This window comes from Gulosibacter macacae (assembly GCF_003865375.1).
Taxonomy (GTDB): Bacteria; Actinomycetota; Actinomycetes; order Actinomycetales; family Microbacteriaceae; genus Gulosibacter; species Gulosibacter macacae.
The window spans coordinates 1-114,725 of sequence record NZ_RQVS01000005.1 but is presented as its reverse complement, the minus strand read 5'-3'; the positions used below and the strand labels follow the sequence as shown (position 1 = coordinate 114,725).

At 64.3% G+C, this 114,725-nt stretch carries 107 protein-coding genes and 1 tRNA gene (1 of these 108 running past the window's edge); 62 read left to right on the top strand and 46 right to left on the bottom strand.

The window, feature by feature from the left end; translation table 11 throughout:
• Positions 1-359, bottom strand: partial view of a GntR family transcriptional regulator gene (locus EG850_RS05375; RefSeq protein ID WP_124971075.1) — the 5' portion only. It extends 298 nt beyond the left edge of the window; 359 of the gene's 657 nt are visible here — the first part of the coding sequence; the start codon lies at positions 357-359; its stop codon lies beyond the left edge, outside the window.
• 135 nt (positions 360-494) lie between these two features.
• Between EG850_RS05375 and EG850_RS05370 the strand changes: the two genes are divergently transcribed.
• From EG850_RS05370 to EG850_RS05310, 13 genes are all read left to right on the top strand, one after another.
• Positions 495-1,763, top strand: a complete 1,269-nt coding sequence (locus EG850_RS05370) for an NRAMP family divalent metal transporter (protein ID WP_124971072.1) — start codon at positions 495-497, stop codon at positions 1,761-1,763.
• Positions 1,764-1,789: 26 nt separating this feature from the next.
• Complete coding sequence (locus tag EG850_RS05365) at positions 1,790-2,563, top strand: LamB/YcsF family protein (RefSeq protein ID WP_124971069.1); 774 nt, start codon at positions 1,790-1,792, stop codon at positions 2,561-2,563.
• A gap of 10 nt (positions 2,564-2,573) precedes the next feature.
• Positions 2,574-4,157 carry a 5-oxoprolinase subunit B/C family protein gene (locus EG850_RS05360; protein WP_124971066.1) on the top strand — a complete coding sequence of 528 codons (1,584 nt, stop codon included), beginning with the start codon at positions 2,574-2,576 and terminating at the stop codon, positions 4,155-4,157.
• Positions 4,158-4,174: 17 nt separating this feature from the next.
• Complete coding sequence (locus EG850_RS05355) at positions 4,175-5,911, top strand: acetyl/propionyl/methylcrotonyl-CoA carboxylase subunit alpha (protein ID WP_124971063.1); 1,737 nt, start codon at positions 4,175-4,177, stop codon at positions 5,909-5,911.
• 158 nt (positions 5,912-6,069) lie between these two features.
• Positions 6,070-8,967, top strand: a complete 2,898-nt coding sequence (gene uvrA, locus EG850_RS05350; RefSeq protein WP_124971331.1) for an excinuclease ABC subunit UvrA — start codon at positions 6,070-6,072, stop codon at positions 8,965-8,967.
• A gap of 3 nt (positions 8,968-8,970) precedes the next feature.
• Complete coding sequence (gene uvrC / locus EG850_RS05345; protein ID WP_124971060.1) at positions 8,971-10,905, top strand: excinuclease ABC subunit UvrC; 1,935 nt, start codon at positions 8,971-8,973, stop codon at positions 10,903-10,905.
• Positions 10,906-10,929: 24 nt separating this feature from the next.
• Complete coding sequence (rapZ, locus tag EG850_RS05340; RefSeq protein WP_124971057.1) at positions 10,930-11,832, top strand: RNase adapter RapZ; 903 nt, start codon at positions 10,930-10,932, stop codon at positions 11,830-11,832.
• A gap of 105 nt (positions 11,833-11,937) precedes the next feature.
• On the top strand, positions 11,938-12,912 hold the full coding sequence (gene whiA / locus EG850_RS05335) for a DNA-binding protein WhiA (RefSeq protein ID WP_124971054.1): 975 nt from the start codon (positions 11,938-11,940) through the stop codon (positions 12,910-12,912).
• Positions 12,913-13,038: 126 nt separating this feature from the next.
• Positions 13,039-14,046 (top strand): type I glyceraldehyde-3-phosphate dehydrogenase, encoded by a 1,008-nt coding sequence (gap, locus tag EG850_RS05330; RefSeq protein WP_124971051.1) that lies wholly within the window; start codon positions 13,039-13,041, stop codon positions 14,044-14,046.
• A 42-nt stretch (positions 14,047-14,088) separates the two neighbouring features.
• Positions 14,089-15,300: a phosphoglycerate kinase gene (locus tag EG850_RS05325; RefSeq protein ID WP_124971048.1), complete on the top strand. Its 1,212-nt coding sequence runs from the start codon at positions 14,089-14,091 to the stop codon at positions 15,298-15,300.
• A complete protein-coding gene (gene tpiA, locus EG850_RS05320; protein ID WP_124971045.1) occupies positions 15,294-16,085 on the top strand; it encodes a triose-phosphate isomerase in 792 nt (263 codons plus the stop codon). The genes EG850_RS05325 and tpiA overlap by 7 nt, the downstream gene beginning before the upstream one ends.
• Before the next feature lie 87 nt (positions 16,086-16,172).
• Positions 16,173-16,427: a preprotein translocase subunit SecG gene (secG, locus tag EG850_RS05315; RefSeq protein WP_124971042.1), complete on the top strand. Its 255-nt coding sequence runs from the start codon at positions 16,173-16,175 to the stop codon at positions 16,425-16,427.
• The gene (locus EG850_RS05310) at positions 16,427-16,792 is read left to right on the top strand and encodes an RNA polymerase-binding protein RbpA (RefSeq protein ID WP_124971039.1); all 366 of its coding nucleotides are present in this window, start codon (positions 16,427-16,429) and stop codon (positions 16,790-16,792) included. The genes secG and EG850_RS05310 overlap by 1 nt, the downstream gene beginning before the upstream one ends.
• A gap of 147 nt (positions 16,793-16,939) precedes the next feature.
• Here EG850_RS05310 and pgl read toward each other — a convergent pair whose 3' ends face one another.
• The 6 genes from pgl to tkt are packed head-to-tail and all read right to left on the bottom strand — an operon-like array spanning position 16,940 to position 25,201.
• The gene (pgl, locus tag EG850_RS05305) at positions 16,940-17,689 is read right to left on the bottom strand and encodes a 6-phosphogluconolactonase (protein WP_124971036.1); all 750 of its coding nucleotides are present in this window, start codon (positions 17,687-17,689) and stop codon (positions 16,940-16,942) included.
• Positions 17,686-18,669, bottom strand: a complete 984-nt coding sequence (locus EG850_RS05300) for a glucose-6-phosphate dehydrogenase assembly protein OpcA (RefSeq protein ID WP_124971034.1) — start codon at positions 18,667-18,669, stop codon at positions 17,686-17,688. Before EG850_RS05300 ends, pgl begins: the two co-directional genes overlap by 4 nt.
• Complete coding sequence (zwf, locus tag EG850_RS05295) at positions 18,666-20,228, bottom strand: glucose-6-phosphate dehydrogenase (protein ID WP_124971328.1); 1,563 nt, start codon at positions 20,226-20,228, stop codon at positions 18,666-18,668. Before zwf ends, EG850_RS05300 begins: the two co-directional genes overlap by 4 nt.
• A 59-nt stretch (positions 20,229-20,287) precedes the next feature.
• Positions 20,288-21,889, bottom strand: a complete 1,602-nt coding sequence (locus EG850_RS05290) for a glucose-6-phosphate isomerase (RefSeq protein ID WP_124971031.1) — start codon at positions 21,887-21,889, stop codon at positions 20,288-20,290.
• 51 nt (positions 21,890-21,940) lie between these two features.
• A complete protein-coding gene (gene tal, locus EG850_RS05285; RefSeq protein ID WP_124971028.1) occupies positions 21,941-23,050 on the bottom strand; it encodes a transaldolase in 1,110 nt (369 codons plus the stop codon).
• 54 nt (positions 23,051-23,104) lie between these two features.
• Positions 23,105-25,201: a transketolase gene (gene tkt, locus EG850_RS05280; RefSeq protein ID WP_124971025.1), complete on the bottom strand. Its 2,097-nt coding sequence runs from the start codon at positions 25,199-25,201 to the stop codon at positions 23,105-23,107.
• 169 nt (positions 25,202-25,370) lie between these two features.
• Between tkt and EG850_RS05275 the strand changes: the two genes are divergently transcribed.
• Positions 25,371-26,297, top strand: a complete 927-nt coding sequence (locus tag EG850_RS05275; protein ID WP_124971325.1) for a heme o synthase — start codon at positions 25,371-25,373, stop codon at positions 26,295-26,297.
• 73 nt (positions 26,298-26,370) lie between these two features.
• Here EG850_RS05275 and EG850_RS05270 read toward each other — a convergent pair whose 3' ends face one another.
• From EG850_RS05270 to EG850_RS05250, 5 genes are all read right to left on the bottom strand, one after another.
• Positions 26,371-28,191 (bottom strand): pyruvate kinase, encoded by a 1,821-nt coding sequence (locus tag EG850_RS05270; RefSeq protein WP_235829217.1) that lies wholly within the window; start codon positions 28,189-28,191, stop codon positions 26,371-26,373.
• A gap of 74 nt (positions 28,192-28,265) precedes the next feature.
• Positions 28,266-28,607: a hypothetical protein gene (locus EG850_RS05265; protein WP_124971023.1), complete on the bottom strand. Its 342-nt coding sequence runs from the start codon at positions 28,605-28,607 to the stop codon at positions 28,266-28,268.
• Positions 28,604-30,586, bottom strand: a complete 1,983-nt coding sequence (gene feoB / locus EG850_RS05260) for a ferrous iron transport protein B (RefSeq protein ID WP_124971020.1) — start codon at positions 30,584-30,586, stop codon at positions 28,604-28,606. Before feoB ends, EG850_RS05265 begins: the two co-directional genes overlap by 4 nt.
• Positions 30,583-30,831 carry a FeoA family protein gene (locus tag EG850_RS05255; RefSeq protein WP_214609510.1) on the bottom strand — a complete coding sequence of 83 codons (249 nt, stop codon included), beginning with the start codon at positions 30,829-30,831 and terminating at the stop codon, positions 30,583-30,585. Before EG850_RS05255 ends, feoB begins: the two co-directional genes overlap by 4 nt.
• A gap of 76 nt (positions 30,832-30,907) precedes the next feature.
• A complete protein-coding gene (locus EG850_RS05250; protein WP_124971017.1) occupies positions 30,908-31,891 on the bottom strand; it encodes a COX15/CtaA family protein in 984 nt (327 codons plus the stop codon).
• Positions 31,892-32,196: 305 nt separating this feature from the next.
• On the opposite strand from EG850_RS05250, the gene sufB reads away from it, so the two are divergent.
• The 6 genes from sufB to EG850_RS05220 all read left to right on the top strand — a co-directional run bounded on the left by sufB (position 32,197) and on the right by EG850_RS05220 (position 37,491).
• The gene (gene sufB, locus EG850_RS05245; protein WP_124971014.1) at positions 32,197-33,615 is read left to right on the top strand and encodes a Fe-S cluster assembly protein SufB; all 1,419 of its coding nucleotides are present in this window, start codon (positions 32,197-32,199) and stop codon (positions 33,613-33,615) included.
• Positions 33,616-33,620: 5 nt separating this feature from the next.
• Positions 33,621-34,841 (top strand): Fe-S cluster assembly protein SufD, encoded by a 1,221-nt coding sequence (gene sufD, locus EG850_RS05240; RefSeq protein WP_124971011.1) that lies wholly within the window; start codon positions 33,621-33,623, stop codon positions 34,839-34,841.
• Positions 34,841-35,173, top strand: a complete 333-nt coding sequence (locus EG850_RS05235; RefSeq protein WP_124971008.1) for a non-heme iron oxygenase ferredoxin subunit — start codon at positions 34,841-34,843, stop codon at positions 35,171-35,173. The genes sufD and EG850_RS05235 overlap by 1 nt, the downstream gene beginning before the upstream one ends.
• Before the next feature lie 2 nt (positions 35,174-35,175).
• A complete protein-coding gene (gene sufC, locus EG850_RS05230; RefSeq protein ID WP_124971005.1) occupies positions 35,176-35,937 on the top strand; it encodes a Fe-S cluster assembly ATPase SufC in 762 nt (253 codons plus the stop codon).
• A gap of 11 nt (positions 35,938-35,948) precedes the next feature.
• Positions 35,949-36,281, top strand: a complete 333-nt coding sequence (locus EG850_RS05225; protein WP_185714950.1) for a metal-sulfur cluster assembly factor — start codon at positions 35,949-35,951, stop codon at positions 36,279-36,281.
• 97 nt (positions 36,282-36,378) lie between these two features.
• Positions 36,379-37,491, top strand: a complete 1,113-nt coding sequence (locus tag EG850_RS05220; protein WP_124971002.1) for an NADH:flavin oxidoreductase/NADH oxidase — start codon at positions 36,379-36,381, stop codon at positions 37,489-37,491.
• An 83-nt stretch (positions 37,492-37,574) separates the two neighbouring features.
• Here the strand turns inward: EG850_RS05220 and EG850_RS05215 are convergent, their stop codons facing one another.
• The 6 genes from EG850_RS05215 to EG850_RS05190 form a co-directional block, all read right to left on the bottom strand.
• Complete coding sequence (locus tag EG850_RS05215) at positions 37,575-37,880, bottom strand: cupin domain-containing protein (RefSeq protein ID WP_124970999.1); 306 nt, start codon at positions 37,878-37,880, stop codon at positions 37,575-37,577.
• Between the two features lie 30 nt (positions 37,881-37,910).
• On the bottom strand, positions 37,911-38,540 hold the full coding sequence (locus EG850_RS05210; RefSeq protein WP_124970996.1) for a biotin transporter BioY: 630 nt from the start codon (positions 38,538-38,540) through the stop codon (positions 37,911-37,913).
• Between the two features lie 98 nt (positions 38,541-38,638).
• Positions 38,639-39,253: an energy-coupling factor transporter transmembrane component T family protein gene (locus tag EG850_RS05205; protein ID WP_124970993.1), complete on the bottom strand. Its 615-nt coding sequence runs from the start codon at positions 39,251-39,253 to the stop codon at positions 38,639-38,641.
• A 7-nt stretch (positions 39,254-39,260) separates the two neighbouring features.
• The gene (locus EG850_RS05200) at positions 39,261-39,995 is read right to left on the bottom strand and encodes an energy-coupling factor ABC transporter ATP-binding protein (protein WP_235829216.1); all 735 of its coding nucleotides are present in this window, start codon (positions 39,993-39,995) and stop codon (positions 39,261-39,263) included.
• Complete coding sequence (locus EG850_RS05195; RefSeq protein ID WP_124970990.1) at positions 39,992-40,642, bottom strand: biotin transporter BioY; 651 nt, start codon at positions 40,640-40,642, stop codon at positions 39,992-39,994. The genes EG850_RS05200 and EG850_RS05195 overlap by 4 nt, the downstream gene beginning before the upstream one ends.
• Before the next feature lie 53 nt (positions 40,643-40,695).
• Positions 40,696-41,904 (bottom strand): PucR family transcriptional regulator, encoded by a 1,209-nt coding sequence (locus EG850_RS05190; RefSeq protein WP_185714949.1) that lies wholly within the window; start codon positions 41,902-41,904, stop codon positions 40,696-40,698.
• A 237-nt stretch (positions 41,905-42,141) separates the two neighbouring features.
• Between EG850_RS05190 and EG850_RS05185 the strand changes: the two genes are divergently transcribed.
• From EG850_RS05185 to EG850_RS05170, 4 genes are all read left to right on the top strand, one after another.
• Positions 42,142-44,181 (top strand): hydantoinase/oxoprolinase family protein, encoded by a 2,040-nt coding sequence (locus EG850_RS05185; RefSeq protein WP_124970984.1) that lies wholly within the window; start codon positions 42,142-42,144, stop codon positions 44,179-44,181.
• Complete coding sequence (locus EG850_RS05180; RefSeq protein ID WP_124970981.1) at positions 44,178-46,157, top strand: hydantoinase B/oxoprolinase family protein; 1,980 nt, start codon at positions 44,178-44,180, stop codon at positions 46,155-46,157. The genes EG850_RS05185 and EG850_RS05180 overlap by 4 nt, the downstream gene beginning before the upstream one ends.
• Positions 46,158-46,381: 224 nt before the next feature.
• Positions 46,382-47,803 (top strand): purine-cytosine permease family protein, encoded by a 1,422-nt coding sequence (locus EG850_RS05175; RefSeq protein WP_124970978.1) that lies wholly within the window; start codon positions 46,382-46,384, stop codon positions 47,801-47,803.
• A 121-nt stretch (positions 47,804-47,924) separates the two neighbouring features.
• A complete protein-coding gene (locus tag EG850_RS05170; RefSeq protein WP_124970975.1) occupies positions 47,925-49,526 on the top strand; it encodes an ABC-F family ATP-binding cassette domain-containing protein in 1,602 nt (533 codons plus the stop codon).
• A gap of 22 nt (positions 49,527-49,548) precedes the next feature.
• Here EG850_RS05170 and EG850_RS05165 read toward each other — a convergent pair whose 3' ends face one another.
• From EG850_RS05165 to EG850_RS05155, 3 genes are read right to left on the bottom strand one after another with little or no spacing between them, the layout of a single operon-like run.
• On the bottom strand, positions 49,549-50,424 hold the full coding sequence (locus tag EG850_RS05165) for an SURF1 family cytochrome oxidase biogenesis protein (protein ID WP_124970972.1): 876 nt from the start codon (positions 50,422-50,424) through the stop codon (positions 49,549-49,551).
• Positions 50,421-50,693, bottom strand: coding sequence for a hypothetical protein (locus EG850_RS05160; RefSeq protein WP_407920580.1), 273 nt, complete (start codon positions 50,691-50,693; stop codon positions 50,421-50,423). Before EG850_RS05160 ends, EG850_RS05165 begins: the two co-directional genes overlap by 4 nt.
• Positions 50,690-51,034, bottom strand: coding sequence for a DUF3099 domain-containing protein (locus EG850_RS05155; RefSeq protein WP_124970969.1), 345 nt, complete (start codon positions 51,032-51,034; stop codon positions 50,690-50,692). Before EG850_RS05155 ends, EG850_RS05160 begins: the two co-directional genes overlap by 4 nt.
• Positions 51,035-51,146: 112 nt before the next feature.
• Here EG850_RS05155 and fabG point away from each other — a divergent pair, with 112 nt between their 5' ends.
• Entirely contained in the window at positions 51,147-51,890 is a 744-nt protein-coding gene (fabG, locus tag EG850_RS05150) for a 3-oxoacyl-ACP reductase FabG (RefSeq protein ID WP_124970966.1), read from the top strand.
• A gap of 73 nt (positions 51,891-51,963) precedes the next feature.
• Here the strand turns inward: fabG and serB are convergent, their stop codons facing one another.
• Together serB and glgC are read right to left on the bottom strand one after the other, a co-directional pair.
• Positions 51,964-52,647 (bottom strand): phosphoserine phosphatase SerB, encoded by a 684-nt coding sequence (gene serB, locus EG850_RS05145; RefSeq protein ID WP_235829215.1) that lies wholly within the window; start codon positions 52,645-52,647, stop codon positions 51,964-51,966.
• 2 nt (positions 52,648-52,649) lie between these two features.
• Entirely contained in the window at positions 52,650-53,903 is a 1,254-nt protein-coding gene (glgC, locus tag EG850_RS05140) for a glucose-1-phosphate adenylyltransferase (protein ID WP_124970963.1), read from the bottom strand.
• Positions 53,904-53,964: 61 nt separating this feature from the next.
• Between glgC and glgA the strand changes: the two genes are divergently transcribed.
• From glgA to EG850_RS05120, 4 genes are all read left to right on the top strand, one after another.
• Positions 53,965-55,152 (top strand): glycogen synthase, encoded by a 1,188-nt coding sequence (gene glgA, locus EG850_RS05135; protein ID WP_124970960.1) that lies wholly within the window; start codon positions 53,965-53,967, stop codon positions 55,150-55,152.
• Between the two features lie 17 nt (positions 55,153-55,169).
• Positions 55,170-55,955, top strand: a complete 786-nt coding sequence (locus tag EG850_RS05130) for an ABC transporter ATP-binding protein (RefSeq protein ID WP_124970957.1) — start codon at positions 55,170-55,172, stop codon at positions 55,953-55,955.
• Between the two features lie 262 nt (positions 55,956-56,217).
• Positions 56,218-56,484, top strand: a complete 267-nt coding sequence (locus EG850_RS05125) for a type B 50S ribosomal protein L31 (protein ID WP_124970954.1) — start codon at positions 56,218-56,220, stop codon at positions 56,482-56,484.
• Positions 56,485-56,585: 101 nt separating this feature from the next.
• Complete coding sequence (locus tag EG850_RS05120) at positions 56,586-58,022, top strand: MFS transporter (RefSeq protein WP_124970951.1); 1,437 nt, start codon at positions 56,586-56,588, stop codon at positions 58,020-58,022.
• A gap of 15 nt (positions 58,023-58,037) precedes the next feature.
• On the opposite strand, the gene EG850_RS05115 is transcribed toward EG850_RS05120, so the two are convergent.
• A complete protein-coding gene (locus EG850_RS05115) occupies positions 58,038-58,724 on the bottom strand; it encodes an exonuclease domain-containing protein (protein WP_124970948.1) in 687 nt (228 codons plus the stop codon).
• 9 nt (positions 58,725-58,733) lie between these two features.
• Positions 58,734-60,539 carry a maltose alpha-D-glucosyltransferase gene (gene treS, locus EG850_RS05110; RefSeq protein WP_124970945.1) on the bottom strand — a complete coding sequence of 602 codons (1,806 nt, stop codon included), beginning with the start codon at positions 60,537-60,539 and terminating at the stop codon, positions 58,734-58,736.
• Between the two features lie 72 nt (positions 60,540-60,611).
• Between treS and EG850_RS05105 the strand changes: the two genes are divergently transcribed.
• From EG850_RS05105 to EG850_RS13410, 3 genes are read left to right on the top strand one after another with little or no spacing between them, the layout of a single operon-like run.
• A complete protein-coding gene (locus tag EG850_RS05105) occupies positions 60,612-61,490 on the top strand; it encodes an alpha/beta fold hydrolase (protein WP_124970942.1) in 879 nt (292 codons plus the stop codon).
• A 37-nt stretch (positions 61,491-61,527) separates the two neighbouring features.
• Positions 61,528-61,980, top strand: coding sequence for an NAD(P)H-binding protein (locus EG850_RS05100; protein WP_124970939.1), 453 nt, complete (start codon positions 61,528-61,530; stop codon positions 61,978-61,980).
• 18 nt (positions 61,981-61,998) lie between these two features.
• A complete protein-coding gene (locus EG850_RS13410) occupies positions 61,999-62,208 on the top strand; it encodes a hypothetical protein (RefSeq protein WP_124970936.1) in 210 nt (69 codons plus the stop codon).
• 63 nt (positions 62,209-62,271) lie between these two features.
• Here EG850_RS13410 and EG850_RS05090 read toward each other — a convergent pair whose 3' ends face one another.
• From EG850_RS05090 to EG850_RS05080, 3 genes are all read right to left on the bottom strand, one after another.
• Positions 62,272-63,981: an HNH endonuclease signature motif containing protein gene (locus tag EG850_RS05090; RefSeq protein WP_148097111.1), complete on the bottom strand. Its 1,710-nt coding sequence runs from the start codon at positions 63,979-63,981 to the stop codon at positions 62,272-62,274.
• Positions 63,982-64,266: 285 nt separating this feature from the next.
• A complete protein-coding gene (locus tag EG850_RS05085) occupies positions 64,267-65,589 on the bottom strand; it encodes a dicarboxylate/amino acid:cation symporter (RefSeq protein WP_124970930.1) in 1,323 nt (440 codons plus the stop codon).
• A 414-nt stretch (positions 65,590-66,003) separates the two neighbouring features.
• Entirely contained in the window at positions 66,004-66,855 is an 852-nt protein-coding gene (locus tag EG850_RS05080; protein ID WP_124970927.1) for a Sir2 family NAD-dependent protein deacetylase, read from the bottom strand.
• Positions 66,856-66,894: 39 nt separating this feature from the next.
• On the opposite strand from EG850_RS05080, the gene EG850_RS05075 reads away from it, so the two are divergent.
• The gene (locus EG850_RS05075) at positions 66,895-67,722 is read left to right on the top strand and encodes a TrmH family RNA methyltransferase (protein ID WP_407920579.1); all 828 of its coding nucleotides are present in this window, start codon (positions 66,895-66,897) and stop codon (positions 67,720-67,722) included.
• 24 nt (positions 67,723-67,746) lie between these two features.
• Here EG850_RS05075 and EG850_RS05070 read toward each other — a convergent pair whose 3' ends face one another.
• Positions 67,747-68,610 carry an SGNH/GDSL hydrolase family protein gene (locus EG850_RS05070; RefSeq protein WP_124970924.1) on the bottom strand — a complete coding sequence of 288 codons (864 nt, stop codon included), beginning with the start codon at positions 68,608-68,610 and terminating at the stop codon, positions 67,747-67,749.
• A 67-nt stretch (positions 68,611-68,677) separates the two neighbouring features.
• Here EG850_RS05070 and EG850_RS05065 point away from each other — a divergent pair, with 67 nt between their 5' ends.
• Together EG850_RS05065 and EG850_RS05060 are read left to right on the top strand one after the other, a co-directional pair.
• Complete coding sequence (locus tag EG850_RS05065; protein ID WP_124970921.1) at positions 68,678-69,889, top strand: acyl-CoA dehydrogenase family protein; 1,212 nt, start codon at positions 68,678-68,680, stop codon at positions 69,887-69,889.
• The gene (locus tag EG850_RS05060; protein ID WP_124970918.1) at positions 69,882-71,696 is read left to right on the top strand and encodes a DEAD/DEAH box helicase; all 1,815 of its coding nucleotides are present in this window, start codon (positions 69,882-69,884) and stop codon (positions 71,694-71,696) included. The genes EG850_RS05065 and EG850_RS05060 overlap by 8 nt, the downstream gene beginning before the upstream one ends.
• A gap of 48 nt (positions 71,697-71,744) precedes the next feature.
• Here the strand turns inward: EG850_RS05060 and EG850_RS05055 are convergent, their stop codons facing one another.
• Both EG850_RS05055 and EG850_RS05050 read right to left on the bottom strand, forming a co-directional pair.
• Positions 71,745-72,488, bottom strand: a complete 744-nt coding sequence (locus EG850_RS05055; RefSeq protein WP_235829214.1) for a DedA family protein — start codon at positions 72,486-72,488, stop codon at positions 71,745-71,747.
• 90 nt (positions 72,489-72,578) lie between these two features.
• Positions 72,579-73,826 carry a Fic family protein gene (locus EG850_RS05050; protein ID WP_124970915.1) on the bottom strand — a complete coding sequence of 416 codons (1,248 nt, stop codon included), beginning with the start codon at positions 73,824-73,826 and terminating at the stop codon, positions 72,579-72,581.
• A gap of 376 nt (positions 73,827-74,202) precedes the next feature.
• Here EG850_RS05050 and EG850_RS13500 point away from each other — a divergent pair, with 376 nt between their 5' ends.
• The 3 genes from EG850_RS13500 to EG850_RS05035 are packed head-to-tail and all read left to right on the top strand — an operon-like array spanning position 74,203 to position 75,687.
• Positions 74,203-74,448, top strand: a complete 246-nt coding sequence (locus tag EG850_RS13500; RefSeq protein ID WP_124970912.1) for a hypothetical protein — start codon at positions 74,203-74,205, stop codon at positions 74,446-74,448.
• Positions 74,445-75,434 (top strand): SRPBCC family protein, encoded by a 990-nt coding sequence (locus EG850_RS05040; RefSeq protein ID WP_124970909.1) that lies wholly within the window; start codon positions 74,445-74,447, stop codon positions 75,432-75,434. Before EG850_RS13500 ends, EG850_RS05040 begins: the two co-directional genes overlap by 4 nt.
• A 16-nt stretch (positions 75,435-75,450) precedes the next feature.
• Complete coding sequence (locus EG850_RS05035; protein WP_124970906.1) at positions 75,451-75,687, top strand: hypothetical protein; 237 nt, start codon at positions 75,451-75,453, stop codon at positions 75,685-75,687.
• On the opposite strand, the gene EG850_RS05030 is transcribed toward EG850_RS05035, so the two are convergent.
• Positions 75,677-76,084, bottom strand: a complete 408-nt coding sequence (locus EG850_RS05030) for a RidA family protein (RefSeq protein ID WP_124970903.1) — start codon at positions 76,082-76,084, stop codon at positions 75,677-75,679. The genes EG850_RS05035 and EG850_RS05030 overlap by 11 nt on opposite strands.
• Before the next feature lie 226 nt (positions 76,085-76,310).
• Between EG850_RS05030 and mobF the strand changes: the two genes are divergently transcribed.
• Genes mobF through EG850_RS05015 form a run of 3 tightly spaced genes read left to right on the top strand, consistent with a single transcriptional unit; the run spans position 76,311 to position 80,376 of the window.
• Positions 76,311-79,754, top strand: coding sequence for a MobF family relaxase (mobF, locus tag EG850_RS05025; RefSeq protein ID WP_124971298.1), 3,444 nt, complete (start codon positions 76,311-76,313; stop codon positions 79,752-79,754).
• A gap of 53 nt (positions 79,755-79,807) precedes the next feature.
• Positions 79,808-80,062 carry an addiction module protein gene (locus EG850_RS05020; protein ID WP_185714948.1) on the top strand — a complete coding sequence of 85 codons (255 nt, stop codon included), beginning with the start codon at positions 79,808-79,810 and terminating at the stop codon, positions 80,060-80,062.
• The gene (locus EG850_RS05015) at positions 80,059-80,376 is read left to right on the top strand and encodes a type II toxin-antitoxin system RelE/ParE family toxin (protein WP_124970898.1); all 318 of its coding nucleotides are present in this window, start codon (positions 80,059-80,061) and stop codon (positions 80,374-80,376) included. The genes EG850_RS05020 and EG850_RS05015 overlap by 4 nt, the downstream gene beginning before the upstream one ends.
• Positions 80,377-80,397: 21 nt before the next feature.
• On the opposite strand, the gene EG850_RS05010 is transcribed toward EG850_RS05015, so the two are convergent.
• Together EG850_RS05010 and EG850_RS05005 are read right to left on the bottom strand one after the other, a co-directional pair.
• Positions 80,398-81,444, bottom strand: coding sequence for a S66 family peptidase (locus tag EG850_RS05010; RefSeq protein WP_124970895.1), 1,047 nt, complete (start codon positions 81,442-81,444; stop codon positions 80,398-80,400).
• 52 nt (positions 81,445-81,496) lie between these two features.
• Positions 81,497-81,721 (bottom strand): helix-turn-helix domain-containing protein, encoded by a 225-nt coding sequence (locus EG850_RS05005; protein WP_124970892.1) that lies wholly within the window; start codon positions 81,719-81,721, stop codon positions 81,497-81,499.
• A 188-nt stretch (positions 81,722-81,909) separates the two neighbouring features.
• Between EG850_RS05005 and EG850_RS05000 the strand changes: the two genes are divergently transcribed.
• Positions 81,910-82,413, top strand: a complete 504-nt coding sequence (locus EG850_RS05000; RefSeq protein ID WP_124970889.1) for a hypothetical protein — start codon at positions 81,910-81,912, stop codon at positions 82,411-82,413.
• Between the two features lie 52 nt (positions 82,414-82,465).
• Positions 82,466-83,749 (top strand): tyrosine-type recombinase/integrase, encoded by a 1,284-nt coding sequence (locus tag EG850_RS04995; protein ID WP_124970886.1) that lies wholly within the window; start codon positions 82,466-82,468, stop codon positions 83,747-83,749.
• 8 nt (positions 83,750-83,757) lie between these two features.
• Here the strand turns inward: EG850_RS04995 and EG850_RS04990 are convergent, their stop codons facing one another.
• From EG850_RS04990 to EG850_RS04975, 4 genes are all read right to left on the bottom strand, one after another.
• On the bottom strand, positions 83,758-84,219 hold the full coding sequence (locus tag EG850_RS04990; RefSeq protein WP_046747995.1) for a GNAT family N-acetyltransferase: 462 nt from the start codon (positions 84,217-84,219) through the stop codon (positions 83,758-83,760).
• Positions 84,220-84,387: 168 nt separating this feature from the next.
• Positions 84,388-84,473 (bottom strand) — tRNA-Leu (locus EG850_RS04985).
• A 67-nt stretch (positions 84,474-84,540) separates the two neighbouring features.
• Entirely contained in the window at positions 84,541-85,014 is a 474-nt protein-coding gene (locus tag EG850_RS04980) for a MarR family winged helix-turn-helix transcriptional regulator (RefSeq protein WP_124970883.1), read from the bottom strand.
• On the bottom strand, positions 85,011-86,726 hold the full coding sequence (locus tag EG850_RS04975) for an MDR family MFS transporter (RefSeq protein ID WP_124970880.1): 1,716 nt from the start codon (positions 86,724-86,726) through the stop codon (positions 85,011-85,013). Before EG850_RS04975 ends, EG850_RS04980 begins: the two co-directional genes overlap by 4 nt.
• A 154-nt stretch (positions 86,727-86,880) precedes the next feature.
• Between EG850_RS04975 and EG850_RS04970 the strand changes: the two genes are divergently transcribed.
• The 3 genes from EG850_RS04970 (at position 86,881) to mshC (ending at position 90,449) form a co-directional block, all read left to right on the top strand.
• Complete coding sequence (locus EG850_RS04970; RefSeq protein WP_124970876.1) at positions 86,881-88,194, top strand: M20/M25/M40 family metallo-hydrolase; 1,314 nt, start codon at positions 86,881-86,883, stop codon at positions 88,192-88,194.
• An 82-nt stretch (positions 88,195-88,276) separates the two neighbouring features.
• Positions 88,277-89,122 carry an undecaprenyl-diphosphate phosphatase gene (locus EG850_RS04965; RefSeq protein ID WP_124970873.1) on the top strand — a complete coding sequence of 282 codons (846 nt, stop codon included), beginning with the start codon at positions 88,277-88,279 and terminating at the stop codon, positions 89,120-89,122.
• Positions 89,123-89,195: 73 nt separating this feature from the next.
• On the top strand, positions 89,196-90,449 hold the full coding sequence (gene mshC / locus EG850_RS04960; RefSeq protein WP_124971295.1) for a cysteine--1-D-myo-inosityl 2-amino-2-deoxy-alpha-D-glucopyranoside ligase: 1,254 nt from the start codon (positions 89,196-89,198) through the stop codon (positions 90,447-90,449).
• Here the strand turns inward: mshC and EG850_RS04955 are convergent, their stop codons facing one another.
• Positions 90,450-91,343: a proteasome assembly chaperone family protein gene (locus EG850_RS04955; protein ID WP_124970870.1), complete on the bottom strand. Its 894-nt coding sequence runs from the start codon at positions 91,341-91,343 to the stop codon at positions 90,450-90,452.
• A 98-nt stretch (positions 91,344-91,441) separates the two neighbouring features.
• On the opposite strand from EG850_RS04955, the gene EG850_RS04950 reads away from it, so the two are divergent.
• Genes EG850_RS04950 through lnt form a run of 11 tightly spaced genes read left to right on the top strand, consistent with a single transcriptional unit; the run spans position 91,442 to position 102,816 of the window.
• Positions 91,442-92,152: an HAD family hydrolase gene (locus EG850_RS04950; RefSeq protein WP_124970867.1), complete on the top strand. Its 711-nt coding sequence runs from the start codon at positions 91,442-91,444 to the stop codon at positions 92,150-92,152.
• A complete protein-coding gene (locus EG850_RS04945) occupies positions 92,149-93,273 on the top strand; it encodes a tRNA (adenine-N1)-methyltransferase (RefSeq protein ID WP_124970864.1) in 1,125 nt (374 codons plus the stop codon). The genes EG850_RS04950 and EG850_RS04945 overlap by 4 nt, the downstream gene beginning before the upstream one ends.
• Positions 93,270-94,169: a hypothetical protein gene (locus EG850_RS04940; protein ID WP_124970861.1), complete on the top strand. Its 900-nt coding sequence runs from the start codon at positions 93,270-93,272 to the stop codon at positions 94,167-94,169. Before EG850_RS04945 ends, EG850_RS04940 begins: the two co-directional genes overlap by 4 nt.
• A 26-nt stretch (positions 94,170-94,195) precedes the next feature.
• Positions 94,196-95,185 carry an FKBP-type peptidyl-prolyl cis-trans isomerase gene (locus tag EG850_RS04935; protein ID WP_124970858.1) on the top strand — a complete coding sequence of 330 codons (990 nt, stop codon included), beginning with the start codon at positions 94,196-94,198 and terminating at the stop codon, positions 95,183-95,185.
• Positions 95,186-95,194: 9 nt separating this feature from the next.
• Positions 95,195-96,256 carry a helix-turn-helix transcriptional regulator gene (locus EG850_RS04930; RefSeq protein WP_124970855.1) on the top strand — a complete coding sequence of 354 codons (1,062 nt, stop codon included), beginning with the start codon at positions 95,195-95,197 and terminating at the stop codon, positions 96,254-96,256.
• Positions 96,249-97,274 carry a helix-turn-helix transcriptional regulator gene (locus tag EG850_RS04925; protein WP_124970852.1) on the top strand — a complete coding sequence of 342 codons (1,026 nt, stop codon included), beginning with the start codon at positions 96,249-96,251 and terminating at the stop codon, positions 97,272-97,274. Before EG850_RS04930 ends, EG850_RS04925 begins: the two co-directional genes overlap by 8 nt.
• An 11-nt stretch (positions 97,275-97,285) precedes the next feature.
• Positions 97,286-97,654: a hypothetical protein gene (locus tag EG850_RS04920; RefSeq protein WP_124970849.1), complete on the top strand. Its 369-nt coding sequence runs from the start codon at positions 97,286-97,288 to the stop codon at positions 97,652-97,654.
• Between the two features lie 2 nt (positions 97,655-97,656).
• Positions 97,657-97,959 (top strand): twin-arginine translocase TatA/TatE family subunit, encoded by a 303-nt coding sequence (locus EG850_RS04915; RefSeq protein ID WP_124970846.1) that lies wholly within the window; start codon positions 97,657-97,659, stop codon positions 97,957-97,959.
• A gap of 8 nt (positions 97,960-97,967) precedes the next feature.
• Positions 97,968-98,834: a twin-arginine translocase subunit TatC gene (gene tatC, locus EG850_RS04910; protein ID WP_235829213.1), complete on the top strand. Its 867-nt coding sequence runs from the start codon at positions 97,968-97,970 to the stop codon at positions 98,832-98,834.
• A gap of 5 nt (positions 98,835-98,839) precedes the next feature.
• Positions 98,840-101,281, top strand: coding sequence for a DEAD/DEAH box helicase (locus EG850_RS04905; protein ID WP_124970843.1), 2,442 nt, complete (start codon positions 98,840-98,842; stop codon positions 101,279-101,281).
• On the top strand, positions 101,278-102,816 hold the full coding sequence (gene lnt, locus EG850_RS04900; RefSeq protein WP_124970840.1) for an apolipoprotein N-acyltransferase: 1,539 nt from the start codon (positions 101,278-101,280) through the stop codon (positions 102,814-102,816). The genes EG850_RS04905 and lnt overlap by 4 nt, the downstream gene beginning before the upstream one ends.
• 56 nt (positions 102,817-102,872) lie before the next feature.
• Here the strand turns inward: lnt and EG850_RS04895 are convergent, their stop codons facing one another.
• Complete coding sequence (locus tag EG850_RS04895) at positions 102,873-103,388, bottom strand: RNA polymerase-binding protein RbpA (RefSeq protein WP_124970837.1); 516 nt, start codon at positions 103,386-103,388, stop codon at positions 102,873-102,875.
• Positions 103,389-103,510: 122 nt separating this feature from the next.
• Positions 103,511-104,263 (bottom strand): glycerophosphodiester phosphodiesterase family protein, encoded by a 753-nt coding sequence (locus EG850_RS04890; protein ID WP_124970834.1) that lies wholly within the window; start codon positions 104,261-104,263, stop codon positions 103,511-103,513.
• Positions 104,264-104,310: 47 nt separating this feature from the next.
• On the opposite strand from EG850_RS04890, the gene EG850_RS04885 reads away from it, so the two are divergent.
• Positions 104,311-105,087: an SDR family oxidoreductase gene (locus EG850_RS04885; protein WP_124970832.1), complete on the top strand. Its 777-nt coding sequence runs from the start codon at positions 104,311-104,313 to the stop codon at positions 105,085-105,087.
• Between the two features lie 120 nt (positions 105,088-105,207).
• On the opposite strand, the gene EG850_RS04880 is transcribed toward EG850_RS04885, so the two are convergent.
• Both EG850_RS04880 and EG850_RS04875 read right to left on the bottom strand, forming a co-directional pair.
• A complete protein-coding gene (locus tag EG850_RS04880) occupies positions 105,208-105,678 on the bottom strand; it encodes an SRPBCC family protein (RefSeq protein ID WP_124970829.1) in 471 nt (156 codons plus the stop codon).
• 155 nt (positions 105,679-105,833) lie between these two features.
• A complete protein-coding gene (locus EG850_RS04875; protein ID WP_124970826.1) occupies positions 105,834-106,013 on the bottom strand; it encodes a hypothetical protein in 180 nt (59 codons plus the stop codon).
• Between the two features lie 310 nt (positions 106,014-106,323).
• Here EG850_RS04875 and EG850_RS04870 point away from each other — a divergent pair, with 310 nt between their 5' ends.
• Positions 106,324-108,285: an FAD-dependent monooxygenase gene (locus EG850_RS04870; RefSeq protein WP_124970823.1), complete on the top strand. Its 1,962-nt coding sequence runs from the start codon at positions 106,324-106,326 to the stop codon at positions 108,283-108,285.
• Between the two features lie 81 nt (positions 108,286-108,366).
• Here EG850_RS04870 and EG850_RS04865 read toward each other — a convergent pair whose 3' ends face one another.
• Positions 108,367-108,771, bottom strand: a complete 405-nt coding sequence (locus EG850_RS04865; protein ID WP_124970820.1) for a GntR family transcriptional regulator — start codon at positions 108,769-108,771, stop codon at positions 108,367-108,369.
• Positions 108,768-109,748 carry a hypothetical protein gene (locus EG850_RS04860; RefSeq protein WP_124970817.1) on the bottom strand — a complete coding sequence of 327 codons (981 nt, stop codon included), beginning with the start codon at positions 109,746-109,748 and terminating at the stop codon, positions 108,768-108,770. The genes EG850_RS04865 and EG850_RS04860 overlap by 4 nt, the downstream gene beginning before the upstream one ends.
• 133 nt (positions 109,749-109,881) lie before the next feature.
• Here EG850_RS04860 and EG850_RS04855 point away from each other — a divergent pair, with 133 nt between their 5' ends.
• Together EG850_RS04855 and EG850_RS04850 are read left to right on the top strand one after the other, a co-directional pair.
• Positions 109,882-111,159 carry an aspartate aminotransferase family protein gene (locus EG850_RS04855; protein ID WP_185714947.1) on the top strand — a complete coding sequence of 426 codons (1,278 nt, stop codon included), beginning with the start codon at positions 109,882-109,884 and terminating at the stop codon, positions 111,157-111,159.
• Positions 111,156-112,514 (top strand): phosphotransferase, encoded by a 1,359-nt coding sequence (locus tag EG850_RS04850; protein WP_124970812.1) that lies wholly within the window; start codon positions 111,156-111,158, stop codon positions 112,512-112,514. The genes EG850_RS04855 and EG850_RS04850 overlap by 4 nt, the downstream gene beginning before the upstream one ends.
• A gap of 20 nt (positions 112,515-112,534) precedes the next feature.
• On the opposite strand, the gene EG850_RS04845 is transcribed toward EG850_RS04850, so the two are convergent.
• Positions 112,535-113,137: a TetR/AcrR family transcriptional regulator gene (locus tag EG850_RS04845; RefSeq protein WP_124970809.1), complete on the bottom strand. Its 603-nt coding sequence runs from the start codon at positions 113,135-113,137 to the stop codon at positions 112,535-112,537.
• A 92-nt stretch (positions 113,138-113,229) separates the two neighbouring features.
• Between EG850_RS04845 and EG850_RS04840 the strand changes: the two genes are divergently transcribed.
• Entirely contained in the window at positions 113,230-114,444 is a 1,215-nt protein-coding gene (locus EG850_RS04840; protein ID WP_124970806.1) for an alpha-amylase family protein, read from the top strand.
• Positions 114,445-114,725: the final 281 nt, after the last annotated feature.

The window sequence follows — 114,725 nt, the reverse complement described above, 5'->3', positions numbered from 1 at the left end:
CCCTCAATCGCGGCCTCACCCGCGGCGATCGCGGCGCGCATCCCGGCAACTGCAGGATGCAGTGGGTCAGCAACTGCGAGCACACCGCACTCAATGAGTCGACGCATCCGATAAAGATCGATCACCGCCGCGGTACTCGGTGAACCCACCGACACCCCGCGGTGGGGGATGCGGGTGAGTAGACCCTGCTCAGTGAGCACGCCAAACGCTTCGCGCAGAGTGTTGCGCGATACCCCGAGCTCGGCGCTCACGGCCGCCTCATTGAGCCGAGCTCCGGGAAGATAGGCGCCGGCAATGATCGCCTCTCGCAGGGTGTCCACCAGGGCATCGTCGCCAGGCGCGGGCTGCATACCGTCCATGCTGGCATGCTACCGCCTGAGCGATCCATCCCATTTTGTTCAACAATAGTTGCGTGTTTGTAGAACGTCAGGCTATGTTGCATCCAACGCAATATCGCGTGCCACCGCCAGTGACGTCGATGGGACACCCAAGCAATGACTCGCAATGACTCGACCGAAGTCGAGACCCCGAAGCAAACTCCGCGTGAATTCGTGAAGACTCGCCGTGGTCCGATCCTCGGCGCAGTCTTCCTCATGGCCACCAGCGCCATCGGCCCGGGCTTCATCACCCAGACCGCCACCTTCACCGCAATGTTTGGCGCGGCCTTCGCCTTCGCCATCCTCGCGTCGATCATCATCGACTTCGCGGTTCAGATGAACATCTGGCGCATGATCACCGTCTCCGGCAAGCGCGCAGGTCAGCTCGCAAACGACGCCATCCCCGGCAGTGGGTATGTCCTCGCCGTGCTCATCGTGATCGGCGGCCTCGCCTTCAACATCGGCAATATTGCCGGAGGCGGGCTCGGCCTCAACGCCCTGCTCGGCATTGACCCGCAACTCGGCGGCCTGCTCACTGGCCTCCTCGCAATCGCGATCTTCCTCTACAAGAAGGCCGGTGCGGTCGTTGATGTCGTGGTCATGATCCTCGGCGTCGGCATGATCGTGCTCACGATTGTCGTGGCCGTCGTCACGAACCCGCCAGTGGGGGATGCACTGCGACAGACTGTGTTGCCCGACACGATCGACTTCGCCACCATCACCACCATCGTTGGCGGTACCGTCGGCGGTTACATCACCTATGCCGGCGCCCACCGCTTCCTCGACAGCGGTCAGACCGGCGCACAGCACGTTCGTAGTGTGCACCGTGCCTCGCTCAACGGCATCCTCGTCACCGGCATCATGCGCTACGTCCTCTTCCTCGCGATCCTCGGCGTCGTCGCCTCGGGCGTTACTCTCGACCTCACTTCGGGTGCTGCGAACCCGGCCGGTCAGGCCTTCCAGCACGCCCTCGGCGAAGCAGGTCTACGCGTGTTCGGTGCGATTTTCTGGGCTGCCGCACTGAGTTCGGTCATCGGTGCCGCCTACACCTCGGCAACCTTCCTTTCGACCTTCTCAAAGAAGCTCCGTGACGGCTGGCCGCTGCGCATCGCCACGGTCGCCTTCATCGCCGTGTCGCTCGTGCTTTACCTTCTCTGGGGTGCCGCGCCGGCCCAGATCCTCGTATTCGTGGGTGGCTTCAACGGCCTCATCCTGCCGATCGGCCTCACGATCTTCATGTACATCGGCTGGTTCCGTCGCGATCTCCTCGACGGCTACCGCTACCCGAAGTGGCTGCTCATCTTCGGCACGATCGCTACGGCGCTTACCTGGTACATGGGTGCGAACTCGGTCGTCCCGATCTTCAGCATGATTCTCGGCTCGTAAGCGAAGCTGACTGTAGAGGAGTACCCATGTCGAATATCGATCTCAACTCTGATCTCGGCGAGAACACGCCCGACCGCATCGTCGGCGATGACGCAGCCATGCTCGCACTCGTGTCGAGCACCAATGTGGCCTGCGGTTTCCACGCGGGCGATCCGGCCGGCATCCGCCACACCCTCAGCGAAGCCGCCGCTCGCGGAGTGACCGTGGGGGCGCATCCGGGCTACCGCGACTTCGAGAACTTCGGCCGCAACTCGGTCGAGATCGCCCCGGCGGCGCTCCAAGCCGAGGTCGAATACCAGATCGGCGCGCTGATGGGCCTCGCCGCCTCGGTCGGCACGCAGGTGAGCTACGTAAAGCCGCATGGCGCCCTCTACAACACCATCGTGCACGACCGCGAGCACGCCGAAGCCGTCGTCGCAGCCGTGCGCGCGGTCAACCCGCAGCTCGTCGTGCTCGGACTCAGCGGCGCCCTGGTGCTTGACCTCGCCGAGCGAGCCGGCCTCGCCGTCGCACGCGAAGCCTTCGCCGATCGCCGCTACAACCCCGATGGCTCGCTCGTCTCACGCAAGCTGCCCGGTGCGGTGCTCGACGATCCCGTGCACGTGGCAGAGCGGATGCTCGAGCTTATTGACCGCGGCACGCTTGAAGCTGTCGATGGCACTCGCATCCGCCTGGATGCGGAATCGATCTGCGTGCACGGGGACAGCCCGGGCGCCGTCGCCATGGCGGCTGAGTTGCGTCGACGACTGCTCGACGCCGGAGTGGAGATTGCCCCGTTTGCTGCCGCTGCGCGGAGCTAGGCGGCTCGTCATGACGCCGGATGCCCCACTTCGAATCGTGCCGGTCTCGGATCGAGCGCTCCTCATCGAGTACCCCGACCTCGACCACGCGATTCGCCACTACGCCGCACTCACCGCGGTAACGCTCGGGGGAGTCGACGAGCTCGTTCCGGCAGCGCGCACTCTGCTCGTGTGCTTTGATCCCACCGCCGTTGATGCCCCGACGTTGGCGTCGGCCCTGCGCGGAGTCGCGCCAGCCGAGTCGCTCACAACCGAACTGTCCCCGGTGACCATCGATGTGGTTTACGACGGAGGCGAGCTCGGCGAGGTCGCCGAGCACCTCGGGCTCAGCGTCGACGAACTCATCAGCCGCCACGCGGCGGCAAATTGGCGCGTGGCCTTCACCGGCTATGCCCCCGGGTTTGCCTATTGCGTTGGCGATGATCCGGTCTTTCAGGTGCCGCGCCGCGCGACGCCGCGTACCCGCATCCCGGCCGGATCCGTCGGCCTCGCGGCTGAATTCTCGGGCATCTACCCCCGGGAAGCACCGGGTGGTTGGCAGCTCATTGGCCGCACCGGTGCATCCATGTGGGATCTTGATCGGCAGCCGCCGGCGCTCTTGCAACCCGGCCAGCCAGTGCAGTATCGGGCGGTGCGCGAGGTTGTGCAGACGGCGGCCGCCGCCGCACTCGCAGTACCAGCTGTGGCCACCGGCCCGGCGCTCGTGGTCGAGCGGCCCGGTGGCCAGGCACTCCTGCAAGACCTCGGACGACCGGGACTCCTTGGCATGGGTGTACCGGCCTCGGGTGCGGCAGATCGGCGTGCTCTGCGGGCAGCGAACCGCATCGTCGGCAATCCGAGCAATACTGCCGCGATCGAAATCGCTGGCGGCGGCACCACCCTGCGTGTGCGGGGCGCGGCCGTCATTGCCGTGACCGGCGCGAGTGGTCCGCGCAGCATCCTCGCCGTAGATGGCACCGAAGTGCCGCTCGAGCGCGGCACCCCGACGGCCGTCGACGATGGCGATCTCGTGCGCATTGGCGCCTTTGATCGCGGGATGCGCGGCTATCTCGCCGTGCGCGGCGGATTCGCGGCGCCTAGAGTCCTCGACAGCGTCGCGACCGACACTCTCGCCGGCGTGGGCCCGGCGCCGCTGCAAGCGGGCGATGAACTCCCGATCAACACGGATGCGGTGCTGCGCGCCGTCGACGTGAACGACCCCGTGCGGCCGGAGCTCCCGGCGGATGGCGAGGTCGTCACGCTCGATGTCGTACTCGGACCGCGCACCGATTGGTTTACCGCGACCGGCCTACAGACACTCCTGCACACCGAGTGGCTGGTAACTCCGCAATCGAATCGTGTTGGCGTGCGCCTGGCAGGCGACACCCCGATCGAGCGCGCCGAGTCGGGGGAGTTGCCGAGTGAGGGCGCGGTCACCGGCGCCATCCAGGTACCACCGGATGGCCAACCCGTGCTCTTTCTCGCCGACCACCCGCTCACCGGCGGCTATCCCGTCATTGGCGCGGTCGTCGACCGCGACCTCGACCTCGCTGGCCAACTGGCTGCGGGGGTGCGCGTGCGCTTTCGCGCGCTTCACGACTTCACCGAACTTTGATCCTTCCGGAGCCACTCATGCAACGCATCCTCATTGCGAACCGCGGCGAAATTGCCGTGCGCATCATTCGCGCCTGTGCCGAATCCGAGCGCACATCCATTGCCATCTACGCCGACCAAGACCACGACGCCCTGCACGTGCGACTCGCCGACGAGGCGTACGCGCTCGGCGGCGCCACCCCGGCCACGAGCTACCTCAATGCGGAGGCAATCGTCGCGCTCGCCCTGCGAGTCAACGCGGATGGGGTGCATCCGGGCTACGGCTTCCTCGCTGAGAACGCCGACTTTGCGCGCGCGGTCGAGGACGCTGGACTCATTTGGATCGGCCCGCGCCCCGACACGATCGAGCAGCTCGGCAATAAGGTCGCAGCGCGGGAGCTTGCAACGAGCATCGGGGCACCGCTCGTTCCCGGCACCACCGAGCCGCTTGCGAATGCCGAAGAGGCAGTGGCTTTCGCCAAGGAGCACGGCCTGCCCGTCGCCATCAAGGCGGCCTTCGGAGGCGGCGGGCGCGGCCTGCGCGTCGCCCACAGTCTTGATGAGGTTGCCGACAGTTTCGCGGCGGCGACGAGCGAAGCGATTGCTGCCTTTGGCCGTGGCGAGTGCTTCGTCGAACGATTCCTCGAGCAACCGCGACACGTTGAGGCACAGATCGTCGGCGATGGTGAGGGTGCGGTCGTGGTCGTTGGCGACCGTGATTGCTCATTGCAGCGTCGCAACCAGAAACTCGTCGAAGAGTCACCCGCACCCGATCTCAGCGAGGAGCAGCGCACATCCATCCACGATGCCGCCCGTCGCATCGGTGAGGCGGTGAACTATCGTGGCGCCGGCACAGTGGAGTTTCTCGTCGGCCGCGACGGCACCGTTTCGTTCCTTGAGGTGAACACTCGACTCCAGGTCGAGCATCCGGTTACCGAAATCACCGCGGGAGTCGACCTCGTGGCCGAGCAGTTCCGCATTGCTGAGGGGCGCGGCCTTTCACTGAGCGAAACGCCCGTGCCAACGGGTCACGCCTTGGAGTTCCGCATTAATGCGGAAGACCCTGGCCGCGGATTCCTTCCGGCTGCCGGCCAAGTGACCGGCCTGCGTGTGCCCGGCGGCCCAGGTATTCGCTGGGATGCTGGGGTCGAGGCCGGTGACCGCGTCGAGGCTGCCTTCGACTCGATGCTCGCAAAGCTCATCGTGTTCGCCCCCGACCGGGCTCAGGCAATCGCGCGCGGGCGTCGTGCCCTGCGAGAACTTGAGGTGAGCGGCGTCGCCACCGTCGTGCCCTTCCACCGCGCGGTGCTTGAGGAGCCGGCCTTCACCGATGCGCCCTTCGGCGTCTACACCCAGTGGATCGAGCAGGAGTTGCTGCCGAAGCTCCCCAGCGCACCGCGAAGCGCCGCGACTGCGGCATCCGAGCTCGTGCGCTTCGCCGTCGAACTCGATGGCCGTCGAGTGATGCTCGGGCTTCCCGCCGAGATGCTCACCCGACTCGGTACGAATGCGTCATCGGATGCCGCTCAAGATGCTGCTCGCGAGACTCCCGAAACTGATCCGACACTGCTCGAGGCTCCCGTTGCCGGCACGCTCGTGCGTCGTCTCATTGATGAGGGCGCGAGCGTCACCACCGGCACTCCGGTTGCGGTGCTCGAGGCCATGAAGATGGAGACGCAGGTCGTCGCGCATCGAGATGGTGTCGTGCAATGGCGCGTGGATGAGGGCGAGACTGTTGCGCTCGACGCTCCGATCGCGGTGATCGCGGCCGAGTAGATCACCGCGGTTGCGCGAATTCGCGTAGGACTGGGCGTGGCCCGCCACGCGCTCAGCGAACCTCGACGGCGCATGTCGGAGGGGCGGCGTAACCTGGGGCGGTGACATTGCAGAGTGAGATTTCGACCACGAGTAGCTCTTCCACGAGCGCGTCGACGGTGAGCACCCCGGCCGAGGGGCAGCCGACGTTGCGTGTGCAACACGCGCGCGTGCACAACCTCAAGAACGTCGACCTCACGATCCCGCGCGACCGACTCGTCGTGTTCACCGGTTTGTCGGGCTCGGGCAAGTCATCGCTCGCCTTCGACACGATCTTTGCCGAGGGCCAGCGACGGTACGTCGAATCGCTGTCGTCGTATGCGCGCATGTTCCTCGGTCAGGTCGATCGCCCCGATGTCGACTTCATCGAAGGGCTCAGCCCCGCGGTTTCGATCGACCAGAAGTCGACGAACCGCAACCCGCGCTCAACCGTGGGCACGATCACTGAAATCTACGACTACATGCGTCTCCTTTGGGCGCGCATCGGCATCCCGCACTGTCCCATCTGCGGCGAGCGCATCGAAGCGTCGACGGTGCAGCAGATCGCCGACCGGCTGATGGAACTGCCCACCGGCACTCGCTACCAATTGCTCGCCCCGGTGGTGCAGCAGCAGAAGGGCGAGTTTGTCGATCTCTTTTCCTCGCTCTCGCAGCAGGGCTTTGCGCGCGCGATGGTCGATGGCGAACGCATCCAGCTCACGAGCCCACCGAAGCTGAAGAAGTCGTACAAGCACGACATCTCGGTGATAGTTGACCGTCTCGTCGCGAGCGACGAGTTGCTTGGCAGGCTCACCGACTCGCTTGAGACGGCGCTTGGCCTCGCTGGTGGAAGAGTCACCATCGAATTCGTCGACCGCGACGACGATGACCCCGAGCGCACGGTCACCTTCTCAGAACAGCTCTCGTGCCCGAATCAGCACAACATCGCGCTTACCGAGATTGAGCCGCGCACCTTCTCGTTCAACGCACCCTTCGGCGCCTGCCCCACCTGCGATGGGCTTGGTACCCGCATGTCGGTTGACGATGACCTCCTCATCGGCGATTTCGATGCCTCAATCGCCGACGGTGCGATCTTGCCCTGGTCATCGCAGGGGAAGTCGCTCTACCAGTATTACGAGCGACTCCTCGTCGGGCTTTCTGAAGAGCTCGGGTTCAGTCTCACAACCCCCTGGCGCAAGCTACCCAAGTCGGTGCAGGATGCATTGCTCCACGGCAAGGACTACAAGGTGCGGGTGCGGTACAAGAACCGCTATGGCCGACAGATGACCTACTCGTCGGGCTTCGAGGGCGTCGTGCCCTACATTGAGCGCCAGTACGCCGAGGCCGATAGTGACGCCAAGCGTGACCGCTGGGGCGAATATCTCCGCGAGGTGCCCTGCGCATCCTGCAATGGCGCGCGCCTCAAGCCCGAAGTGCTCGCCGTTACGGTCGCAGGCAAGTCGATCGCCGATGTCACCTTCCTCGCCCTCGACGACTGCCTCGAGTTCTTCGAAACTATCGACCTCACCGAGCGTGAAGCACAGGTGGGTGCCCAGGTGCTGCGCGAATTGCGCTCACGCCTGCGCTTCCTCACCGAGGTCGGGCTGACCTACCTCGATCTCGCACGCTCCGCCGGCACGCTCTCGGGTGGCGAAGCACAGCGCATCCGACTCGCCACGCAGATCGGCGCCGGGCTCACGGGCGTCCTCTACGTGCTCGACGAACCCTCAATCGGCCTGCACCAGCGCGACAACCGTCGACTCATCGACACGCTGGTGAAGTTGCGCGACCTCGGAAACACCCTCATTGTGGTCGAACACGACGAGGACACCATCCGCACCGCCGATTGGCTCGTCGACATCGGGCCAGGTGCGGGGGAGTACGGGGGCGAAGTCGTGCACTCCGGCAACTATTCCGACCTGCTTGCGAACGAGCACTCGATCACCGGCGACTACCTCGCCGGACGCCGCCGCATCGACACCCCGACGAAGCGCCGCAAGATCGACCGCAATCGCAAGCTCACCGTCGTCGGCGCCCGCGAAAACAACCTCAAGAACGTCACGGTCGATTTCCCGCTCGGCGTGCTCACCGCAGTGACCGGCATCTCCGGCTCGGGCAAGTCATCGCTCGTGAATGACGTGCTCGAGCGCGTACTCGCAAACAAGCTCAATGGCGCGCGCGGTGTGCCCGGCAAGCACACGCGGGTGACGGGCCTCGAACACCTCGACAAAGTCGTGCATGTCGACCAGGCTCCGATCGGCCGCACCCCGCGCTCGAACCCGGCCACCTACACGGGCGTGTTCGACCGCATCCGAAACCTCTTTGCCGAAACCCCAGAAGCAAAGGCTCGTGGCTATCAGGCCGGACGCTTCTCGTTCAATGTGAAGGGCGGTCGCTGCGAAGAGTGCCATGGCGACGGCACGATCAAGATCGAAATGAACTTCCTGCCTGACGTGTACGTGCAGTGCGAGACCTGTGAGGGCCGCCGGTACAACCGCGAAACGTTGCAGGTGCACTACAAGGGCAAGACAATCGCCGATGTGCTCGACATGCCGATCGCTGAGGCGTGCGAGTTCTTTGAACCGATCACGGCCATCCACCGCTACCTGCAGACGCTCGTCGATGTGGGCCTCGGCTACGTGCGCCTCGGGCAATCGGCCACCACGCTCTCGGGTGGTGAGGCGCAACGCGTGAAGCTCGCCACCGAATTGCAGCGCCGCTCAAATGGCCGCACCATCTACGTGCTCGACGAGCCGACGACGGGTCTGCACTTTGAAGATGTGCGGAAGCTACTCATCGTGCTGCAGAGCCTCGTCGACAAGGGCAACTCGGTCATCGTCATCGAACACAATCTCGATGTGGTGAAGTCGGCCGATTGGGTCATCGATATGGGTCCCGAGGGCGGTTCAGGCGGTGGCGAAGTGGTGGCCGAAGGCACTCCGGAGCAAATCGCAAAGGCACCGGGTAGCGCAACCGGTGAGTTCCTTGCCGAGATGTTCGCGCATGAGCAGGCGCGGGCAGGCCGCGCGAAGGCGTAGTCGGTGGCACGCGAACTCGAGTGGCGCCCACGGAGCGGCGACATTCCCAACGGGCCCGGCGTCTATCGCTGGCTCGATGCGGATGGTCGCGTGCTCTACGTCGGCAAAGCGAAGCGTCTGCGGCAGCGGTTGCAAAACTACTTCGCGCCACTCGAGACGCTGCCGGAGCGCACCCGGCGCATGGTGACGAGCGCGGCCACCGTCGAGTGGACCGTGGTCTCCAACGAGATCGAGTCACTCCAGCTTGAATACTCACTCATTCAAGAATGGTCACCGCCCTTCAATGTGCGGCTCAAAGACGATAAGTCGTACCCGTTCATGGCGATCACCCTCGCCGAAGAAGCCCCGCGAGTGATGGTCACGCGCAATCGCAAGATTAAGGGCGCGCGCTATTTCGGGCCGTATCCAAAGGTTTGGGCCGTGAACGAAGCTATTGATCTCATGATCAAGGTGTTCCCGATTCGCACCTGCAATGACTCGAACCATCGCCGCGCGATGCAAACCGGCAAGCCCTGCTTTGCTGGCCAAATCGGGCGCTGCGGCGGCCCCTGCTCACAAAAGGTGACCATCGAAGAGCACCGCGTACTCGTCAACGAGTTCGTCGACTTCATGGAAACCTACGACCGCTCCATCGTCGACGATCTGCGGGTCCGCATGGCCGCCGCATCCGCCGAACTTCGATTCGAGGATGCGGCCCGCCTGCGCGATCGCATCGTGGCCCTCGAGACGGTGCTTGAGAAGTCGGCCGTCGTATTGCCCGACTCTGCCGATGCCGATGTCTACGGCATTGCTGAGGATGGGCTTGCCGCGTCGGTGCAATTGTTCACCGTGCGTCGCGGTCGCGTTCGCGGAGTGCGTGGCTGGGTGCTCGACAAAGAACTTGATGTCGATACCGGCACATTTGTGCAGCAGGTGTTGCAGGAGGTGTATGGCAAGCAGGGCCAGGAACCGCCGCGCGAGGTCATCGTGCCGACCCTGCCGGAAGACGCCGAAGCGCTCGCTGAAGTGCTCACGCAAGTGCGCGGTACCAAAGTGCAATTGCGCACGGCAAAGCGCGGTCCACTCGCTGATCTGCTCCAGACTGCGCGCATCAACGCGCTCGAGGCACTCAAGCAGTACAAGTTGCAGCGCACGGCCGACTATGTCGCCCGTAGCGATGCGCTCAACGATCTGCGCGATGCCCTCGGTCTCGCGCAGGCACCGCTGCGTATTGAGGCTTTCGACGTCTCGCACCTGCAGGGCACCGGCATCGTTGCCTCCATGGTGGTATTCGAAGACGGCCTCCCAAAGCGCAGCGACTATCGACGCTTCAACATCGCGGAATCCACCGACGACACCGATTCGATGTATCAGGTGCTCACACGCCGCCTCGCCTATCTCCGTGACGACGAAGCGCCGAAGCCCGACCCAACCGACGCCGAGGCCCAGACACCTCCGAAGCGCTCGAAGTTCGCCTATCCGCCACAATTGCTCCTCATCGATGGTGGCCAACCACAGGTCGCCGCCGCGCAACGCGCGCTCGACGACTCCGGAGTCACCGGCATCGCCATCGTCGGTATTGCGAAGCGGCTCGAAGAGCTGTGGCTACCGAACGATGATTTCCCGGTGATCCTGCCGCGCTCATCCGAATCGCTCTTTCTCGTGCAGCGCCTGCGTGACGAAGCACACCGCTTCGCGATCAGCGCCCAGCGCTCATCCCGGAAGCGCGATATCCGCACGCAGCTTGCTGAGATTCCTGGGCTCGGTCCGGCACGCATCCGGGCACTCCTGCGCGAATTCGGTTCGGTCGCGCGACTTCGCGCCGCCGAGGCGGATGCACTCCAACGGGTTCCCGGGATCGGTCCGGCGATGGCGGCATCAATTGTGGCCGCAATTGGAAATCCGCGCGTCACACCAATCGCATCCGCAGGCAGTGATGACGATGACTCGCTAGGCTGAGGACTCGTCGGATTGGGGGACTGGATGGACGCCGTCACGGAGCTCGAGGATCTCGCGGGGCCCGCCGAGCTACAGCAAATCGTCATTGTCACGGGAATGTCGGGTGCGGGCCGCTCGACCGTGTGCAAGGCATTTGAAGATCTCGACTGGTTCGTCGTAGACAATCTGCCGCCGCCGATGATTCGCCCGCTCATTGAAGTTGCGGGTAAGGCGCGCGACTCATTGCCGAAGCTCGCCGTGTCGATCGACATTCGCGGTGGCCGCCTGCTCTCGCAATTTGATGAGCTCATTGCTGAGTTGGGCGAAACGCACGATGTGCACGTGCTCTTCCTCGATGCATCCGACGAAGCCCTCATTCGTCGTTACGAGCACTCGCGCCGCCCTCACCCGCTGCAGCAGGACGGTACCGTGTACGACGGCATCCGCCTCGAGCGCGAGCGCCTGCGCGATATTCGTAGCCACGCCGACATCGTCTTCGACACCTCCGAGCTCAACGTGCACCAGCTCGTGCAGCGCGTTACCGACCGGTTCGGTGAACCTGACCAGCACAAGGTGCAGGTCACGGTGATGAGCTTCGGATTCAAGTACGGCATTCCTAACGACGCCGACACGATGCTCGATATGCGCTTCTTGCCGAACCCGTTCTGGAAAGAAGAGCTGCGTCCCTTTAACGGACGTGACAAGCGAGTGAGTGACTACGTGCTCGAGCAACCCGGCGCCGAAGAGTTCCTCAAGGGCTTCGAAACCATGATCGACCCGGTGCTCGTTGGGTTTGAGCGCGAGAACAAGCGTCACGCGCTCATCGCCATCGGTTGCACCGGCGGTAAGCACCGCTCGGTCGCGATGACCGAACGTATTGCCGGGATGCTGCGAGAGCGCGATGACGTCATCGTCAGCGTGCGCCACCGCGACCTCGGTCGCGAGTAGGCTCGACCTTTTCCCCACCGCGGTTGACCCGAGTCCCGCGGTGACGCAGGCACCCCGGCGTGTCCGCACCTCAACGACCAATCAAGACCACGACCAGGAGCGAGATTGTCCCTGACAGCCAAAGTAAAACACGAGATCGCCTCGGTAAATCCGGGCACGACGCAGGCGCGGGCCGCGCAAGTGTCGAGCTTGCTGCGATTTTCGGGCGGGCTGCAGGTCATCTCACGCCGCTACATCGTTGAAGCCGAAGTCGAGGGCGAGCAGGTCGCCCTGCGGCTCGCGCGTGAACTCGCAGCGCTGTTCGGTGTGCGCCCGCGGGTAAGCCGCGTGGCCGGTATGTCGGAAGCCGATCTCTTCGTCGTGCGCGTGCTCGAAGAAGGCGAAACGCTCGCGCGTCAGACCGGGCTCATGGATGCGCGCCGCCAGATCGTGCGGGGCCTGCCGAACCGCCTCACGCTCGGCAAGGCCGATGTGCTTGCCGCGGTCTGGCGTGGTGCCTTCCTCGCGGCCGGCACCCTCACCGACCCGGGTCGCTCGGCTTCGCTTGACGTGGCAACCCCGAATCACGAGACCGCCATGGCACTCGTTGGTGCTGCCGGGCGCCTCGATATTGAGGCCAAGGCCCGCGAGGTGCGCGGAGTGCATCGCGTCGTGCTGCGCGAACCCGAAGCCATTCACCGGATGCTCGAGGCGATCGGTGCCACCGAAGTGCTCGCCGAGTGGGAAGCTATCCGCCAGCGCCGCGAGACGCGTGCCACTGCGAACCGGCTCGTCAACTTTGACGACGCCAACCTGCGCCGCTCCGCCCAGGCCGCAGTGGCCGCCTGCGCCCGCGTTGAGCGCGCCTTCGAAATCCTCGGCGAAGAGGTACCCGAGCACCTCCGCTACGCTGGCGAACTTCGCCTCGCGCACCGCGATGCATCCCTCGATGAACTCGGCACCCAGGCTGACCCGCCCATGACCAAGGATGCGGTCGCCGGCCGCATCCGCCGCCTCCTCGCGCTTGCCGATCGTGCCGCCGCCGACCAAGGCATTCCCGGCACCGAAGCCAACCTGCCGAGCGATCACGATCTTGACTAGAACGTCCCGGAAGCTGGGAACTGTGTTCGCTCAATTTCGATACCGTGACCCCGGAAGCATTTCCGAGGTCATCCAGACCAATCCGACCTCTATTTACGACGCATTCCGCCCCAAAAAGGAGCAAAAGTGACGAAGATCGCTATCAATGGTTTCGGCCGCATCGGACGTAGCTACGCTCGCGCCCTGCTTGACAACAGCCACCCGAACCTAGAGCTCGTCGCAATTAACGACCTCACCGACAACCTCACCCTCGCGCACCTGCTGAAGTACGACTCGACTTCGGGTGTGCTCTCGAACGAGATCAGCCACGACGACGAGAACATCTATGTCGACGGCCGCCAGATCCACGCGCTCGCCGAGGCCGACCCGGCCAAGCTGCCCTGGGAAGAGCTGGGTGTCGAACTCGTGCTCGAGTGCACGGGCCGCTTCAACGACCCGAAGAAGGCTGCCGCCCACCTCGAGGCTGGCGCAAAGAAGGTGCTGCTCTCGGCTCCGGCCAAGGGCGACGGTGCACCCACGTTCGTCTGGGGTGTCAACCACACCGACTACAACCCCGAGACCGACCACATCGTGTCGAACGCCTCGTGCACCACGAACTGCCTTGCGCCGATCGCCAAGGTCTTCAACGACAACTTCGGCATCGAGTCGGGTCTTATGACCACCGTGCACGCCTACACCTCCGACCAGCGTCTGCAGGACTCGCCGCACAGCGACCTCCGTCGTGCCCGTGCCGCCGCGCTGAGCATCATCCCCACCTCGACCGGTGCGGCCAAGGCCATCGGCCTCGTCCTCCCCGAACTCAAGGGCAAGCTCGACGGCTTCGCGCTGCGCGTTCCGGTTGAGACTGGTTCGATCACCGACCTCACCCTCGTCGCGAGCCGCGAGGTCACCGTCGATGAAGTCAACGCTGCGTTCAAGGCTGCCGCTGAGGGCGAGTTCAAGGGCATCCTCAAGTACAACGAGGATGCGATCGTCTCGCGCGACATCATCGGTGAGCACCACTCGTCGATCTTCGACGCCCCGCTGACCAAGGTCGTCGGCAACCACGTCAAGATCTCATCGTGGTACGACAACGAGTGGGGTTACACCGAGCGTCTCATGGACTTCTCGGCCTACATCGCTGACCGCCTCTAGTCACAACCGCATCATCACAACCCATTGGAAAGGCTGAGTCGAATGGCCCTGCGCACTCTCGAATCCCTCGGATCCCTTGAAGGCAAGCGCGTCATCGTACGTTGCGACCTCAATGTGCCGCTCAAGGACGGCGTAATCACCGACGACGGACGCGTGCGCGCCTCGCTCGGCACTCTCCAGGCCCTGGTCGACCAGGGTGCGAAGGTCATTGTGATCTCGCACCTTGGTCGCCCCAAGGGCGAACCCGACCCGCAGTACTCGCTGGCCCCCGCGGCAACGCGCCTTGGCCAGTTGCTCGGCGCCGACGTCGCCCTCGCTGAGGACACCGTTGGCCCGAGCGCCAAAGCCCTCGTCGACTCGCTCGAAAACGGCCAGGTCGTCGTACTCGAGAACCTCCGCTTCAACGCGGGCGAGACCAGCAAGGACGACGCCGAGCGTGGCGCCTTCGCGGCCGAGCTCGCCGCCTTCGGTGATGCCTTCGTCTCAGACGGCTTCGGCGTCGTGCACCGCAAGCAGGCCTCGGTCTACGACCTCGCCCAGCTCCTGCCTTCGGCAGCTGGCTTCCTCGTCGCGAACGAGGTCGAGAAGCTCGACCGCGTCGTCAATGACCCGGCGAAGCCCTTCACCGTCGTGCTTGGTGGCTCGAAGGTGTCGGACAAGCTCGGTGTGATCGAGAACCTCCTCCCGCGCGTTGACCGCCTTGTGATTGGCGGCGGCATGCTCTTCACCTTCCTCAAGGCACAGGGCCACGCGGTCGGCAAGTCGCTCCTCGAAGAGGACCAGCTCGAGACCGTCAAGCGCTACATTGCTGAGGCGGAAGAGCGTGGCGTCGAGCTGCTGCTCCCGACCGACATCGTCGTTGCCGAGAAGTTTGCCGCCGATGCGGCAAACGAAGTCGTGCCGGCCGACGCCATTGAGTCGTCGTCGTTCGGTGCCGAAGGCCTCGGTCTCGACATCGGCCCCGACAGCGCAAAGGCCTACGCCGAAGCAATTCGCACCTCGAAGACCGTGTTCTGGAACGGCCCTATGGGGGTATTCGAGTTCGAAGCTTTTGCCGCCGGCACGCAGTCGGTCGCCCAGGCCCTCACCGAAGTTGACGGTCTTTCGGTCGTCGGCGGTGGCGACTCGGCAGCGGCAATTCGCACGCTCGGCTTCGCTGACGACGAGTTTGGCCACGTCTCGACCGGTGGTGGCGCCAGCCTCGAGCTCATCGAAGGCAAGCGTCTCCCGGGCCTCGAGGTGCTCGGATGGTAGCCACTCGCACTCCGCTCATGGCGGGCAACTGGAAGATGAACTTCGACCACCTGCAGTCGATCGCGTTCGTCCAGAAGCTTGCGTGGACCCTCAAGGACGCCGACCACGACTACGCCAAGGTCGAAGTTGCCGTCTTCCCGCCATTCACCGACCTGCGTTCGGTGCAGACGGTCGTCGACGCCGACAAGCTCGACGTCGTCTACGGCGGCCAGGACCTCTCGCAGCACGACTCTGGCGCCTATACCGGTGACATCTCGGGAGCGTTCCTGTCGAAGCTCGGATGCTCCTATGCGCTCGTTGGTCACTCCGAACGTCGCACAATCCACGGCGAAGACGACGCCACCTGTAACGCGAAGGTGCAGGCAGCCCTGCGACACGGACTCACACCGGTGCTCTGCGTCGGTGAAACGCTCGAGCAGCGCGAAGCCACTGAGAACCCGGCCGAGGTCTCCATCGCGCAACTCATCGCGGGGCTCGAAGGCGTGGCCGACGACGCTGAGCTCGTCATCGCGTACGAACCGGTGTGGGCCATCGGCACTGGCCGCGTGGCCACCGCCGAGCAAGCACAGGAAGTCTGCCACGCCCTGCGCGGAGCGCTCGCCGAGCGGTTCGGCGAGGAGCGTGCCGCACAGATCCGCATCCTCTATGGCGGTTCGGTGAAGCCCGATAACGTTGCCAGCATCATGCGCGAGCCCGATATTGACGGGGCGCTCGTGGGCGGCGCGAGCCTCGTAATCGACGACTTCGCCGCAATCGTGCGTTACCGCGAGCACGTCGGCGCATAGCCACCTATACTCGGACGGGGTCGCAGTTCAGCTTCTGGACCGCGCCCCGTTCGAGTTTTCACTTCCGTTTTCCCCCGAGAGGCCCCCGTGGACATTCTTCTCGTCATCCTGCAGGTACTGCTCGCTATTACGAGCGTCCTGCTTGTGCTGTTCATCCTGCTGCACCGCGGCAAGGGCGGCGGCGTCAGCGACATGTTCGGCGGTGGTGTCACTTCGAATATTGCCTCGTCGGGTGTAGCCGAGAAGAACCTCAATCGCCTCACCACCTGGACGCTCGTCATCTGGGTCGCCGTGATCGTGCTCATGGGCGTGATTACGAAGTTCCAGGGTGGTCTCAGCTAATGGCGGGCACGACCGGTATCCGCGGCGCCCGCATTGGTGCTGCCGCCTCGAGCCTTCACGGTGACGCCACGCCAATGGCTGACCGCATTGCGGTGAGCTACTGGGATGCACAGGGCAATGAGACGGTGCGCTGGTACGCCGCCGACATCGCCGAAGAAGACATTCCCGAGACGATTGACTCGCCACGCACCGGTCTTCCGGCCGGACGCGACCAGCTCAACCCGCCAAGCGCGTCGACTGCCGTGCCGTACAAGACGCACTTCGAGTATGTGCAGGAACGCCGTACCGCTGACGAGGGCGAGCAATTGCTCGCTGAGGCGCTCGAGCGCCTGCGTGAGCGCCGCGGCACCGTCAAGAGCAACTAGCCGCACGCAAGCACAAACACTGTGCCCCGCACCGGATTACCGGGCGGGGCACAGTGTTTGATGATGCTGCGTTTGATGGTGATGTGTTTGCCGCTGCAGTGGCTTGACGTGGCAGTAGCTTGGCCGACATGCAGCTTGGCGCGAGCACTACTCGCCGATCGCCGCCGCATCCGCGTAGAGCACAACCTCGTCGCGTGCCGCCACGGCACCAACGGGCGACTCGCTTGCCGCAGCCCCCGAACGGGCAAGTTCGAGCGCCTCGCGCTTGCCCTCGCCGGTGGCATACACCCAAACATGCGCGGCCGAGTTGATCGCCGGATAGGTCAGCGTCACGCGCTCGGCCGGCGGCTTCGGCGAATTGCGCACCGGAGCGACGAGTACATCACTGAGGTCGACCGCCTCGTGCCCTGGGAAGAGCGAAGCGGTGTGGCCGTCCGGGCCCATGCCGAGGAGCACGAGGTCAAACATCGGCGTCATGCGGTCGGCACCATTGGGCACATAGCGCTGCACTTCGCGCTGATAGCTTGCTGCTGCCTCATCAAGGCTCACGCCAGCATCCGAGGCGGCCGGGATGTGGAGCTGGCTCGCGAAGAAGCCGGGAGCTTGGCGGAGCGCCATCATGATGAGGCTGGCGTTGCGGTCCTCGTGGCCGCGGGGCGCGAAGCGCTCATCAGCGAACCAGATGTGGAGGCGACCCCAGTCGAGCCCGACGGTGTTGCCGGCCTTGACGATTTCGGGCAGTGCTCGTTGCGCAACCGAGCCGCCCGAGACGACGAAATGAAACTGTGCCGAGTGCCGGAGTCGGTTCATGAACAGCGACACCGCGTCTGCGGCGAGCAGGAGATCTACGTCATTGGCGTCTGCGCCCTTGCGCACGCGCGCATCCGCCAGTGTCATAGGGTCTCCTCCTCGATTCCCGGATCGGACTCGACAGCAGTTGTTGCCATCTCATTGCAGAGTAGCGGAATGCCGTCGAGGAGGACGGTCGCATACACCTCGTCTGGAGCCAACGAACGCAATTCTTCAGCGAGCACATCGGTGTTGTCGCGGGAAGCGAGGGGGATGAGCTGTACCGGCTGGCCCGGCTGACGCAGACGTGCGGTCCCTGGGCCCACGCGCTCGAGCTCGATGGTGCCCGAGGCGCGCACGAGCTGCACCGAGTGAATGTTGTGGGCATGCGGATGCTCATCCGCTTCGGTCGACACGACCTCGACCGGCACGTTGAGGTAGACGCGCAGCCAGCTCGCCATGAGCAGCGCTCCGGAGGATCCTTCAACGCCAGTAACGATGGCCCGCTCGATGGGTTCGTAGGGAGGCTGGTCTAGCACTGCAGCAAGCTGCGCACGCCAGTGCGTCAGGCGTGTCCACGCGAGGTTGCTGTCACCGACGTTCCAGCCCTCAGCGAGTTCAGTGAGTGCCTCGACGCCGTCTTCGACATCGTGGGTATCGACGATGCGCACCTGGGCGATCTGACCGATGGGGGATTGCACCGGCGCGCCGCCATGGTAGTGCGGCCACCAGGCCACGACCGGCGCATCTGGCAAGAGCAAGCCCTGCACGAGCGTTTCCGGGTCGATGGCGGTGTCACCATACGCGTGGAGCACCACTACCTCACCAGCACCGGCATCGCGGCCCACGCGAATCTCCGCATTGAGGCGAGTTTCGCCCTCGGGGTTCGTGTGCACCACGATGACGCGCATCGGATGCTCGCTCGAAGCCTCATTCGCCGCGCGAATAGCGTCTTCATTGTCGTGGGCGTCGGTCACTACGACGAGGGTGAGCACGCGGCCGAGGGCGACGGCGCCGCCTTCCTCGCGCACCTGCACGAGCTTCTTGCCGATCGCCGACGAGGTCGTGTGGTGGAGTTCGATGATCATGGCCGCCTCCAGCTGCGTCCGTCGCGACGCATGAGTTCATCTGCTGAGTCGGGGCCCCAGCTTCCGGGTTTGTACGTTTCGGGGGCACCCGCGGCCGCCCAATACTCCTCAATCGGGTCGAGGATGCGCCAAGAGAGTTCGACCTCTTCATGGCGCGGGAAGAGCGGTGGGTCACCGAGCAGCACATCGAGGATGAGTCGCTCATAGGCTTCGGGGCTCGATTCGGTAAACGCGTGGCCGTAGCCCATGTCCATGGTCACATCGCGCACTTGCATCCCGGCACCCGGCACCTTCGAACCGAAGCGCATGGTGACGCCCTCGTCGGGCTGTACGCGGATCACGAGTGCGTTCGGGCCGAGCGAGGCACGCTCTGACGGCGCGAAGAGGTAGAGCGGTGCCTCTTTGAAGGTGATGGCGATCTCGGTAACGCGGCGGCCGAGGCGCTTGCCGGTGCGCAGGTAGAACGGCACCCCGCGCCAGCGCCTCGTATTGATCTCGAGGCGAATGGCCGCGAAAGTCTCGGTGGTCGAGGCGGGGTTCATCCCATCTTCTTCGAGGAAGCCGCGGACGTACTCGCCGCCCTGCCAGCCGCTACCGTACTGGCCGCGGGCGGTCGTCTTCGACAGGTCGTCGCCGAGGCTGACTGCGGCGAGCACCTTCTCCTTCTCGGCACGGAGATCCTTCGCCCCGAACGACAGCGGCTCTTCCATGGCGGTGAGCGCGAGCAGCTGCAGCAGGTGGTTCTGAATCACATCGCGAGCAGCACCAACGCCGTCGTAGTAGCCAGCCCGGCCCGACACACCGATATCTTCGGCCATGGTGATTTGCACATGGTCGACGGAGTTCGCGTTCCAGAGCGGTTCAAACATGGTGTTGGCAAATCGCAGTGCGAGCAGGTTCTGCACGGTTTCTTTGCCGAGGTAGTGGTCAATGCGGAAGATTGAATCACTCGGGAAACGCGACTCGATGATGTCGTTGAGTGCCCGTGCCGACTCGAGGTCGTGCCCGAAGGGCTTCTCGATAATGACCCGTCGCCAGGCGCCATTTTCGGATGCGGCGAGCCCCGAGCGCCGCAATTGCTCAGTCACCGAGGCGAATGAGCGCGGGGGAATGGAGAGGTAGAAGGCGTGGTTGCCGCGGGTGCCCTGTTCGGCGTCGAGCTGATCGAGCACCTCGCGCAGCTTGTCGAACGCGGCGTCTTCATCGAAGGCACCCGAGACAAAGCGGATGCCCTTGGCGAGCTGGCGCCAGACCTCTTCGTTCCAGCCGGTGCGCGCGTGAGCCTTTGCGTTCTCGCGGACGAAGGCGCGGAAGGCGTCATCATCCCACTCGCGACGGCCGAAGCCGACAAGCCCGAAGGAGGGTGAGAGGAGGCCGCGATTGGCCAGGTCATAGACGGCAGGCAAGAGCTTCTTACGGCTGAGGTCGCCGGTCACACCGAAAAACACCAGGCTCGAAGGCCCGGCGATGCGGTCAAGCCGGCGTTCGCTGGCCGGCCGAAGGGGATTCTGCTCCGCAGAGATATCCACAGGGGTCACGTCACTCGCTTTCGCGCACATCGCGGGGCGGATGCGAAGATCCACCCCGCGACGCGCGAGGGTTGTTTGCAGATTGCAGTCTAGATCGAGCGCAGCGCCTCGAGGAGCTGCTCGACACCGGCGTCCACATCCTGGAGCTCGAGCTGAAGCACCGGCATGCCGTTACCTTCGAGCACCGAACCATCACCGGCGGCCTGCGCACGGATGAGTTCACCGAAGGTGAAGGGACGTTCCGGAATCACAACGTCAGAGTCATCGTTCGTGGTGATCTGCAGGAACACCCCGACCCGCGGACCGCCCTTGTGGAACTGGCCGGTCGAGTGGAGGAAGCGTGGACCCCAACCAAAGGTGACGGGGCGACGGGCACGGTGGGCGATGAGGTCGCGCGACTTGACGAGTTCGTCGAGTCCGAGGCGATTTGCGTAGGCCTGCACCGCAACGTAGCCGTGGTCGGGGAGCGCGGCGAGGAGCGACTCGACGACGTCCTTGACTGAGTTGCGACCGGCAACGATCGATTCGGTACCGCGCACCGCGATGGCACCGTCAACAAACGCCGGGGGTGTGGGCTCGGGCGTGGCGTCGAGCATCGCGCGCGCGGCGATCTTTGCCGACTCCACATCGGGCTGGTCGAAGGGGTTAATGCCGACAATCTGACCGGCAACCGACACCGCGACCTCCCAGAGGAGCATCTGCTCAGCAAGCGGACCCGAGACGTTGATTTCGTCACCGAGTGCCGCATCCTCGGCCGCATCGGCCACGAGGCGCACGATCTGCAGGTCCGGGATCGGCAAGCCGATCTCGGGTGCGTCAGCACCGAGCACGACCGGCAACAGGCCCTTACCTTCCTTACCCGTCGACTCGGCGATGAGCTGCTCAGCCCAGTCACCGAAACCGACAATGTCGGTACCCTGATCGACCACACCGAGGTAGGTCTTAATCGGCTCGCCACCGGCGATCGCCGCGCCGAGCACAAGGCCAGGGTTCTGCGGCGAGTCGGCCGAGAGCTCGTCGGTCACCGACGCAGCTTCGGCGAGGAACTCATCGAGGTCGAGGCCCGCTAGACCCGCCGGCACCAGGCCAAAGGCGGTGAGTGCCGAGAAACGGCCGCCGACGGTCGGGTCGGCGTTGAAGACCTGGTTGCCAGCTTCGCGAGCAGCCTGGTCTAGCGGCGAGCCCGGGTCGGTGACGATGATGATGCGCTCGCGCGGGTCGATGCCAGCTGCTTCGAAGGCCGCAGCGAAGGCACGACGCTGCGAGTCAGTTTCAACAGTCGAACCCGACTTCGACGACACCACAACGGCGGTGCGCTCAATACCCTCGCTGAGCGCCTCGGCGACCTGCTCGGGGTGGGTGGAGTCGAGCACATCGAGAGCGATACCCGCAGTGCGGGTCATCACCTCAGGTGCGAGCGAAGAGCCGCCCATACCGCAGAGCACGATGCGGTCAACACCTGCGGCATTGAGCTTCTCGCGCAGGGCCACGATTTCGGGCACGAGGGGTGCCGAAACCTCGGGGGCCTTGGTCCAGCCCAGGCGCTTCGACGACTCTTCAACGGCCGCCTCGCCCCACATCGTGCCGTCCTCGGCAAACAGTCGCGAAGCAAAACGATCTGCGACGAGCTGGTCGAGGTGGCGTCGAGCCGCCTCGGTTGCCGCGCCTGAAGTTGAAACCTTGATGACCATGGGAACTACTCCTTAGTGGTGAGGTGAAATCGGAGTGCGAACGAGAGTTGGCTACTTGGCGGCGTCGAGCTGGTCGGCCACGGTCTGCTGGAGTTCCTTCCAGGCGACATTGAACTTGTCGACGCCCTCGCGCTCGAGCAGGTCAACAACCTCGTTGTACGAGATACCAACCGAGTCAACGGCGTCGAGCAGCTTGTTTGCGTCGTGGTAGGTCTCAGCAACCGTGTTGCCCCGCACCTCACCGTGGTCGGCGAGCGCTTCAAGCGTCTTCTCGGGCATGGTGTTCACCGTGTTCGGCGCGACAAGCTCAACGACGTAGAGCGTGTCGGGGAGGGTCGGGTCTTTGACGCCGGTCGAAGCCCAAAGCGGACGCTGCAGGCGCGCACCCTCGTCGAGCAGCACCCGTGCACGCTCTGAGTCGAACGATTGCTCAAACACCTGGTACGCGAGCTGAGCGTTCGCGACACCAGCGCGACCACGCAGTTCCGCAGCCTCCGGCGCATCCGATTCGTCGAGTCGACGGTCGATTTCGACGTCAGCTCGCGAGACGAAGAATGAGGCCACCGAGTGGATGCGCGAGAGGTCGCGGCCTGCGTCCCGGGCCTGCTCGAGGCCGGTGAGATAGGCGTTGATGACTTCGCGGTAGCGCGAGAGCGAGAAGATGAGCGTGACGTTGACCGAAATACCGGCGGCCGTCACCGCCGTGATCGCCGGTAGACCCGCGCGGGTCGCCGGAATCTTGATCATGACGTTCTCGCGATCGACCTTCTCGTAGAGCGCGAGCGCCTCAGCAATAGTGCCGTCGGTGTCGTCGGCGAGTAGCGGCGACACCTCGATCGAGACGCGACCGTCGACGCCATTGGTGGCGTCGTAGATGGGGCGCATGGCATCGCAGGCGCGACGCACATCTTCGGTCGTGATCTCAAAGATCGCAGTGTCAACATCGGCGCCAGCTGCGGCAAGCTCGCCCACCTGCTCGGCGTAGATCTCGCCGTTCTTGAGTGCCGCGGCGAAAATCGACGGGTTCGTCGTCACGCCGACCACATTGCGTTCGGCCACGAGTTCGGCAAGCGAACCTGACTCGAGGCGTTCGCGGGAGAGGTCGTCGAGCCAGATGCTCACGCCCTGCTTGGACAGCGCTTCGGTGTTCTGGTTACTCATGAACTTGGTCTCCTCTTGAGTGAAATCTGTCGCTTCTGGGTGCGGGGCTCGGGTCTAGTTGGCCGCGAGCGACTCGCGGGCGGCGGCAACGACGGCAGCCGTCGTGATGCCATAACGCTCGAGGAGCTCGTCCCCATCCGCCGAGGCACCGAAGGTCTCGACCGAAACCGAGCGGCCACGCGAACCGAGGTACGGCATCCAAGTAAGCGCGAGGCCCGCCTCGACGCTGACGCGTGCGGTGACGGCAGCCGGCAGCACCGACTCGCGGTACTCGTCGGACTGCTCGGCGAACCACTCCTGGCTCGGCATCGAGACAACGCGCGTCGGCACGCCATCGGCTTCCAGCTCGTCGCGGGCGGCGAGGGCGAGCTGCACCTCGGAACCAGCGGCGATGATGATGAGTTCGGGCTGGCCGTTGAACGCCTCGGCGAGCACGTAGCCACCGCGGGCGGTGAGCTTCGCAGTTGCGAGCGTGTCTCCGTCAGCGTCGCCCACACCGCGTGCGAGCACGGGGAGATCCTGGCGACTGAGGACTAGACCGACTGGGCCGTCGTGGCGACGCAGGGTCTCGAGCCAGGCTTGGGCAGTCTCGGCCCCGTCGGCCGGGCGCACGATGGCAAGGTTCGGGATTGCCCGCAGCGAGGTGAGCGTTTCGACCGGCTGGTGGGTCGGGCCATCGCCACCGAGTGCGATCGAGTCGTGGGTCCACACAAAGATGGGCGCGACGTTCATCAGCGCGGCCAGACGCACCGGCGGGCGCATGTAGTCGCTAAAGATGAGGAAGGTACCACCAAAGGCACGGGTGCGTCCGTGGAGCACGATGCCGTTGAGGATTGCGCCCATGGCGTGCTCGCGGATACCGAAGTGGAGCACGCGACCCGTCTTGTCGCCCGACCAGGATGAGGTCGAGTACTCCGCGGGGACGAACGACTTCGCCTTCTCGATGGTGGTGTTGTTCGAGCCGGCAAGATCGGCCGAACCGCCCCAAAGTTCGGGCAGCACCTCGGCGAGGGCATTAATGACCTTGCCCGAGGCTTTACGCGTTGAAATCTTCGCGAGGTCAGAGAAGTCGGGGAGCGCATCCTCGATATCGGCAGGCAGCTGGCCAGCCTCGAGGCGGTCCCAGAGCGCCTTGCGCTCGGGTTCGCGAGCCGCCCAAGCGTCGAAGTCCTGCTGCCACTGGGCACGCACCGGCTGTACACGGTCGGCGAGGCCGCGGGTGTAGGTGAGCACCTCGTCATCGACGGCAAAATCGGCGTCGGGGTCGAAGCCGAGGAGTTCCTTGGTGGCACGAATCTCGTCACGACCGAGCGGCGCGCCGTGCGAGGCACCGGTGTTCTGCGCGGTCGGGGCCGGGAACGCGATGACGTTCTTAAGCACGATGAGCGAGGGCTTCGAGAGGTCGCCCTTCGCTCGCTCTATCGCTTCGGCGAGCGCAGGCACGTCTTCTTCAACCCCGGTGCCACCGAGCGTCCAGTCGACCGTCTGCACATCCCAGCCGTATGACTCGTAGCGCTTGGCGACATCCTCAGAGAAGGCAATGTCGGTGTCGTCTTCGATCGAGATCTGGTTCGAGTCGTAGATCACCACGAGGCGGCCGAGCTGCTGGTGGCCTGCAAGCGACGAGGCCTCCGAGGTGACGCCTTCCTGCATGCAGCCGTCACCGGCGAGCACATAGATGAAGTGGTCAAAGGGGCTCTCGCCCTCGGGAGTTTCGGGGTCGAAGAGGTTGCGCTCGTAACGCTGCGCGTAGGCGAAGCCGACGGCCGACGAGAGGCCCTGGCCGAGGGGACCGGTGGTCATTTCGACGTGGTCCACGTGACCGTACTCGGGGTGACCGGCGGTGGGGTAGCCCCACTGGCGGATGTGCTTGAGGTCGTCGAGTTCGAGTCCAAAGCCGCCGAGGTAGAGCTGGCAGTACTGCGTGAGCGAGGTGTGGCCGTTCGAGAGGATGAACCGGTCTCGACCGGCCCACTTGGGGTCGCGCGGGTCGACGCGCATCACGTGCTGGTAGAGCAGGTGAGCGACCGGGGCAAGGCTCATCGCGGTGCCCGGGTGGCCACCCTTTGCCTTCTCGACGGCGTCTGCCGCAAGCAATCGCGCCGTGTCGGCTGCGCGCTGGTCGAGTTCGGTCCATTCCACTGCGGTCAAGGTGAGTCCTCCGGGTCAGACGGCACGCGCCAATTGGCGCGAGCATCAGCCTATCGCCCTGACGGCAACGCCCCCTGACGATTCTTGATCGCGGCTGTAGACTGGCCGATAGCTTTCAACAAGGGATGGTGCAGTGGCGGTCAACAATATTGCCGGGACGAGTGGGACGATTGCGACTCCGACGGACATCGCGCGAAAGCCGATTGATTTCCGTCATCGAGTTGCCGCCTATGTGTCACTGACGAAGCCGCGCATTATTGAGCTCTTGCTCATCACGACGTTGCCGACGATGCTGCTCGCGGCGCGCGGCATTCCTTCGGTGTGGTTGCTCCTCGGAACGCTCGTCGGTGGTGCCATGTCGGCAGCCAGCGCGAACGTCTTCAATTGCTATATCGACCGCGATATCGACCGACTCATGCGTCGCACGAAGAACCGGCCACTCGTCACTGGCGAGGTCACCGAGCGCGAGGCGCTCGTGTTCGCTTGGGTGCTCGGCATTGGGTCGACGGCGGTGCTTTGGTTTGTCGGCAACCCGCTCACCGCGGCCCTCTCTGTCGCCGCGATCCTGCTCTACGTCGTGCTCTATACGCTCATCCTCAAGCGCCGCACCGACCAGAACATTATCTGGGGCGGTATTGCCGGATGCATGCCCGTGCTCATCGGCTGGGCGGCGGTCACGAACACCGTGACGTGGGAGCCGCTCATCCTCTTCCTCGTCATTTTCCTCTGGACTCCGGCGCACTACTGGCCGCTCTCGGTGAAGTACAAGGACGACTACGACAACGCTGATGTGCCGATGCTCTCGGTCACGATGGGCGAGGGCTCAGTCGCGCTGCAGTCGGTGATTTACGCCTGGGCGACGGTCGTTGGGAGCCTGTTGCTCATCCCGGTCGCCCCGATGGGGTGGATCTACACTGCCGCTGCGGTGCTCGCTGGCGTGTGGTTCATCCTCGAAGCGCACCGGCTCTACTTCCATGTCGTGAAGAACGACGGCGAGGCAAAGCCCATGCGGGTGTTCCACCTCTCGATTACATACCTCACAATCGTGTTCCTCGCGGTTGGCATCGATCCGCTGGTCTATCTGCCGCTCATTTAGCGCAGACCAACGACGCGAGGCCCCTACTCACTGCTGTGGAGTCGGGGCCTCGTGCATTGAGCACCTCGGCGAGCTAGCTATTGCCGTTGAGGTCGAACGAGGCGAGTGGTCGCAGGAGCGAGCGCTTCTTTTCGACGTGGCCGCCCATCCGGTCAAGAATCGACGCCAGCGCTTCGATCGCTTCAACGATGAACGGACCCTTGTTGAGCATGACGGCCTCGGCGCGGCGGCCCATGGCCGCATCGGTCACCTCGGCACGCGAGGGGAGTCCCGTGCGTGCGAGCGTGTCGAGCACCTGCGTTGCCCAAATCACCGGTACATGTGCCGCCTCGCAAATCCAGAGGATCTCTTCCTGCACTTCGGCGAGGCGCTCGAAGCCGAGCTCGACCGCAAGGTCGCCGCGCGCGATCATGACGCCGACATCGCCCCAGCGCATGGCTTCGAGCAGCATCTGCGGGAGCGCTTCGAAAGCTGGTCCGGTTTCGATCTTGAGCGTGATGCCAACGTTCTGCGCATCGAGCGCTTCGAGCTCGCTAATGAGGTCGGCGACATCTTCGGGGGAGCGCACAAACGAGAGATTGACCGTATCGGCGTGCTTCGCGACGAACGGCAGGTGCGAGCGATCGGCCGCCGTTAGGGCCGGGATGCGGAGGGTCGTGTCGGGCAGGTTGATGCCCTTCTCGGCACGGAGCTTCACGCCGTCAACTCCGGCACGCTCGATGCCGATGACGATTTCGTCGCCGTTGACTTCGCGGATGCGGCCGGCGATTTTGCCATCGTCGAAGAGCACACGCTCACCCGGCTGTGCGTCGGTGAAGACCGATTCGAGTGTGCAGCCGATGCGGTGCGGACTCAGCTGCGTGGCCGGTTGCGGCGCGAGGCTGCGCTGTAGCCGCACCTCGTCGCCGACACGGATGAACAGGTGCTGTCGCACTTCGTCAAGTTCACCAATCGTGAGGGCGCCGTGGACGCCGGCGATGATTTCACTCGCCGTTTGGAAGTAGACGGTGCGGTCAAACTCGACCTCGATGCCCTCGGGGCGGACCGAGGTGATCACCAGCTCGCGGTGACGATCGCGGGCATCCCGCAATTGCAGGCGGTCGCCGCGGCGCAGTTCGAGTGCTTCGAGCCCGAGAACCGGCACCACTGCATCCAAGTCAGTGAGTTTGATCTCGTCGGCCTGCTCTGCCCGCACGAGCAGCACGCGAGCGCGACGTTCAACTTCACCGCGATCATTGCGGGTCGGCTTCACCTTGAGCACCTTCGGCCCAGGCTCGAGCGGTCCGGTACGGAGCTTCGGCCCGCCGAGGTCCATGGCGACGCGCACGCCACCGGGGAGCGCGCGCACGTAGTCGATCATGCGGGCCCACTCGGGTTCGTCATCGTGTGCGCAGTTGACGCGGGCGATGTCCATGCCAGCCGCACCCATGCGTTGCACAAGTTCGGGTTCATCGGCCGCTTCTGAGGGCATCGTCACCATGATGCGGCTCGAGCGGTCGTCACTGCCGTGCACGCTGCCGAGCACATCGTCGCGATTGCGCATGAGGATGCGGTGACCACCATCAAGATCGCCCCAGATTTCGCGACGGTAGCGGCCCTGCTCGAGCGCGTCGACGGTTTCGATGACCGTCTCGATCCATGAGCGCACGATCGACTCCATGCGGCCAAGGCTCGAGAGCCCATAGGCCGCGAGTGAAGCCTGCAACGGCCGCAGATCGTGCTGGCGCACGGCAACGTAGTGCACGAGGTTGCGCGCGCTCTTATGGTGCTGAGGCTGGACCGCGGCAATGAGCGGTGCGGCAAGGGCCTCAGCGCGCAGGAGATCATCATGTAGCGCGTGCAAGGCCTGAGAAAGTTCGTAAAGCGACATGACGTTCGCCGGAGTAGAAACCATGGGTTCAACGGTGCCAGATTTCCGTGAACAGTCGGCGCTGGAGGGTCGGTCCGAAGACGTGGGGCCGGTGCTCGTTAGAGATTCGGGCGTTGACGCAACGTGAGTGCTACTGGGCCGCGCGGGGCACTACTGCCGGCCGAAACGCATCCAGCGCTGCGATCTGCCCGCGACATCGGGCAGCTTCCGCAACCGTTCGTCGGACAACCGCCTGCGAGTTGCTCGGCACCAAGACGGCCGAGCCGGAGGAGTTCATCGATGATCGCATCGACGAGTGGGGCGCTGAGCTGCGTGCGATCGACGATCTCGCGCCGGCTTGTGGCGCCATCTGTGATCGCGGCGAGCACGCGGCGCATTGGGCCGCCAACCGGCGCCGAGGTCGTCGATGTCGTTGCCGCATCCATGTCGTTCACGGTCACCACCACAGCCGCAACAGTTGAAACACACCGGTCGCAAGAAGCCAGGCGATGCCGACTTGCAAGGCAACACCGAAGCCGGTCCAACGCCACCCCATTTCGCGCACCTGCACGGCAAGCGTCGACACACACGGGGTGTACGCGAGCAGGAAGATAAGTAACGCCCACGCCGCAGCAATTGGATGGCCGCCGCTTGATTCAGTAAAGGTCTCGCGGAGCGCGAGGCCGAGAGGCGAATGGCCCTGCTCTTCGCTGGAAAGCGCCGAAGGGTCATCGAGCGAATAGGTCTGAGCCCAGGATGAGACCACGGTCTCTTTCGCTACAAAGCCAGTCATGAGGGCTCCGGCGGTATGCCAATCATCGAGCCCAGCCGGAGCGAGCGCCGGCGCGACGACGCCGGCGGTGGCCGCGTACACGCTGTCTGTAACCGCGACCTGCCCGAAACTGCCCTGTTGTCCCGGTGCGGGTGTCGACTGCAGGGCCCAGACGGCGACGACGGTGAGCAGAATGATGGTGCCAGCAGTCTGCAGAAATCCGCGCAAGCGCATCCAGGTGGCTGACACGATGAGCCGCGGCTGGGGCACATGAAAGGTCGGCAAATCGATCAGTAGCGGTTCCCTCCCGACCTTGCGCCAGAGTGTCGAGCGCAAGAGCAACCCCACTCCGATCACGAGCGCGATCGAGACGAGATACACGACGAATACCACGGTGCCCGCGTTGGCGGGGAAGAAGGTCGACGCCACCATGACGTAGACGGTGAGTCGTGCGCTGCAGCTCGTGAATGGGATGAGGAGGCAGGTCATGATGCGCTCGCGCGCCGATCCGAGCACTCGGGTCGCAGTGATCGCAGGCACGTTGCATCCGAAGCCGACAATGAGCGGCAGAAACGCGCGGCCGGGAAGCCCGATTGCGGCCATGGCGCGGTCGACGACAACGGCGGCGCGCGCGAGATAGCCACTGTCTTCGAGGAGGCTCAGGAGCACGAACATTATGGCCATAAGCGGCACGAAGGTGAGCACCATGCCGACACCGGCGATCACGCCGTTGATGACAAGGTCAGCGAGGATCGTGCCGTCGAGTCGCAGTGCGCCGAATAGCGATTCCGCCCCTACTGTGATCGGTCCGCTGATGAGCGCATCGAGCCAGCCTTGAATGGGTGCGGCGACCGTCGTGGTGATCTGGAAGACGAGCCACATCACGCCGAAGAAAATGAGCGGCCCGAAAATCGGATGCAAGAGCACGCGGTCGGCAGCTTCTGTGGCTGAGCGACGCATCGTCGCAGCCTGGTGGAGCGCCGGGGTAATCGCGGCGTCGACCCAGGCAAAGCGGTCATCGACGAGCGCGAACTCATCACCTTCGTCTTCAACACCGCAGCCACTGTTCCGCGGCGAAAGCGGCGGAAGCGCCAGCGCGCGCTCGATCGCGTGTTCGAGTTCATCGTGCGGGGTTGACGCACCCTGTTTCCGCGGACGGATCATGCGGGGATCAACGGCCACGACTTCGCAGCCGAAGCCGTCAGCAAGACGCTTGGCATCAATCGTGAGACCGCGCGTTGCGGCGACGTCGAGCATGGTGAGGACAACGACGAGGCGGAGCGGCACCTCCCGCAATTGCGCGATGAGATAACCGGATCGGGCGAGGTTTGTGGCATCAGCCACGACCACCACCAGATCTGGTCGATCGTCAGGCGTGCAGTCGATGACGAGTTCCCGGGTGAGGGCTTCGTCGGGGGACTGCGGGTCGAGCGAGTACGTGCCGGGAAAATCGATTGCATCAAGCTCTCGACCGTGCCGGGTGCGCCAAGTCCCGCGACCAATCTCGACGGTGGTTCCCGGCCAATTGCCAGTCTGTCGGCGCGAGCCCGTAAGCAAGTTGTAGAGCGTCGATTTACCGACGTTCGGCGCACCAATGAACGCAACAACCGGCGAACCGATGGTTGCGGAGCGGTAGGTTGATTCGCCGTGGCAGCTGGATGGGGTCATCTTGCGGTCGGCTCTGCGCCGACAATGCGCAGGAGGGCACAGGTGTCTCGGTCAAGTGCGAGGCGACTGCCGCCGACGACGAGGATGCGTCCACCTCCCGGCGTGCGCTGCATCGGGCAGACGCATTCGCCACAACGCAGGCCGAGTTCGGCCAGACGACGCCGCAGGGCACCTTCGGCCGCCGGCACATCAAGTTCCACGACGGACCGGAGTTCAACGTCGAGCAACGTGGGGACAGAGGTCACTCAATAATGGTAAGGCTTGCCTTACCTACTGACCAGGGCTGAGCACCGAAAACGCTTCGAAAGCCTTATGAGCCGATTAGGAGCGCTGCGCCTCGTGCGACTCCTCAGCCAGTGACCCCTCAGCCAGTGACTCCTCGCCACGGTAATCCGAGGGTTCCTGGGCAGCAATCTCGCGGCGCGCGGTGACGAGCATGATCGAAAGCTGCGCCACGGCAACCACGGCGAGCAGCATGTGAATCACGACCGACCAGATTGGGAGCCCGGTGCGGGCCTGGTACACCCCGAAGCCGATCTGAATGAGCACGATGACGCCAAGCCAAATCGTCGAGCGTAGGGTTTGCTTGGCACCGTTACGGGCCGCCACGAAGAGCAATATGAGCAGTGCCGCCACGAGCGCATACCCCGGCCAGGCGTGCACGTGTTGCATGATCGCCGGATCGAGGCCGTTGCGCGCGGCCGCCGAGTCACCGGCGTGGGGACCCGCACCGGTAGTGAGCACGCCAAAGATTTCGGTGAACCAAGTGAGCGCCGCGACCACAATGGCACTGGCCCACAGCCCCGGAGCCGCCTTCGTCGCATCCGCGCGGGGGAGCGGCTCGGCGAGGCGCACGCGCTGAAGCAACAGGCCCGCCAACGCCACAATCGCCGCCGAGAACAGGAAGTGCACGCCAACGATGCGCGGATCGAGTTCAACGAGCACGGTGATGCCGCCAATGATTGCCTGCACGATGATGAGGACGCCAATAGCGAACGCTGGGCGCACGAGTCCGAGTGATTTGGGGGTGCGCAACACCGCAAGGAAGGCAAGGAGTGCCACCACAACGAGCACACCAGTGAGGGTGCGGTTACCGAATTCGATGAGTCCGTGAATACCCATTTCCTGCGTCGGCACGAGCGATTCGGGGGTGCACATCGGCCACGTCGGGCAGCCCAGCCCCGAGCCGGTGAGGCGCACGAGCCCACCGGTACCAACGATGCCGATGTTCACGATGAGGTTGAGCCACACGATCACGCGGGTGTACGCGGTCACTGTGGTGGGGAGCAATGCGCTCGTATTCACTCTGGTTCTGCTTTCTTAGGATTCTTCGGTGCCGGGGCTCCGGCCTCGACTCCTTGCATCCGATTACACGCTGGCCAAGCAAGGCCAGACTGCACTGCGCTCGTGGTGGTGAGTGGCTTAGACTCATCGTTGCTGTCCGTCGAGGAGGAGCCCTGCCTGCGGCTCCGCGCGTAACGCGGGATGATTCCGCGCCCCGCCGTCGTTACATTCTATGTTCGATGCCTGCCGACCTGGCCTTGACGGACCTGTGTTGAGACAAACACTGTCACCACGAACACAACGAGAAGAAGAAGAAAGAGGATGCGATGTCTGACGTGCTAATCGATCGCCCCGAACTCAATGATCTCGGTAACTACGAGTTTGGCTGGGCCGATTCCGATGCAGCCGGTGCCGCAGCCAAACGTGGCCTGAGCGAAGCCGTCGTTCGCGACATCTCCGGCATCAAGAACGAACCCGAGTGGATGCTCGAGCGTCGCCTCAAGGGCCTGCAGATGTTTGACCGCAAGCCCATGCCGACCTGGGGTGCCGACCTCAGCGGCATCGACTTCGACAACATCAAGTACTTTGTGCGCGCTTCCGAGAAGCAGGCACAGTCGTGGGAAGACCTGCCGGACGAAATCCGCAACACCTACGAGAAGCTCGGCATCCCCGAGGCTGAGCGTCAGCGCCTCGTTGCCGGTGTCGCCGCGCAGTACGAGTCGGAAGTGGTCTACCACCAGATCAACGAAGAGCTCGAGAAGCAGGGTGTCATCTTCATGGACACCGACACGGCGCTCCGTGAGCACCCGGAATTCTTCGAAGAGTACTTCGGCACGGTCATCCCGGCCGGCGACAACAAGTTCGCTTCGCTGAACACGGCGGTGTGGTCAGGTGGCTCGTTCGTGTACGTACCCAAGGGCGTCCACGTGGAGATTCCGCTCCAGGCCTACTTCCGTATCAACACCGAGAACATGGGCCAGTTCGAGCGCACGCTGATCATCGCCGACGAGGGCAGCTACGTGCACTACATCGAGGGTTGCACGGCCCCGATCTACAAGTCGGACTCGCTGCACTCGGCCGTCGTCGAGATCATCGTGAAGAAGAACGCCCGCGTTCGCTACACGACCATTCAGAACTGGTCAAACAACGTCTACAACCTCGTCACCAAGCGTGCCGTCGCCGAAGAAGGCGCCACCATGGAATGGGTCGATGGCAACATCGGCTCGAAGGTGACGATGAAGTACCCGGCGATCTACCTCACCGGAAAGTACGCGAAGGGTGAGACCCTCTCGGTTGCATTTGCCGGTCCGGGTCAGCACCAGGATGCTGGCGCCAAGATGATTCACCTCGCACCGCACACGCAGTCATCGGTGGTGTCGAAGTCGATTGCCCGTGGTGGCGGTCGCTCGGGCTACCGAGGTGAAGTGCGCGTGGCTGAGGGCGCCTACCACTCCTCGAACTCAGTGATCTGTGATGCGCTCCTTGTCGACACGATTTCGCGTTCGGACACCTATCCGGCGATTGATATTCGCGTGGATGACGTGCAGCTCGGTCACGAGGCCACGGTCACCAAGGTGTCGGCCGAGCAGCTGTTCTATCTCATGAGCCGCGGCCTCGAAGAGACCGAGGCCATGTCACTCATCGTGCGTGGCTTCATCGAGCCAATCGCCCGCGAGCTGCCGATGGAATATGCACTCGAGCTCAACAAGCTCATTGACCTCTCGATGGAAGGATCGGTGGGCTAACCCACATGACCACGACCACTCCTACGATCGTGCCGAATAACGCCACGAAGTTCGTTCCCGTGCAGACTCGTTCGGAGCGCCTCGCTTCGTTCGAGCCGACCGACTTCGAGGTGCCGACTGCGGCAACCCCGGGCTGGCGCTACTCGCCGATTGCGAAGCTCAAGGAACTTTTCCGCAATGAGCCGGGCGACGGCAGCGTGAGCTACGACGTCGACGCGCCCGAGGGCATCCTGGTTTCGACGCTCGGTGCGGGCGTTGCTCCCCGCGGCACCGGCTTCGTGCCGGAAGACCTGCCGGCAGCCATTGCCTCGAAGCACGTCACCGAGGCGCTCTACGTCAAGGTGCCGCGTGAAGTCGAGCGCGACGAGCCGGTGCGCGTGAAGATCCAGGGCAGCTCGGCCGACCAGCGCGACCTCGGCCACCTCGTCCTGCACGCCGAGTCGCACTCGCGCGCCACGATCATCCTCGAGTACTCCGGCTCGGCAACCTACGCCGAGAACGTCGAGATCATTGTTGACGACGAGGCCGACCTCAAGGTCATCGCCTTCCACGAGTGGGAAGACGACACCATCCACGCCGGTAACCACCAGGCAATCGTTGGGCGCGACGGCAAGCTCGACCACAGCCTCATCACCTTCGGTGGCGAGGTCGTGCGGGTGAACCCGACCCTCCACCTCAACGGCAACGGTGCAGATGGCGAGGCCCGCGGCCTCTACTACGCAGACGCTGGCCAGTTCTTCGAGCACCAGGTGTTCGTCGACCACGCCGGTGAGCGCACGCACACTGACGTCAACTACAAGGGTGCCCTACAGGGCGCCGGTGCCCGCACCGTGTGGATTGGCGATGTGCTCATCCGCCAGGGTGCCGTTGGCACTGACAGCTACGAGCAAAACCGAAACCTCGTGCTCTCCGACGGCGCACGCGCCGACTCGGTGCCGAACCTCGAAATCGAGTGCGGTGACATCGAAGGTGCTGGCCACGCGTCGGCCACCGGCCGCTTCGACGAGGAGCAGCTGTTCTACCTCATGGCTCGCGGCATCGACGAGCTGGCTGCCCGTCGCCTCGTGGTGCACGGCTTCCTCAATGAGATCGTGCAGCGCCTCGGCGACGCAGAGCTCATCGAGCGCGTCGAAGCTACCCTCGAGCGCGAGCTCGCAATCGCCGACGAGGCGATCGCGGCCATCGCTGCGCGCGAGGCGGAAGAGGCCCAGGAGGAGCGTGCCTAATGGCATTTGAACGTGTCTGCGCAGCCGACGAGGTTCAGGTCGACTCGCCCGTCAAGGTCGAAGTTGGTGGCCAGGTGATCGCGGTCGTCCGCGACTCGGCCGGAGAACTCTTCGCCCTCGGCGACCGCTGTACGCACGGCGACATTTCGCTGGCCGAAGGCTTTGTCGAGGACGACACCCTCGAGTGCTGGGCCCACGGCTCGAAGTTCTCGCTCCGCAATGGTTGGCCGCAGAACCTCCCGGCATTTGAGCCGGTTCCCGTCTTCGAAATCAAGCTCGAAGGCGACGACATCTTCATTGACCCGACTCCGATCTACAAGGAGAACAACTAGTAATGTCCCAGCTCGTCATTCAGAACCTTTGCGTCTCGGTCGAGACCGACCAGGGCCCGAAGGAGATCCTCTCGGGCGTGAACCTCACCATCAACTCGGGTGAAATCCACGCCATCATGGGTCCGAACGGCTCGGGCAAGTCGACCCTCGCCGCCACCATCGCCGGCCACCCGAGCTACGAGGTGACCGACGGTTCGATCACCCTCGACGGCGAAGACGTCCTCGAGATGTCGGTGGATGAGCGCGCCAAGGCGGGCTTGTTCCTCGCGATGCAGTACCCGGTCGCGATCCCCGGCGTCACCCTGTCGAACTTCCTCCGCACCGCGAAGACGGCCATCGCTGGCGAGGCTCCGGCCCTGCGTCCGTGGCTCAAGGAAGTCCGCGGCTCGATGGAAGACCTCCGCATGGGCAACGAGTTCCTCGAGCGCAACGTCAACGAGGGCTTCTCGGGTGGCGAAAAGAAGCGCGCCGAGATCCTGCAGCTGAAGCTCCTCAAGCCGAAGATGGCGATCCTCGACGAGACCGACTCGGGCCTCGACGTTGACGCGCTGCGCATTGTCTCAGAGGGTGTGAACAGCGCCAAGGATGAACTCGACCTCGGCGTCGTGGTCATCACCCACTACACCCGCATCCTGCGCTACATCAAGCCCGACTTCGTGCACGTGTTCGCGAACGGCAAGATCGTTGACCAGGGTGGCCCCGAACTCGCCGAGCAGCTCGAGGACCAGGGTTACGACCGCTACCTCGTGCCGGCCGAGGCGTAAGGGAGCCCAACATGGCAATGGTCTCGCTCGAAGCCAAGCGTTACGACGAAATTGAAGAGGCGCTCAAGGACGTCATTGACCCCGAACTTGGTGTCAATATTGTCGACCTCGGACTCATCTACGACCTCAACTGGGAAGACGAGCTGGATGCGCTCATCATTTCGATGACGCTCACCTCAGCCGGTTGCCCGCTCACCGATGTGATTGAGGACGAGACCGCGCAGGCGCTTGATGGCGTCGTCGAGCGGTTCAAGATCAACTGGGTGTGGATGCCGCCGTGGGGTCCCGAGAAGATCACCGATGACGGCCGCGAAATGATGCGGGCGCTCGGCTTCAACATCTAGTCACTGGTTGTACCTCGTAGGGCGTGGATCGAGATTTCGGTTCGCGCCCTACGTTGGTCTAGTCCAAAATCGCCCCGCCCACTTATCAGGAATCACGATGCTTACTCAGCAAGAGTCCGCTCCCGTTCGCCTATTTGATCCGATCACCCTGCGCGGCATTGAGTTCCGCAACCGCCTTTGGGTGTCGCCGATGTGCATGTACGCCGTGGATGCAGAAGATGGCGTCCCGACCGATTGGCACCTCGTGCATCTGCCCGCGATGGCGCGGGGTGGGGCAGGGCTCGTCGTCATGGAAGCCACTGGCGTCGTGCCTGAGGGTCGCATTTCACCGCGCTGCCCGGGGCTTTGGAACGACGCACAGGAGCAGCAGCTCGCGCGCATTGCCGAGCTGGTGCACGCATCCGGTGGCAAGCTCGCGATTCAACTCGCCCACGCCGGCCGCAAGGCCTCGACCGAACCGTGGCTACCCGAGTTCACCGGGGCCACGGTGCCGGAGGCCGAGGGTGGCTGGCAGACGGTGGCACCGTCGGCGATCGCCTTTGACGGGCTTGCCACCCCGCGGGCCCTCACGAGCGACGAGATTGCCGAGCTCGTTGCGGCGTTCGCGGCTGCCGCGGATCGCGCTGTCGCGGCGGGCCTCGACGCGGTGGAACTTCACGGCGCCCACGGCTACCTCATCCACGAGTTTCTCTCGCCATTCTCGAACGAGCGCGAGGATGAGTACGGCGGCGCACTCGAGAATCGCGCCCGATTCCTGCTCGAGATTGTGCGGTCGATTCGTGCGGCGCATCCTGAGTTGCCGCTCATTGTGCGCATCTCGGCGAGCGAGTGGCTCGAGGATGGCTTTGATCTCTCTGAAGCCAAGCAGCTTGCCGCGTGGCTTGGCGAGGCCGGGGTCGATCTCATCGATGTGTCGAGCGGTGGGAACACTGGCTCGGCGCCGATTCCCGTTGGCCCGGCCTACCAGGCGCCGCTTGCGGGAATCGTTCGCGAAGCGGGCGTACCGGTGTCGACGGTCGGACAAATCAATGATGCCGCGACCGCGCAGACGGTGCTCACGCTTGGCCAGGCTGATGTGATCACGGTGGGTCGAGCGTGGTTGCGGAACCCGTATCTCGCACTGAATTGGGCGAACGATTTGCGCGCCGATGTCTCGAGTTACCGGCCCGAACAGCTTTGGCGTGCGTTCCCCGCCGCCAAGCGTCGATAGCGATGCGCATCTAGGCATACGCAATGCGGCTCCGACGAACCTTTTCGTCGGAGCCGCATTGCGTTTGTTGCTGTGTGTGCGAGCTAGCTGGTGAGCGACTCAACTTCGACGAAGACGATGTCGGTGTCACCGCGGTTCTCGCAGCGGTGTTCCGATCCCTTCGGACGGCCGTAGGCGGTGCCAGGAACCATCACGGCTTCAATGAGATCCCCGTCACCCGTGATGACATGCATGACGTTGTCGCTGAGTGGCACGACGACGTACTCGTAGTCGTGACGGTGCATGGGGATGTGGCCGCTGGGGGAAATAGTCCACTTCGTCGTGCGGAACTGTTCGTTCTCGTAGACGATCTCGGCGTTGCTGCCCGGATGCTCGCTGTTCTCGCTCATGCGCCGATGCTACTGCGCCTTGAGCCAGAACTACTGCTCGTTACGACGCTCGAGCGCCTTGACGCCCTTCCACGCAAGCGGCAGGGCCGCGGCGGCGAGGAGCCACTTCACGATGCCACCGAGGATGAAGGGGGTGACGCCGTATTCCATCGCGAGGCCGAAGTTCATCGACGTGCCGAGCTGCTCGAGCATCAACCACATGTAGGGCACACCGAAGAGGAAGGGGATGATGCTCGCACCCAGGAAGGCAAGGAGCGAAGTGAGCGGACGGCGGTCCCAGTTGCGCTCGGCGAGCCAACCGACGACGAAGGCCGCGAAGATGAAGCCGATGATGAAGCCAAAGGAGGGCTTTCCGACGCTGGCGATGCCGCCGGTGAACCCGGCAAAGACCGGGAGGCCGGCCAGGCCTGCGACGAGATAGGTCGTCAGTGCGGCCGCACCGCGCCAGGCGCCGAGCGTCGCGCCGACGAGCATGACGCCGAGTGTTTGACCGGTGATCGGCACGGGCCACATCGGAATCTCAACCTGGGCGAGAAGCGCCACGAGTGCGGCACCAGCACCGATGAGCGCGAGGTTGGTGAGCAGGGTGCGGCGACCGATGAGCTGGTCGGCAAGCACGGTGCGCGCACCGAGGGTGCGGGGGACGGACACAGTTGACACGGGAGCTCCTTCGACAGCGCCTTGAACAGTGTTCAAGAGCGTAGCACCGGCCGCGCGAGGCCGTGGACCGCACGACCGAGACCGTCATGTGGCACCGGCTAATCAAGCCCGCGGGCGCGCAGAGCGGCACCGAGTGCATCCGCGTGTTGCAGTGCGCGCACGAGAAGCGGCACAACCAGCCGGTGCGCACCGACCGCGGCGCCCCGAGCGCGCTGCGCCTCACGCAATTCGGCGGCGAAACCAGCGATCACCGGGATCGACGTGATGGTGAGGGCGAGGAGAAGCGCCACCTGCGCCGGCGGCAGCCCGACGAATCGGAGCGGCGTGGCGACTACCTGCAGCGTGTCGAGCAGTTCCGACATCGGTGTCGTGAGTGTCACGATGGCCGCGAAGAGGACGACGAGCATGACCCGCGCGGTGTTGATGGCCGCATCCTCGGGTCCGAGAAAAATGAGCTGGGGGATGAGGGTAAGTGCGACGAGCCAGCGCAAGCGCCAGATCTGCTCAAGGAAGGTACGGAAGCCCAATCCCGCTACCACGAAGCAGGCGATCGCGAGGAGTGCTCCGCCACCGAGAAGCCAAACGAGAGTGATCGATGACCGCCCGGGGCTGGCAAATGACGCCGCAACACCGATGGCAACCAGCACCAAGAGCTTGAGCCAGGCTGGAGCCCGATGCACGAACGAGTTGCCTGGGACATAGAGCGAAATCATTGCGGGCTCATTCGGCGCTCACACTCGCGAGGTATGAGTCAACGACCTGGTCGGGGTGGCCCTGCTCAACCAAACGGCCAGCATCGAATCGCAGCGCAAGGTCACAGCGCCGCGCCAAATCGAGATCATGTGTGACGAGCACGAGCTGGGGCGCATCCACCGCAAGAAGCCGCGCCGCAATTGCCCGCGAGTTTACGAGATCAAGGAGCGCCGTTGGTTCGTCGGCGATGATCAGCCGCGGCTCGATGAGTTCAACTCCCAGCAGCGCCAGCAATTGCTGTTGCCCGCCGGAGAGCGAGTGCACTGGATCGTCGCCGCGCCCGGCAAGGGGCGAGGCCGCGATTACCTCCGCCACCCGCGCATAGATGTCGGCGCGCGCTAGCCCCCGGCCACGAAGTGACATCGCGAGGTCCTCACGCACGGTGGGCATGATGAGCTGCACGGCAGGGTTGCTGAACACGAAACCGACCTCGCGGCGCAGTCGTTTGCCGTCACGGTCTGGGTCGTGTCCGAACACCCGAATCTTGCCTTCGGACGCGGTCACGAGACCATTGAGCAATCGGGCGAACGTCGACTTACCTGAGCCGTTTGGCCCGATGACGGCGATGCGTTTGGCGCTGAGCGAGCACGTCACCTCCCGCAGAACCTCGTTGCCATTGAGCGTGACTCCCACGCGATCGAGTTCAATCGACCGCGACACGTGTGAGTTTGAGTCCTCAGTGTCAGCAGGACGCTCGCTCACACCGCATCCCGGTGCTCGGTCTGCGCATTCTTCGCCGGTACCGGCCAGCGGAATGCCGCCGGATACGCGCGCCAGAGCGCCATCGAGACGATGACGGTAAGTACCACCTTGATGAGGTCACCCGGCAGGAAGATCAAACTCGTGACCACGGTTTCGCCGAGCGGCATGCCGGTGATGAGCGATTGCACTGGGATGCCGACGGCATAGATCGCGAGGATGCCACCGACGATCGCGCCGAGAGCCACTCGCCACCAGCTCGGACCGGATGCACCGGCCCGCCCTGCACCAGCCCGCCGAGCACCAGCCCGCACGATGAGTCCGATGACGATCACCCCGAGCAACCAGCCGGTGAGGTATCCGGCCGTTGGTCCAGCAAAGACGCCCAGTCCGCCGCGTCCACCGGAAAGGAGCGGCAATCCCACCGCGACGAGCGCAATGAAAGTTGCGACCGCGGCAGCGCCGCGGAGCGGTCCAAGCACGGCTCCCGCAAGCATGACGCCAAGGGTCTGCAGTGTGATCGGCACCACACCCACGTTGATGGCACCGGGCAGACCGAGCACAGCAATGAGCGCCGCGAAGACGGCGATGCGAGCGAGGTCGGCGGCTTCAAACCGGGTGGCGTCTAAGCGCCAGAGCTGTGTCGACACGCGGGTGACCTTTCGTCCGGGGAGTCGCGACGAGATCCGCGGCGGGCGCTGACTTAGCCGGGCGTCACCGCCGGCCGAGCCGTCGCCGCTTCGAGTCGGGCGCGTGTGGCAAGAATCTCTGCCCGAAGGACGAGCACGAGTTCTGAGACGATCATAGGATCGTCGACCTCGCCACCGAGCAGTTCGCCGCAACGCGCGAGTCGATAGCGAATGGTGTTCGCGTGCAAGTAGAGCAATTCGGCCGTGCGCTGCACGCTGCCACCGCTCGCAAAATAGGTCACGAGCGTCTCGCAGAGTTCAGCATTGCCCTGAAGCGGCTCAAGCACGCCCCGTCGACGGGTGCGCAATTCGCCGGGCGCGGCCTGGCAGGTGACCCAGTCAATGATCGACATGGCCCCGAAATCCACCAGCTCGCCACTCGAGTGTTCGTCACCGAAGCGAAGCTGGTAGGCCTCCTGCCGCTCAGCGGCGACGCGCTGCGCGAGTTCGGCCTCGCGCAAGGCGTTGGGCACGCCGTCAAGTCGCGACACGGGGCGCGACGCGCCAAGGAAGAGCCCCTGCGCGGCCAAGGAATCGAGCCAGGCGAACGCCGTAGGCGAGTCGGGCACGATCGCGTGCACGATCTCGTCACTTGCGGCCCGAATGAGCCGGGTGGCGACGAGGAGCGGCATGTCGACGGGCGCCGCATCCATGAGATCACCAATGAACTCCGCACCACGCAGGGCCTCGTCGGGATGCTCCCAGACGACGACCACGAAGGGGGCGTGCGCCACGAAACCAAACTCCACCAGGCGTGGCCAGAACCGGTGCTCGCGGGCAGCGCTCACGCCCAGCTCCAGGGTTTCAAGAAGCTCAGCGTTCTCGCGGATGCGGCGAATATCAGCCCCACGTGCCATGCCGAGTAACGCCGCCACGGCGATCTCCGCGGCATCGACGACGTCGCCATCGAGCCGAAGCGGTGCATCCGATTTGCGTGCGAAGACGAGCGTAAATGGCCCGGTACCCGAGGTCGCTCGGCGCACCCGAATCTCCCAGCGACCGATGCGCGCATTGGCGTCACCCTCAGATTCGAGCGCAACCTCCCAGATCATCGCGATGGGCGCTTCACCCGTGGCTCCGAGGAGTTCGCCGCCACTGTCGTAGAGCAACACACTGCAGTTCGTGGCGGTCGCAAGCTCACGCAACACATAGTCAAGCTGGTCGCCGAGGGGGAGTGATCGCACCACGCGGCGCAGCAATTGCAGACCGTCAAGCTCTGACATGGCACCTCCGATTCGGCTCGAGCGCACCGGGCGAAAACACCCGCTGAACACTGAGTATCCTCGCCGCAACTGAGAGTGCACCCGCCAATGTGCCCCGTTTTGCCGCATCCTGATGCGGTGATTGGAATTTCTCCAAGACGCCGCCCGGCGAATTCTGCTTGGCTCCAGTATCCGAATCTGCCCGGATCGCGCATCGTTGTGGCCAGTTCAACGAAGAACATCAACCAGGAGGTAGGCATGACACAGCTTCGAGTTGCTGTCGATGTCGGAGGCACGTTTACCGACGTGTGCATTTTCGATGACCAGGCCAAGACCATGCGGGTGACCAAGGTCCCATCCACCCCGCACGACCCCATGATTGCCGTGATGAACGGCGTCAAGCGCGGCGAGATCAACCTCGCTGATGTATCGCTCTTCTCGCACGGCACCACAGTCGCGACGAACGCGCTGATCACCCGCAACTTCCCCAAGGCTGCGTTGGTCACCACCAAGGGCTTCCGCGATGTGATTGAGATTCGCGATGGCACCAAGGACGACCTTTGGGATGCGTACAACGACGTCCCGGGCCCGTACATCCGTCGCCGTGACCGCTTCGAGGTCACCGAGCGCATCGACTATTCGGGTCGCGTGATCACAAACCTCGATGAGGACGAGGCCCGCAAGGTCGCAGCACTGCTGCGCAAGCGCGGCACCACCACCATTGCGGTCTGCTTCATGAACTCGTTTGCCGACTCGCGCCACGAGCTGCGGATGCGCGAGATCCTCGAAGAGGAGATTCCGGAAGCCACCGTCACCACCTCGGCCGAGATTCTGCCGGAGATGTTTGAGTACGGCCGCTTCAACACCGCAGTCGCGAACGCCGTGCTCGCCCCGCTTGTCTCGGGCTACGTGAACCGCCTCGCCCACGAACTCAAGGAGGGCGGCTATCAGGGCGACCTGCTGCTGCTCCACTCGGGTGGCGGCTCAATGACCCCGCGCATGGTGGAGAAGTACCCGGTGCGTCTGGCCGCATCCGGCATTGCCGCCGGCGCCATCTCGGCGCAGCACATTGCCGCACAGTGTGGCTATGCGAACGCCGTGAGCCTCGACATGGGCGGCACCTCAACCGATATCGCACTCGTCGCCGATGGCGAACTGCGCGTGACGCAGGAGTGGTCGGTCGAGTACGGCCACCCGATCATCTTCCCCTCGATTGAGGTGCTCACGATCGGTGCCGGTGGCGGCTCGCTCGCGCACATCGACATCGCCGGATCGTTGCGCAATGGCCCGCAGTCGGCCGGTGCCGACCCGGGCCCCGCGTGCTACGACACCGGCGGCGACCAGCCCACGAACACTGACGCCAATGTCGTGCTCGGCCGCCTCGGTACATCGCTTGCCGGTGGCGCGAAGCACCTCAAGCGCGAACTCTCGGAAACGGCGATTCGCCGCGTCATCGCCGAGCCGCTCGGCCTCGGGCTCGAAGAGGCCGCCGAGTCGATCGTGCGGGTCGCCAACGCCAATATGGCGGATGCGGTGCGCCTCATCTCGATTCGCCGCGGCTATGACCCGCGCGACTTTGCGCTCCTCGCCTTCGGCGGTGCTGGCGCACTGCACGGCGTCGACGTCGCCCGTGAGCTGAACATCCCGACGGTGGTCGTGCCACCGAACCCCGGCGTCACCTCGGCGATGGGGTGCCTCCTCGTTGACATTCAGCACGACCTCTCGCAGATGCACACCGGGCTTGCCTCAGACATCGACGGTCGTGAGATCGAGGCCGCGTTCCTGCGTCTCGAGAACGAAGCAGCGAGCCGTCTTCGTCACGAGGGCGTGGGCGAAGATCAGGCCGTGCTGCAGCGACTCGTGTCGATGCGCTACGCCGGTCAGTGGCGTTCGCTTGTGGTGCCGATGGGCCACGGTGAGGATGCACTCGGCTACGCCGTCGAGGCATTCCACTCTCAGCACGAGCGTGAGTTTGCATTCCGCAATGACGAGACGCCAGTGGAGATCTACCAGCTGCAGCTCAAGGCCATCGGCCGCACGCCGAAGCCGAACTTCCAGCCGGAAACGATCATCCCGGGTCTCCCCGGCGCCCCGACCGAAGTGCGCCCCGTCTACTTCGACGGTGCCTGGCACGACACCCCGGTCTATGACCGCACCACGATGCCCGCCGGCACCGAATTCGCCGGACCCGCCATCATCAACCAGCTCGACTCCACCGTCGTTGTCCCGCCGCAGTGCCGCGCCGAGATCGACGAGTGGCTCAACATTCGTATCCACCTCGAGGGAGACGCCAAGTGACCACCACCACTCCTGCGCCCGCGGCGCAACGCAAGCTCGACCCGGTGACCTTCGAGGTGCTCAAGAACGCCTTCGCCACCTCGGTCGACCTCATGAGCGAGCAGATCCTGCGCACCTGCTACTCATTCGTCATCTACTCGCGCGACTTCTCGTCAGCACTCTGCGACGGTGAAGGCAACACCGTGATGCAGGGCTCGGCCGATATCGCGGTGCACGTGGGCACGCTGCACTTCCAGGCGAAAGCCGTCATCGAACAGTTCGGTGACGATATTCACCCGGGCGATGTGTTCATGATCAACGACCCCTACCGCGGTGGCACGCACTTCAACGATGTCTCGTTCGTGCGCCCCATTTTCTCGGAGGGCGACATCATCGCCTTCTCGCAAAACAAGGGCCACTGGGCTGACATCGGCGGCGTGGTACCGGGCTCGTTCTACGTCAACGCGACCGACCACTTCGGTGAGGGTGTGCGCATCCCACCGGTGCGCGTGTGGAGCCAGGGCAAGTTCCTCGACGATGTTGCCCAGCTCATCGTGTCGAATACGCGTGCTCCCGAGGTCGCTATGGGTGATCTGCACGCGCAGTCGGAAGCGACGGCCGTGTGCGAGCGCGAGATCCTGCGTCTCGTTGACCGCTATGGAAAGCAGACCGTCGTCGATGCGATGCAAGAGACCCAGGACTACGTGCAGCGCACCGTGCTCGCCCGCATCCAGGAGTTGCCGAAGGGCACGTGGGAGACCGTCGACTACCTCGACAACGACCCTTCGACGCCTGAGCAGATGATTCCGATTCGTATCAAGCTCACGCTCGATGACGACGGCATCCACTACGACCTCAATGGATCGGCTCCGGCGGTCGCAAGCTTCCTCAACTCGGGGTACGGCACGACGCACTCCTCGCTCTACTCAGGGACGAAGACGTTCTTCCCGGATGTGCCGCTCAACTCGGGCTTCTACCGCGCAGTGACCGCCGACATCGGCCCGGAAGGCACGGTCGTCAACGCTGGTTGGCCGAACGCCGTAACCGGCTTCTGCTCGGGTCCGCACGAAAAGATCATGAACGCGGTGTTCGAATTGTGGTCGCAGATCATGCCGGAGCGCGCCATGGCCTGTGCCTTCAACCTTGAGTACTTGCTCGTTGGTGGCCGCGATGCACGGTCGGAATCGAAACCGTACTTCATGTGGTACGACTGGATGGCTGGCGGCTGGGGCGGCCGTTCGAGCAAGGATGGCTCGAACGCAACGGCGCCGGTGTTCGGTGCGGGCCTTGCAGTGCAGCCGCTCGAAGGTCAGGAGCGTCTCTCGCCGGTGATCACCACCGAGCACGCGATCGCGATTGACTCGGGTGGTCCGGGTAAGTTCCGAGGCGGCCTCGGCATCTGGAAGGGCGGCGTGCTCACGGATGCACAGTCGACCGTCGTGAGCTACTGCTGCGACCGTGCGCGCTCAATTACCTGGGGCATCGAGGGTGGTCTGCCGTCGATTCCGCACGGTGTGTGGCTCAACCGCGGCACGAGCGACGAGCGCTTCCTCGGTTCGGTGTTCTCGTCGGTGCCGTTGCAGCCGGGCGATGAGTTCAGCCGACCCTCAGCCGGTGGCGGTGGCTTCGGTGACCCGCTTGACCGCGATCCCGAACTCGTGGTCGAAGATGTCATCGACGGCTACGTCTCGCTGGGGCGCGCCGAGCTCGACTACGGCGTCGTGATCACGGTCGGCGATATCGAACTCGACGAGTACACGCTCGATGAGGAAGCCACGGCGGCCAAGCGCGCCGAGATCGCGGCAGCACGCCGCGGCTGGCTCGAGACCGACCCGGAAAAGGTCGCCGAGCGCTTCCGCGCTGGCGAACTCAGCGTGCACGATGTCATCCGTCAGTACGGCGTCGTGCTCGACTGGGGCACGGGGGAGTTGTTCCCCGAGTCGCCCCGCCAGTTCCGCGAGACGCTCGAGTCTCGTTCGGCGCAGCACTGGAGCTAGTGCCGTAACCCGAGGTTGCGGGGGTGTGCCTGGCGCACCCCCGCAACACCGCCCGCAATTGCACTGTGCAACGTTCAACGTGCAACGTGCAACCACCGGGATATTCGTCGAGCCCGCAGCCGCCGGCCGCGCCCTCGACACCACGCATGCCACTCGACTGCGTGCATCCTCGACGCGAGCTGGCGTCAGTGACACCACGAGTCCGACTCAATGGAGAGTCCATCATGACCTTTGACCTCACCGGCAACAACGACACGGTTGAAGCCACCGACACCCTCGCTCGCGAGGGCAACGACGACGACCAGATGCGCCGCGGCCCACTGTGGCTCGCCTTCTCGGGCATCATCAGCGCGATGTTCTTCGTCTACATCGGCGCCGCCATGGCCCTCGCCTACGGCACCCTGAACGCGGCGATCGGCATCGGCCTCACGATCATCACTTACGGCCTGATCAACATGCTGCTGTCGAAGTATGCGATCAATAACCGCACGACCGTGGCGCTCTTCTCACGCACTATCCTCGGCAACTCGGGAGCGTCGATCGCGGCGCTCATCTTCGCGCTCATCGCGATTTACTACGCCGTATTCGAGGGCTCGATTGTCGCCTACGCCTTCCAGACCGCGTTCGGTGGCGAGACGTGGATGTGGTACCTCATCGTCGTGCTCTACTCGACACCGCTGATCATGGGTGGCGCCCGTCGCTTCCTCGACAAGATCAACGGCCTGCTCATGCCGCTCTACTGGGGTGGCTTCGTCGCCGCCTGCATCTGGGCGGTCGTGCAGTACGGCTACAGCGACGCCTGGCTCACCCACGCCGGCACTGAGGTGCCGTTTGCCCTCGGCGGCCCGGGCTGGCTCGCGACCTACGCCGGCTACATGGGCATCTGGATCATGATGATGTTCACCATGGACTTCGCCGCCCTCGGCAAGCGCAAGGACACGAAGTTCCACCAGAACGTCACCTTCGGCCCGCTGTTCTACGTGCTCGCCTTCGGCCTCAACGGCTTCTTCGGCGTGTTCCTCACGTTCATCATTCCCGGAATGGAAGCCTCAGAAACCGGCATTGCCGGTGGCCTCGTGCAACTCATGGGCTTCTTCGGCCTGCTCGTCGTGTTCGCCTCGCAGACCCGCATCAATACGGCGAACTACTACCTCGGCGCCGCGAACCTCCGCATCTTCGGCGAGAAGGTGTTCCGCGTATCCCTCCCGAACGTGGTTTGGGTGATCCTCTCGTCGGTGATCATCTTCTTGCTCATGCTGCTGCCGATCGTGCAGTACATCCTGCTCGCGCTCGCCTGGCAGGGCGTGCTCGTGACGGCCTGGGTCGCGATTGCGGTCACCCACATCCTCATGAACCGCGGCGGTGGCCAGGAGCACGCGGCCATTGGCGACACGCACTACCGCCGTTTTAATACCGCCGGCATGATTGCCTGGTTCGTGCCGACCATCGTCGGCATCGTGATGATTCAGTTCCTCGGTGGCATCGGGGCGACCTGGGGACCGGTGGTCACGGCGGTGCTCGCCTCCGGCCTCTACGCACTGCTGCGACGCACGATGAAGACCGACACGGCGCTCGTGCGCACGATCTCGGCTGAGGATGCGGCAGCCGATCTCGCCGGCAAAGAAGCGAAGGTCGTGACGAACTAGTAATCAACCTCGCCGAAGCGGTGGCCGGAGATGTTCCGGTCACCGCTTCGGTGCGTCCACGCGTAGGATGGGCAGGTTGCCGACATCCCGCTGGTAGCGCCCCGTTGAGAGGAATCATCCAGTGCTCGCCGTTCACGACCTCGAGATCACCGTCGGCGCGCGCACGCTGATGAGCGAAGTGAACTTTCGCGTTGCTGACGGCGACAAAATCGGGCTCGTTGGCCGTAATGGTGCTGGTAAGACGACCCTGACGAAGGTGCTGGCCGGGTGGACGCAGGCTTCGGGCGGCTCCATCGATCGCTCTGGGGAAATCGGCTACCTGCCGCAGGACCCGCGCACCGGTGACCCCGAGCAGACGGCGCGAAACCGCATCCTGGATGCGCGCGGCCTCGGCTCAGTGCGCGACCGGCTCGCCGAGGCGGCCACGCTCATGGCTGAAGCCGACACCGACGAAGAGCGCGATCGGATGATGCGACGCTACGCCCAACTCGACGACGAATTCGTCATGCTCGGTGGCTATGCCGCCGAGTCGGAGGCCGCGGCGATCGCGTCGAACCTTTCGTTGCCCGACCGCATCCTCGATCAGCCGCTCAAGACGCTTTCGGGTGGTCAACGGCGCCGAATCGAGCTGGCCCGCATCCTGTTCTCGGATGCGGACACGATGATTCTCGACGAGCCCACTAACCACCTCGACCTCGACTCGGTGGTCTGGTTGCGCGAGTTTCTCAAGGGCTACCGCGGTGGGCTCATCGTGATCTCGCACGATGTTGAACTCGTTGGCGAGACGGTGAACCGCGTCTTCTACCTCGACGCGAACCGCCAGGTGATCGACGTCTACAACATGGGCTGGAAGCAGTATCTGCGCCAGCGCGAGGCCGATGAGGAACGCCGGAAGAAGGAGCGCGCCAATATCGAGAAGAAGGCGAGCGCCCTGCAGCAGCAGGCGGCTCGCTTCGGGGCGAAGGCAACGAAGGCGGCGGCCGCGCACCAGATGCAGCGTCGTGCTGAACAGATGCTCGGCTCGCTCGAAGAGGTGCGCTCGGCAGATCGGGTGGCGAAGTTGCGCTTCCCGACGCCGGCTCCGGTGGGGAAGACTCCGGTCATGGCGCGCGGGCTGTCGAAGTCGTATGGCTCGCTGGAGATTTTCACCGGCGTCGATCTCGCAATCGACCGCGGTTCGAGGGTCGTCGTGCTCGGACTCAACGGTGCCGGGAAGACGACGCTCTTGCGCATCCTCGCTGGCGTGGATGATTCGGACACTGGCGAGATTCTGCCCGGTCACGGCCTCAAGATCGGGTACTACGCGCAGGAGCACGAGACGCTAGATGTGGCGCGCTCGGTGCTCGAGAACATGATTTCGGTGTCGCAACATCTCACCGACACCGAGGCGCGCAAGGTGCTCGGCTCGTTCCTGTTCTCGGGTGACGATGTGCATAAGCCCGCTGGCGTGCTTTCTGGCGGCGAGAAGACGCGTCTCGCGCTCGCCATGCTCGTGGTTTCGAGCGCGAATGTGCTGCTGCTCGACGAGCCGACGAACAACCTCGACCCGGCCTCACGCGAACAGATTCTGGATGCGTTGGCGCATTACGAGGGCGCGGTCGTGCTCGTCTCGCACGATGAGGGTGCGGTCGAAGCGCTGAATCCCGAGCGGGTGCTCATCATGCCGGAGGCGATTGAGGATCTTTGGACACCGGACTACTTCGATCTCATCGAGATGAACTAGCCGGGCCGAGCGTACCTAGGCGCTAGCGCGCGCCCGCGCCAGCTTCCTGCTCGAGCTCCGCAATGAGCGCATCCTCTTCGTCTGCATCGCTCGGACCACGGCGCTGCTTGCGTTCGCGCTCGCGCTTCCGCGCCGCGATCACGCGCGGATCGGATTCGTTGCGCTCTCGGAACTCCTCACGGATGCCGTAAACGAGACCGACCAGGGCGATCACCGCGAAGATGATCCACTGCACGGCGTAGCTGAGATGGTTGCCCTCGGTGGGTTGCGGTTTCGGCGTGAGCGCACCGGTCTCAGCTGCGACCGACTCGGAGCGCAACAAGCCATAGGCACCGGTGTAGACATTGCCGCCAAGCCATTCGTTGAGCGTCGGCAGGTTGATCGTGGCGATCTGCCCCGCCGGCGCAGATCGCCCTGGAATCTCGGGCTCACCTGGCTTGAGTCTCACCGTCACCGTGAGCTCACCCTCAGGCGCTGCCGGAATGTGATCAGGATCGTCCTGGGCGGCACCGGTCGGAATCCAGCCGCGGTTGACGATGAAGATCTCGCCGGTGTTCGTGCGGAAAGGCGTGAGGATCTCGAAACCGGGCATGCCGTCCTTCGGCCGCGCGCGGGCGAGCACCTGTTCTTCGAGGAGATACTCGCCAGTGAGTTCCACCGGGAGCCATTCCTGCGCGTCGCTGTAGGCATCACGCGTGGGGAGGGCTTCGGCGATCGGCACCGGCTCGGCGTCGTAGTTCACTGCGACCTTGTGGTTCTCATCCACCCGCTCGTCGCGGCGGTCGAACTGCCAGTGTGAAAGAAAACCGCAGGCGATCGCGAAGATCACCATGAGCACGAAGTAGCTCACCCATCGTCGCGAAAGCAGAAACCGCCAGCCTTGGCGACGCGAACTCATACAATCGGCTCCTCATTGACTGGATCACTGACCGCGTGCACCCGCACGGGGAAGTCGCGCGAGGCCAAGAATCCGAGCAAGAAGTCGAAGTGGGCCTCGCAAGCCAGCCAGATTTTTACTCGGTCAGCTTCGTGGATGCGCGGGTTGCGCCACTCGATGCGATGCACCGCCGGGTGATCGCACTGCGCGCGTGAGCAACTCACCGCGGGTGCGAAGGCGCCCTCTCCGGCGCGCAAGCGCATCCGCAGATCGAATTCGCCCGAGCTCATTGGTTTTGCTCCTTGTAATCCTGTGTGGAGTGTTCGTGTGCGGCTCGCGCCCAATCGTCAGCGCTGACGGGCGGCCGATAAATCTCGATTGCGCCAACGTCGGGACGTTCCACATCCCGGCGCCGGCGCTCTTTGATGTGGTTTACGAGGACCACAGCGATCCACGGCAGGAAAATTGCTCCTGCCGCAATGAACCAAATCAGCGGACCACGCACAAACACCATGAGCACTACACAGGCCGTGCGGAACGCCATCGTGAGCAGGTATTGGCGCATGCGCGCCTGACGCTCCTCTTCGGCCGATTCGGCCATTGAGGTGATGTTGGTCACCTGCTTGCTCATGGGTGTTCGACTTGCTCCGTCCGACCAGTCCAGCCTACTCCGCCCCCGCGTAGGATGGGCAGAATATGACCGGCATTCAGACCGGTTTCAGCGGATGAGCGCGAGGAGCACTATGACCGAGCAAGCCAACGTGAATGGCACGGCCGAATCGGGCCGCGTGGCCCTCGTTACCGGTGGTAACCGCGGTATTGGCCGGGCGATTGCCGAGGACCTCATTGCCGCTGGCTATCGCGTCGCCGTGACGTCGCGTTCGGGGGAGGGAGGCCCTGAAGGTGCGCTCACGGTGGCCGCCGATGTCACCGATGCCGCGTCGATTGATGCGGCGTTCTCGCAGATCGAGGCCGAACTCGGCACGGTCGAGGTTGTGGTCGCGAATGCGGGGGTGACGAAGGACACGCTACTGCTGCGCATGAGTGAAGAGGACTTCACCGACGTCATCGACACGAACCTCACGGGTGCATTTCGGGTAATCAAGCGTGCTTCGAAGGGGATGCTCAAGGCTCGCTTCGGTCGCGTGGTGCTCATTTCGTCGGTGGTCGGCCTCTATGGTTCGCCCGGACAGATCAACTACTCGTCATCGAAGGCGGGCCTCGTGGGTATGGCGCGTTCACTCACGCGCGAGCTCGGCGGCCGCGGTATCACCGCCAATGTGGTGGCGCCGGGCTTCATCGAAACTGAGATGACGGCAGTGCTGCCCGAGGCGACGCAGAAGCAGTACCTCGAGACGATTCCGGCGGGTCGCTTTGGCCGCGTGGATGAAATCGCGAAGACCGTGCGCTGGCTCGCCTCGGATGATGCCGCCTATGTGTCGGGTGCGGTGATTCCGGTCGACGGCGGCCTCGGCATGGGGCACTAGTCGGGAAGCGAGTGTCGGCTGAGGTTCTCGGTGCGCAACCAATGCGCCTCGAGAACCTCAGCTGACGGGTGTGTTACGGCAACATCGGGATGAGCTGACGCATATCGCGGTCGCGCAAGACTACTGAGGCCTCGGCGCGCACGACTGGCTTCGCGTCAAAGGCCACCGAGATGCCGGCGATCGACATCATCCCCAGGTCGTTGGCACCGTCACCGACGGCCATGGTGCGTTCCATGGGCACGTCAAGTGCGTGGGCCCAGGAACGCAGGGTGAGGAGCTTGGCCTGTTTGCCGATGATGGGCCCATCCACCTCGCCGGTGAGTGCGCCCTGCTCGTCAACGGCAAAACGGTTCGCACGCCAGAGGTCGAGGCCAAGGTGCTCAGCGAGCGGATCGAGCACCTCGTGGAAGCCGCCAGAGACTGCGGCGACCCGGCCGCCGCGCTCGTGCACGGCTGCGATCATCTCGGGCACGCCCTGAGTAACGGTGATGCGATTGCGCACTTCGCCAACCTGCTCGAGCGTGACGCCACGAAGGAGTTCCACGCGCGCCCGCAACGAACCTTCAAAGTCGAGTTCACCGCGCATGGCACGTTCTGTGACTTCGGCGACCTCGTCGCGCACACCGGCGTAGTCGGCGACGAGTTCGATGACCTCATCTTCGATGAGGGTCGAGTCAACGTCGAGCACCACGAGGAAACGCGCGCCCGGGGTTACCGCCCCGAGCCCAACCGGCGGTTCGAGGCGGAGTCCCTGCACGCTCAACGGGTAACCACTGCGTTCTTCGGCACCACCGTGAGACCGGATTCGGTGACCGTGAAGCCACGCGCCTCATCGGCCGCTCGGTCGACACCGACCGAAGCGCCCTCGCAGACGCGCACGTTCTTGTCGAGGATGGCGCGACGCACGACCGCACCCTGCTCAACCTGCACGCGATCAAAGGTGACCGAGTCAACGACGAGTGCGCCACTCATCACCCGCGTCCATGGGCCGAGCACCGAACGCTCAATGTGGGCCCCTGAGATCACCGAACCCAGCGAGATGATCGAGTCGATCATGGTGCCGGTCGAACCGCGGCCGTCGCGCACGAACTTCGCCGGCGGCGAGTTGAGCTGCTGCGACATGATCGGCCACTTCTCGTTGTAGAGGTTGAAGATCGGCAGCGTCGCGATGAGGTCCATGTGGGCCTCGTAGAACGAGTCGATGGTACCGACGTCGCGCCAGTAGTCGCGGTCACGCGGCGTTGATCCCGGCACATCGTTGTTGATGAAGTCGTAGACACCACAGTCGTTTGCCTCGACAAAGGCGGGGATGATGTCGCCGCCCATGTCTTTCTTCGAGGTTTCGTTCTCGGAGTCGCGGGTGACGTAGTCGACGAGTTTGTCGGCGTCGAATACGTAGTTACCCATTGACGCGAGGATTTCGTTGGGGCTGTCGGGCAGTCCGTCGATCGTTTCCGGCTTTTCGAGGAATTCTCGAATTCGCGTCGGGTTTTCGGGGTCAACATCAATCACACCGAATGACTTCGACATTTCAATCGGCTGACGAATTGCCGCAACCGTGGCGCCGAGGCCCGACGCAATGTGTTGCTCGATCATTTGTGAGAAGTCCATGCGGTAGACGTGGTCGGCACCGACCACGACAACGATGTCGGGCTTCTCGTCGTGGATGAGGTTGAGCGACTGGAAGATCGCGTCAGCCGAGCCCGAGAACCAGTGCTTACCGCGACGCTGCTGCGCTGGAACCGTCGATACGTACGCACCGAGCATGGCCGGCAGGCGCCAGGTCTGCGAAATATGACGGTCGAGCGAGTGCGACTTGTACTGCGTCAGCACGACGATTTGGTCAAGACCCGAGTTGATGAGGTTCGCGAGCGCGAAATCGATGAGGCGATATTGCCCCGCGAACGGCACTGCGGGCTTTGCCCGATCTGCCGTGAGCGGCATCAGGCGCTTGCCCTCGCCACCAGCCAATACGATCCCGAAGATCTTCTTTTTGCTTTGCCCCAGTGCCATGCCGCCACTCTAAAGGCAATTTGTGAACTATTTCTCTACCTTGCTCACGTACGCTGGCGGCATGCGAGTTGACGTCATTTCCCGTGAGTATCCGCCAGCTGTCTACGGGGGAGCGGGGGTGCACGTCACCGAGCTCGTGAAGGCCATGCGCGAGGACATTGACGTCGTCGTCCGCTGCTTCGGTGAGCCGCGTGATGAAGCAAACACCTACGCCTATGAGACGCCGGCTGACCTCGCCGATGCGAACGCGGCACTCGGCTTCCTTGGCACTGACCTGCGCATCGCCGCCGATGTTGAGGGTGCCGACCTCGTGCATTCACACACCTGGTATGCGAACCAGGCTGGCAACGTTGCCAAGTACCTGCACGGCATCCCGCATGTGATTTCGGCGCACTCGCTCGAGCCGCTGCGACCGTGGAAGGCAGAGCAGCTTGGCGGCGGCTACCGTTTGTCGAGCTGGATGGAGCGGGACGCCTACACGAACGCTGACCGCATCATTGCGGTATCGAACGGGATGCGGAACGACATTCTGCGCTCGTACCCGCAGCTCGACCCCGCCAAGGTCGTGACGATCTATAACGGCATCGACATTGACGAGTGGCAACCCGTCAACGACCCGGAGTTCGTGCGCTCACTTGGCATTGACCCCGACCGTCGCTCGGTGATCTTCGTCGGCCGCATCACCCGCCAGAAGGGCCTGCCGTACCTCCTGCGTGCGCTCCGCGAGCTTCCCGAGGATGTGCAGATCGTGCTCTGTGCTGGCGCACCCGACACGAAGGAGATCGAAGCCGAGGTGCGGGGCTTGGTCACCGAGTTGCAGCAGGAGCGCGATGGTGTGCACTGGATCAGCGAGCACCTTCCGCGCCCCCAGATCATGGCGCTCCTCACGCAAGCACAGGTGTTCATGTGCCCATCAATCTACGAGCCGCTCGGCATCGTCAACCTCGAGGCAATGGCCTGCGGCACCGCAGTTGTCGGCAGCGGCACCGGTGGCATCCCTGAGGTCGTGCTTGATGGCGCGACCGGACGCATCGTGCCGATCGAACAGGTGCAGGACGGCACCGGCACGCCGATTGACCCGGACAAGTTTGTTGCTGACCTGGCTGCGACATTGAACGAAGTGCTCGCCGACCCCGAGAAGGCGGCCGAGTACGGCCGCGCGGGACGTGAGCGCGTCGAGCAGGAGTTCACCTGGAAGCGCATTTCCGAGCAGACACAGGCGCTGTATCGCGAACTCATTGAGGGCTAAGCCGGTAGCCTGGCCGCATGTCTGAAGTCGTCAAGTTCTCCGACGTTCGCGTTGTCCGTTCCGGGCGCCCCATCCTCGATGGCCTCAACTGGACGGTCGAAGAAACCGACCGCTGGGTGATCCTGGGTCCTAACGGAGCCGGGAAGTCGACGATCCTCAATCTCGCAGCTGCCCAGCTGCATCCTTCGAGCGGCTCAGTTGAGGTGCTTGGGGAGCGGTTGGGTCGCACGGATGTGTTCGAATTGCGTCCGCGCATCGGTATCGCATCAACCGCCATGGCTCGACAATTGCCGGGCGAAGAGCTCGTAGCGGATGCGGTGATGACCGCAAGCTACGGAGTCACCGGCCGCTGGAACGAGTCGTACGACGAAATTGACCGCGAGCAGGCCGAGGCGGTGCTCGATGAGTGGCAATTGAGCGGCTTCGCGGATCGACTGTTCGGCACGCTCTCCGATGGTGAGCAGAAGCGCACGCTTACCGCCCGCGCGGTGATGACCGATCCAGAGCTGCTCCTGCTCGACGAGCCGAGCGCCTCGCTTGACCTCGGTGCTCGCGAGAGCTTGCTCGCATCCCTGTCGGAGTATGCCGCGAGTGATTTCGCCCCGGCGATCATCATGGTGACCCACCACGTGGAAGAGATTCCCGTGGGCATCACGCACGCACTGCTCTTGCGTGAGGGTCGCATCGTGGCCGCGGGACCACTTGCCGAGACCATCACGGCGGCAAACCTCAGCGAGACCTTCGGCTTGCCACTGCAGGTGAATGAGCAGGATGGTCGCTACACCGCGCGGGCAGTGAGCTAGCCAGCCGGCAAGCCAGCCAGCATCTTGGCACGGCGACTGGGGAACACTGCGGCAAACCTGGTGAGCGACACGCCATTGCGACTTCCGTGAGTCGTCACTTGGGTGCTATGCTCGATCCTTGGCTTGCCACGGCTCGAAGTGTCGCCTCCCGCGATCGTCGAGATCTGCGGTCGCCCGAGATGCAATTGCAGTGGCAGTTTCAACGGGCGGCGCACCGTGCACACTCCGTATTCAACGTTCACTTCATGAAGAAGGTAACCCGATGAAGTCAGAAATCCACCCGGACTACCACTACGTGGTGTTCAACGACCTCGCATCGGGCGAGAAGTTCCTCACCCGTTCGACGGTCACCAGCGAGAAGACCGTTGAGTGGGAAGACGGCAACGTCTACCCGGTCCTTGACGTCGAAATCTCGAGCGCCTCGCACCCGTTCTACACGGGTAAGCAGCGCATCCTCGACTCGGCCGGTCGCGTCGAGAAGTTCAAGAACCGCTACGCCAAGTTCGGTTCGGGCGCCAAGAAGGACTAGTCCTTCCACGCCCAACCAAGGGCGAGCGAGCAATGCTCGTATGACGGCGGTGTTCCCCTCGGGGAACGCCGCCGTCGTGTTTCTGCCTAGGAAGGTACCTCATGACTCGACAGCTCCCACGTGCGCTGCGGCCGTTCCGATCGTCGGATTACCGCATCCTCGCGTTGGCTATGGCGGTCTCGCTGTTTGGCTCTGGCATGTGGGCCGTCGCGATGGTCTACGAAGTCATCGAACTCGGTGGCGATGAGATCGCGCTCTCACTGGTCGGCACGGCAACGGCTGTCGGCCTCATCACGACGGCGGTGCTCGGTGGCATTGCGGCGGACCGCCTGCCTCGGCGGTGGATTTTGCGCGGGGTTGAGCTACTCAATGTGATCGCGGTGGGGTCGAGCGCGATTCTCAGCGCAATTGGTCTCGTCGAGGTGTGGCACCTCGCGGTCACGGGCGCGATGCTCGGCGCCGCGACCGGGTTCTTCTTCCCGGCGTACTCGGCGATTCTGCCGAGCATCCTGCCCGAAGACGAGTTGCTCGCGGCCAACGGGCTCGAGGGGATGGGGCGGCCGGTGCTCATGCAAGCAGCTGGCCCCGCGCTTGCCGGCACGATCACGGCGGCGATCTCGCCGGGCACCGCGATCATGTGGATCGCGCTCTGTCATGTGATTGCATTTGTGAGCCTGTTTCGCCTGCACCCTCGGGTGGATGAGGGGAAGCCGGCCGCGCCTGATGTCGTTGGGCTCGCCACGACCACGTCACCACGAACTTGCCCGATTCCGATCGCACATGCGCAGGAGGCTGACCCCGGAGCGGCAGCGGAAGCGGAGGCTGGAGTTCGGTCGGCAGCCGACGCCTTGTCTGCAGCCGACACCGCCGAGTCGAATTCAACTGCCGCTGCGGGCGCGACGACCACGGTCTGGCAAGACCTCGTCGAGGCCGTGCGCTTCACCGTGCGCACGCCCTGGCTCGCCTGGACGCTCGCCTGGTCATGCCTCATCGTGTTCGTCTACGTCGGGCCGTTTGAGGTGCTCACACCGTTCCTCTTGCGCGATCGGCTCGGGCTTGGCTCCGACTCGTTCGGACTCGTGCTCGCGGCATTCGGCGTCGGCGCTGCCGTGGGCTCCCTCATCATGGCGTCGGGACGACTGCCTCGTCGCTACTTGACTCTCATGCTCATGAGTTGGGGGCTCCCGCTCGGACTCTTTGCGGCGTTCGGGCTTGCCACCGAGCTCTGGCACCTCATCGTGATCGCCGTGATCGTGGGCGCCACCGGCGGCATCGGCGGCGTGATTTGGGGCACCCTGCTGCAGCGACGAGTGCCCCGTCACATGCTGGGACGCGTCTCGAGCCTCGACTTCTTCGTATCGCTCGCGTTCATGCCGCTGTCGATGGCCCTCGTCGGTCCCGTTGCGAAGGCAGTTCCGATCGAGTGGATCTTCATCGGTGTCGGTGCGATCTCCGTCGTGTCGACCATCGTGGTGTGGCTTGCCGGGCGCTTCACGGCCGACGAGATTGCGCATCCGCTCGATGTCGAGGGGAGCTAGCCCCGTCGACCGGAGTTAGCCCCGCACCGGCCAGCCACGCTCCACGGTGAAGTTCGGGTCACGCTGACGACGCATGTAGTCTTCGAAGTCGGCCGCTTGCGCATCCGCCCAGGCCACCTGCTTGGCGTGGAGTTCCTCGAGCGCGACACCAAGTTCATCCGGATACTTCGCCGCCATCGCGAGGGCAACGCGACCTGCCGCCACGGCGTCATCGGCAGCATCGTGCGCATCGAGAAGCTCGACACCGTACACGGTGGCCGCATCTCCGAGCGCGCGCTTGCCCTTGCGGTAGCGGTCGACCGCCTTGTCGATGACGAGTGGGTCAATCACCTGGGGCCCGAGCACCGGCGGTTCAATGCCGTAGCGACGGCATTCCGCGGCGAGCAGAGTGAGGTCGAAGGGCGCGTTGTAGATCACAAGCGGCAGGCGATTGCGGGCGATCCAGTCGAGCGAGGCGCGCACTTTGGCGATGACCTCGGCGGCTGGCTCGCCATTCTCACGCGCCATCTCGGTGGTAACCCCGTGCACGGCGGCCGCCGCTTCGGGAATCTCGACGCCCGGATCGGCAAGCCAATCCGTGCCGCGCTCAATCTCACCGTGCTCATCGATGATGCCCACGAAGGCAGTGACAAGCCGCGCTTCACGCGGATCAATACCTGTGGTCTCGGTGTCGAACACGGCCACGCGGCTCATCCAGGTCATCGGGGCTCCTTAGGCAGAATCAGCGGTGTCAATGTGGTGGAGCGGCTGCGGCGCATCCTCGTCAGTGCGAATGATCGAGATGGCGTTCGTTGCGGTATCCACGAACTCGGGGTCGGCAACGTAGAGCCAATAGAACTGCTTAGCACCAAAGGTCAGGGTGACGCGGCCATCCGCACCGACGCGCGGAAATTCTTGGCCGCCGAAGAGGTCAAATAGGCGCGCGCCGGCGTCAGCGGGCAGGTCGATGGTCGCCTGGGTCGGGGTGTCGGCGAATGAGAAGACGCAGAGGATGCGCTCGCGCCGGTCACCACCGTGACGATGGCTCGCCTCACCCTGGTAGTCGCGCACATAGGCGAGGACCGACTCGTGCGAGGTGCTTGCGACGGTCAGCCCACCCATGCCGAAGACCGGATGCTGGCGGCGCAGGTAGAGCATGTTCCGCATCCAATGCAGGAGCGAGCCCGATTGCGCCATCTGCGCCTCGACGTTGACGTGACCGTAGTTGTAGACGAGCGATTGCACGACGGGCCGGGCGAGCTTGCCGGGGTCGGCGCTCGAGAATCCGGCATTGCGGTCGGGCGACCACTGCATTGGCGTACGTGAGGCGTCGCGGTCGTCGAGCCAGATGTTGTCGCCCATGCCGATCTCGTCGCCGTAGTAGAGAATCGGCGAGCCCTTAAGCGAGAGCAGGATTGCGTTGGCGAGCTTGATCTCATCAAGCGAGTTTTCGAGGAGCGAGGCGAGGCGACGGCGGATGCCGACGTTGACGCGCATCCTCGGGTCATAGGCGTACCAGCCGTACATGGTCTGGCGATACTCCTCATCCACCATTTCGAGGGTGAGCTCGTCGTGGTTGCGGAGGAAGACGCCCCAGGTGGCCGTTGGCGGGATCTCGAGCTGCTGGCTCAGGATCGACTCGAGTTCGGTCTTGTTGCCCGAGCGCAGTGCGTAGTAGATGCGCGGCATGGTGGGGAAGTCGAACGCCATGTGGCATTCGGGCTCTTCTTCGGTGCCGAAGAAGTCGACGACTTCTTCGGGCCATTGGTTTGCCTCCGCGAGCAGGATGCGGCCGGGGTATTCGTCGTCGACCATGGCCCGCAGGCGGGTGAGAAACTCGTGGGTTTCGGGCTCTCCCTCGCCATTGCCCTCCTCGGATTCGAAGAGGTAGGGGATGGCATCGAGTCGGCAGCCGTCGACGCCAAGATCGAGCCAGAATCGCACGATGTCGAAAACCTCACGCTGAACGTTTGGCGATTCAAAGTTGAGGTCGGGCTGGTGCGAGAAGAAGCGGTGGAAGAAAAACTGGCGGCGGACCGGGTCGAAGGTCCAGTTCGATTCTTCGGTGTCGACGAAGATGATGCGGTAATCGCGGTACTTGTCGTCGGTGTCGCTCCAGACGTAGTAGTCGCCGTAAGGACCGTCCGGGTGCTCACGTGACTGCTGGAACCACTCGTGCTGGTCGGACGTGTGGTTGATGACGATGTCGATGAGCACGCGCATATTGCGGGCGTGTGCCTTCGAGACAAGCTCGCGGAAGTCATCGATGGTGCCGTAGTCGGGGAGCACCTTGCGGTAGTCAGCGACGTCGTAGCCGTCATCGCGCAGCGGTGATTCGAAGAACGGCGGGACCCATAAGACGTCGATGCCGAGCCACTGCAGATAGTCGAGCTTAGAAATGAGGCCCTGAAAATCGCCGGTGCCGTCACCGTTCGAGTCGGCGTAGGAGCCGACGAGGACCTCGTAGTACACACCTCGCTTGTACCAGTGCTCGTCGCGCTGGAGTCCGGGGAGCATCATGGGTGCGCCATAGCTCATCTCGAGTTCCTTTCTTGCGGCTTCTCTGGTTTCGCGGCCTACTTTGGGCCGGGCTCCGTACACTTTTCCACGATGCGCCTCCACAACCCCCTCGAAATCGCCCTTGCCGACATTCCCGTGCGTCGGAGTTCACTGATGATTGGCGGTGCCCGGACTGCTATCTGGGAGTATGGGGCGAACGATGCACCTGAGACGATTGTGCTCGTTCACGGCTTCCGTGGAACCCATCACGGGCTGCTTTCGCTCGTCGCGGCGATGCCCGAGGTGAGGTTCATCGCGCCCGATCTTCCTGGCTTTGGTGAGTCGGCTGTGTTTGCTGTGGAGCACTCGCTGGATGCCTACGCGACGTGGTTGCGTGAGTTGCTCGATGCGCTCGACCCGGATGCTCGAGCTGTCGTGCTCGGACACTCGTTTGGTTCGCTCGTGGTGGCGCGACAGGTCGCGGCGTTGGCGCCGCGACGGATCGTGCTCGTGAATCCGATTGCCGAGAATGCGCTTACTGGTCCGGATCGGGTCATGACCAACCTCGCGATCTTCTATTACTGGATGGGGGCACGTCTGCCGCGCGGGCTCGGGAATGCTTTGCTGAGTTCAGGGCTCATTACCCGGGTGATGAGCGAAGTGATGGCGGTGACGAAGTCGCGGGCGTTGCGGGCGTGGATTCACCGGCAGCACGCTGATCACTTCTCGGAGTTCGTGTCGCGCGAGTCGCTACTGGATGCGTTTCGGGCGTCAGTATCTGACGACATTCGCGCGCACAGTAGCGAGTTTCCCGAAGGCACACTTCTCGTCGTCGGCGAAAAGGACGCCATCGCGCCGTTGCCGGCATCGCGTCGCTTGCACGCGGCGATGCCTGGGTCGACACTGCAGGTCATTGGGGGAGTGGGACATCTCATTCACTACGAGACCCCACTTGCGCTCGCTAGGGTGCTGCGCGAACACATCAAGTAGAAGCCTCGAATGGAAAACCGCGAAAGAGTGCAGTGAGATGACTTCGACCGTCGCCATCGTTGGTGGGAATGGGCAGATTGCTCGGATGCTGACCGAGCTTCTCGTCGACGAGGGCAGTGCTGTTCGGTCGATTGTGCGCAATGCCGAGCAGGTGGACTCGCTGCGCGAGCTCGGTGCGGAACCGGTGGTGTGCGATTTGGAGCAGGCCGCGACGACTGAGCTGGCTGGCGCGCTCAGCGGATGCGATGCGGTCGTGTTTGCGGCCGGTGCTGGCCCCGGCTCAGGCGCCACGCGGAAGCATACGGTGGATTTTGAAGGTTCGGTGAAGTCCATGCGAACGGCCGTCGAAGCCGGGGTGACGCGCTTCGTGCAGATCAGTTTCATTGGCGCGGAGGATCCCGTGCCGACCGGAACCGACGAGGTGTTCGCTGCGTATTGGGATGCGAAACGCGCTGCCGATGAAGCACTCCGTGAGGAAGCCCTCGACTGAACCATTGTGAAGCCGGGCATGCTCACCGACGATGCGCCCACGGGATGCGGTGAGTTGTCTTTCCGGAGTGTCGGGCGTGGGGCGAAGACGCGACGCTCGGATGTGGCGAAGTTGTTGCAGCTCGTGCTGGCGGAACCACGGACGATAGGGCTGGACATTCGCGTCAGTGAAGGCGCAGAACAGCTCGAGGATGCGTTGGCTCGCCTCGTCGAGGACGCGCAACAATAGCTCGCTGAGTGCCTTCCGTTGACGCGCTCTTGGACCGAGCGCTCGTTGCCGGGGAGATGGGGACTAGAACGGTGGCGGCTCGTCGTCATCCTGTTGCGGTTGAGTCGGCTTGAACCAGACTCTTGGAGGATCTGGAACCTGCCTGGTTGACTCGACGATTGTTGATTCACTGCCTATCGATCGGGTGCCGGTGGCCTCGGTCAAGCGCTGCTCGTTCCAAGGTTTCGCGATTCGACCCGGCCGGTCCGCATAGATGCGGCCATTTGGCGAGGTCCACTCGAGCTCGCCGCGCGAAGTCTGACGCAAATTCCAACCGCGGTGCTTCATCGTGTGATGCGCGCGACACAGCGCCGAGAGATTGTCGTGCGTCGTCCTGCCGCCAGCGATCCACTCGATGGTGTGATCTAGATCGGCATCGCGAGCCGGGCGGCGACAACCCGGAGCACGACAGTGCTGATCCCGCGACTCAATAAACCTGCGCAAGGCGGCTGAGGGCCGGTAGGTGTCAGCGGCAATCGCCTCTCCCGAGATTGGATCGGTCAGGATTCGCGTCCACAGCGCGGCCGCGCCGCAAAGTGCCATTGCGATGTCGAGCGGAATCGGCCCGGTACCGTCGAGTACCGCAGGCTCGTCGGATGCACCGATAGCAGCAAGTACTGGCACAGTGATTGCCACTCGAGCCTGGATCGAGTTGAGCGCAGAGTGTGCTGAGTCGGTCGGCACGAAGCCAGCGAGCAAGAGATCAGCAAGCGCATCGGCGCGAACCGCGTCAAAGTTCCGGTCGTCAGAGTTCGGGTTGCTGGCGTTCCGGTCGTCGAAGTTCCGGTCGTCGGAATTTCGGCCATCGCCTGTGTCGTCTAAATCTCTGGCGTCTAGATCTCCGGCGTCTAGATCTCTGGCGTCTAGATCTCTGGCGTCTAGATCTCTGGCGTCTACATCTGCAGCCGCGCTGTTCCGATTAGATTCCCCGGCCGCACTCGACCCCTCCAGAACATCACGCTCGTTCGTGCCATCTTCCTCATCAAGACGGACGTTCTTGCCCACACCAGCACGGACATCACTATGCGAGGGAGGGGCGCCGTCGCCAGACACGACGCGACCAAATGCATCCATCGATGCCTTGCGTTCGCGAGCGTTGACGCGTGCGAGTTCGGTGAGCCGGTCATGAATGGCATGCGCGAATACCGAGGGCAACTCGGCAATCAGCAGCGACATACCGTCTTCAAGATCGGTCACCCGAACTCCTCGTTCCCGCCGAGCTCGCTGTTGGCGCTCAGCAACGACTTCCGGTTCGAGCTCAGCAGCAAATCGCCGGGCAGACTTCTCTAACCGCCCCGGCGTCGTTTGCGCCGCCTGATCGATCGCCAGCTGCTCATATTCACTCCGAGACTCCGCCGCCTGCAGGGGAGCGCCGCACCGGGCGATCACTCGCGCGTGCGCCACGTCAATCTCGCCGAGCAACAGTGCCTTGGCCACCGACGGGAAGTTTCGATGAATCTCGGCCGCCTCATCGATACGCGCGAGGATAGTGCGCTCACTCCGCCGCGTGAGCATGCCTATCTCGGCGGCGATCGAACGCAACTCATTGTCGAGCGCTCGGGACGACTCGCCCTGTTTCGCCGCTACGCAGATCTCAAACGCCGTGCACAGCAGCGCCGACTCAATCGCATCGGCGATGGCACGCGCCCGGTGATTCGCTTCGATTGCGGTGAGCAGTTCGCGTCGAGCACGTGCGAAATCGATCAACGGCGCGGTTTTGTCGCGGTTGTTCATCCTTTGCACCTCCCAGCAGTGCAGCGAACCAAAGCATCTACGAACAAGAAACAGCAGTGATGGAGCTGGGTGGAACCGAGGTTGAGAGCAACTCAACCTCGCACGTGAATCGAACTTATGTTCTAGATTAGCCGATGGTGTTGAGGTTACGCAACTGTTTTCGCAAAGCAATCTCGTAGGTTTCGTAACGTAAATCGTGGCGATGCCGAGAGCTCATCTGGAACACACTGCATCCCATCATGAGCCTCCGACACCGCCACGTTCGCGAGTCTGAAACAGCACCGCCTAGCTACGCACGAGCTCCGGCTCCGGGTTCTCCACAAACTTCGAGTTGTTGTAGCGATCCTCATCGAGGATGCCGGCACGCTTCGCCACGATGGTCGGCACGAGTGCCTGACCCGCAACGTTCGTCGCCGTGCGCGCCATGTCGAGTATCGGGTCGATCGCGAGCAAGAGTCCAACGCCCTCAAGCGGCAGTCCGAGCGTCGACAGCGTCAGCGTGAGCATCACGATCGCACCCGTGAGACCCGCCGTCGCGGCCGAGCCAACCACCGCCACAAACGCGATCAGCAGGTAGTGGTGCAGCTCCAACTGCACGCCGAAAAGCTGCGCCACAGTAATCGCGGCGAGCGCCGGGTAAATCGACGCGCATCCATCCATCTTCGTCGTCGCACCAAGCGGCACCGCGAACGAAGCGTATTCCTTCGGCACGCCGAGCTGCTCGGTCGTGACGCGCATCGTGAGCGGCAGCGTGCCAATCGACGAGCGCGACACGAAGGCGAACTGAATCGCCGGCCACGCACCCGCGAAGAAGCGGCCGGCACGCAGGCCGTGCATCCGCGCAATCACCGGGTACACGATAAACATGACGATTGCGCAGCCGAGGTAGACGTCAAACGTAAACACCGCGAGGGGCGCAATGAGGTCCCAACCGTAGTCTGCAACCGCGCGACCGATGAGTGCACCACCACCGATCGGCGAGAGCAGAATCACCCACCACACCAGCTTCGAGAAGATCTCGAGCACCGCTTCAGTGAACTTCACGAACGGCTGCGCCTTCTCGCCGATAGCGAGCGCCGCGGCACCAATGGCGATTGCGAGCACGAGAATCTGCAAGACGTTGAAGGTGAGGCCCGAATCGTTCGTGCCGGCACCGAGGAAGTTCGCCGGCACGATCGACTTGAGGAAGTCAAGCCAGCCACCCGTGCGCTCAGGCGCCTCAGCACCCTCGAGGCTCAGCGTCGCATTCGCGCCCGGGTTCGTGAGCAGGCCAATGGTGATGCCAATGACCACTGAAATCGCCGCAGTAATGGCGAACCACACGAGCGTCGACACCGCGAGCTTCGCCGCATTTGCAACCCCACGCAGGCGCACGATCGACACCACAATCGCCGCGAAGATCAGCGGCACCACGACAACGCGCAGCACCTGCACAAAGATCGAACCGATGGTGCCGAGGGTGGTGGCAAGCCATTCGACGTCCCACACACGGGCGACGGCACCGAGCAGAATGCCGAGGGCGAGACCAATGAGTACGCGCGCACCGAACGGGATGCGCGACGGCGCCTTCTTCTGTGCGGGCGGCGCCGCAGCTGGAGAACTAGACAAGGTGATCCTTTCAACAGTCGCGGCGACAACGCCGCGAAACGGGTAAGCGCCGCGAGCACGCGGCCTGGCTTGGATGCACGCCCACCACTGGGGGGGTGACGCTCCCAGTCAGCGACGCGCCGCAGAGTGCGCGCACTTCGTGTCGCGGGAGAGAAGCGTGGAGAGCGGGGAGAGATCGTCAGCAGATCGACGCATCCGACCGCTCGGATGCACGAAGCTCACGATGGTAGACCACCACGAGGTGATCGAGGGCAGATACTAACGCGAACGCAGACAGCACATCGTCGACTGCCGGAGCAGGTCGATGTGCAGGCGACGCCAGAGGTGCAGGCGCTGCGGTTGAGTAGTCATGATCACCGAGACTAACAGTTGCACGCGCAACTACCGAGCCAAACGCATCCGCATGGCGCCAAATTACGCGAGCAGGAGCCCAGCGGCACCAGCAAGCGCCTCGCTTGTCCCCGCATCCAGTCGCAGCGTCGCAACCTCGTCAGCACGCGTCGGTCCGCGATTAATTACTGCCACCGGCAGGCCGCGCCGTTGCGCCCGGTGCAAGAGGCGGATGCCCGTATTCACCACCATCGACGAACCCGCGATGATCAGCGCATCGGCGTCATCGATGAGGCGCCCGGCGGCTTCAGTGGCCGTCGGCGGCACGAACTGCCCGAACATGACGACCTGTGGTGCGAGCATCCCACCACAGTTCAGGCATACCGGTACCTCAAACGCCTCGACCACTGTCTCGGGAATCGCGGCATCACCGTCTGGGTTGCCTTCGACCTCACTCGTGACGGCTGCGAGCGCGGGATTTTCGGCACGCATCCGGGTCAAAAGTGCCGCGCGCGATTCAACCGCGCCGCACACTGTGCACGCGACTGAGCGCACGTGGCCGTGCAGCTCGACCACGCGTGCCGAGCCTGCCTCCAGATGCAGCCCGTCAATATTCTGCGTCGCGAGCCCGGTCACGAGCTCCGCCGCCTCAAGTTCGGCGAGCGCGAAATGCCCAGCGTTTGGTCGCGCGCGATCGAACCTCGGCCAACCGATCGCGGCGCCCGCCCAATAGCGACGGCGCCGCTCGTCGGAGCGCTCGAACTCTTGCCAGGTCATCGGGTTCCGCACCGGACGTCCGGGGGAGCGGTAGTCGGGGATGCCCGAATCGGTCGAGACACCCGCACCGGTGAGGACTGCGGCATGGCGGCCATCGAGAAACTCCGCGAGTTGCTCAGCCGCGATTCCGGCGGCGCGGGCGGCGTCGAGGCTCGTCATCACGCATCCCTTCCGCACCGATCATGACAAACTCGACCGGTGCGCATCATTCCGATCACCAGTCTCGACCACGCCGACGCTGGACTGGCAGATTACCTGAGCCTCACCGACGTTGCCCTGCGCCGAAAGCTTGAGCCAGCCGGTGGTCTCTACATGGCGGAGTCAGAGAAGGTGATTCGTCGCGCCCTCGATGCCGGGCACGCGCCGCGTTCGATGCTCTTGCAAGATAAGTTCTTGCCCCAAGCCGAAGCCCTCCTCGCCGATCATCCCAACACCCCGGTGTATGTCGGGAGTGAGGCCTTGCTCGAAACGATCACCGGCTACAAGATGCATCGGGGCGTGCTCGCCGCCATGCACCGACCCGAGTTGCCGGATGCGGCCGAGATTCTTGCGCGGGCTCGCACGGTTCTCGTGCTCGAAGACATCGTCGATCACACCAATGTGGGCGCCGCCTTTCGCAATGCCGCGGGCCTCGGCGCCGATGCGGTGCTCGTCACCGAACGTTGCGCCGACCCGCTCTACCGCCGCAGCGTGCGCGTCTCGATGGGCACAGTGCTGCAGATTCCCTGGGCAAGGTTGCCGAAGTGGGATGCGGCCAAGAGTCTGTTCACCGAGGCCGGTTTCGAAACGGTGGCGTTGGCACTCGACCCGGATGCGATTGCGCTCGCTGACTACGCCGCCTCGCGTCCCGAACGGGTGGCACTCATGCTCGGCACCGAGGGGGATGGGTTAAGTCGCGCGGCGCTGCGAACCGCAGATCGCACGGTGATTATTCCGATGCAGCACGGTGTCGATTCGCTCAATGTCGCGGCGACGAGCGGCATCGCGCTCTATGCGCTCCTCGACGGGGCGGGCACCGCAAACTAGGCCGCAATGCGAACGCGCCACACGCTACTGACTGTCGGGCGTCGGGGGCGCCTCGTGGTCAGGCTCCACCGGCCCCTCGCGCCTCATCGCCCCGCGAATCACCCGAGGTTCGGGATACTTCGGTTCGATCGAATCACCACTCGATACCCCGCGGAGCCGACGGCCGAGCCACGGCACAACAAATTCACGCGCCCAGACGAGATCGTCACGCCGTGCCTCTCGCCAGCGTTGCGGTCGCATCGGTTCCGGTTGCATGGGTTGCAGTTCGTTGTCGACGTGGAGCGCCGCGAGCACGAGCCGCGCGACCTGGTGGTGCCCAAACTCATTGAGGTGCAGGCGGTCGGAGGCCCACATCCGGGTGTTCTGAATTTCTTTGCAACCCCATTGGTCGACGACGACGCAACCATTACGATTTGCGATGCTCCAAAGGTTGCTGTTGTAGATCGCTACCTCGGGCCGGATGCGGCGGAAGGCCACCGTCGAAAACTTCGTGTCGACGCCGGTGAAGAGCACCACGGTCGCGCCAGTGGCCACGAGCCGCTCGACGATGCGCTCGAATCGAGCCGCCACAATGTCAGCGTCGGCGCCGGGACGAATGAGGTCATTTCCGCCGGCACTAATGGTGATGAGATCGGGCTTGAGTTCGATGGCACGCTCGACCTGCTCATCACTGATTTGCGCAAGCAGTTTCCCGCGCACCGCGAGATTGGCGTAGGCGAAGTCGTCGCAGCCAAGGGCAAGTTGCTCAGCGACACGATCTGCCCAGCCGCGCACACCATTGGGTGCATCGGGATCGGGGTCACCGACGCCCTCGGTAAACGAATCACCGAGCGCGACGAAACGACGCCAGGGATGCGTCGGCGCGTTACTCGTGTCGGGCTCTGTCATGCTGTACTCCTGAATTCTGGGCAGTTGCGAGCGACGCCTGTCGGAGGCTGGGGTTACCGTAGATGACATGCCCACGAGTGATCCCCGCGTCCTGCTTGACGATGACCTGCTTGCTGCGTTTCGCGAGCGGGCCTCGCGGTACGACGTCGAAAACGAGTTTCCCACCGCTGACCTCGACGATCTTCGAGAAATCGGTTATCTCAAGCTGCTCGTGCCTCGTGAGTTCGGGGGCCTGGGCCTGAGTCTTGAGCAAACTGCCCGGATGCAGGCGCGGCTCGCTTCCGCCGCGCCGTCGACTGCGCTGGCAGTGAACATGCACCTCATCACGACCGGGGTCGCGCGCGTGTTGCGCGCTCGTGGTGATGACTCGCTCGATTGGGTGGCCAAGGAGGCCGCAAATGGCGAGGTCATTGGCCTCGCCATTTCGGAGCCGGGCAATGACTCCGTCACCTTTGATTCGACCGTGACCGCAGTGCCGGATGGCGAGGGCGGCTACACCTTCACCGGCACGAAGTTCTTCACCTCGCTCTCTCCGGTGTGGACACGGCTTTGGATCTTCGGTCGCGATGATTCCGGCGACGAGCCGCGACTTGTCCACGCCATGCTCCGTCGCGATGACGAGGGCATCCACATTCATGACGATTGGGACACCGTCGGTATGCGCGCCACGCAGTCCTGCACCACCTCGCTGTCTGGGGTGCATGTGCCTGCCGAACGCGTGATCGGCTATTCGCCAGTCGGTCCGAACGGTTCGCCCCTCGTGTTCGGCATCTTCGCGAACTTCCTTTTGCTCATCGGCGCCTGCTATGTCGGCCTCGGCGACCGAGCGGTCGAGCTTGCCATCGAGTCGGCGCACCGACGCATGAGCCACTCGCGTGAGGGCGCCCCGTATGCCGACGACCCGGCTATTCGTGACCTCGTGGCGCGCATGGGGATGCGGCAGCTCGCCGCACGCACGCTCGTCGAGTCGACCGCGCGCGATGTTGACGAGATTGCGAACCACGGCGCGAGCTGGTTCCCGCGGTTCACGGTGGCCAAGCACGATGCCTCCAATGCCGCTCGTGCCACGGTCGCCGACGCACTCGAGGTCGTGGGCGGCGCATCGTTCCGCTCGTCGTCAGAACTCGGTCGCCTTTATCGCGATGTCGCTGCGAGCATCTTCCACCCCTCGCAGGACCGCGTCGTGCGCGCGGGCGTCGCCAACTGGTTACTCGGTCCGATCGGCGCTGTCGATTCCGAGTCAAAGCGCAACGCGGAGGCGAACGCCTCGAATGACTGAACTCCGCCCGAATCCGGGCGGTCACCAGGTCGGCACCTACGCCGCCGAGCATCTTTCGCCGGCGTTTCCGAGGCGCGCCCCCTGGGGTACCGCCGGTAATCTGCGTGCCTGGCAACAGGAAGCGATTGAGCGCTACTTCGAGACCGAGCCGCGCGACTTTCTTGCCTCCGCGACCCCCGGCGCTGGTAAGACAACCTTCGCGCTGCGACTTGCGACCGAACTCCTCAGTCGCGGCACCGTGAACCGAGTCATCGTCGTCGCTCCGACTGACCACTTGAAAACCCAGTGGGCCGAGGCCGCGGCGCGGGTTGGCATCAGGCTCGACCCGAAGTTCACCAACGGCCAGCGCGCCTTCTCGCGCGAGTATCACGGTGTTGCCGTCACCTATGCGCAGGTGTCGATGAAGCCGTACGTGCACGCGCACATTTGCTCGGCGGCGCGCACGCTGGTGATTCTCGATGAGGTGCACCACGGTGGCGACGCGCTTTCGTGGGGCGATGCGCTGCGCGAGGCGTACGAGCACGCTGAGCGTCGGCTCTCGCTCACCGGAACACCCTTCCGCTCTGACGCTGCGCCCATCCCGTTTGTGCGCTACGAGCCCGACTCGGCTGGCGTGCGCGTTTCGCGCGCTGACTACACCTATGGCTACGGCCGCGCCCTGCGCGATGGCGTCGTGCGACCGGTGCTGTTCATGTCGTATGCCGGGTCGATGCGCTGGCGCGATACCTCCGGCGAAGAGATGTCGGCGGGCCTCGGCGAGGACAACACCAAGGACATCACCGCACAGGCCTGGCGCACCGCGCTTGATCCCGAGGGCGAATGGATGCAGCAGGTGCTGCGTGCCGCCGACCAGCGACTCACCGAGGTGCGCCACGAGGTGCCGGATGCTGCTGGTCTCGTCATTGCCACCGACCATGAAGCTGCCCGCGGTTACGCGAAGCTCCTTGAATACCTCACCGGCACCAAACCCGCGCTGATCCTCAGCGACGACAAGGGCGCATCCGATCGCATCTCGTCGTTCTCGGCCTCAGACGAACGGTGGATGGTCGCCGTACGGATGGTGTCGGAGGGTGTCGATGTGCCGCGCTTGGCTGTAGGCGTCTATGCCACGAGTTCGTCAACGCCACTGTTTTTTGCCCAGGCCATCGGCCGCTTCGTGCGCGCCCGACGCCGCGGTGAGACGGCCAGTGTCTTCCTCCCGTCAGTGCCGAAACTCGCTGGGCTCGCCTATGCACTTGAGCTCGAGCGTGATCACGCGCTTGACCGCCGCGAGAGCGGCGACGGCGAGGATGCGGATGGGCTCACCGCCGAAGAGCGTGAACTCGCCGAGGCGGAACGCGAAGACAAAGCCTCAGACGAGCTCACGAAATACACCTTCCAAGCAATCTCGTCGGACGCTCAATTCGACAAGGTGCTCTATGACGGTGGAGACTTCGGATTCGCGGCGGAGGTCGGATCGCTCGAAGAACTCGAGTACCTGGGTCTTCCGGGCATCCTCGATCACGACGAGGTCGCGGCGGTGCTTGAGCAGCGCGCACAGAAGCAGACCCGCATCCAGGATGCTCGCGGCCGCGGCATGATCAGCGACGGTCACGAGACGGTGATTCCCATGCATCGATCGCTCAAGGAACAGCGGACCCTGCTCAACTCGCTCGTCGGGTTGTACGCCCGGCAAAGTGGTGAGCCGCACGGAGCGGTGCACTCGGAGTTGCGCCGCACCTGCGGGGGACCGGCGGTAGGGCAGGCAACGGCGCATCAGATACAGCAACGCATCGACCTGCTGCGGCGCCGCCTGCGGTCGGTGTAGCGCGCGCCGCAGTGTGCGGGCCGAAGGCCTCAGTGTGCGAGCCGAAGGCTACTGCTTGTTGCCGCCATCCGGCTCAACAAAGTCGTTCGTGTCGAAGGGATTACCGTCGACTGCCGCCTCGGGATGCGGGCGGTTCTCGGTCTGGTCCTTGCCCTCGCGGCGCTGACGTAGCCACTTGCGCGTCTTGATCACGACATAGACCACCACGACCAACACCACGACCGCGATGACGATCCGCTGCAGCCAACCGGCCGCACTCTCGAGCGCCGTCCAGTTTTCACCGAGCACGAACCCGCCGTACACAAAGATCGTGTTCCACACGGACGAGCCGATGAGCGTGAGGAGGCCAAACCGCCACCAGCTCATGCGTTCAACACCGGCGGGAATCGAGATGAGCGAGCGAAAGATTGGGATCATGCGGCCGAAGAGCACGGTCCAGTAGCCGTACTTGTTGAACCACTTGATCGTGCGGTCAATGTCGTCAACGTCAACGAGCGGCAGCATCGACAGCAGTTTCACGGTGCGGTCATGTCCGAGCCAAGCGCCGAGCCCGTAAAGCAGATACGCGCCGATCACCGAACCGGCCGTGGCCCAAAGCACCGCCTCAATCCAGCCGAAAGCGGCATTCGGGCTCGCGGCCGCGAAGCCACCCAACGGCAGAATCACCTCGGATGGAATCGGCGGGAAGAGGTTCTCGGCAAGCACGAGGAGACCGATGCCGGGGGCACCGAGCCAGTTCATGACCGCGACTGCCCAGTCACCGATTACGCCAAACGTCGAAGTTCCATCCACCCGGCCAGCCTAGGCGTCAGAGGTGAGCGTGCTCCTCAGCCGCCCGGTCGGACGACCAGTACTCGCAGCTTTCTGAAGTCATTTCGCGCGTTACGGTCGCGCTGGTCCGAGCCGTGGCTTGCGCTCTCGGGTGTCACCACCACCAATGCGATTATTGCGTTCGACGAACGCCACCAGCGCAAGGTGGCGGTCTGCGGTCCAACACACCAGGCGTCCGCGCTGATCCTTGGTGCGGCCGAGGATGCCAGCCTGAGCCAGCTGTGTGAGTGCTCGATGCGCCGCTGCTGGCGAAACCTCGAGTCGTGCGCTGACGGATTCGGCCGTGAGAACCGGGTCAGCGGCGAGCGTCTCAAGGATGCGCAACACCACCGCATCTCGCCGCGGAACTGCGGGGCTCAAGCCGCCGTCGCTACGGAATGCGACGAGCAGGTCAAAGACTTCGCGGTCGAGAGCGGCGATATCTTCGGCGAGCCGCACCGCATTGCCCGCGGCCTTCTCGGTGGCCTGCGCGAATCCGAGCACCCAATCATCAAACCCCGGCGGATCGGCCCGGTACTCGGTGAGCCCGGCAATGTACGCGTCGGTGTTGCCGGCAAACACGGTGCTGATCGGAATGAGCACATTGCGGAGCGCGTCGGCGCGGCGCAAGACCGTGTGAATGAGCGCTCGCCCGGTGCGTCCGTTGCCGTCGATAAAGGGATGGATCGTCTCGAACTGGGCATGCGCAATTGCCGCCCGCACGACCGGATTTCCAGACGTGTCAGAGACGAATCGTGCGAGGTCGGCCACGAGTCGGGGTACCTCAGTCTCGGGCGGCGGCACGAAGGCTGCACGTAACGGCGACCAGCCCGACCCACCAACCCAGTTCTGTTCCTGCCGCAGCCCGCGTTCGAGCCGCGGCTCGATTACGTGCTGAAGGTCAATGATGTCGTCGGTCGTGATGGTGCGGGTATGGTCGGCCAATTCCTCGATGGCCGCTTCGGTGGCCCGGACATTGGCGACAACGTCAAGCGCTTGTCGCGGCCCCTGGTGAAGCAACTCCGCGATCGCCAGGCGCTTCGGGGTGACCCGGTTGCCCTCGATCCATGATGACGAGATGGATTCAGAGCGGATGAGCAAGTGGTTTAGGTAGCGGCCGCGCGTGCCGATTCGCTCGTCAGCGCGGGCGAGCACGGCCAGCGCATCCTCTGCGGCACCCTGTGCCTGCGAGCCAAGCGTCGGGAGGCCGTCACCCAGTTCGTCCGGCACATAGGCACGGTAGTGACCGGCGTCTCGATCCCAGCGGCTCAAGCCACTTGCATCCTCGGGAAGCCACAGCCGCTCGACGTAGTTGCCCATGACTGCCCCCTTCAACTCGGATATTTCTACTTTAGATGCAATAAAGGTGAAATAGCCGAGTCGAACGACCCTGCAGACGAATTGCGCGCAAACGAAACAGCCCCCGACCTGAGAAATCTCAGATCGGGGGCTGTTTCTTCTTGTGCGCGAGGGGGGACTTGAACTGACCTCGACCCCCTCGCGCCGCGAATCTCGACCTAGCGTTCTGCCGCATGAAATCAACGATCTACGGCATATGACCTGTGGATAACTCCACCGCGATACCCCGACCTACAGGTTGCTTAGCACTTTCTTTAGCACTTTTCGCGAGCGTGCTACCCGCCCATTTAGCAACCCAGATTGACACGAGGCCCACTATCAATGTAAGTTGCTAATCATGGAATCGACACAGATAGCGAGGACGGCTGCCAACACCAGCGATCCTCGCTCGGGGCTCCGTGCCATCGCCTCACTTCGGGCGCTTGCTGATCGCCTTGAACTTGCACAAGTTGAGGCGGGATTACGTGCCGGGATGAGTTGGCAGGAGGTGGCAGACGCTCTCGGCGTGTCCCGCCAGGCGGTGCACAAGAAGTACGCGAAGAGGATCGATCCGACTATCCCGGTTCCCAGGAGGAGTAGATGAGCAAGTTCACCGATGCAGCAGCCACCTCGCACATCCTCTCTGTCGCGGCGATGGAGGAGGCATCGCGGGTCGGCCAGCGCACTGCCGATATCGACCACCTGTTCATCGCCCTCGTGCTCAATGAGCAGACCGCAGGCCAGGTGCTCCGCAGCCTCGGGATCACCCTCGATTCAGCACGAAAGGCCGTGGAGAAGCAGCACGCTGAACAGCTCGCCGCCCTCGGCGTGCAGGCCGCACCAGAACCAGGCGACATTGTGTTCCATGAGACGGGCGGTTACGAGTGGGGCGACCGTGCTGTCGAACTCATCAGACGCGCGAACGGGGGAGGGAAGCGCGGCGATGCGGCAGCGGTGCTCCGGGAACTGGTTTCCGAGCCGAGCGGCATGATTGACGCGATCCTGCACAGGCTCGACACCACCCCTGCGGCGATCATCGCCAAGCTGGACGAAGTAGAGCGCTATCCTGCCCACCGCCCACAGCGCATCGTTCGCACCGATACCCTCTCCGGCGCCTCGGAGGCGTTCGCCCCGGCGCCACCCGACCAGGTGTGGGAACTGCTCACCGCACCATCCCGCATGCCCGAATGGGAGCCGAGCATCGGAAGCGTCGAGCACCCACCCACGGCGGCGAAGATGGGAGACACCTGGACGGTATGTGCCCGCACTGAGCGCCCCGACGGCAAACCGATCCCCGTCAAGCCTGGCTTCATCACGCAGCAGATCGAACTCGTCACCCTCGATGAATCCCGGCTTATCGAGTGGCGCTTCACCTACACGGAAGCGCCACAGGCGAACGCGCGTCGCGTCAGGATCGAACTCGAACCCGCAGCAGGTGGAACGCAGTTACGCCTTGCCCTCGCATGGGAGCGCAACCCGAACCGCCTCCGCCGACCATTCGTAGGCCTCATCATGCGCCCTGTCTTCAGGCTTGTGCTCTGGATGCAACTGTCGCAGCTTGGCAACGGCATCAGCCGCGCATTCCGCTAACAACAAGGAGCGCACGATGAGACGCATTGGAAGAATCGCCCTGGGCCTCGCGATGATCGCGATGCTGTTCGTCTGGCTGGTCTACCGGCATCACGAACCATTCAACGTCTGGGCGACGAGCAGCACGCTCGTCGGCTGGGCGCTCCAAGGCGCAGCCTGGCTAAGTTGCCTCGGCGGGGCCTATCTCATTGCAACCGCCTGGTCATCAAAGCCACAAAGTACAAGCACCGACCGCTCGTCGCTCAGTCGGTGACGGCGGCGACCGCTTCGATCTCGACCAGTTGGTCGTCATAACCCAGCACGGTCACGCCCATCAACGTGCTCGGCACGTCGTGTTCCCCGAATGCGTCGCGCACGACCTCCCACGCCGCGACAAGGTCACTCTGCGACGACGAGGCGACCAGTACCCGCGTGCTGATGACATCTTGGATCGTCGCGCCGGAAGCGGCGAGAGCGCGCTTCATCGTCTCGATGCACGCGGCAGCCTGGCCCGCGTAGTCGCCGACCGCGACGGTCGCGCCGTGTTCATCCAGGGGGCATGATCCAGCGAGGAAGATCAGCCGAGCATCTTTCGGCGCTGTGGCCGCATACGCATACTCGGCAACGCCGGAGAGGTCGGAAGCGCGGATCAACTGAACAGAACTCGGCATGTGCCTATTCTCTCAGGACGACCGCCGCCGCATCCTGGACAGCCTGACCCACCCGGCAACCGTTACCGCACTCTTCCTCATCACGCCCGGCACACCACGTCTCCGCTGCGCCCTGCCGTCCGCCTCCCAGCATTTCCCAGATCCCACATCTTCTCTTCTGAATGAACGTATGCTACCGTGGTAGACACGTTAGTTTCTTTAGTAGAAACATTAGGTGGTGAGTCTCATGCACGGCGGCGTGATCCTGTTCCGGGGAACCGGAGCCGACGCACGCCGCTATGTCGAGGCCGACCGCTCCCGCGCCGATGACTATTACCTCGGCACGGATGCGTCTGTGGCCGCGTTCACCGCGCTCGACGATGTCGGGAACGTGACCGCCGCGCTCGGGCTCGGCCCGGAAGCGTATGCGGCGTGGGTGGATTGGGTGAACCCGGTCACGGGCGAGCCGATGGGCACGCCCCGTTTACCGGGTGTCGGGAAACAGGGGTCGCCGCGGTTTGCGGAGATGGTGGTGAACGCCCCGAAGTCGCTCTCGATTGCCGCAGCGCTCCACCCGGAGGTGTCCGAAGTTCTCGACCGGGCGCAGCAGGATGCGGTGGCGGAGATTCAGGCGTGGCTCGCCCTGCATTCCGTGACCCGTGTCGGGCCGCGGGGTAGGCAGGGGGTGGTGCCCGTCCAGCAGTTGCAGACGGTGGCAGTGTCACATCGCACGTCGCGTGCGGGTGATCCGCACCGGCATATCCACTTTCAGATCGGCACCCGCGTGTGGGCGGCTGGGAAGTGGCGGGCGCTGGACACGACGGCGTTGTTCCGGCAGCAGGGCGCGATCCGCGCGCTCGGCACCGCTGTGATCGCCGCGCACCCGGAGCTTGCGGAGGTGCTGGATCGGCACGGCTTGACCCTTGATCCGGTTTCGGGCGAGGTGGTCGAGCTCGAGCGGTTCAACGGCGTGATGAGCAAACGCGGCGAGCAGGTGCGCAGGCACTTGGAACGCTTCGAGGCGGAGTGGGAGGCGGCACATCCGGGCGAGACTGTGGGGCCGGTCGTCTCGGCCCGGCTCGCGGCGAAAGCGTGGGCGTATGAACGGCCCGCGAAGAAGCCCACCACGCTCAGCGAAGAGCAGGCGTGGGCGACGGAGTTGCGAGAGGCCGGCTACGACCCCGAGACGTTGCGCCAGCCCGTGCGTCGTGCGCAAGTATCGCTGGATGACCTCTCCGTGCAGACCATCGCGAACCGGGCGCTGGATCGGTGCGCCGCAGGCAGTTCGGCGTGGACGCGGCACACGGTGCAGGAGCACGCGACCCGGATCATGACCGAGTACGGCGTGCACGCTGCACCCGCCGAGATACGCGAGTTCGTGCGCATCACTACGGCGTTGGCGATGGAGGATTGCTTCTCGATCCTCCCACCCGGCGCACCGGCTCCGGAGCATGTGGCGCACCTGACGAGCCTGCGCGTGGTGCAGGCCGAGACGGAACTGCGCGACCTCCTGACCGCTCGAGTGCCGAAGCGGGAACCGAAGCACCCCGACGTGCACGACGCAGCAAGGGCGCGGGGCCTGGATGCCGGGCAGGAGCGCGCCGCCGCTGCCGTTGCATCGACTGATCCGCTCGTGGTCGTGGAGGGTGCAGCGGGCGCGGGCAAGACCACGATGCTCGGTGTCGCAATCGAAGTCGCGGCGCAGCACGGACGTGCCGCACGGGTGGTTGCGCCGACGTTGCGCGCCGCGCAGGTCGCGCAGCAGGAACTCGGCGTGCCCGCGAGCAGTGTAGCGGCGCTCGTGCACGCGCACGGGTGGCGCTGGAACAGTGACGGCGTATGGACGCGCCTCGCACCCGGCGACACCGACCCCGAAACGGGCCGCACCTACCGCGGCCCGACCGAGGACGCGCGGCTCGTGCGGGGTGAGCGGGTGATCGTGGACGAGGCCGGGATGCTCGACCAGGACACCGCCCTCGCCCTCCTGACCGTCACCGCCGAGGCGGGCGCGACGGTCGCGCTGGTCGGGGATCGCGCGCAGCTCGCCGCGGTCGGTCGTGGCGGGGTGCTCGATATGGCCGCGCACATTCGGGGGCGCACGTTCGATATGGCCGAGGTGCACCGCTTCGCTGACCCCGCCTACGCCGAGGTCACAGTACGGATGCGCGACGGTAACCAGCCCGGCGAGGTGTTCGAGCAGCTTGCCGGGCTCGGTCTTGTTCGCCTGCACGACAGCGGCGACGAGGCGCGCGAGCACATCGCGCAGGAGCGGCAGGACAACGACGCGATCACCGTCAGCACGAACGACGAGGCCCGCACCGTCAACGCCCGCATCCGCGAGGAACGAGTCTCCCACGGTGTCGTCGACGACACGACGACCGTGTACGGTAGCGACGGCCTGCCCATCGGGGCCGGGGATGTGATTCAGACGCGGAAGAACAACACCAGCATTGGGGTGGCGAATCGGCAGCAATGGGTCGTGCAGCACGTCGAGGACGACGGCGCACTCTCCGTGCGCGAGGCCGGGAACGGGCGGAAGCGGCAGCGCACCCTGCGGCTCCCGGCTGAGTATGTGGCCGAGCACGCGCACCTGTCATATGCGGCGACCGCCTACGGGATGCAGGGCGCGACCGTCGCAGGGTCGCACACGATCCTCACCGACTCCACCAGCGCCGCAGGCGTGTACGTCGGCATGACCCGCGGGCGAGAGTCGAACGTGCTGCACATTGTCGCCGAGAACCTGGCTGACGCCAGGGTGCAGTTCATCGAGGCGATGGAGCGCGACCGCGCCGACCGTGGACTTGCCGAGGCGACCCAGTGCGCGGCCGAAGAAGTGGCCGGGCTGACTGAGAACGGCCCCGCGCGGTTCGTGAACGATGAGATAACGGCGCTCATGCAGCGTGCGGCAACGGCTGAGGCGCAGGCCGAACGCTGGCAACAGGTCAGCGCTGCCCTCGCTAGCCTCAGCGACCGTGAGGCCGAAGTACGAGAGAGGGCGCGAACGACCGAGCAGACCGCACGGCAGCGTGCCGAGCAGGTGCGTGTCGAGGTCACCGCGCCTATCGTCTCCGCAGCGAAAGCAGCACTCACCGACTGGCAGCAGGCCGCAACCGCTGAACAGGAAGCCAGCGAGCAGGTGCGGGCATCGTCGTGGTTCGGGAGGCGTCGCGCCCGCGACGAGCACGAGGACGCCCGAGCACAGGCCCGCGCTGCACGGCAGGAGTTGGCGAGCGAGTGGGGCGAGCCACCGAGGTGGAACGAACGCGCCGACGCTTGGGTGGAGCGAGTCACCCGCCCGATGATCGACGCCGACCCGCGAGTGGTCGAGGCGGAGCAAACGCACCGGGCAGCGCGCGACGGAGTCCTGAGCAGGCCCGAGCGGGTGCAGACGGCGCGCTTGGCGGCGTTCGGTCGCGTCTTCGGCGCAGAGCAAGTGTTCCGCAACCGCACGGCCTACCTCAGCACCAACCCCGCACAACGCGCCGCAAGCGCGGCCCAGGCCGCGACACGCGCGCGGGCAGAGGCCGAGCTGCTGCGCTCGCTTACGCCCGCCGAGGCTGTCGCACGGATCGAGCAGACCCGCGCTGTCGAAGCAGCGCGACGTGCGGAGCAGGAACGCGCCAGCCGCTACGACTACAGGCACGAGCACCGGAGTACGCCCCGACAGGACGGCCCCGCGCGCGGACTCTGAAAGTGAGCGCAGGTTCCTCGGTTGGTGTCGGTAGGGCGGCGTACACTATGGGTATGTCCATGAATGTCGCGGAAGTCGAGCAGGCGCTCCTCGCTCTTGACGAGCATGATCGTGCTGCCGTGATCCATCGCGGCCTGCGAAGCCTCGACGCCGAGGACGCAAATGCGGATCAGGCCGAGGTCGATGCGGCCTGGCGGGTTGAGCTTCGCCGTCGCATTGACGACATCGAGAGCGGCAAGGTCGAGTTGCTGGATGTGGACGAGTCGCACGCCCAGTTGCGGGCAGAGTTGGCAGCCCGTCGCGCGTGAGGCTGGAAAAGCGCGAGCATCCCGAAGCACGCGATGAACTCCGCGAAGCCGCATTTTGGTACGACGACCGAGAGTCGGGTCTGGGCGAGGACTTCTACGACGCCATTGACGAGGCGATAGCCCGTATCTCCGGCTGGCCGCGCTCCGCGCCTGCGTTCCCCGGCTGGGTGGACACGCCGACCGTGCGCAGCATGGCAGTTGCGGTGTTCCCGTACCGGGTGCTCTACTACCTCACCGATACGAGCTTCGTGATCCTCGCCTATGCGCACAACCGTCGCAAGCCGAGGTACTGGCAGCACCGGCTCGACCGCTGACTGTCCGTAGTAGAGGCGTCGTCACTGATATGAGGCGGTGATCCGCTGGTGGAGCCCGTCAAGCGTGACTTCGCCGCCGTAGGGCAGTATCCACTGGGGGCGGGTATGGCCGAATGGCGGGCCGACGCAGACTACGGCCTGCGGATTGTAGGCGCTGATTTCCTCGATCATGGCGTCGCGCTGTGCCGCACGCCACGCAGCCCGCACGTCAGCATCGGGGCGGGGTGCGCCGAGGCTGCTAGCCGGTGGCCTAGCGATAACGACCCCAGCAATGGCGGAAAGCGTGCCACGCTCACCCAGCGCACGCACCCAGCCGCGCACGGTATCCGCTGAGGGCAGTTCCTCGCTGGTTTCCAGCAGCAGGATCGCCCCGGCGAGGTCGTCGTTCCTTGGCATCCGGTCGGCCAAGGTGATCCATTCGAGCACGTCGAGGCACCCGCCCCAGGTGCGTCCGGTCACCGAGACGGGCGGCCCTGCCCATGTCCACGGTTCTGTCGCTTCGCGCTCTCCGAACTCGGCGAGTGCTCGCGGGTCGGCCCAGTCGAGGCCGAAATCCTCGGACTCGCCCGGCTCGGTGACCGCCAGTTCGCCTCCCTCCAGCAGCGCGGCGGTGAGCGAGGTTAGATGAGCCGGATCGAGGTGCGGGCCGGGCCCGAGGTGCACCTGAGTGGAGCCACCGTAGAACCCAGTAACACCGTTCGCCCACATCCAGTTCAGGATGTTCGTATTGTCGCTGTAGCCGAGGAACAGCTTGGGGTCTGCGCGCAACAGTTCCGCGTCGAGAAATGGCACGACTCTGATCTGGTCGTTGCCGCCAATCGTGGCGATGATCGCCCGTATCTCAGTGTCGGCAAGCGCCGCGTTAAAGTCAGCGGCGCGCTCCTCGGGTGATGCCCCGAGCTTGCGCGTAGTCAGGAACTCAACCGGCACCAGCCCGGTCAGTTCAGCAAAGCGTCGGAGCGCCTGCTCGTGCACCTCAGGGGCAACCGCAGGGGCCGCGAACGAGGGCGAAAGGACAGCGACCTTATCGCCGGGCCGCGCTTTCGACGGTTGCAGGAGACTTCCCATGCTGCACGATTCTACGCGGGGGTGCCGAATCGGCACCGCCACAGCGCGCCGCCTACGACCCGTCGTGCTCGGGTGCAGTGTCGGCGAAGAGGGCGAGGAACTTCTCGCGCGGTATCACGATGCGACGCCCGAGCTTCACATGCGGGATCGTGCCCTCGTTGATGCTCGTGGTGATCGTGCGGGGATCGACCCCGAGCGCTTCGGCGGCTTCTTTGCGGGTGATGACCAGGCTGCGCCGCTTGCGGAGGTCGTCCATGTCCAGGGTGCTCTGCCGCATGAGGTCACCGTCCGATCCGATACAGGGAGATTGAGGGGTGCCTACCACGGTAGAAGCCAAACCTTGCTGTGTCAAGTACAACCGTGTATGTTCTTAGCATGGAAACAGAGAGGGTGCGAGGCAACCCGCCAGGACACACGAACCAGTACGTCGCCGGGAACATCCGCGCGGCCCGCCAAGCGATCGGCATGGACCTGCGCACCATGTCGAAGCTACTGACCGACGCGGGGCGGAAACTCTCCCCGTCAGGAATCAGCAAGCTCGAAGCCGGGGATCGCCGCGTCGACGTGGACGACCTCACCGTGATCGCCTACCTGCTGCGCACCACCCCGGCGGCGCTCCTCACCCCACCCGACGCAGAAAGCGGCGTGACGGGAGTACCTGGGGAATATCTGCCGGAAGAGATCGAGAAGTGGATGCAGGGTTCGCTCAAACTCACCCCGGAAGGGCTGCTGCACTACTGGCAGCAGGAATGGTTCGCCTGCCAGAACCGCATCCAGTATTACGAGTCCTCCCTCAACATCCCCGGCAGCGACCAACTCCCGAGCACCGAGACCTATAGGCAGCGCCTCGCGGAGCAGCGGGAACGCGCACGGTTCATCAGGGTGCGAGGTGAGCAGATCGACCCGACCGGGCGCGTATTCAGCGGCCCCGACTTCCTCGACCGCCTCGCCCCCGACAGCACCGAATAGCCGCCCCGGCGCACCTTGGCGCAACCGGCGACCCAATAGAAAGGATGCAGTGATGGCACGAAAGACCACGACCGCCGGGCACGAACCCGGCGCAAACACCACAGGCGAGGAGGTGAAACCAGCACGTCGTTCCCGTTCCCGGCAGCCCGGCTCGATCCAGGGCTACGAGACCGACCAGGGCAAAAGGTGGCGGTTCCAGATCTACGTCCTGAAAGACCCCGAGTACCCCGAGATGGGATCGCGCCGTCTCACCCGTTCCGGGTTCACCAGCACCGACGAGGCGAACGATGCCTTGCAGGAGGCGTTGAAGCAGCGCAAGCAGAACGAGAAATTCGGGAACAAGGTGCCAACCGTGGGTGTATACGCCGATGAGTGGGCGGCGGGGTTGAAGCTCGCAGCGTCCACGATCAAGGGATACAAGAAGATCATCCGCAACCACATCAAGCCCCAGCTCGGCACTCTCCGGCTCGACAAGCTCACCGCCACGAGGATCGCCCGTCACTACCGCGACCTCGAAGACCACGGCCGCAAGGACGAGTACGGCAAAGGCAAGCCGCTGTCCGCGAACTCGGTTCACAAGGTGCATGTCGTGCTCGGTGCGATCCTCGATGCCGCGATCGACGACGGACACCTGACCGTGAACCCGGCGAAGAAGAAGCGCACCGTCAAGGCCCCGACCACGAGCGAGGTGCGGGCACAGAAACCCGAGATCGTTACGTGGACGGCCGAGCAGTTGCAGACGTTCCTCACCTGGAACCGCGACGAGCGTGAAGACGAGCTGTACCCGCTATGGCGCCTCATCGCCTACACGGGCATGCGCAGAAGCGAAGCCCTCGCCCTGAAATGGAGCGACCTCAACATCAAGACGATGCGGGTCAGCATCCGCCGCGCGGTCGATACCGACGACTGGACAAAGACCAAGACCACGAAGACCGGCAACGCGCGCGTGATCGACGTGGACGAAGACACCCTGAAAGTGCTCGCGTCCTACAAGGTCGCACGCGCGGAACTCTCGTTCACCCTCGCCAAGGCCGACGCCTACGTATTCGGCGACGACGACGGCAAGCTCCGCTCACCCGACGCGATGACCAGCCGCTGGGATCGCCGCATGAACTGGCTCACCAAGAAGTACGACACCATGAACCGCGTCACCATCAAAGGGCTCCGTCACACCCACGCGACCCTGCTGCTCGAACTCGGCGAGCACCCCAAGGTCGTGCAAGAGCGCTTGGGCCACTCAACGATCACCACGACGATGAACATTTACTCCCACGTCACCCCGACCATGCAGAGGTCGGCCGTCGACCGCTTCGCCAACCATCTCCGAGGAACGTGACCCCAGAGCTACCGGAGCGGTTTCGTTAGATAGACGAACTCAAGATCGTCGTTGATCCTCTCGCGGCGAGACTCGACATACCCCTCACGCTGGTAGAGACGGATGTTCCCCTCGCTCAGATGCCCGGTGAACAGTTCCGCAGTCCTCGCACCGGCCTCACGCTCAGCAAGGTTCAGCAGCCGGGTGCCCCACCCCTGACGTTGCTGGTCGGGCGCGACGATCAACCGGCCGATACGCACGACATCGCTGTCGACCACCCACCGCACAGACGCCACAATCCGACCGCTCGCAACCCCGACCAGTCCATCACTGCTCGTGAGTTCGTCTCGAAGCTCTTCAAGCGACTGGACAAGTGGAGGCAGAAACGGGTCGCCGTACAACTGCGCCTCGGTCGCGTAAGCGGCCCGTTGCAGAGTCAACACTTCACCTGCATCGGCCATCTCGATCGCTCGGGTTGCTGCCTCGGTCATGCCCCTATCTTATCAGGCCGCGCCGGGCAGCCGACAGTCATCCCCGGAGGTTGCAAGGCCCGCACGGGGCACATCATTCAGAGGCTTAGCACTTTTTCTAGCACTTCCAACGAAAATGGCCCCCGATCTGGAGTTCAAAACTCCTGATCAGAGACCATTTCCCATTCGTGCGCGAGGGGGGACTTGAACCCCCACGACCTAATACGGTCACTAGCACCTCAAGCTAGCGCGTCTGCCAATTCCGCCACCCGCGCGAGGTGTGGATTGTGCCTGGGCACGAACGATTACATTACTCCGTCGTCAGCGACAGCGCAAATCGGCTCAAGCATCCGGTGATTCGGGATGCTCGGCGACGCTACGCACGAGGGCGTGCATGAGTGCGGCGAAGCTCTCGATATCCGCCACCGGCCAGTGTGAGAGCGCGTTGCTAATCGCATCCTCATGCGGCTTGCGTGCCGCCGCGAGTCGTTCGCGACCGAGCTCAGTGGTCGAGATGACTCGCACGCGACCGTCGGCCGGATCGGCAGTGCGCTCGACCAGCCCCAAGCGTTCGAGTTCGCTCACCTGGCGACTCACGAGCCCCTTGTCAGCCGCGATTCGCTCGGCGAGCTCAGTGTTCGAGATTGCACCGCACCGATCAATGGCGAGGAGTGTCTTGAAGCTGCCCGGCAGCATCCCCGGACTCACCACTTCGGCAGCCCGCATATAGAGCGTTCGAAACTCGGCATAGAGGCCGCGAAATGCCGACTCGACAGCGGCAACTGCCTCAGCTCGCCCGGGGTCAATCGTGGTCATGAATCACGCTCCGTGTCCGTGTTTGCTTGCTCTTCAGCGCGTACATCGTCTGATGCGCCGCCGACCACGGCAATCGGCCCCGTTGCGGCGAGCTGTTGCATCGCCTGCGGCGCAGTCACCGTTGCGAGGTCAGCCCCGGCCGCCGATTCCCGCTCGCTCGTGGTCATTCGCGTCAGCGGCACATTCGGCAGGAACGCAATGGCGAGGATGCTCACCACCGCGACGGGCACCACCATGAGGAACGAGTGCGCAATGCCATTCGCATAAATGTCTTCGAACACGACGCGCAGTGCTTCGGGCATTGCCGACACCTGGGGGAGCGGTCCCGATTGCAATTGCTCGATCCAGGTCGGTGCCTCGTCGCCAAGGCTTGCGAGCGCTGCGCTGATGTCACCCTGACGCTGTGCCACAAGATCGGTCACCCGTGCCGCGAGCGCCGCGCCCATCACCGAGACGCCGATCGTGCCGCCAAGACTGCGGAAGAAGGTGACCCCCGAACTCGACACGCCGATTTCTTCGGGACGAGAGGTGTTCTGCACGACGAGCACGAGGTTCTGCATCGTCATGCCGACTCCGCCGCCGAGGAGGAACATGTACACCGAGACGAGCACGAAGTCCGTGTCGTAATGAATCGTCGAGAGGAGCCACGCACCCGCGGTGAGGAGCACCGAACCGATGACGAGGTAGGGCTTCCAATGGCCGTATTTGGTCACGAGCGCACCAACGCCGACCGAGGAAATCAAGAGCCCCGCCACCATCGGGATGGTCATCAACCCGGCTTGGGTCGGCGTCACGCCGCGCGCAAGCTGCATGTACTGACTCAAGAACACCGATGCGCCAAACATCGCAATACCGGTCGCGATTGACGCGACAACCGACAGCGTGAAGGTGCGGTTGTGAAAGAGCGAAAGCGGGATGAGCGGCTCACGCACCCGAGTCTCGAAGATGACGAAGAGCACCGCGGTGACCACCGCGCCGCCGACCATGAGCACCGTCTCAAGGCTCCACCAGGCGAACTGGTTACCCGCCATCGTCACCCAGATGAGCAAGAGCGATACGGAAGCCGAAAGCAGGACGATGCCGAGATAGTCGATCGACACCTTGCGCGGCTCGCGCTTGGGCAACCGCAGATTGCGCTGGACGGTAATCAGCGCAGCGACAGCAACCGGGAGCGCAACGTAGAAGTTCCAGCGCCAACCCCAGGCATCGGTAATAACCCCGCCAAGGAGCGGTCCGCCGACGGTCGCGAGCGCCATGACCGCACCGAATAGACCCATGTACCGACCGCGTTCGCGTGGACTGATGATGTCAGCCATGATCACCTGGCCGAGCGCCGCGAGCCCACCGGCGCCAATACCCTGCACCGCGCGGAAGGCAATCAGCGTGGCCGGATCTTGCGAGAAACCGGCTGCCGCCGTGGCCACGATGAAGATGATGATCGCGAGCTGGTAGAGCACCTTGCGGTTCACGAGGTCGGCGAGCTTGCCCCAGATCGGCGTTGAGATGGCCGTGGTGAGGAGCGTCGCGGTGACAACCCAGGTGAAGGCGGCTTGGTCACCACCGAGATCGTGCACGATCACAGGGAGCGAGCTCGACACCACGGTCGAGGCGAGCATCGACACGAACATGCCGAGAATCAGGCCCGAGAGCGCTTCGAGCACGCGGCGTTTCGACTTCTTATCGACAGGAACTGCTGGCGTTGGATCCGACATAGACATCCTTAGTGGCTCGAGCGGATGGACGAGAGCCGGGTGGAGCGAAAGGCGACCATTGAGAAAGGTCAACCATTGAGAGAAGTCAACAATAAGGGCTTAGTTGTGACATGTCAACGATCTACCGTGACCCAGCACGCCTAGGCTGGGATGCATGACCACGCATCCGCTTGCCACCGACCCCACAGTGCGCACCACCCAAGACCTCATTCGCATCAACACGACCAACTGGGGTGAGGGTCGCTCAGAAGGCGAGCAGGAAGCGGCGGAGTACCTCGAAGCACGGCTGCAACGACTCGGCCTCAAGGTAGACATGTTCGAATCAGCACCCCGGCGCACGAGCCTTGTTGCGCGCATCCCCGGACGAAACCCCGACAAGCCCGCGCTCGTCGTGCACGGACACACCGACGTTGTTCCCGCCGATCCGCGCGATTGGTCAGTTGATCCGTTCTCAGGCGAACTTCGTGACGGCTGCATCTGGGGGCGCGGCGCAGTCGATATGAAGAACATGGATGCGATGATCCTCACCGCCGTTGAGCAGATGCTCGCGGCGGGGCAACAGCCCGAACGCGAGCTCATCATCGCCTACTTCGCCGACGAAGAAGACGGCGGCAAGCTCGGTGCGCACTGGGCAGTGAACAATCGACCGGAGCTCTTCGCCGGCGCCACTGAAGCGATCAGTGAGGTCGGCGGCTATTCCATCGATATCGACGGCCGCCGCGCCTACCTCTTGCAGACCGGCGAGAAGGCGATGATCTGGTTCAAGCTGCGCGCCAAGCGCCCCGCGGGCCACGGTTCGAAGAAGGTCGCCCCCGAGAACAATGCCATCGCAGTGCTCGCCGAAGCCATCGTCAAGCTCGCCAACCACGAGTGGCCGATGCGTCTCACCGACACGACGCGGGAGATGATCGCCGCGCTCTGCACCATTACCGGTGATGAACCGACCCAGATTTCGCCGGATGAGCTCGTCCTGCGCGCCGGCTCGGCCGCCGCGTGGCTCACCGCATCCCTGCGCACCACCGCAAACGCCACCATGCTGCTCTCGGGTTACAAGCACAACGTCATCCCCGAAGAAGCCACCGTCGCCTTCGATGCGCGTCCGCTCCCCGGAACAGAGGCCGACGCGCTTGCCGAGATTCAGCGCATCGTGGGAGACGACATCGAGGTTGAGGTGAGTTGGCAAGACATTGGCGCCGAAGCCCCCGTGTCGGGCCCGCTTGTCGACACCGCGCGCGCCGCACTCGACGAGCACGATCCCGGTGCAATCGTCGTGCCGTACCTGCTTCCCGCCGGCACCGACAACAAGTCGCTCGCGAAGCTCGGGATTGCCGGCTACGGCTTCGCGCCCCTGCGCCTACCGGCCGACCTCGACTTCCCGGCAATGTTCCACGGTGTGGATGAGCGGGTACCGATGGAATCGGTCGTGTTCGGCCGCGAGGTGCTCGCGACCTTCCTGCGCAACTACTGAGGCTCCGCCAGTCGCAACCGCGCGCTCCCGTGGGATGGGCGTACACTTCACGCTTGGCCATTCCGCAGGAGAAAGCTGATTCATGAGCTGGTTCGACGCGATCATTCTCGCCATCGTGCAGGGACTCACCGAGTTCCTTCCCATCTCTTCGAGCGCGCACATTCGCGTCGTCGGGGAGTGGCTGCAGATTGGTGACCCCGGGGCAACGTTTACCGCGATCATCCAGATCGGCACCGAGCTTGCCGTCGTCGTGTTCTTCTGGAAGGACATCGTCCGCATCATCCAGCGCTGGGCCGGCTCCCTGCGCGGAAAAGTCGAGAAGAACGACCCGGATGCGCGCATGGGCTGGTGGATCATCATCGGCTCGGTGCCCATTGTGGTGCTCGGTTTTATCTTCCAAGACCTCATTCGCACGCAGTTGCGCTCGCTCTGGCTCGTCGCGACGATGCTCATCGTGTTTGGCGTCATCCTCGGACTCGCGGATGTGCTCGGTCGCCGCCAGAAAGACCTCACGAAACTGGATGCGAAAGACGGTCTGATCTACGGGTTCGCGCAGGCGCTCGCGCTGATCCCTGGCGTCTCGCGCTCGGGCGGCACAATCACCGCCGGACGCATGATGGGGTACGACCGACCCTCGGCAGCCCGCTATGCGTTCCTCCTCGCCATTCCGGCCGTTTTCGGCTCGGGCCTCTATGAGCTTTACAGCGCGATCAAGGAGCCGAGCGGCGTCACGGCCATCGAGTTTGGGCCGACGCTCCTCGCCACCGTCATCGCGTTCGTTGTCGGCTGGATCGTCATCAAGTTCCTCATGAAGTGGGTCGAGACCCGAAGCTTCATGCCGTTCGTGATCTATCGCATCGCGCTCGGCACGCTCCTCATGATGCTGCTCGCACTTGGCGTGATGGACCCACTCGCGGGTTCGGCGTAATCACCCGATTTGCGGAATTCACCAGCGGGGCACCTGGGCGTTACCAGCCGACTACACTGACAGCGTGCAGTCCATCCCATCCTGGCCGGCCCCCGAGGTTCCGCACCTCGCTGGCTCGCCCGTACCGGTCTCGCTTTACGACACGGCGCTCGGCGTCGTGGCACCGCTGGAACTTGACGGGAACACTGCCCGGCTTTACGTCTGCGGCATCACGCCCTACGACGCCACCCACCTCGGGCACGCCGCCACCTATCTCGCATTTGACACGCTCGTGCGGGCCTTGTTGCAGGCGGATGCGAACGTCGAGTATGCGCAGAACGTCACCGACGTCGATGACCCGCTCTTCGAACGCGCCGCCAAGGTGGGGCGTCCGTGGGATGAGATCGCCATTGAGCAGACCAACCTTTTCCGCTCCGGTATGACCGCGCTGCGGGTTGTGCCGCCGCGCGACTATGTGCGTGTGCAAGACGTCACCGAAGAGATCGCCGCCGCCGTTGGGGCGCTCGTCGAGGCGGGCGTTGGCTATACCGTGCCGACCGACGACGCCGAGGGCGATGGACTTGATGTGTACTTCGATGTCGCAGCCGCGCAACAGGCAGGTGGCTTCGAACTCGGCTCGATGAGTCACTTCTCGCCCGAACAGCTCGCTGCCGCCTTTGTCGAATTTGGCGGCGACCCCGATCGTCCCGGTAAGCGCAATCCGCTTGACCCGCTCCTCTGGCGCGCGGCTCGCGAGGGGGAGCCCCGCTGGCCGTCACCGGTTGGCGAGGGTCGTCCCGGCTGGCACGTCGAGTGCGCCGTGATCGCCACGGGTGCGCTCGGTAAGAGCGTCACACTGCAGGGTGGCGGTCGCGATCTGCGCTTTCCACACCACGAGATGACCGCCGCGCACGCCACCGCCATGACCGGCGAGCGGTTTGCTGATCGCTACGCCCATGCGGGCCTCGTCGCCTATGACGGCACAAAGATGTCGAAGTCGCTCGGCAACCTCGTGCTCGTCTCGAAGCTCACCGCAGCTGGCCACGACCCGGCAGCCGTGCGCCTCGCCGTGCTCGCGCATCACTATCGCGAGGATTGGGAGTGGCACGACGCCGACCTCACACTCGCCGAGAATCGACTCAGCCGTTGGCGTGCGACCGCGATGCGGGCGCGTGATCTCGAGCAGGCGGCTGATGGGGCAGGCCTCGTCACTCAGATGCGCGAAGCCATTGCCAACGACCTCGACACCCCGGCCGCGATCTCGATCGTCGACGAGTGGTCGGAGCAGGCCGAGCCGAGCGCTGAGGTCATTGCTGCAGTGGATGCACTGCTCGGTGTCGAGCTCTAGCTAGCGCGTCGGTTCCTCGCCGTCCTCATCCTCGTCGTTCGACGTTGATTCGCCCGAGACCGCGAGAAACTGTTCGAACTCCGCGGCAATCGCGTCACCGGTCGCTGCCTCTGAATCGACCACATCCCGAGTCTCTTCGAGGTAGCGCACGTAGTCGGAAAGCTCGTCATCCTGCTCAATGAGCCCGCTGATGCGCACCTGCCATTCTTCCGCCTCGCGCACGAGCTGCTTGCGATCGATCGCGAGCATGAGGAGTTCCGCGAGCGCATCCACGAGCGCCAACTCGGCCTTGGGGGAGGGCGACTCAATCGACGTTGAATAATGCGGCACCGAGGCCCAGAGCGACATCACTCGGATGCCCACCGCTCGCGCTTCCTGCGCAATCACCGACATGACGCCGGTCGGCCCCTCATAGCTCGGCGCCTCGAGCCCAAACTCGTGCTGCACCTCCGGGTCTTCGCTCGTGCGGCCAACGCGAATCTCGCGCGTGTGCGGGGCATCGGCGAGCAGTGCCCCGACGAGCACGATGTTTTCGATCTGCTCGAGACGGCACACGTTGATCACCTCGGACACGAAGGTGCGCCAACGCAGCGAGGGCTCTTGTCCCGCCATTGCGTACACCTGTGACGACGACCCCGGGGTCGGTCCGACGATGAGCGCCTGCGGAAACTCGATGACGCGTTCGCCATGCTCATTCGTCGTGACCTGCGGCCGGGTGGCCGCATAGTCGAAGTAGATTTCGTCGTCGAGCCGCACCACAAGGCGCTCAAGTTCAGCAGTCTCGACAACCTGACTGATCGCCCCGCTGGCGGCACCGCCCGCGTCGCTCCATCCGCGTAGCCCGATCACGAGCGTGCGGCCTGAGGCGAACAGTGGTCGGCGCTGGGTGGTCACCGGGGAATCTCCTTGAGTCGACGAAGGACAAAGCCGAACCGAGTAGAACGGACGGGTTGATCCAGCCTACGCGTCCGCGACACGTAGACTGATGCCCTATGAGCACCCGTACCCCGGGTGCCGTTCTGTGGGATATGGACGGCACCATCGTCGACACCGAGCCCATCTGGCTCGCGGCTCAGCAGGGACTCATGCAGCGCCACGACCTGCCGCCACTCACCCCCGAACACGACGAATTGCTCGTTGGGGCATCGATGGAGATGTCGGCTGATCTGTTTATTTCGCTCGGCGTGCCCATGAGTAAGCGCGAGATCATCGATTCGATTCAGTTCGAAGTAGCCGACCGCATCCGCGAAGGAGTCGAGTGGCGTCCCGGGGCTCGCGAGCTCCTCCGCGATCTCTCGGCCAATCGAGTTCCGACGGCGCTGGTGACGAACTCCGGCCTCGGCATTGTGCAGGCGGTCCTCGAGATTCTCGACGATCACACGTTCGATGTGATCGTCTCGGCCGACGACGTCGAGCATGGCAAACCGCATCCCGAACCGTTCTTGACGGCAGCGAAGCAGCTCGGCGTCGACACCCGCGACACCGTGGCCATCGAGGACTCGATTAACGGCCTCGGTAGCGCCGTGGCCGCGAACTGCGTTGTTCTCGCCGTGCCACATGCGGTCGCAATTGCACCGCGACACGATTTGATCGTGCATCCGACCCTGCAGGGAGTCGGCTGGGCCGAACTCTCGCAGCTGTTCGCCGATCACCTTGACCGCAGATTTCCCCTCGAAGGCGCTGACCGAAAGCCGAGTGCATGATTCCCGCCCCACCCTCTGGACCATTTCGCGCCGGCGATCGGGTGCAGCTCACCGGCCCCAAGGGCCGAATGAACACCGTCTGGCTCACCCCGGGCGAACACTTCCACTCAACCCACGGTTCGATCGCGCACGATGCGCTCATCGGCGCACCCGACGGCTCGGTCGCGGTCTCCACAACGGGGTACGAGTTCTTGGCGCTGCGGCCACTGCTCGAAGACATCATCCTGTCGATGCCGCGCGGTGCCGCGATTATTTATCCGAAGGATGCGGCGCAGATTCTCGCGAAGGCTGATATCCGTCCCGGGGCGCGCGTCGTTGAAGCCGGCGTTGGGTCGGGTGCGCTTTCGCTCTGGATTCTGCGGATGCTCGGCGGCACGGGCTCACTCACGAGCTTCGAGCGTCGCGAAGAATTCGCCGAGGTGGCTCGCGGGAATGTTGCGAGCGTGTTCGGCGGCGAGCCCGAGAACTGGCAGGTGGCCATCGGCGATCTCGCCGAGGCGCTCCCGCGTGAGTGCCCGGATGGCACGGTCGATCGGGTCGTGCTCGACATGCTCGCGCCGTGGGAATGCCTCGATGCCGTCTCGGCGGCACTTGTGCCAGGCGGCGTCCTCTGCTGCTATGTCGCTACCGTCACCCAGCTCTCGCGCGTGGCCGAAGCAATTCGTGCGACCGGCCGCTTCACCGATCCGCAGGCCGACGAGACCATGGTGCGTGGCTGGCACGTCGAAGGGCTCGCAGTGCGCCCCGACCACCGCATGGTCGCGCACACCGGGTTCCTCCTCACCGCACGCCTGCTCGCACCCGGCACGACGCTGCCAGCGAAGCAGCAGCGCGGCTCGAAAAACCCGGGCACTATCGACGATGTTGAGGCCTGGACTCCGAGCGATGATGACCGCTGGAGCGAGGATGCCGTCGGCGCGAAGCAGGTGAGTGACAAGGTGCTCCGCAAGCGCAGCCGTCAGGCCCAGCGTGCCGCCGAACACGCCGAGTCCCAAGGAGTACCGTCGTCCAACGTCGAGTCGGCACCGGCAACTGACACAATGAGCGATGCCGACCCACGGGTCGACGAAGCCGAATTCATTCAGGGCACCGCCAAACAGGAAGCCGAGAGCAACGAGTGATCCGCGCCAACCGTTCCATCCGACTCGCTCGCGTCGCCGCCGCCACGGCCGTCGCTGCACTGGCGCTGGCGGGATGCTCGCAGATTCCCTCGAGCGACAACACGACCGCCTGCGAACCGACGACTGCCTTCGCCGTCGAGCGCAGTGGCGGCGGGAGCGGCCCTATGGTGACCGATGATGGCGTGGCCGTGCTCACGGTCACCCTCGTGGATGCGGCGGGCGAAGTCATCGTCGAAAACGAGCCCGTAAGCCCCGGCCAAGACGGCAAGCCGTCGCCCATTCGGGTTGCGGCATTGCAGCCCGGCATCATCGACCTCACGCGCTGCGCAACCACCGGCGAGACGGTGAGTGCCGCGGTGACGAACACGCAACTCTTCGGTGAAGAGTATGTCGCGCAGACGGGTCTTCCCGCCGACGACCAGCAGCACCTCACCGTGACCGTGAACAAGGTCTACCACTCGGCAGCCTCCGGCCGAATTGCCCCGCAGCTCAGCGGCATTCCGGCGGTCGTGAATGCGCCCGGTGGCGGTGTCGGTGTGACCATGCCGAAGGAAGCCGCACCGACCGAACTTCGCAAGGCACTCACCATTGAGGGCTTCGGTGCTCCAATTGCCGATGGTGACCTCGTAGTGACGCACCTCAGCACCTTCACGTGGTCGGATGGCACGGCGCATTATTCGAGCTGGGATGAACCGGGCGCCGTGCCCTACGTCGCGGCAACCGCGCTCGACAATTTCTACGGAGCTGCCGCGCAACTCGTTGGCGTGCCGATCGGTTCGCAGGTGGTCGTCGTCGTACCGGCCGCCCAGATTCAGCAGCAACCGGGCCCGTTCGGCCCCATGTTCGGCAATGGCGACGCAGTGGTGTTTGTCTTTGACGTGCTCGGCACGCTCTAATCGCGCGGTAGTTCAGGAGATTTGACGTGAAGAAGTTTGACCGAACTGGTACCCGCCGTGCGCTCAACGCAGTTGCTGCGGCCGCCGCGATCGTACTCGCGATTTCCGGCTGTGCCGCGGGTGCGCCCGGGCCGACGGCGGGAACGACTGCGGGGGCAACCTCGCCCTCACTTGAGGTGGTCTACGATGGCGCCGCGATCACCGCGACCTCGGTGTCAGACAACTTCGGCGCTGAGCCGGAAGTCACTCTGCCGGACGCCGCACTCGTGGGCGACAAGATCGAGCGCCGCACCATCGTCGAGGGCGCCGGCGAGCAGATTAACGCCGACTCGACCGTGGTCATGAAGTTGCTCGTGGTCGACCTCGGCACCGGTCAATCGGCTCAGCCGTACGGCTATCTTGGTGCGAACGTCGGCCTCAACGATCCGCAATTGCCCGGTTATGTAGCCGCCATGGTGAACGGCGCGACCTCGGGCTCTCGCATCGCCGCGATTGTTCCCGGCGAGGTGCTCCTCGGTAGCGCCACCACTCAAACCGAAGTACCGGCGTCGCTCTTCGTCATTGACGTGCAGTCCATCGCGCCGGCAGCTGCTGCCACTGGCACCCCGATGGACCCGACGCAAGACCTCGTGGTCGTATCGCAGACGCCGGGTAAGCAGCCAGAAATCACGGTGAACACTTCGCCCGACGCGCCAGCGGAGCAGGTCATCGACGTGGTGTTGCAGGGTAACGGCGCGACGGTAAAGGAAGGTGACCTCGTCACAGTCCAGTACACCGGACTCCTCCTCAGCGACGGCACCGAATTCGACTCGAGCTGGAGCCGCGGCGGTATGCCTTCCTCGTTCCCGACGACGGGTGTCGTGCCCGGCTTCGCGAACGCACTCGTTGGCCAGCAAGTAGGTTCGCGCGTCGTCACGGTGTTCGGCCCCGACCTCGGCTACGGCGAGAGCGGCACGGGCTCGATTCCTGCGGGCTCGACGCTCGTGTTTGTCGTCGACATCATCGACACGATGTAGCGAGCGGCCATGGCCACCTCCAATCGACCGGTCGCTGCGAGCGACGAGCGGCACATGCACCTCCTCATGCGCTTGCTCGATGCATCCCGACCGCTCACGAGCGACGAGATCTTCGCGACCGTCGAGGGCTATCGTGCTGAGCGCGGCGAAGATGCGCCGACCCGTTCCACGCTCGAAAAGCGTTTTGAGCGCGACCGAAAGTCACTGGCTGAGTTCGGCATCATCGTCGATTCGGTGCCCGATCCGATTGCGCCTGATGACCGCGCCCGCTGGCGATTCGCGCTGAGTCGCGATGAGTCGGCAGCGCGCACTATCGAACTCACTGCCGAGGAGACTCTGCTCGTCGACCAGGCAACGAGTATTTGGGCAGCGAGCGATGTGGCGGGGCTCGCGCGCCGTGCCTATCTCAAGTTGCTCGCCACGGGCGATTCGGGGGTGAGTGCGGCGCGGTCGATGCCGAGCACCGCGATTTCCACCGATCCGGCATTTACGGCCCTGCACGAGGCAATTGCAAACCGTCGCCAGGTCGAGTTCGACTACGTCAACGCCGGTGCCGAGTCAGCACTACGCCGCCACGTTGTGCCGCTGCGCCTCGTCGTCGTCGACGGCCGCTGGCTCTGCAATGCGCACGACCTTAAGCGGGATGCGGAGCGCAATTACCTCGTGAGCCGCATCGTTGGCGAGGTGGCCGACGCGGGGGAGCGTACCGACTCACTTGTGGCGCGCACTGATCTGCCGCGCGTGCTTGCGGAGCTTGCCGCATCCCAGCCTGCCCGACTTGCGGTGCGCATCGGAACTGACGCTGAGACGCGATTGCGCCAGCGCGCCAGTTCGATATTGGTCGACCCGGTAGCTTCCGAGTCAAGCGGCGAGTGGCTCGAGCTCGAGGTGCCCTCGTGGGATCACGAATTACTTGCCGACGACCTGGCCGCGCTGAGCACGCAGGTGCGCGTGCTCGCGCCAGACTCGCTCGCGGCCGCCGTTCGCCGGCGACTTGAGCGGATGCTGCACGCCCACCGCGAGCAGCCGGAGCAGGCGCAACCGGGGCGTGAGGAGACGGCACATGGCTGAGCCAAAGATTGATGCGCTGCTGCTCGCCTCAGTGCTCGATGTGTTGCGCGGCCACCCGCACGGCCACGACCTCGCCTCACTCGCCGAGCGCTTCGGTATGAGTACGGCGCGGATGCGTTCGGTCATTGAGTTTCTCTGGACCGTTGGCGTGCGCGATGAGCAGGGTTTCGATGACCCAAGTTCGATGTTCGACTTCGACGCGGAGGCCCTCGACGACGATTGGGTGCGTCTCACCCACGATCCGGTGCGCACTGCGCCGACGCGGTTTACCTCGGCCGAGCACGCCGCGGTGCTCACGGGGCTCTCGGTCTTGCGGGCGAGCGCCAACGCCGAAGAAGCCGCGCGCATCGATGCTCTCGCGGCCAAACTCACTGGCGTCACAAGCGAGACGCATGAGTCCGCGCCTGGCGCCGGTCGCAGTGTTGACCGCTGGCTCGAACCCATCCGCACCGCCCTCGAGCGCGGCGAGCAATTGCGCATCCATTACCGCGGTGAGTTCGCCGATGCCGGCCGTTGGCGGCAGGTCGACCCGCTGCGACTCGAGGTGCGCGGCGCGAGCACCTATCTCAACGCCTGGTGTCACGAGGCGCGTGAGCCGCGCTGGTTCCGCACCGATCGCATCCGCGACCTGGAACGCACCGAGTTGCCAGCCGGCACGCACACCGAGTCGGAGCGCGCGCGCCCACTCGAAGTGCGCAAGGCCTCCGGCCCCGAAGTCGATCTCGCGGTCGCGCCGAGTGCCATCGCACTCATTCGCCCGTACCTTGCCGGTAAGCCAGTGCCCGAACCCGACGCTGACGGGATGGTGCGCATCCGCGTGAAATTGCGCGCCACCGGCGTTGCCGTGCGCCTTGCGGCCGAACAGGCAGGAGCCATCATTGTCGAGGGCCCGGCCGAGGTGCGCAACGAGGTGGCGAAGTGGGCCGAGGCCGCACTCGCCGCCCTTGACGATCCGGCGGGCGACCCGGAGGCAGCGGGCTCCGCGAGTGCCGAGCCGGCGCCAAACCCGAGCGCGTAGACTTGGCCACTATGCCGTGGTGGTCGTGGGTACTCATTTGGACAGGACTTGTCGTCCTGCTCCTTGCCGTGCTCGTGCTCGGAGCGATCTGGCTCTACCGCAAGGCCATGGCCGCCAGCGCCGAGTTCGACCGACTTGAACAGGTGCAGGCCGAGTTCGCAAGCCTCGCGGAGCAACGCGTCACGCCGTATCAGCCACGCAAGATCGCACTGCTACGTGACCTCGACGACGTGCAACGCGAACGCGATGCGCGTGCGGAACGGCGTGATGAACGCCGCGAACTCCGCCGTGAAGCTAAACTTGCGCGCGCGCATGCGCTGACGCACGCCGACCCCCATCAGTACGCGTTCGTCGCGGAGCTGCACCCCAAGAAGGGATAACCATGCCATTCGGAAACCTCGGTGGATGGACCGGACTCATCCTCATCGTCATTGTGCTGCTCCTGTTTGCAGCGCCGAAGTTGCCTTCGCTCGCGAAGAACCTCGGCCAGTCGATGCGCATCTTCAAGCAGGAGATGAAGTCGATGAAGACCGATGACGCGTCGACGACCCCGCAGGTCGCACCGCCCGCCGCAGCTCCTGCCGCTGACCACTCGGCCCCCGCGGCACCCACCGCCCCGGCAACTCCGTCGGCAGAGCAGGTGCGTAGCGACGAGCCCGACGCCGGCACCGCGCCTAAGAACTAGGCGGCAACGTGGCGGATACGCCGCGCAAGCAGCCGCGCAAGAAACGTCGCAAGTATTCGCGGCGCGAAAATCCCGAAGGCCGGATGGGCCTCGTCGAGCATGCCATCGAGTTTCGGGATCGCTTCATCATTTGTTTGGTCGCCGTGGTGCTCGCGATGGTCGCCGGGTTCTTCCTCACGGGTCCCGCGCTCGACATCATCCGTCAACCCATTGAGACCCTTCAACAAGCCCGCGGCTCGAAGGTGTCGATCAACTTCTCGAACGTCACCACGGCATTCGACCTGCGCATGCAGATGGCGCTCACCCTCGGCATCGTGATCGCGTCGCCGGTCTGGCTTTACCAGCTGTGGATGTTCCTCATGCCGGGGCTCAAGAAGAATGAGCGTCGCTATGCGCTCGGGTTTCTCGGTGCCGCGATCCCGCTCTTCCTCGGTGGCGTGGTCGTGGGCTTCTGGGTGATGCCCCGCATCGTCGAGGTCATGACCGGCTTCGCGCCGGTCGAAGACACCGTCTTCTACGACGCCAAGACCTATTACTCATTCGTACTCACGCTCTGCATCGCCGTGGGTGTCGCCTTCGTGGTGCCGGTCATCCTGGTGATGCTCAACTTCGCGGGCGTACTCGCCGGCCGCACGATCTTGCGCGGCTGGCGCGTTGCCGTCGTGGCCTCCGCCTTCTTCGCCGCACTCGCAACGCCCGCGGCCGATGTGCTGAGCATGTTCTTGCTCATGCTGCCGATGGTCGCGCTCTACTTCATCGCGGGCGGAATTGCCCGCCTCAACGACCGACGCCGCGAAAAGCGCATCGCCAAGCAGGATGCCGAACTCGAAGCCGAACTCAGTAGCGGCACCGCCACACCGATCGCAGGGGAGTGATCCGCATGCCGAGTCCGTCCGAACGCTATGCCCAGGCGGCTCGACGAGCACAGCATCCACAGCTTGACCTGTTTCGCGCGGGCCAGCGCTTCGATCTCGACCCCTTCCAAGAGGCGTCGTGCGAGTCGCTCGAGGCGGGTCGCTCGGTGCTCGTTGCCGCACCCACGGGTGCCGGCAAGACGATCGTGGCCGAGTTTGCGGTGTTTCTCGCGATGCGCGAGCCGCACGCAAAGATCTTCTACACGACGCCCATCAAGGCCCTGTCGAACCAGAAGTACAACGAGCTCGTCGCCGAATACGGGGCGAGCGAAGTGGGCCTCCTCACCGGCGACACAAACATCAACCCCACCGCGCGCGCGGTTGTAATGACCACCGAAGTGCTGCGCAATATGCTCTACGTCGGCAGCGATCTGCTCTCAGATCTCGCCTATGTGGTCATGGATGAGGTGCACTACCTTGCCGACCGTTTCCGTGGTGCGGTCTGGGAAGAAGTAATTATTCATCTGCCGAGCGAAGTGCGACTCATTTCACTCTCGGCCACGGTCTCAAATGCCGAAGAGTTCGGCGATTGGCTGCAATCGGTTCGTGGCGAAACCGATGTCATCGTCTCGGAACACCGACCGACCCCGCTCTACCAGCACGTACTCGTCGGCTCGCACCTCTACGACCTCTTCGCAGGCAAGGGTGAAAAGCGCCAGGTGAATCCCGAACTCGTGCGCGCCGTGCAGGGAGCGCAGGGTGGTCGGCGCTCGCGTGGACGCTCGCAGCATCCGGGTAACCGCCTCGATCGCGGACCGTTTGTCGAGATGCTCGACGATGCCGACCTGCTACCCGCAATCTTCTTCATTTTTTCGCGAGCCGGATGCGATGACGCCGTTCGCCAGGTCGCCCGCTGGGGTGTGCAACTCACCTCGAAGGCCGAACGCGACGAGATTCGCTGGATCGTCGATGAGCGTTGCCGCACCCTGCTCGATGAAGATCTCGGGGTGCTCGGCTATTGGCAGTGGCGGGATGCGCTGGAGCGCGGCATCGCCTCACATCACGCGGGATTGTTGCCGGTGTTCAAAGAAGTCGTGGAAGAACTCTTCCAGCGCAAGCTCGTCAAGGTGGTGTTCGCCACCGAGACGCTGGCGCTCGGGATCAATATGCCGGCGCGTGCGGTCGTGCTCGAAAAGCTTGACAAGTTCAACGGTGAGTCACGGGTGCCAATCACGCCGGGGGAGTACACGCAACTCACCGGCCGCGCGGGACGTCGCGGCATCGACGTTGAGGGTCACGCCATCGTGCAGTGGCGCGAGGGCGTGCAACCCGAGGCCATCGCGAACCTCGCCTCGCGCCGTTCCTACCCCCTCAACTCGTCGTTCCGACCCACCTACAACATGACGGTGAACCTCATTGACTCGTTCGGTCGGGAACGCACGCGCGTGGTGCTTGAGTCATCGTTTGCCCAGTTCCAGGCTGATCGCGCCGTCGTTGATCTTGCTCGCAAAGTGCGCCAGCAGCGCGAAGCGCTCGAGGGCTACGCCGAGCCAATGTCGTGCGATCGCGGCGACTTCCTCGAATATTCGGGCATTCGTCGTCGCCTCAGCGAGGTGGAGAAGCAGCGCATCGGCGGTGAAGAGCACGGCTCGCACACCGCCCGCGAGCGCCGCAGCAAGGAGCTTGCCGAGCTGCGCGCCGAGATGAAGGCGCATCCCTGTCACGATTGCCCCGAGCGCGAGGATCACGCGCGCTGGGCCGAGCGCTATTGGCGACTCAAGCGCGACACCGATCGACTCACCGATGAGATCTCGCGCCGCACGGGTGCGGTTGCCAGAGTGTTCGATCGGCTCACGGAACTCTTGCTCGGCCGCGGGTATCTTGCCGAGCCGAAACCGGATGCTGACGGCACCGCGGAGCGCACCGGCGATGAGCTTGTGGTGACGGTGCACGGTCAGTTGCTCAAGCGCATTTTCGGCGAGCGCGACCTGCTTGTCGCCGAGTGCTTGCGTCGCCGCGTGTGGATCGACTTGGATGCTCCGCAGCTCGCCGCCATGGCCTGTGCGCTCACCTTTGAGTCGCGTCGCGGTGAGGAAAACCCGCCGCAGGGACACCTGCCGAAGGGTACCTTCCGCACGGCGCTCGCACGGGTGGAAGAACTCTGGGGCGAGCTTGACGAGCTCGAAGACCAGTATCAGGTGCCGCGCACGAGCCCGATTGCCACCTCGCTTGCCCCGGCAATGTTCAAGTGGGCGAGCGGCGCACCGCTTGATCGCGTGCTCGAAGATGCTGAGCTTGCCGCGGGTGACTTCGTGCGCTGGTCAAAGCAGACGCTCGACCTCCTCGACCAGATTTCGACCGTGGCCGATGGTCGCCTCGCGCGCACTGCTCGTGACGCCGGTGATCTCGTACGTCGCGGCATCGTCGCCTACTCCGGTGTTGAGGGCATCAACGGAGCGCTCACGTGACCGAAGCGCCTCCGCGCGCACTCGACTGGCCAGCCGCCATGGCGGCAACGCTTGCTGGCGCGCTCTTGCTCGCGGCCGCGTTTCCGGGCCTCGGGCTCTGGCCGCTCGCGCCCGTCGGTGTGGCGTTCATCCTCCTCGGGATGCGCGGTCGTCGTCCCACAGGCGCGGCGGGTCTCGGGTTCATTGGCGGGCTCGCGTTCTATCTCGGGCATGTGCAGTGGACCTCCGAGTTTCTCGGCGCAGTGCCGTGGCTCGCGCTCTCGACTCTGATGGCGCTGTGGTGGGCGGCCGGGCACGCCCTCATTGCCGCCTGCTATCGCCGGGTGACGACCGGCCTTGGCTGGTTACCCGTCGCGGTCGCCAGCGTCTGGTCGCTCCGCGAGCTTCTCTCGTCGACCGTGCCCTATGGCGGTTTCGCCTGGGGGCGCGTAGCCCAATCACAATCGGCCGCGCCCTGGGTCGATCTGGTGTCGTGGGTGGGGTTGTCGGGACTGAGCTTCGCGCTCGTCTGGCTCGCTGCCTTCGCCCTTGAGCTGGTGTTGCGGCCGGGGCTCCGGGCGGCCTGGCTGCCGCGCGCCACCGCACTCGGCCTCACGATTACCGCACTCATTGCCTGGCCGCTGTGGCCCACGCAGTCAACGGGCACCGTCCGCATCCTCGCCGTGCAGGGTGATACCCCGGGAGCGAGCTATTTCATTCCTTCTGAGCCCGGCGAAATCGTGCTCGCTCACGAAGCGGTGACGCGAACGGTGGATGCGGGGGAGCAGCTTGACCTCATCCTCTGGCCGGAAGGTTCGGTCGATGTCAGCCCCGTGTATTCGCCGGTGGTCGCCGACCTCTTCACTGCCCTCACGCGTGACTACCAGGCGCCGCTCCTGGCGAACACCGTCACCGTGATCGGGGAATGGGGCGAGCCTGGAACGGAGTATTTCAATAGCCAGTTCGTGTGGACCACTGAGGGTGGGTTCGGCGAGCAATACGACAAGGCGCATCCGGTGCCCTTTGGTGAGTACGTGCCCGATCGTGACTTCTTCATGTCGCTGGCACCAGATCTCGTCGGCATGATCGGCCGCGAGTACACGCCCGGCGCCCGACCGAATGTGCTCGAGATCGACGGTGTGCGCTACGGGGTGTTCATTTGTTACGACATCGTCGATGACCGGCTCGTGCGTGAGGCCGTTGCGGGTGGCGCTCAGGTCTTGCTTGCGCCGACGAACAATGCTGACTTTGCGCGCACGGATGAATCGGCGCAGCAGCTCGCGACGGCGCGATTGCGCGCGGTGGAGACGGGGCGGGCGCTGGTACAGGCCTCGACTGTGGGCTGGTCAGCCGCCTATGGGCCGGATGGTGCTGAGCTTGCCGCGCTCGAGTGGTATGAGCCGGGAGCGTTTGTCGTCGAGGTGCCGCTCGCAAGCGGCACGACGCCAGCCGCGGCATTCGGGGAGGTCATCGAGCGGGTGCTGGCGGGGCTTGGACTAGCGATCTTGCTTGCTGGGCGGGGACGCACTTCGAGAGCCTCAGTGCGCGCGCAGTAGGAGCCTCAGCGCGCACGACTGCGCACTGAGGCCCTCGAAGTGTCGTACGACCGACGCTACTTCTTCGCCGCTGTCGACTTCGCAGCCTTCGCCGCCTTCGCGGCAGCCGCCTTCTCAGCAGCGGTCTGCGCGCGGGGACGGCCAGCGATGTCGTGCACGATCGGTGCTTCGTCGGCGCGGCCGGTGGTCTGCGGCTTACCCGCAGTCGGCTCGCGACGCTCAGCGGTGCCGCGACGCTCGCGCAGGTAGTCGAGACGAATCTGCAGCACCTCTTCGAGTTCTTCGCGGGTGCGACGCTCGAGCAGCATGTCCCAGTGCGTACGCTGCGGCTTCTGCTCGGGTGCCTCGTAAGGGACGAGGTCGCCTTCGTCGTCAAGCAGACGGCCTTCGTCGCCGGTCTTGGGCGAGTCCCACACCTCCGGCGCTTCAGCATCGGCGGCAAAGGTAACGACGAATCGCTCACCCGCCTCGGTCTGGTAGGTGCGGTACTGGTGGTCGACGAGCACTACGCCCTCGTCACTCTGCAGGCTCTGCGCCCCAAGGCGCATGCCGCGAAGGCTACGATCTGCCATCGCTCGGGCTCCCTTCGATCGGCCGGGATGCAGTGGCACACGTCCGGCGATCAGCTCACTTAATCTTCGCGGGCTGCGAAGTCACAGTTCTTGTCTACCGGTCAACGCTTGGGAATCCCGTCCTATTCCGGGCGATCCGCCTGAGTAATTGCCATGGCCCGGTCAACTCGGTCGGTCACGATGCCGTCAACACCGAGATCGAGCAGGGCCCGCATCTCGGCCGGATCGTTAATTGTCCACACGTGCACCTCGCGCACGTGGCGTTTGAATGCGGCGATCCGCCGCTCGGTGACGAGGTTGATGCGGCCGAATTTCGGCGGAATCTGCACGGCGTCGCACCCCTCGAGCGCCTTCGCCAAGGCTCGCTCGTTCTTGCGTTTGTCGGCCCAGATTGCTCGCAGCACCTGGCGCGACGAGGTGCCGTGATGCGCATTCGGCAGGCGTTTGCGCAACGCCGCAACCGTGTGGTCTTGAAATGCGGTGACGAGCACCCGCTCACAGGCGTTCACCCATTCGAGGGCATCGGCGACCGCGGCCACCGCCCGATCATCCTTGACATCGATGTTGAATGCCGCGTTCGGCACTTCCCAGAGCGCCTCAGCCACTGTCGCAATCGTGTGGCCATCGCGAGTTCGATCCTGCAATTGCGCGAGCGAGAGCGAGTCAATCCGCGTGCGCGAACCATCCCAGCGTTCCAAACCCGGGTCATGCCAGAGCACCGCGACGCCGTCCCGGGTGACATGTGCATCCGTCTCGATATGGGTGACCCCGAGCGAAACCGCCGCATCAAACGCCGCGATCGTGTTCTCCGGCGCATCGCGAGCATCACCGCGGTGCGCAAGCACGCGCGGGGGAGCGGGATCGAAATAGCTCACGACTCCAGTCTGCCGTGAATTCCCCGCCGTGTCGCTAGACTCGCGCTATGGCAACTGCTACTCCTAACCCGCTCGCCCCCGGCTCACTCGACGGCAAGCGCGCACTCGTCACCGGCTCATCTCGCGGCGTCGGCGCCGACACTGTCCGCTACTTCGCCGATGCTGGCGCCAAGGTCGTCGTCAACTTCCGCAACAAGGAAGCCCGTGCGGTGAAGCTCGTTGATGAGATCACCGAGGCCGGCGGCCAGGCAATCGCCATCGGAGCCGACCTCACCGACAATGACTCGGTCGAGGCGATGATCGCCGCGATCAAGGCCGAATACGGCGGGCTCGACATCCTCGTGCTCAATGCCTCGGGCGGTATGGAGTCGAAGATGGGCGAGGACTACGCGCTGCGACTCAATCGGGATGCACAGGTCGGCATGCTCATGGCCGCGCGCGAGATCATGGAGCCGGGTTCGCGCATCGTGTTCGTCACGAGCCACCAGGCCCACTTCATCCGCGAAACCCCGACCATGGATGCGTACGAGCCGGTCGCGCTTTCGAAGCGCGCTGGTGAAGATGCCCTGCGCGAACTCATCCCGAGCCTCGAGGCCGATGGCATTGAGTTCGTGGTGGTTTCGGGCGACATGATCGAAGGCACGATTACCGCGACGCTGCTCGAGCGCCTCAACCCTGGCGCCATCGAGGACCGCCGCGAACAGGCCGGCAAGCTCTACAACGTCGCCGAGTTCGCCGCCGAGGTGGCGCAGGCCGCCGTTGACCCGGTCCCTGCCGACAACACTCGCCTCGTGGGGGATGTGTCGAGTTTCACGGCGAACTAGCCCACTCGAGTGCTGAGAGGCCCTCGAAGCCCGGTTGATCCGGCGCTTCGAGGGCCTCAGCGCGCGAAGGGAAGCGCTCAGCGCGCGAAGGGTAGCGCTCAGCGCACGAAGGGGTGCCGACTATTTTTCAGCGTCGTGGAGCTGGCGTGCGATGCGGTCGATTGTGCGCTGATCACTGAGATAGTCGTCGAGCGCTGCGAGCAAGTAGCGCCAACCGTCACGACACTCCGCCGCAATGAGTTCAGCGTACTTACCGTCAGGCAGGCCCTCTTCAACGATGCGCACGCGGGATTTGTGCTTGAGCTGGCTGACAATGATCGTCACCGAAGAATCAAATCCGCGCGGCTCTGAGTGGATGCGTAGCACCACTTCTTGGCCGGGTTCGAGGCGCGTGACGCGCCCGACCGCGATGCGAGGCCGCTTCTTGTGCGGTCGCGGCGTCTGCACGCAGTAACGCGCATCCACCCGCGAAATGAACTCAAGTGAGGGCCACCATTCGCTGACATAGCGGTGTTTGGTGAGCGCCGCCCAGACCACATCAGCGCGCGCAGTGAATCGCACCGATATGTCGAGCGAGGGGGTATAGGGCATCTATCGGGGGTGGAGCGGCCGGGCCGCCCGCCACGGAGCTCGCGGGCAACAGATCAATCAATGTGAGAACGCATGGGGATGGGTACACAAACGCCCCCGGAGAAACCTTCCGGGGGCGCGAAGTGCGTCGACGCGAGGCGCCGGCCGGGGAGCCGTTACTTGCGGCTGTGTCCCGTGAGCTGCCACGGGATGAAGAATGCAAGGCAGTTGAGGAGCACACCGGCGCAGAACACGAGGAGGCTCATCATGTCGGAGTCCATGTGGAAGGCAAGCGGGTAGCAGGCGATGCCGGCCGCGAAGACGATCAGGCAGCCGATGGCGATGAGCACGCTCACAGGGTTTCTCCCAACTAGACAGGTGCAGAACTTCGTGCTGTCACAGCACTGTTCAGCATCCTACGCGATTTTCACAGCCGGATGCGCCAGAGCCGACTTGCGTGTCAAGACCGTATTTCTTTGCGCCCAGAACCAAAAACATTAGTTCCATTTGCACGCAGATCCATATACGATGTGGTCTAAGTGGAATCACGGCGAGTGCTTGCAAGGATTGACTTGTATCGCACCATCCCGATTCCGCCCGACACACAGAGATGTGTGGCGAAGCATCCAATCGACTTGCCGTCCACAACGAAGAGGAGAGGCATCCGTGCTGTTCCACGAACACGGTTATGTGTCCACTGACCCGCGAATCAAGCCTGCTGCCGGATACGGCGTCGACCGCGCCACCGATCTGCCCGACGAAATGGACGTGCTCATTGTTGGCACCGGCCCCGCCGGCATGCTCGCAATGGCTCAGCTTTCGGTCTTCCCGAACATCAACACCCGCGTGATCGAGCGTCGCGAACAGCGCCTCGAGATCGGCCAGGCCGATGGCATCCAGGCGCGTTCAGTTGAGACCTTCCAAGCCTTTGGTTTCGCCCAGGAGATCATCAACGAGGCCTACCACCTCGCCGAGATGGCCTTCTGGAAGCCGGACCCCGAGAACCCGACCCACATCATCCGCACCGCGCTTTCGCCCGATGACCCGGCGAACGTGAGCGAATTCCCGCACCTCATCGTCAACCAGGCGCGCGTGCTCGACTACTACGCCGACTTCTCGAAGCGTCAGCCGGGCCGCGTTGAGCCCGACTATGGCGTGAAGTTCCTCGGTCTCACCATGGACGATGGCTCCGAGTACCCGGCCGTCGTTGACATCGAGTACACCGCCGGCCCCCGTAAGGGTGAGACCCGCACGGTGCGCGCCAAGTACGTGCTCGGCGCTGACGGCGCCCACTCGCCGGTGCGCGAAGCGATTGGCGCGAAGCGCCAGGGCAAGATCTCGTTCCACGCCTGGGGTGTCATCGACGTGCTCGCCACGACCGATTTCCCCGACATCCGCCGCAAGTGCGCGATCGCCTCGCACGATGGCGGCAGCATCCTGCTCATCCCTCGCGAAGGTGGGCACCTGTTCCGCATGTACGTCGACCTCGGCGAACTCGCGGAAGACGACAACCACGCCGTTCGCTCAACGCCGCTTGAGTCGGTCATCGCCCAGGCGAACGCGATCCTCAACCCCTATTCGATCGACGTCAAGGACGTCGGCTGGTGGAGCATCTACGAGGTTGGTCACCGCGTGACCGACCGCTTCGACGACATCTCGGAAGAGCGCACGCACCTCGAGCCGCACGTGTTCATTGCTGGCGACGCCTGCCACACCCACTCGGCCAAGGCCGGTCAGGGCATGAACGTGTCGATGCAGGATGGCTTCAACCTCGGTTGGAAGATCGCCCACGTGCTAGAGGGCCGCAGCCCCGAGTCGCTGCTGCGCACCTACAACGGTGAGCGCCAGGTCATCGCCCAGAACCTCATCGACTTCGACCTCGAATGGTCGGCGATGATGGCGAAGAAACCCGAAGAGTTCGCGAGCCCCACCGAGCTCGAAGACTTCTACCAGTCGACCTTCGAGTTCCCGGCTGGGTTCATGACCCAGTACGAGCCCTCGATGATCACCGCCGAGGCCAAGTACCAGGATCTCGCCACTGGCTACACCGTCGGCAAGCGTTTCCGCTCAGCCGAGGTGATTCGCGTCTGCGATGGCACCCCGCAGCACCTCGGTCACCTGCGTAAGGCTGACGGCCGCTGGAGCGTCTATGTCTTCCCGGGCAAGGCTGACGCCGAGTTCCAGGACTGGGCGAAGTGGTGGAGCGAGGGCGAGAACTCGCCGCTCAACGTGCACAACGCCCCAACCGATGACGAGGCCGCGTTCTTCGACGTCAAGGTGGTCTACGACGACGACTACTCGGGCATCAACCCGATGGAAGTTCCCGAGGCCTTCCGCCCGAAGGTGGGGCCGTTCCAGCTCACCGACCTCAACAACATCTTCGGCAAGGGCACCTCATGGCGCCACGAGGCCGACTTCTACGCGGAGCGCGGCATTGCCGACACCGGCGTCGTGGTTGTCGTGCGTCCCGACCACTACGTCGCGAACGTGCTGCCGCTCACGGCCAAGGATGAGCTCGCGGAGTTCTTCGCAGGCTTCCTCAATGACCGTCGTGGCGAGGCTGGCGAGCTCGAGACCGCTGGCCCGGTCGACCTCACGGTCGAGCGCTCGAAGGTTTCGGGCGAGTAGTTCGCTGATGCAGCGATAGCCGCAGGAAGGTGGGCCGGTGCGAAATTCGCATCGGCCCACCTTCCTGTTGTCGCGGCCGTGCTAGGTGGTCGTGTTGAGCGCAGCCTCGTCACTCCAGGCGGCGCGAACAGCGTCGAGCACATCATCGAGTTCGAGCGCCCGCCGTCGTGCATCCCGAACAAGCTCGGAAACCTGGCGGGCAGTTGCGGCGCTGATTCGGGTGGCGTCCGCGGCGACTCGGGTGCCTGCTCCGCGGCCGGTCACCACGAGCCCATCCTGCTCGAGCATGCGGATCGCCTTGGCCGCCGTACCGTGCGCAACATTGAGATCGCGGGCCGTCTGCCGCACGGTTGGCAGTCGTTCTCCGGCACCAAGGCGACCGGTGGCGATGAGGCTGCGGTAATGGCGATAAATCGCCGACGCGGGCCCAACCTCGTTGCTGAGATCGGTGGCGGGCGTGGGGGAGTCCCGGCCTGGTGCGGTCATGCCTCGGTCACCGCTGCGGCCGCCGGTGCGAGCACTGCTCGTCGCCGAATGACTCCGGCAGGTGCGAGTACGAGCAGGCCAAGCAAGACGCATCCCGCAATCGTCGGGATGCCCGCCAGGCTGCCAATCATGCCCGCGATTTCGGGTGCACCCCAACCGGTGCTCACCGGCACATCGCCAATGGTGGGATTCGCCATGGCCGCCGTATGACCAATGAGCCGCCAGGCCTCGCCCAGTGCGAGCAGCGCCGCTCCCGAAGCGAGCAGCAGCACGCCGCGAGCCCGCTGAGTGCGCTCGTTTCGTTCAACCTCGGCAGTTTCGGGTTTCCGAAACGGCCGCGCCGCATCGAGCTGCAGCATCCAGACGACGACTACCGCGAGGATGACGAGACTGGCAAGGACAGGCAAGCCATAGGCCCAACCAAAGAAGGTCGGTCGCATCGGATCAACGTCGGTATTCGGCACCGGCACATCCAAGTGGACGAACTGTCCCTGTTCGTTCGCACTTGACGCCAACCCGGCAACGACGATGGTGATGAGCAGCACGGCCCCGGCGAGCACCGGGAGCCAGGTGTTCGGTGCGGTGGCAAACGTCGCGAAATCTCGCCTGGCGGTCGGCGCCGTTGGCACCTCCGGTGTCGCAGGAAGGCTCCGCACGAAGACGAGCAGTGCGGCAACGACCAAGGCGGCCCCCATGAGCGGTAGCGCGTACTGCCACCATTCAATCATGGTCGCGAGGTCGACTACGAGATGCGCGACGCCGGCTTCGAGGGTGATCGCAATGAACACGGCGAGCGCACCGATACGCAGGATGCTGAGATCGGCTCGACCGCGCGTGGGAAGGGGCCGGGTGGCGATGAGCACGCCGATGATCACGAGCGCGGCGAGCACGGCAGCGACGGCGGGCTCGGCCGTGATGCCGAGTAGCTCGACCACTGGGCTTGGGGCGGCGATGGCGAGTGGTGGCGTGGGCAGCATTCGATCCCTCGAGTCATAGTGGTGTGCCGCGACCCTAAGCACGGCTACTTGTGTCATCAGAATGCAACATCTTGTTACATTGCACAAGAACAAGAATCTGGGAGATTACCGCGACACGTGGTTGACTAGCGCAGTGACTGCATCCTTGGCTCAGCGACGACAGCAGGTACTCGGCGGCACCTACCGCCTGTTCTACGACGAACCCGTTGAGGTCGCGAGCGCATCGGGGGTCTGGGTCACAGATGTTGCGGGCACTCGACTCCTCGATGCCTACAACAATGTGCCAGTGATCGGGCACTCCGACCCCGAGGTCGCGGCCGCGGTGCAGGCCGAGTTGCTTCGGGCGAACTCCCACACCCGCTACCTCGATCGCGAGGTCGTCGACTATGCCGAACGCCTCCTTGCGCGCTTTCCCGCGCATCTTGATCGGGTTGCCTTCACCTGCTCGGGGAGCGAGGCAAACGATCTGGCCTTGCAACTCGCCACACACCTCACCGGCCGCCGCGGCATCATCGTCACCGAGCACGCGTATCACGGCACAACGGCCGCGGTGCGCGCGGTCTCGCCGAGTCTCGTGACGCTGGCCGGCGTTGCCGATTATGTGGTGACGGTGCCGATTCCGCGCGATGGCTCGGATGCGGAGCGTGCTCAGGAATTTGCCGCCGCGGTCGACCGAGCCGTCGCGGAACTCTGCCGCCGCGGGCTCGAGCCAGCGGCCATCCTTGTTGATACCGCCCTCACGAGTGATGGCATCTTTGCACCGGCCGCGTTCGTCAGCGAGGGCATTCGACGGGCCCAAGCCAGCGGTGCCCTGTTCATTGCCGATGAAGTGCAGGCCGGTTTCTGCCGCACCGGCCAATGGTGGGGATTCGAGCACCTCGACGTCGCGCCCGACCTTGTGACGCTCGGGAAACCGATGGGGAACGGCCTGCCAATTGCCGCAGTCGTCGGACCCGCCGCATCCTTCGACTCATTCGGGGCCGAGTATCGCTACTTCAATACCTTCGCGGGTACCGCAGCACCGATCGCCGCCGCTCGGGTAGTGCTTGACCGCCTCGGCGCGAACGACACGCCTGTTCGCGTGAATGCGCTGGGGGAGCGGCTTCGCTCGGGGTTCGCGCAGGCGGCCACGGATGCGGGGGTCGGTGCGCTGGTGCGCGGGGCTGGCCTCATGGTCGGTGTGGATTTCGCGGTTGGTGGCGTGTCGCCGTCGCGCGCCGCCGAGTACGTCCGTGAGCTCGTCAATGAGCTACGACGTCGTGAGGTGCTCGTGAGTCACACAGGCGCGCATGGCGAGGCGCTCAAGATTCGCCCGCCGCTCGTGATCGATGAGGCAGAGATTGATGAGCTGATTGGTCGATTCGCTGCGGCGCTCCTCGCACTGCCACGGCTTGCAGGAGACGCAGCATGAGCACGATGCCCGCTCCAGACTTCCCGCTCGAGGTGCTTCGCGGCACGATTGCGCAGCGCTACGGACTCACGGTCAACGAGCCGCAGAATCTGCCGGGCGAATATGATCGCAATCTGCGCTTTGTCGATGATCAGGGGCGCATCTGGGTCGCGAAGATCAGCGCACTCCAGGCGGTGAAAGCAGTTGGCTGGCAGGCGCTCCTGCTCGACCATCTCGAAAACGCGACGCTCGATTGCGATGTGCCGCGCATCCTGCCTGCGCTTGACGGTGCCCGTCACGTGGCGGTGAGCTACGACGGCAAGCGCGGGCTGCTGCGAGTGCAGAGTTGGGTGGAGGGTGTGCCGATGCGGCATGCGCCGGTGCCGGGGGAGCAGCTGCTGCGCTCGATCGGGCGCGTCTCGGCGATGCTGACCTCGGCCTTGGCTGATGTCGAGGCGAACTCGACACCGCCGCGGCACCACTGGCTCGTCGAAGACTCGCTCAATTCGTTCGACACGGTGGTGCCCGAACTCGAATCGGAAGCGCTCGCCGAGCGGCTCGAGCCCGTGCGTGCAGCCTTCGCTGCCATTATGCCGATCATTCCGACGCTGCCGCGGAGTGTCGTGCATCAGGATCTCCACGATGAGAACCTGCTCGTTGATCCGATTGCCGAAGAAGTGGTCGGCGTCATCGACTTCAACGACTCCTTCAACACAGTGCGCGTGGCCGACCTCGCGGTCGCCGGCGCCTACGCGATGCTGCGACAGGATGATCCGGTCGCCGCCCTCGCGCAGGTTGTAACCGGGTATCTGCAACGTCGATCACTCACTGCCGACGAACTCGCGGCATTGTTGCCGATGTCAGCGATGCGACTTGCCATCAACGCCGCCACCTGGGCGGTGCGCAGTGCCGAATCTGGCGAACCCTATGCCGAGGATCGCTCAAAATTCACGCGCCCCACGCTTGAACGATTGCTCGACGAGGGGCTCGACTCCGCATCCGAGCGCCTGGCAACCCTCATCAAGGCTGCTATCGATCCGGCCGCCGTGTCGCTTGAGGGTCGCAGATTCGTCGCCGCCGAAAACTCGGCGACCGGCCAAGTCGGCGACGGCACGGTGTTTCATTATCACGAGGCCGACAACATGGTGTGGGCCGACTACGCGGGCGGCGCCATTCGCCGCGGTCGACTCATCGGCACGCGCAATGGTGCCGAACTCGACTTTCGCTATGTGCACCTCGATAACGCCGGTGTCACGTCAACCGGCCACTGCACGTCAACGCTCGAGGTTGATGTTCGGATCCGCCTGCACGAGACGTGGACCTGGGAGTCGAAGGAAGGGCAGGGCACGAGCCTGCTCATCGAACTCGTGGACTGAACGTGTCTATGGTCGGCGACTCAGCGCATCCAGTCACCCAGTGCGCCTTCAAGCGCGCCGAGCGCCGTGTCAATGAGCGGGAACCGCTCGGACTCGGGGTAACCGCGTTCAGCCCAGTGCCGGCAGGCATCGCCGACGAACCCTGACCAGGCGGCCAGCGCGTAATCGTGCCGGGCCCAGCCTTCGGTGGGGCCGAGGATGCGTCGAAGCTCGTTGGCGGTGCGGGCGCGCGCTTTGGCGCGTACTTCATTCGCTGCCGCGGGTTCGTCACCGGCAGCGAGCATGGATGGACGAGCCTCGACACGCTCGAGGAGCACGAGCAGGTGCGCGCGCACGCGATCTCGGGATGCGGAGTTCGGGTCGAGTGCTCGCTCGGCGGCAAGTTGGGCACGCAGGAGGAGTTCGAGTTCGAGTTCGACCACCGCCGCGTAGATACCAGCCTTATTGCCAAAATAGTGGAACACCAGGGCGGGGGAGGCGCCGGCTGCTTCGGCGATCTGTGCGACCGTCACGGCTGAATAGGTGGCGCCGGCAAACACGTCGACGGCCGCAGTGAGGAGTTCATCGCGGCGCTGGTCGACATCGAGGCGCTGGCGTGGCGCGCGAGCCTGGGGTGCATCCATGCCGTTCAGTGTAGCCCTATTGATATTGCGTCAACAGTGGTGTTGACTTGGAATCAATAGCAATTGAGTTTCGATCAACAGGGGAGTCGGGAGTGAGTCTGCTCGATCACGCAATCTGGTGGCAGGTGTATCCGCTCGGTGCCTGCGGTGCACCCATCCACGATCGCGATGGTGCTGATGCGGGACACCGCCTGCGGCGACTCGACGCGTGGCTCGACTATGCGATCGAACTCGGATGCTCAGGGTTGCTGCTCGGACCGATCTTTGCGTCGTCGTCGCACGGGTACGACACGCTTGACTATTTCCGCATCGACGCACGCCTCGGCGACGACGCTGATTTCGATGAATTTATGTCACAGTGCCGTGCGCGAGGGCTGTCGGTGATGCTCGACGGTGTGTTCAATCACGTCGGCAGTGCGCATCCATTAGTTGCTGAATCACAGGCCCAGGGCGGGGGACTCGTGCAGATTCGTGACGGCCAGCCCGCACCCTGGGAAGGCCACGGCGACTTGGCGTTGCTCGATCACCGAAACCCAGCAGTGGCTGACCTCGTGGTGGAAGTGATGCTGCATTGGTTGCGTCGCGGTATCGCTGGCTGGCGGCTAGACGTTGCGTATGCCGTGCCACCGGAGTTTTGGCGTGAGGTGCTCAGTCGCGTGCGCGCGGAATTTCCTGAAGCGCTGTTTCTGGGCGAGGTCATCCACGGTGACTACGAAGCCATCGTGCACGAAGGAACGCTCGACTCGGTCACGCAATACGAGCTTTGGAAGGGGATTTGGAGCTCAATTGCCGACTCGAACTTCTGGGAGCTTGCCTGGGCGCTCGAGCGTCACCAGGAATTCAGTGAAGAGTTCGTGCCCCAGACCTTTGTCGGCAACCATGATGTGACGCGCATCGCGAGCGAAGTTGGTGATGCGGGCGCAGCGCTTGCTGCTGCAGTGCTGTTCACGGTGCCCGGCATGCCGAGCATCTATTACGGAGACGAACAGGGTTTCCAAGGCGAAAAGGGCCATGGGCGCGATGCGGATGCGCCGTTGCGGCCAGCGTTGCCAGCCTCGCCAGCAGAACTTGGCGCTGATGGCTGGTGGCTGTATCGGCTGTATCAACAGCTCATTGGTTTGCGTCGTCGGAACGCGTGGATCGCGCGCGGCAAGCTCGAAGTGCTAGCGAAAGACAACGAGTGGCTCGAGTACGTTGTGCGCGGCGAGGCGCACGAGCTGCACGTGCGCCTCGAACTCGGTGACGTACCCAGTGCCGTGGTGAGCGTCGACGGTAGCCAGTCGTTCAATTGGGGCGCATCTCAGTAGCGCATCTCAGTAGCGCAAGGTCGCACGTCCGCGCCCCGATGCGTCATCCGATAATGCACATTATGTCATTCTCTAGTCTGCGTATTGCATCAGATGAATCACCACGGTCCCCCGGGCGACATGGTGCTGCGAGACGTCTGGCGAGGGCTCTGACCTGCGCAGATGCCTCTCCGTACACGATGTCGAGCAGCGGTAAGGCGCCCGGGGCTGTGCGTGGACGCGTTTGAGCCGGTTACGCAGACAGGCTCTGTTGCAAAAATCGTGAAGCTTGAGCATGCTTG

What these genes read in the sequence shown, in the direction of transcription:
- sufD (WP_124971011.1), top strand. Translation starts at nt 33,621, where the DNA reads ATGACCACGACCACTCCTACGATCGTGCCGAATAACGCCACGAAGTTC.
- EG850_RS05215 (WP_124970999.1), bottom strand. Translation starts at nt 37,880, where the DNA reads ATGAGCGAGAACAGCGAGCATCCGGGCAGCAACGCCGAGATCGTCTAC.
- pgl (WP_124971036.1), bottom strand. Translation starts at nt 17,689, where the DNA reads ATGACACTGGCGGATGCGCGCGTGCGCAAGGGCGCAGACGCCAATGAC.
- EG850_RS13410 (WP_124970936.1), top strand. Translation starts at nt 61,999, where the DNA reads ATGCTCACCGACGATGCGCCCACGGGATGCGGTGAGTTGTCTTTCCGG.
- EG850_RS05125 (WP_124970954.1), top strand. Translation starts at nt 56,218, where the DNA reads ATGAAGTCAGAAATCCACCCGGACTACCACTACGTGGTGTTCAACGAC.
- EG850_RS05325 (WP_124971048.1), top strand. Translation starts at nt 14,089, where the DNA reads ATGGCCCTGCGCACTCTCGAATCCCTCGGATCCCTTGAAGGCAAGCGC.
- EG850_RS05205 (WP_124970993.1), bottom strand. Translation starts at nt 39,253, where the DNA reads ATGATTTCGCTCTATGTCCCAGGCAACTCGTTCGTGCATCGGGCTCCA.
- EG850_RS05065 (WP_124970921.1), top strand. Translation starts at nt 68,678, where the DNA reads ATGCCCACGAGTGATCCCCGCGTCCTGCTTGACGATGACCTGCTTGCT.
- EG850_RS04965 (WP_124970873.1), top strand. Translation starts at nt 88,277, where the DNA reads ATGAGCTGGTTCGACGCGATCATTCTCGCCATCGTGCAGGGACTCACC.
- treS (WP_124970945.1), bottom strand. Translation starts at nt 60,539, where the DNA reads ATGAGCTATGGCGCACCCATGATGCTCCCCGGACTCCAGCGCGACGAG.
- EG850_RS05005 (WP_124970892.1), bottom strand. Translation starts at nt 81,721, where the DNA reads ATGCGGCAGAGCACCCTGGACATGGACGACCTCCGCAAGCGGCGCAGC.
- EG850_RS05175 (WP_124970978.1), top strand. Translation starts at nt 46,382, where the DNA reads ATGACCTTTGACCTCACCGGCAACAACGACACGGTTGAAGCCACCGAC.
- EG850_RS05080 (WP_124970927.1), bottom strand. Translation starts at nt 66,855, where the DNA reads ATGACGAGCCTCGACGCCGCCCGCGCCGCCGGAATCGCGGCTGAGCAA.
- EG850_RS05290 (WP_124971031.1), bottom strand. Translation starts at nt 21,889, where the DNA reads ATGGTCATCAAGGTTTCAACTTCAGGCGCGGCAACCGAGGCGGCTCGA.
- EG850_RS05365 (WP_124971069.1), top strand. Translation starts at nt 1,790, where the DNA reads ATGTCGAATATCGATCTCAACTCTGATCTCGGCGAGAACACGCCCGAC.
- EG850_RS05165 (WP_124970972.1), bottom strand. Translation starts at nt 50,424, where the DNA reads ATGAGTTCGCGTCGCCAAGGCTGGCGGTTTCTGCTTTCGCGACGATGG.
- mobF (WP_124971298.1), top strand. Translation starts at nt 76,311, where the DNA reads ATGCACGGCGGCGTGATCCTGTTCCGGGGAACCGGAGCCGACGCACGC.
- EG850_RS04995 (WP_124970886.1), top strand. Translation starts at nt 82,466, where the DNA reads ATGGCACGAAAGACCACGACCGCCGGGCACGAACCCGGCGCAAACACC.
- EG850_RS05115 (WP_124970948.1), bottom strand. Translation starts at nt 58,724, where the DNA reads ATGACCTGGATGAGCCGCGTGGCCGTGTTCGACACCGAGACCACAGGT.
- EG850_RS04945 (WP_124970864.1), top strand. Translation starts at nt 92,149, where the DNA reads ATGATTCCCGCCCCACCCTCTGGACCATTTCGCGCCGGCGATCGGGTG.
- EG850_RS04950 (WP_124970867.1), top strand. Translation starts at nt 91,442, where the DNA reads ATGAGCACCCGTACCCCGGGTGCCGTTCTGTGGGATATGGACGGCACC.
- EG850_RS05100 (WP_124970939.1), top strand. Translation starts at nt 61,528, where the DNA reads ATGACTTCGACCGTCGCCATCGTTGGTGGGAATGGGCAGATTGCTCGG.
- EG850_RS05035 (WP_124970906.1), top strand. Translation starts at nt 75,451, where the DNA reads ATGAGACGCATTGGAAGAATCGCCCTGGGCCTCGCGATGATCGCGATG.
- EG850_RS04865 (WP_124970820.1), bottom strand. Translation starts at nt 108,771, where the DNA reads ATGACCGCACCAGGCCGGGACTCCCCCACGCCCGCCACCGATCTCAGC.
- fabG (WP_124970966.1), top strand. Translation starts at nt 51,147, where the DNA reads ATGACCGAGCAAGCCAACGTGAATGGCACGGCCGAATCGGGCCGCGTG.
- EG850_RS05355 (WP_124971063.1), top strand. Translation starts at nt 4,175, where the DNA reads ATGCAACGCATCCTCATTGCGAACCGCGGCGAAATTGCCGTGCGCATC.
- EG850_RS05360 (WP_124971066.1), top strand. Translation starts at nt 2,574, where the DNA reads ATGACGCCGGATGCCCCACTTCGAATCGTGCCGGTCTCGGATCGAGCG.
- EG850_RS05270 (WP_235829217.1), bottom strand. Translation starts at nt 28,191, where the DNA reads ATGGTTTCTACTCCGGCGAACGTCATGTCGCTTTACGAACTTTCTCAG.
- sufB (WP_124971014.1), top strand. Translation starts at nt 32,197, where the DNA reads ATGTCTGACGTGCTAATCGATCGCCCCGAACTCAATGATCTCGGTAAC.
- EG850_RS05370 (WP_124971072.1), top strand. Translation starts at nt 495, where the DNA reads ATGACTCGCAATGACTCGACCGAAGTCGAGACCCCGAAGCAAACTCCG.
- EG850_RS05130 (WP_124970957.1), top strand. Translation starts at nt 55,170, where the DNA reads ATGTCTGAAGTCGTCAAGTTCTCCGACGTTCGCGTTGTCCGTTCCGGG.
- EG850_RS05050 (WP_124970915.1), bottom strand. Translation starts at nt 73,826, where the DNA reads ATGGGCAACTACGTCGAGCGGCTGTGGCTTCCCGAGGATGCAAGTGGC.
- EG850_RS05185 (WP_124970984.1), top strand. Translation starts at nt 42,142, where the DNA reads ATGACACAGCTTCGAGTTGCTGTCGATGTCGGAGGCACGTTTACCGAC.
- EG850_RS04895 (WP_124970837.1), bottom strand. Translation starts at nt 103,388, where the DNA reads ATGGCAGATCGTAGCCTTCGCGGCATGCGCCTTGGGGCGCAGAGCCTG.
- EG850_RS04930 (WP_124970855.1), top strand. Translation starts at nt 95,195, where the DNA reads ATGGCCACCTCCAATCGACCGGTCGCTGCGAGCGACGAGCGGCACATG.
- EG850_RS04915 (WP_124970846.1), top strand. Translation starts at nt 97,657, where the DNA reads ATGCCATTCGGAAACCTCGGTGGATGGACCGGACTCATCCTCATCGTC.
- EG850_RS04980 (WP_124970883.1), bottom strand. Translation starts at nt 85,014, where the DNA reads ATGACCACGATTGACCCCGGGCGAGCTGAGGCAGTTGCCGCTGTCGAG.
- EG850_RS04850 (WP_124970812.1), top strand. Translation starts at nt 111,156, where the DNA reads ATGAGCACGATGCCCGCTCCAGACTTCCCGCTCGAGGTGCTTCGCGGC.
- EG850_RS05060 (WP_124970918.1), top strand. Translation starts at nt 69,882, where the DNA reads ATGACTGAACTCCGCCCGAATCCGGGCGGTCACCAGGTCGGCACCTAC.
- EG850_RS05020 (WP_185714948.1), top strand. Translation starts at nt 79,808, where the DNA reads ATGTCCATGAATGTCGCGGAAGTCGAGCAGGCGCTCCTCGCTCTTGAC.
- glgC (WP_124970963.1), bottom strand. Translation starts at nt 53,903, where the DNA reads ATGGCACTGGGGCAAAGCAAAAAGAAGATCTTCGGGATCGTATTGGCT.
- EG850_RS13500 (WP_124970912.1), top strand. Translation starts at nt 74,203, where the DNA reads ATGGAATCGACACAGATAGCGAGGACGGCTGCCAACACCAGCGATCCT.
- EG850_RS05105 (WP_124970942.1), top strand. Translation starts at nt 60,612, where the DNA reads ATGCGCCTCCACAACCCCCTCGAAATCGCCCTTGCCGACATTCCCGTG.
- EG850_RS05120 (WP_124970951.1), top strand. Translation starts at nt 56,586, where the DNA reads ATGACTCGACAGCTCCCACGTGCGCTGCGGCCGTTCCGATCGTCGGAT.
- feoB (WP_124971020.1), bottom strand. Translation starts at nt 30,586, where the DNA reads ATGACCCCATCCAGCTGCCACGGCGAATCAACCTACCGCTCCGCAACC.
- EG850_RS04845 (WP_124970809.1), bottom strand. Translation starts at nt 113,137, where the DNA reads ATGGATGCACCCCAGGCTCGCGCGCCACGCCAGCGCCTCGATGTCGAC.
- EG850_RS04925 (WP_124970852.1), top strand. Translation starts at nt 96,249, where the DNA reads ATGGCTGAGCCAAAGATTGATGCGCTGCTGCTCGCCTCAGTGCTCGAT.
- EG850_RS05090 (WP_148097111.1), bottom strand. Translation starts at nt 63,981, where the DNA reads ATGAACAACCGCGACAAAACCGCGCCGTTGATCGATTTCGCACGTGCT.
- EG850_RS05070 (WP_124970924.1), bottom strand. Translation starts at nt 68,610, where the DNA reads ATGACAGAGCCCGACACGAGTAACGCGCCGACGCATCCCTGGCGTCGT.
- EG850_RS05300 (WP_124971034.1), bottom strand. Translation starts at nt 18,669, where the DNA reads ATGATCATCGAACTCCACCACACGACCTCGTCGGCGATCGGCAAGAAG.
- EG850_RS04880 (WP_124970829.1), bottom strand. Translation starts at nt 105,678, where the DNA reads ATGCCCTATACCCCCTCGCTCGACATATCGGTGCGATTCACTGCGCGC.
- EG850_RS05160 (WP_407920580.1), bottom strand. Translation starts at nt 50,693, where the DNA reads ATGAGCTCGGGCGAATTCGATCTGCGGATGCGCTTGCGCGCCGGAGAG.
- zwf (WP_124971328.1), bottom strand. Translation starts at nt 20,228, where the DNA reads ATGTGCGCGAAAGCGAGTGACGTGACCCCTGTGGATATCTCTGCGGAG.
- EG850_RS04920 (WP_124970849.1), top strand. Translation starts at nt 97,286, where the DNA reads ATGCCGTGGTGGTCGTGGGTACTCATTTGGACAGGACTTGTCGTCCTG.
- EG850_RS05030 (WP_124970903.1), bottom strand. Translation starts at nt 76,084, where the DNA reads ATGCCGAGTTCTGTTCAGTTGATCCGCGCTTCCGACCTCTCCGGCGTT.
- tal (WP_124971028.1), bottom strand. Translation starts at nt 23,050, where the DNA reads ATGAGTAACCAGAACACCGAAGCGCTGTCCAAGCAGGGCGTGAGCATC.
- EG850_RS05040 (WP_124970909.1), top strand. Translation starts at nt 74,445, where the DNA reads ATGAGCAAGTTCACCGATGCAGCAGCCACCTCGCACATCCTCTCTGTC.
- EG850_RS04975 (WP_124970880.1), bottom strand. Translation starts at nt 86,726, where the DNA reads ATGTCGGATCCAACGCCAGCAGTTCCTGTCGATAAGAAGTCGAAACGC.
- EG850_RS05220 (WP_124971002.1), top strand. Translation starts at nt 36,379, where the DNA reads ATGCTTACTCAGCAAGAGTCCGCTCCCGTTCGCCTATTTGATCCGATC.
- EG850_RS05000 (WP_124970889.1), top strand. Translation starts at nt 81,910, where the DNA reads ATGGACCTGCGCACCATGTCGAAGCTACTGACCGACGCGGGGCGGAAA.
- EG850_RS05235 (WP_124971008.1), top strand. Translation starts at nt 34,841, where the DNA reads ATGGCATTTGAACGTGTCTGCGCAGCCGACGAGGTTCAGGTCGACTCG.
- sufC (WP_124971005.1), top strand. Translation starts at nt 35,176, where the DNA reads ATGTCCCAGCTCGTCATTCAGAACCTTTGCGTCTCGGTCGAGACCGAC.
- EG850_RS04990 (WP_046747995.1), bottom strand. Translation starts at nt 84,219, where the DNA reads ATGACCGAGGCAGCAACCCGAGCGATCGAGATGGCCGATGCAGGTGAA.
- EG850_RS05310 (WP_124971039.1), top strand. Translation starts at nt 16,427, where the DNA reads ATGGCGGGCACGACCGGTATCCGCGGCGCCCGCATTGGTGCTGCCGCC.
- EG850_RS04860 (WP_124970817.1), bottom strand. Translation starts at nt 109,748, where the DNA reads ATGCTGCCCACGCCACCACTCGCCATCGCCGCCCCAAGCCCAGTGGTC.
- tpiA (WP_124971045.1), top strand. Translation starts at nt 15,294, where the DNA reads ATGGTAGCCACTCGCACTCCGCTCATGGCGGGCAACTGGAAGATGAAC.
- glgA (WP_124970960.1), top strand. Translation starts at nt 53,965, where the DNA reads ATGCGAGTTGACGTCATTTCCCGTGAGTATCCGCCAGCTGTCTACGGG.
- EG850_RS04885 (WP_124970832.1), top strand. Translation starts at nt 104,311, where the DNA reads ATGGCAACTGCTACTCCTAACCCGCTCGCCCCCGGCTCACTCGACGGC.
- EG850_RS04970 (WP_124970876.1), top strand. Translation starts at nt 86,881, where the DNA reads ATGACCACGCATCCGCTTGCCACCGACCCCACAGTGCGCACCACCCAA.
- EG850_RS05225 (WP_185714950.1), top strand. Translation starts at nt 35,949, where the DNA reads ATGGCAATGGTCTCGCTCGAAGCCAAGCGTTACGACGAAATTGAAGAG.
- EG850_RS05190 (WP_185714949.1), bottom strand. Translation starts at nt 41,904, where the DNA reads ATGTCAGAGCTTGACGGTCTGCAATTGCTGCGCCGCGTGGTGCGATCA.
- EG850_RS04905 (WP_124970843.1), top strand. Translation starts at nt 98,840, where the DNA reads ATGCCGAGTCCGTCCGAACGCTATGCCCAGGCGGCTCGACGAGCACAG.
- EG850_RS05155 (WP_124970969.1), bottom strand. Translation starts at nt 51,034, where the DNA reads ATGAGCAAGCAGGTGACCAACATCACCTCAATGGCCGAATCGGCCGAA.
- rapZ (WP_124971057.1), top strand. Translation starts at nt 10,930, where the DNA reads ATGGACGCCGTCACGGAGCTCGAGGATCTCGCGGGGCCCGCCGAGCTA.
- EG850_RS05010 (WP_124970895.1), bottom strand. Translation starts at nt 81,444, where the DNA reads ATGGGAAGTCTCCTGCAACCGTCGAAAGCGCGGCCCGGCGATAAGGTC.